This window comes from Arthrobacter sp. UYEF20 (assembly GCF_040546335.1).
GTDB lineage: Bacteria > Actinomycetota > Actinomycetes > Actinomycetales > Micrococcaceae > Arthrobacter.
This window is the reverse complement of record NZ_JBEPNP010000003.1, coordinates 57,103-172,445: the sequence shown is the minus strand read 5'-3', so window position 1 is coordinate 172,445 and position 115,343 is coordinate 57,103. Positions and strand designations below refer to the sequence as shown.

The window sequence follows — 115,343 nt, the reverse complement described above, 5'->3', positions numbered from 1 at the left end:
AGCAGCAGAAGCAGCTCTGGTTCTGGACGGTCGAAGGGCACAAGGACCCGGTGGGCGACAAGGAAACCTGGGGCAAGGCCGTCACCCGCCTCCGCGAACTCGGCCGGCACGCGGCGGACGCCGGCATCCTGCTCTCGCTCGAAATGTACGAGGACACCTACCTCGGCACCGCAGATTCGTCCGTGCAGCTGGTCCAGGACATCGGCCTCGCCAACGTCGGCCTGAACCCGGACATCGGAAACCTGATCCGCCTGCACCGCCCCATCGAGGACTGGCGCGACATGGTCGCGAAGACCCTGCCGTACTCGAACTACTGGCACATGAAGAACTACATCCGGGACGAGGACGTGGCCCGCGATACGTACGTGGCGATGCCCGCGCCGATGGAATCCGGCCTCATCAACTACCGCGAGGCGTTCAAGATTGCCCTGTCCGTCGGCTTCCAGGGAATCCTGTGCACCGAGCACTACGGCGGCGACGGCCTCTCCGTCACGGCCAGCAACCAGGACTACCTGCGCCGCCAGATCCTGCCGAAGACGGACGGCTACGCCCTCGGCCGGAGCCAGGTCGCCCAGGGCCGGCAGCAGCCGGCAACGGCGGAACTCGCCGGCGTCTGACCCCCGGCGTCTGACCCCTGGGGTCCAACCCCGCCGGCGTCTGACTCAGCCCAGCACGACTTCTCCAGCAGCACTTCTCCACAACGGATTCTATGAGGAACCATGACCCAGATCTTCGACAACCCCGCTGACTTTGCGGATGAGGCACTGGACGGCTTCGTCGCGGCCAACCGCGGCTACGTCGCCCGGGTGGACGGCGGCGTCGTCCGCTCCACCGAGGTCCCTGCCGGCCAGGTGGCCCTGGTGGTGGGCGGCGGCTCCGGGCACTATCCGGCCTTCGCCGGACTCGTGGGGCCGGGCCTGGCCGCGGGATCGGCCTGCGGCAACATGTTCGCTTCCCCCGCGGCGGGGCAGGTCTACCGGGTGGCTAAGGCTGCGAACGCGGGCGGCGGCGTGCTGCTGAGTTACGGCAACTATGCCGGGGACGTCCTGCACTTCGGCCAGGCCCAGCTGCGCCTCAACGCCGAAGGCATCGAGACCCGCACCGTCCTGGTCACCGACGACATCGCCAGCGCGTCGCTGGACCAGATAGACATGCGGCGCGGCATTGCGGGTGACCTGACGGTCTTCAAGATCGCCGGCGCCGCCGCCGAGGCCGGGTTGAACCTCGACGACGTCGAACGGCTGGCCATCAGGACCAACTACCGCACCCGCTCGCTCGGCGTGGCGTTCGGCGGCTGCACCCTGCCCGGCGCCAGCGAACCCCTCTTCCACGTCCCGGCGGGACAAATGTCCCTGGGCCTGGGGATCCACGGCGAACCGGGGATATCCGAACACCCGATGCCCACCGCCTCCGAACTCGCCGAACTGCTCGTCACCAAACTGCTGGCCGACAAGCCGGAGGGTGCCGGCAACCGCGTCGTCGCGATTGTCAACGGCCTCGGCACGGTCAAGTACGACGAGCTGTTCCTGCTCTTCGGCAAGATCGAAAAGCTCCTCGTCGCGGCCGGGCTCACCGTGGTGGAACCGGAATGCGGCGAGCTGGTCACCAGCCTGGACATGTCCGGGCTCTCCCTGACCCTGCTCTGGCTGGACGAGGAACTCGAGCAGTATTGGGCGGCGCCCGCCGACACCCCCGCGTTCCGCAAAGGCAACCTGGTACCCCGTGACCGGCGAGAATTCGCCGGTCCGGTAGCCGCCGAAACAGCCGAGGCGGAACGGCCCACTCCGGCAGCGGCGGACCTCGGCCGGCAGGCAGTCGAAGTGCTCGCCCAGGTGCGGGACGTCGTCGTCGAGCACGAAGAGGAACTGGGCCGCCTGGACGCGATCGCCGGCGACGGCGACCACGGCATCGGCATGCGGCGCGGCGTGGACGCGGCAGTCGCCGCCGCTCAGCAGGCGGCGGCGAACGACGGCGGCGCCTCGGCGTCGCGGGTCCTGACCGCCGCGGGGGAGGCCTGGAGCGAACGCGCGGGGGGCACCTCGGGGGCACTGTGGGGGTCCGCGCTCATCGCCGCCGGACTCGCCCTGGGAAACCGGGACAGCTACAGCGGCGAGGACGCAGTCGCCGCGGTCACCGCCTTCGTTGACGCCATCACCGAGCTCGGCAAGGCGGAGCCGGGGGACAAGACCATGGTGGACGCGCTGCTGCCCTTCCGCGACGCCTTCCTCACCGCGTCCGACGGCGGCGCCCCGGTAGGTGCCTCGCTCGCTGCGGCTGCGGCCGCCGCCCGGGCCGCCGCAGACCAGACCGCCGGCCTCCGTCCCCTCAAGGGCCGCGCCCGGCCGCTGGCCGAAAAGAGCCTCGGACACCCGGACCCCGGCGCGGTTTCGTTCGCACTGATCGCGGCGCGGATTTCAGCACACATCGGAAGCCGGCTCGCTAACCCCGAACCGGCAAAGCAAGGAGCACAGGCATGAGCACAGCAACAGGCTGGCGCGTCGTCATCGGCAACGATGAGGCCGGCGTCGAATACAAGAACGCGCTGAAGGCGCTGCTCGAGGCGGATCCCCGGGTGGCCTCCGTGCAGGACGTCGGGGTCGGGGCCAACGACTCCACCGCCTACCCGCACGTGGCCGTTGATGCCGCACGGAAAGTCGCCGAGGGCGAAGCCGACCGGGCGCTGCTGATCTGCGGCACGGGCCTCGGCGTGGCCATCGCAGCCAACAAGGTGCCCGGCATCCGCGCCGTCACCGCGCACGACAGCTACTCGGTGGAACGCTCGGTCCTGAGCAACAACGCCCAGGTCCTCACCATGGGGCAGCGCGTCATCGGACTGGAACTCGCCAAAAAGCTCGTGGGCGAATGGCTCAGCCACCGCTTCGATGAAAACTCCTCCTCCGCCGCCAAGGTGGACGCCATCTGCTCGTACGAACCCGAATACACGAAGGCAGTCTGAACATGACCGAATCAGCAAGCACAGCAGCAGCAGCTTCAACCGAGACCGCAGGCGCCATCAACGCGGCCCGCAAGATCGCCGTCGTCGGCTCCGGCTACATGGGCGGCGGGATCGCGCAGGTCCTCGCGCTCGGCGGTGCCCGGGTGGCGCTGGCGGACGTGTCCGCCGAAGTGGCGCGGAAGAACTACGAGCGGCTGCTGGTCGAATCGGACGAATTCGTGGCCGCAGGGCTCTTCCCGGAAGGCTCCACCGCCATCCTGAAGCGGAACCTCTGGGCCGCCAAGGACATCGAGGAAGCCGTGGCCGACGCCGACTTCATCGAAGAAGCCGTCCCCGAAGTCATCGCGATCAAGCACCAGACGCTGGCCCGGATCAGCGCCGCCGCCCGGCCGGACGCCATCATCGGCTCCAACACCTCCACGATCTCCATCGCGGACCTCTCCGAGCCCGTCACCAACCCGGGGCGGTTCCTGGGCGTGCACTTCTCCAACCCGTCACCGTTCATCCCCGGCGTGGAAATCATCCCTCACGCCGGCACGTCGGCGGCCACGGTCGGCGCCGTCCGCGAACTGGTCCACGCGGCCGGCAAGCAGACCGCCGTCGTCAAGGACGTCACCGGATTCGTGCTCAACCGCCTCCAGTACGCGCTGTTCCACGAGGCCGCCCAGCTGGTGGAGCAGGAGATCGCGACGGCGGAGGACGTGGACACGCTGGTCCGCACCACGTTCGGCTTCCGGCTGCCGTTCTTCGGCCCGTTCGCCATTGCCGACATGGCCGGGCTGGATGTTTACAACTTCTGCTACAAGTCCCTGCAGACCGAATTCCCGGAACGGTTCGCCACGCCGAAGATCCTCACCGAGCTGGTGGAGGCTGGAAAGCTGGGCACCAAGACCGGAGCCGGCTTCCTCAACGTCCCGGCCGAGCGCACGCCGGAACTGATCGCCTACCGGAACAAGGCGTATGTGGCCATGCAGAAGCTCATTGACGAGCTTGGTCCCGCCCCCATCAACTGATCTCCAACGTTCACTTCCACACTTCAGGAGCATTCCCATGAGCACTTTCCCCGCAGAACGCACGGCGATCATCACCGGCGCCGTGTCCGAGCGAGGCATCGGCCGCGCCACCGCCAACTACCTGGCGGCGCAGGGCTGGAACATCGGCATCATCGATCTCGATGACGCCCGGTGCAAGTCAGCAGCCAAGGAACTGGCCGCCGAGCACGGGGTCAAGGCCTTCGGCGCCGGCGCCAACGTTTCCGACGAAGCCTCGGTCCGTGCAGCGATCGATGCGATCGAGGCGGAACTGCCGCAGATCGTGGCGCTCGCCAACGTGGCCGGCGTCAGCTCCCCGGTTCCCTACCTTGAACTCGACGCCGCCGAATGGGACCGCGTGCTGAACATCAACCTCAACGGGGTCCACTACGCCACCCGCCGCGTCGCCGAATCCATGGTGAAGAACAGGATCGGGCGCATCGTGAACATCTCCTCCGTCTCCGCGCAGCGCGGCGGCGGCACGTTCTCCAAGACGCCGTATTCGGTGGCGAAGGCGGGCGTGATCGGCCTGACCCGTGCAACGGCCCGCGAACTGGGGGAGTACGACATCACAGTCAACGCCATCTCCCCGGGCCCCATCGACACCGACATCATGGGCGGCACCCTCAGCGAGGAACGCAAGGACGAACTCACCAAAGACCTCGTGGTCAACCGCGTTGGCTCCACCCGGGACATCGCAGCAGCCATCGCCTTCCTCATCAGCGAGGACGCCGGATACATCTCCGGCCAGACGCTGAATGTGGATGGCGGACTCTACATGCACTAAGGAAGAAGAATCGTGCCCCAACACACCCAACCGCCCGCTGCCTCCGGCTTCGCGTCGTGGAGCAAGGGACGGAAGATCTACCTCGCCGTCGGGATCCTGGCCTGCCTGGCCGGGATAATGATCATCGCTTTTTCACGCTAGAAAAATCACTTTTTCACGCTAGAAAAATCACTGCCTGTTCAACGCACCTGTCCTACCTCCGTTCTGCCCCACCTGATCTACTCACCTGATTCACTCAATGAGGAGTTTTGATGTCCGTAGCGACAACGTCCACCAGGGATCTCCTGGATACGCCGGTACTGAAATCGGCCATATCCAAGGCATCCCGCCGGCTCATGCCCATGCTGGTGATCCTCTATGTGGTGGCCTTCCTGGACCGCACCAATGTGGGCTTCGCCGAAGCGGCCCTGGGAGTGGACAAGGGCATCACCGCCGGCGCCTACGCCCTCGGCGCCGGGATCTTCTTCATCGGCTACGCCCTGTTCGAGATCCCGAGCAACCTGCTCCTGACCAAGTTCGGCGCCAAGGTGTGGCTGGCCCGCATCGCCATCACCTGGGGCATCGTGTCCGCGTGCTTCGCGTTCGTCCAGGGCGAGACGTCCTTCATCATCCTGCGGTTCCTGCTGGGTGTCACCGAGGCCGGGCTGTTCCCGGGCGTCATCATGTTCCTTGCCGCGTGGTTCCCCAACAAGGTCCGCGTCAAGATGTTCGCCATCTTCTACCTGGCCCAGCCGTTCTCCCAGATGATGGGCGCCCCGCTGTCCGGCTGGCTGATCAACATCGGCGACCAGGTGCCCGGAGTCCAGGGCTGGCAGGTCATGTTCTTCGTCGAAGGCACGCTGGCGGTCCTCGCCGGCATTGCAGCGTACTTCTTCCTGATCAACAGCCCGCAGGAGGCCAAGTTCCTGAACAAGGAGGAGAAGAGCGCGCTCCTGGAGGTCATGGCGCTCGAGGACACCGTTAAGGAAGAGTCCGGCCCGCGCGGCGTCCTCGCCGCCATGAAGAACGGCAAGGTCTGGTACTTCACGGTCATCTACTTCTGCCTGCAGATCGCCGTGTACGGCGTCACGTTCTACCTGCCGCAGCAGGTGGCGCAGCTGACCGGTCAGAAGGTGGGCCTCGCCGTCGGCCTGATGGCAGCCATCCCGTGGTTCTTCGGAATCTTCGCCTGCTACTTCATCGGCCGGGCAGCGAACACCGTCGTCCGCCGCCGGATGTGGGCCACCGGGCTGTTCATTTCCACCGGTCTCTGCATCTTCGGCTCCGCATGGGCTGGAGCGAACCACATCCCGGCACTCGGCATCATTTTCATCACCCTCGCCGTGTGCAGCTTCCTCTCCATCGGCCCCATCGCCTGGTCCTACCCGACGGCGTTCCTCACCGGTACGGCCGCGGCTGCGGGCATCGGCCTGATCAACTCGCTCGGCAACCTGGGTGGTTTTGTGGCCCCGATCCTGCGGACGTCCGTGAATCAGATGACCGCATCCGATACCGGCACCATGGGCGTCTACGCGCTGGGCGTGCTCCCCTTCCTGGCCGCGGCCATGATGTTCGCCACCCGCCGGTTCAAGAACAAGGCCGACGAACTCCTGGAGCAGTAACCCAACCCGCCAGGCCCACGGGCTGCCCGATAGCCCAGCCCAGCGGTCCAGCAGCCCAGCGGTCCAGCAGAAAGCACCAACAATGCAGCAGACTCCAGCCAGCCAGACCCCCAGCACCCGCATCCTCGTGGGGGTCAGCACCAAGATGTACCTCGGCTACCGGGACAGCCTGGACTGGCTGGAGCGGCTGCGGCACGAAGTGGACACCCGTCCGGCCCTCGCGGCCGGGCGGGTTGTCCCGTTTGTCATCCCCTCCTTCCCCGTTCTGCCTGCGGCAGCCGCGCTTCTGGCAGATTCGCCGCTGCTGCTCGGCGCCCAGAACTGCGGCTGGGCGGACGGCCCGTGGACCGGGGAGGTGGCCCCGTCGATGCTCGCGGAACTCGGGGTCCGGCTCGTGGAAATCGGCCACGCCGAGCGCCGGAAGCACTTCGGCGAAGACGATGCCATGGTTGCCCTCAAGGTCCGCGCGGCGGATGACGCCGGGCTGACGCCGCTGCTGTGCGTCGGGGAGCACGACGGCGGCCAGCCAGTTGCCGCCGCCGCGGACTTTGTGTACCGGCAGATCGAGTCGGCCGTCGACGGCGACTGGGACCTCGCCGGCCGGCTCACCGTTGCCTATGAACCCGTCTGGGCCATCGGTGCGGCCGAGCCCGCCGCGGCCACTTACGTGTCCGACGTCGTCCGGGAGTTCCGGGGCCGCCTCGCGGCGGCCGGGCTGCAGGACCTGCCGGTCATCTACGGCGGTTCGGCCAAACCCGGACTGCTGCCAACGCTCGAGGGTGTCTCCGGCCTGTTCCTGGGCCGTTTTGCGCACGATCCGGCGAATTTCGGCACAGTGCTGGATGAGGCCCTCCTGCTGGCCTAAGGCTTCCCCGCGGCGGACCCCGCCACCGATGGACATGTCCCACTCTGGTCATGAACAGTGGGCAGAACACCCCTATGCCCACTGCGGGAGTCTAAGAATGGGCATGTCCCACGGGCTAGGCCGCGACGCTCAGGACGCCACCGAACGCTGGCACAGGCCGATGAACCCGCCCAGCTGCTCCATGCCCTCCGGATGCGTGGGCAGGTAGTTCGTCAGTTCCGGCGCGCGGACGATCACCGCGCGCCACTGCCCCCGGGAGACCGCCACGTTGATCCGGTTGCGCGAGAGCAGGAACTCCATCCCGCGGGGAGCCTCGGCCACGGCCGAACAGGCCATGGACACGATCACCACCGCGGCTTCCTGGCCCTGGAACTTGTCCACCGTCCCCACCCTGACTCCGGACAGGGCAGCACCGTCCAACGCCTCGCGGATCACGTTGACCTGGGCGTTGTAGGCCGCCACCACCAGGATGTCGGCGGCCTGAAGCGGCCGTGAGCCCTGCTCTGAATGCCAGCTCAGCCCCAGATGCCGCCGCACCTGGCGGACTACTTCGGCGGCCTCCTCGGGCGACAACGTGATGTTGCCGTCATGCTCCACCATGACGGTCTCGATCCCGGCAGGAACTCCATCGAGCCGCCGGAGGTCGGCGGCAGGGGCTGAACGCAGCTTGCCCTCATAGGAGAGTTCGGAGACGGCCCGGCACAGCTCCGAGGTCATCCGCCACGAGTCGGCCAGGAAGTACCCGAGTTCCGGCGGAAGCGTGGCATGACCGGCGGAAACCCAGCCCAGGGCGGAGTCGTCCACGGGCTCGGGATGCGAACCCTGGCTGACCTGCGGCAGCTGCTGGGGATCGCCGAGCAGCAGCAGGCGGCTGCTGGCCTGCGCCACCGCCAGGGTGTTGGCCAGGGAGAACTGGCCGGCCTCGTCGATGACGAGCAAATCCAGCGAGCCCGCGGGCACCGAAGAGCCCGTCATGGTCCATGCCGTACCGCCCACCAGCGCCCCGCCGGGCGAGCTGAGCAGGCGCGCCACATCCTTCGCCGAACGCTGCTCCCAGGGGAGGGGCTCTGCGTGTTTCACTTCCTTGGCGACCACGGCAGGGTCGACGCCGGCCTTGGTCACGGCGGTCTTCAGCAGATTCTCCACCACCGCATGGGACTGGCCGACGACGCCGACCTTCCAGCCGCGCTCCACCAGCCGGGCAATGACGTGCGAGCCCACATGGGTCTTGCCGGTGCCGGGCGGCCCCTGGACCGCCACGTAGGAGCGGTCCAAGGCGCCGACGGCTTCAGTGATGGCGTCGATGTAACGGTCCGGTCCGTCGGCGGGCGTAGGCAAGGGCCGGCCCGTGGCGAGTCGCGGTGGTACGCGCCGGACAAGATCCAGGGCGGGATGGCGCGGAAAAGCAGCACGGAGAGTGCCTTCATCCCCGCCGCCGGCGTTGAGTGCCGTTCGTAAGCCGTCGGCGACTTCGTCGGCCAAGACCGCCAGCGCCTCCTCGAGGCTCTTGGTCTGGATCGGCTGGTCTTCGGTCAAGGCGATCGGCACCTGGGAATACGGTTCGATGTTCTTGCGCAGCTTGTCCCGGATGACGACGGTGTCCTTCCCATCCTCGTGGCCGAGCTCGAGGATCTCGGTCCCGAACCAGCCATTGCGGCCGGTCCCGTCAATGCCCGTGCCCTCGAGCCCGGCCGGGAGCGGGGGCTCGTACATGCGGAACCAGGTGCTGCCCTCGCGCAGGTCGGAGCCCGGACTGACGGTGCCGATCAGCTTGACGCGGCGCTCCGGAAGCTTGGCACCGTCCTTCCACCAGTTCTCCAGCGCTACCGCGTCCTCGACCAGGAAAACGTTGCGATCCTGCTGATGATGCGTGTCCGGGCCGGTCTCGCAGCGGTCGAAGTGCGCCCACCAGAAGGCCTTGCGCTCGCGCCGGTGATAGCTGACCGCCGCCGCCAGCATCGAAACCGCCTTCCGGTCGTCCTCGGACAGTCCGACGGCGGGACCCGCCAGTTCGGCCAGCGCCACTTCGAGCGGGTCCAGTTCCGCGGAACCCGGCCCGGAGTCCGCGCTGATGTCGGTGGCCTTGGACGCGGCTGAGGACGCGACGTCGCCGCCCGGCCTGATCCCGCGTTCCTGTGCCAGGCCCAGGAGCCAGTTCCGGAGCTCCAGCGTGGACAGGCAGTCGTATTCGTTGTAGTCGGAGATGCCCGTGAGGATTGCAGCCGCCTCCTCGGGGCGCCCGTCGTCGCGCGCATCGCAGTAGTGGGCGTAGGCAACCACGGAAGCTCCAGCGTCTTTCACGTCCCCGGAGCGGAGGTTCTGCCCCATGTAGAGCGGCTCGAGCTTCTTGATGCTGTATGAATTCTCGGAGATGCGGATGCTGTTCCGAACGGTCTGGTAGAGGTCCACGAGAAGGCCGTCGCGGAGCCACTGGTCCACGGTGTCCTCGCCGGCCACGTGCATCACGGAGAGCTTGCGGAGGGCAGTTTTCTCGTACGCGGCGTAGTGGTAGACGTGCATGTCCGGGTAATCCTGCCGGCGCTTCTCCACGTAGGCCAGAAAATCCAGGAACGCCTGCTTTTCGGCCTCCCGGCTGTGGGCCCAGAACGGCTTGAACAGTCCGGGGGTGCCGGCTTCGGTTGGTGCTTCGACGACGCCGAACAGGTACTCCAGCCCCCAGATCCCGGTGGCGCTTTCCTGCCAGAGGGGGTCGCCCTCGAAGTCGAAGAAAATGTCACCTTTGCTGGGCGGCGGGAGCTCGGCCAGCGTGCTCCCCGGGACCACCGCGTAACGGAGGGAATGCTCCTCACCATCCTTGACGTACCGGACGCCGCCGTCGGCACCGCCGGTCCCGCTCTGCATCCGGGCCTGGTCCTGCAGGCGCAGCAGCGAGGCGTTCGCTGCGGGAAGGCTGGCCTGAGCCAGTTCCTTGACGGTGAAGATGCCCGCGTTGTGGAGTTTCTTGCGCTGTGCCGAGTTCATCCGCGCCACCAGCAGCAGATCGTCGGTGGCCTTGACCATCTCCTGGCAGTAGTCGCAGCGGCCACAGGCGGTGATGCCGGCCGCGCCCCAGCGCACGGGCCCGGGCTGGGCAATGTGCCCGGCGGTGAGGGCAAGGAAGCGCTCCCGACGTTCGCGGAACACCGGCAGGATCTCCGACAGTTTGTGGTGGCTGCGCACGTAGTCGAAGCCGCCGCCGGGCAGGGGAACCGTGGCGCCGAGGACCAGCGTCACGGCCGGATCCGGCGTGATTCCGGCTTTCAGGAGCTGGTCCCCGTAGGCCGCAAGCTGGAGCAGCGCCGTCACCTTCGCGTGGCGGGCCAGCTTGGTGTCGAACACGGCGTAGCTTCCGTCGGCCTGCCGGACCAGGAAGTCGGAGCGCCCGTGGAACTGGCCGTCAAAGAAGGCGGCCTGGAAGACAACATCGGCGCCGGAGCGCAGGGCGTCGATGGACTCGGAATGCTTCGCGAGCAGGGTGGGGCGGTCCATGGCCTCAGCCGGGACGACGTCGTAGACGCCGCGGCCGGTGGCCGGATCCCACGCGCCAAACTCGTCGAGGAACGATTTCAGCACCCGGTGCTCGTGGACGTCGCCGAGCTTGGCCGCGTGCTTGAGCATCTCGTCATCCTCGAAGGCGGCCTTCGGCGAGCGGCCCAGCTTCTCATCGAGCTTCCGGAGCAGCTGGTACTCGCAGCTCGCCGCCACCACGAGATCGCTCGCAGAGAACACCAAGTCCGGTGCGGGACCTGGAACTTCCGGTTCAAGAAAAAACACTGTGCCCCCGTTGTTTTTGGCCGCCGTTGCCGTTGATGTCTTGCTGCCAAGCTATCAAAGCCCGCCGACAATTTGACCGCCGGCTGGGCTCCGACTCCAGGCGCGGGTATGGCGCAAGCCGGGCATAGGCCCAAGCAGGGATATGCGCAGATGCGGGGGCATGGGGATGGGCTTTGGGGTCCGGCGCCCCCAATTCCGGCCCCACTTTCGACGCGGCCGCGTTCGAATCCGCTGTCCGGGCCGCCGAGGAGAGCCTCAGCGAGGGCGGCATCCCCATTGGCGCGGCGCTGGCCCGGGGGAGCGAAGTGATTGCCAGCGGGCACAACGAGCGGGTCCAGCACGGCGACCCCATCGCGCACGGGGAGATGTCGGCGCTCCGGGCCGCGGGGCGGCAGAAGAGCTATCGGGACACCACGCTCTGCACCACCCTTGCCCCGTGTGCGATGTGCACCGGAACCATCATCCAGTTCAACATCCCGCGAGTTGTGGTGGGCGAGGCCACGACCTTCCCGGGAGAATTCGAGTTCCTGCGCTCCCGCGGCGTGGAGGTGGTGGTCCTGGACGACCAGCGCTGCATCGACATGATGCTCCGCTTCCAGCGCGATCACCCCGAGCTTTGGGCAGAGGACATCGCCGAGTAGCCCTTAGTTGTGCTGTCGACGTGTTGCGTCACAGTGGCTCCCGCCTCTTCACCGCGGCGGTTCAGGGCGGCGAGATGGCTCGCCCGGGAACAGTGCTGGGCTCGTCAGGCAAGCCCGAAATCCTAGCAACTGGGTGTATTGCGCATAGCTACGTATAGGCGCATCGTAATACTCAAGGGTGTCCTGCGCGTAACTCAAGAACAGGTTATTCGTGATGTGGATCGGCGAGGCCGACAAGGCATTTATCCGGGGCAATTTCATCGCGCTTAAGGAACCCGCAATCGGAGGCGTCGCTGCTCAACGCATTCCGGAAGTCATTCGATCCGTTTCCGAAATGCTCGCGGACATCGAGAAGAACGGCCTGGACGCCGTTCTTAAATACTCGCGGAAACTCGACGGCTGGACAGGCAACGACGTCGAGATCAGCCACGCTGAATTGGCTCAAACCGGTGACCGGCTCCCTCCTGCACTCCGTGAAGCACTGGGCGTCGGCGCGGAGCGCACCCGCCTGTTTGCCCTCGAGCAACGAAAACGCCTGACCGACTTCGAGACGGAAGTCCTGCCGGGCGTCGTGGTAGGGCAGAAGTACATTCCCGTTCCCCGGGTTGGCGCCTACCTTCCTGCCGGGCGCTTCCCCATCCTCGCAAGCGCCTTCATGACCGTGGGCGTTGCCAAAGCGGCGGGCGTTCCCAGCGTCATCGCGTGCACTCCGCCCACCAGCCCCACCGGTGGGCATCCCGCGGTTCTGCATGCCGCCTATCTTGCAGGGGTTGATAGGGCATTCGCCATCGGAGGCGTGCAGGCACTTGCCGCCATGGCATTTGGACTGCTCGGCGAGCAACCCGTGGACATCCTCGTCGGAGCCGGTAACGCCTACGTTACGGAGGCCAAGCGCCAGCTCTTCGGCAGGGTGGGCATCGATCTTCTCGCAGGGCCGTCCGAGGTCGCTGTAATCGCTGACGAATCCGCGGATCCGGAACTCGTTGCAGCAGACCTGCTGGGCCAGGCCGAACATGGTCCGCAGTCACCGGCATCCCTGGTCACCACATCGGCGTCCCTGGGTGGGGAAGTCATCGGCCACATCGAAAAGCAACTGGAAACGCTGGCCACCCGGGACATCGCCGGTCCGGCTTGGCGCGATTTTGGCACGGTGTACGTTGCCGATGATCGGGAAACCGCCGTGGAAATCACGGATCTGCTGGCTCCGGAGCATCTGGAAATCCAGACCGTCGATGACAACTATTACCACGAGAACCTCAAGAACTATGGCTCCATTTTCTTGGGGCCATGGTCCACCGTCGCATACTCGGACAAAGGCATCTCCGGCACCAACCACGTGCTGCCCACCGGTGGCGGCGCACGGTCCTCGGCGGGTCTGTCCGTAGCCAGGTTCCTCAAGCCGCTGACGTTCCAGCGGGTCGAGAGGGAGGCTACTCCGCAACTGGCCCGTTACGTTTCAGAGATTTCCGCGTTCGAGGGCATGGAAGCCCACAAAGTCACGGCGATGCTCAGACTCAATCGTTTCAACCGCTAGTACCGTCCCCCTATATCAAAGGCACCATAATGAAAAGTTCGATCAAAATGAGCAAGCGACTCAGGGCTCTGATACCCATGGGCGTCGTGGTTGCCTTGGCGCTGACCGCGTGCGGCTCCGGCTCATCCACCGGTAGCGCCAGCGGCGGCGGGGAACAGAAGACGATCACAATCGCCACCTCGAACGACGCCCCCTTTTCCTTCACCGACCAGGCAAGCGGCGAACTCAAGGGCATTGACGGGGAGATGATCAACGCCATCGCTGCCAACAAGGGATGGAAGGTTAAGGTCTTCACCTCCGAGTTCGCCACACTGATCGCCGCACTTTCAGCGAAGAAAGCCGACGTCATCGTCGATGCCATGTACATCACCGATGACCGAAAGAAACAGATCAACTTCACCGACCCCTGGTACACCGAGGGCGAGGCAATGGTGGTTCCGGCGGATTCCACTCTCGCCTCCCGGGATGACGTCAAGGGGAAGGTGCTCGGCGCCCAGACCGGTACCGTGTTCAAGGACCTCGTCGACAGCCTCGGAGGAAGCCAGGTGAAGCTCTTCGATTCCCAGGCGGCTTTGCTTGCAGCGGTTGAGAACAAGCAGGTTGACGCTGTATTCACGGACAGTGCAGTTGTTGGGTACAGCCTCGTGCAGAAACCGAATCCGAAGCTGAAGCTCGTGACGCCATACAAGCCGTTCTACCCGGGCATCATCGGTGCCGGTGTCCGCAAGGACGACACGCAGATGCTGAACGACCTCAATTCCGGACTGGCAGACCTGAAGAAATCACCGAAGTACCTTGAAATCCTCAAGAAGTACGGACTGACCGAAGCCAACGCAGCCAAGTAGATTCATGCACCACCGGCGGCCAGTCTTGCGGAATAACGACGCCGGCGGCCGCCGGCCCTGCAACGCCCGTAAGCTAGGGACCCCTTCATGGACTTCATAAACAACACCCTTGCCGTCTTCCCCGCGCTACTTGTCGCTGTACCCGTTGTTGTGCAACTGGCGCTTGGAGCCATGGTGCTGGCCCTTGCCTTGGGCCTGCTGATCGCCTTGGCGCGAATCTCCAGCATCAAAATCCTTCGCGGCATCGCGACCTTCTACCTCGAGGTCATCCGGGGAACCCCGTTGCTGGTGCAGTTGGTCTACATCTTCTTCGTGCTGCCGAGTATCGGAATCGAAATCGAGCCGGTCCCGGCCGGCATCCTGGGCCTCGGGCTGAACTATGCGGCCTATCTGTCCGAGGTGTTCCGGTCTGCCATCCTGTCGGTTGAGCACGGCCAGACCGAGGCCGCGCTATCGCTCGGATACACGCCAACCAAGACACTGTGGAAGGTCGTGATTCCCCAGTCGTTCGTCGTCTCCATGGGACCGATCGGAAATTACTTCATCGCCATGATCAAGGACACCGCACTCACCTCGGTAATCGCAGTTACGGAAATTCTGAAGACGGCCAATATCCTCAACAGCCAGACGTTTCAAACCACGGCCATTTACACCGCTGCGGCCATTCTGTATCTGATAATCAGCCTCCCACTCTCGCGGGTCGTGGTAGTGCTTGAACGAAAGGCACGCTCCAGTGGCTGACGACACCATCATCAACGTTCGCGACGTACACAAAACCTTCGTCTCCGAAACGAAGCGTCCACTGTGGAGCCGACTCACAGGCCGGGCCCACGTGCAGAAACGAGTCGAAGTACTCAAGGGGGTCGATCTAACGGTCCACCGCGGCGAAACCGTCGCCATTCTTGGCTCCAGCGGATCCGGCAAGAGCACGCTATTACGCTGTATCAACAAACTTGAAACCATCGAAGCCGGGAGAATCTATGTCAACGGCCATCTCATCGGCTACGAGGAGAAGGACGGGGAACTGATCAGCGAGAAAGCGTCCATCACCGCGAAAAAACGCACCGATATCGGAATGGTCTTCCAGCAGTTCAACCTGTTTCTGAACAAGACCGCACTCGGCAACGTCATGGCGCCGCTCCGCGACGTCAAGAAATTGTCGGCGACGGCAGCCCGGGAAATCGCCATACCCACGTTGGAATTGGTGGGGCTCGGCGACAAGATGGAAAACTATCCGAGCAAACTTTCCGGCGGTCAAAAGCAACGCGTCGCCATTGCGCGTGCCCTGGCCATGGAACCCAGCGTCATGCTCTTCGACGAACCGACGTCCGCGCTGGACCCCGAGCTGGTGGGGGAGGTCCTTGCGGTGATCAAGAAAATCGCCCAGCAGGGAACAACCATGGTTATCGTTACCCATGAAATGCAGTTCGCCAGGGAAATTGCGGACCGTATCGTCGTTATGGACCAAGGCGTCATCGTCGAGCAGGGGCCGCCGGAAGCCATCTTCACCCGCCCCCAACATCCCAAGACCAAGGCCCTCCTCAGCCGGTCGGGAATCATCCCCAGGGAGTCTACAGACAGCTGACCCAAGTTCCACGGCCATTTCTGCCGCCATGCCCAGAAGCATCTGTGTGGCGACGTCAAAGTCCCGCGGGGCTACCATGCCGCCTCCGTTGGTTGCTCGGCTGCCACTACGTCACTTATGTCGCAGGCTTGGTAGACCCAATCGGTGGCCGATCATGCAGCCGTCGGCGGCCGGGTAAGGCAAAATGTTCTGGGTGAACCAAATCCCGCAGGGCCCTTACACTTCCCCAGTAACCCCGGATTCCGCGATCCATACACAGATCGCCGGCGAACTCGGCGTCCAAGCCTGGCAGGTCAAGGCCGCCGTGGACCTGCTCGACGCCGGGTCCACCGTGCCGTTCATCGCCCGTTACCGGAAGGAGGCGACCGGAACGCTGGACGATACCCAGCTCCGTGAGCTGGAGGAACGGCTGCGCTATTTGCGCGAGCTCGAGGACCGCCGCCGGACTATCCTCGAAGCGATCGCAGCCCAGGGTGCGCTGACCCCGGAACTGCAGGCCGCCGTCGTCGGCGCCGACACCAAATCCCGGCTGGAAGACATCTACCTCCCGTTCAAAACGAAGCGGCGCACCAAGGCGCAGATCGCCCGCGAAGCCGGACTGGAACCGCTCGCCGACGCCCTGCTCAAGCGCCCTGAACTGGACCCGGACCGCGAAGCCGCCAAGTACCTCAACGCCGAACACTCGATCGGGGACCCGGCCGCGGCGCTCGCCGGCGCCCGCTCCATCCTGGTGGAACGCGTCGCCCAGGATGCCGACCTGGCCGCCACGCTCCGGGAGCGGCTGTGGACCCAGGGCCGGATGGTGTCCCGCGTGAAGAAGGGCAAGGAAGCCGAGGGCCAGAAGTTCAAGGACTACTTCGAGTTCTCCCAGCAGCCCGCCGGAATGCCCTCGCACCGTGTCCTGGCACTGCTGCGCGGAGAAAAGGACGGGGCACTCGAGCTGGATCTCGCCGAGGCTGAACCGAACGACGACGCCGCCCTCACCGCCGCGCGCGGCCGATACGAAGCCGCCGTGGCCCGGTTCCTCGGGGTGGCCGACCGCGGCCGGCCCGCCGACGCCTGGCTGCTGCAGACCGCGCAACTGGCCTGGCGCTCACGCGTGCTGGCCCGGCTGACCGCTGACCTTCGCAGCCGGATGTTCGCCGCCGCCGAGGACGAGGCCGTGCGGGTGTTCGCCGCGAACCTGCGCGACGTTCTGCTGGCGGCCCCCGCCGGGAACCGCGCCACCCTGGGCCTCGACCCGGGACTGCGCACCGGGGTGAAGGTCGCCGTGGTGGATGGCACCGGCAAGGTGGTCGCGACGGACACCATCTACCCGCACGCCCCGGCCCGGAAGTGGGACGAGGCGCTGCGGACCCTCGTGGGCCTGGCCAGTAAGCACGGCGTCGAGCTCGTGGCGATCGGCAACGGCACGGCCTCACGGGAGACGGACAAGCTCGCCGCCGAGCTGCTCAAGCAGCTCACGGCGACAGGTACTGACGCCGGGAACAAACCGCAGAAAATCGTGGTGTCCGAGGCCGGCGCCTCGGTGTACTCGGCGTCGGCGCTCGCCGCGGCGGAACTGCCCGGCATGGACGTGTCCCTGCGCGGCGCCGTTTCGATCGCCCGGAGGCTGCAGGACCCGCTCGCGGAACTGGTAAAGATCGAGCCGAAGTCGATCGGCGTCGGGCAGTACCAGCACGACGTCACGGCCGCGAAGCTGGACCGCAGCCTGGACGCCGTCGTCGAGGACTGCGTGAACGCGGTGGGCGTGGACGTCAACACCGCCTCGCCCGCGCTGCTGAGCCGGGTGGCCGGCGTCGGGCCGCTGCTGAGCGAGAACATCGTGGCGTACCGGAACGAGCACGGCCCCTTCGCCAAGCGCAGCGAGCTGAAGAAGGTGCCGCGGCTCGGCGCCAAGGCGTTCGAGCAGTGCGCCGGCTTCCTGCGGATCAGCGGGGGAGTGGAGCCGCTGGACGCCTCCAGCGTGCACCCGGAGGCCTACCCGGTGGCGCGGAAGATCAAGGCGGCGGCCACGAACGGTCCGGCGGGCGGCAACCTCTCGGCGCTGAACCCGCAGGACTTCGTGGACGGGTCCTTCGGGCTGCCCACCGTGCAGGACATCATCGCGGAGCTGGAGAAGCCGGGCAGGGACCCGCGGCCGGCCTTCGCGGCGGCAACGTTCTCGGAAGGGATCGAGAAGATCTCCGACCTCAGGCCCGGCATGGTGCTGGAGGGCACGGTGACCAATGTGGCGGCATTCGGCGCGTTTGTCGACGTCGGCGTGCACCAGGACGGACTGGTGCACGTGTCCGCACTGGCCAACCGCTTCGTCTCCGACCCCCGCGAGGTGGTCAAGTCCGGGCAGGTGGTACGGGTCAAGGTGCTGGAGGCGGAGCCGGAACGGAAGCGCATCTCGCTGACCTTGAGGCTCGACGACGAACCGGCAGGTTCCGGAGGCAGCGCACCTTCTTCGGGGGGCCGCGCTTCGGGGGGGCGCGCGAGCGGGCGGCCGCAGACGCCCGCCAAGCAGCAGGCGCCCGCCAAACAGCAATCGCCCGCCAAGCAGCAGGCGGCAGCCAGGCAGACTCGGCCCGCACCGGCTTCGGCCAACACGGCGATGGCAGAGGCTCTCTGGAAGGCCGGACTCGGCAAGTAGAACCGCATATCGCCGAAAAGCTACCGCTTGGCGCATAACTAGTACGTTTGCTGACGATCTGCACCATGCTTGCCGGAGGCGAACGGCCCAAATACAGGCCGTTCGCCTCTATGTCGCTTGGCACCGAGGTCGTTCACGAGCAAGGGAGCAAATTATACGCTGGCTGGACCGCGAACGAACCATCGCCCCACCCGCATTCAACCGGTGGCTGGTGCCTCCCGCAGCGCTCGCTGTGCATCTGTGCATCGGACAGGCGTACGCGACGAGTGTCTACAAGACGGCGCTGGTGAAGCACTTCGGCGCCAGCCTGACGGAGATCGGAGTGATCTTCTCCATCGCGATCGTGATGCTGGGCCTTTCGGCTGCCATCATGGGCACCTGGGTGGACAGGAACGGCCCGCGCAAGGCGATGTTCACCTCGGCCGTGTTCTGGGCCAGCGGCTTCCTGATCGGCTCCCTCGGCATCTTCAGCGGGCAGCTCTGGCTCGTCTACCTCGGCTACGGCTTCATCGGCGGGATCGGCCTGGGCATCGGCTACATCTCCCCGGTCTCCACGCTGATCAAATGGTTCCCCGACCGTCCAGGCCTGGCCACAGGCATGGCCATCATGGGTTTCGGTGGTGGCGCGCTGATCGCCAGCCCGGTCTCTACGGCACTGCTCAAGATGTACGATCCCAACTCCGGCGCCAAGGGCTGGGTGGCCAGCGGCGACTCGGTCGGCAAGCTCTTCCTGACCCTCGCCGTCGTCTATTTGGCCTACATGCTCTTCGGCGCCTTCACCATCAAGGTCCCCGCCGAGGGCTGGAAGCCGGCGGGCTTCGACCAGTCCAGGGTCAAGGCCTCCAAACTCGTCACCACAGACAACGTCTCGGCCAAGAACGCGGTCAAGACCAGGCAGTTCTGGCTCGTCTGGATCGCCTTGTTCTGCAACGTGACGGCGGGAATCGGCATCCTGGAACAGGCCGCGCCGATGATCCAGGACTTCTTCCGCCAGTCCGACGGCGTGTCCCTGGTCAGCGCCGGCGTCGCCGCCGGCTTCGTCGGGCTGCTCTCCATCGGCAACATGGCCGGCCGCTTCGCCTGGTCCGCGACCTCGGACGTGACCGGCCGCAAGCGCATTTACATGGTGTACCTCGGCGTCGGTGCCGTGCTCTACACCGTGCTGGCGCTGGCCGGTTCCAGCACCACGGCCCTCTACGTGCTCCTGGCCTTTGTGTTCATCTCCTTCTACGGCGGTGGCTTCTCGACCGTCCCGGCCTACCTGCGGGACCTCTTCGGCACCTTCCAGGTCGGGGCCATCCACGGCCGGCTCCTGACGGCCTGGTCCGCGGCCGGCATCGCCGGACCACTGATCGTCAACGCCTTCCTGGACGCCCAGGGCAAGCCGGGGCAGTTGAACGCCGCGTCCTACCAGCCCGCGCTGTTGACCATGGTGGGGCTGCTGGTGATCGGCTTCGTGGCCAACATCCTGGTCAAGCCGGTGGATGCGCGCTTCCACGAACCCCGCCCGGACCTCGTCCGGTCCGAAGAACCCGCCCTGGAGGCTTGAGATGAGTGCAGCAAACGTTTCACCCGGAAAACCGTCCACCGCAAAATTGACCACCGCGTGGGCTTTGGTAGGGGTGCCGCTCGCCTACGGCGTGTACGAGACGCTTACCCGGGTGGCAGCCCTGTTTGGCTGACACCGTGGTGACAGGTGTCCTCGGCCGCTCGCGCCGCCCGGCTCGTGTGTGCCAGCCAGGACCAATTCCAACTGCCGTACCTGCTGCGGACCATTGTGGGCGGCTACTGAGCCGCGCCAGACCCGCGACGAGACCCGGAGCCACCGGCCGGCCGGCCGGCCGCACGTTGATTGATCGAACTTAAGGGTTGACTCGCCGCGGTCACTTCGGACCGCCCTTACCCGCGACCGGCGTCACGGGGGCGTGGTGAGATCTGCGGGCCGGAAGTAGTGGTTGCGGCGGGGTCGTTGGCTCGGGTCCAGGTGTGGTGGCGGGATGAACCAGGGGATCCCGGTGCGGACCTGGATGGTCCATTGTTCCTTGTGGATTACGTGGTGGTGGCGTGAACAGAGCAGGGTTCCGTTCTCCGTTCCGGTGCTTCCGCCGCGGGACCAGTAGGTGATGTGGTGGGCCTCGCACCAGGATGCCGGGATGGTGCAGCCGGGGAAGGCGCAGCCCTGGTCGCGTGCGGTGAGGGCCTTGCGGATGTGGGGCGGGAAGACCCTCGAGGCCCTTCCGATGTCCAGAATCCTGCTTTCGCCGCCGAGGAGGACCGGGATGATGTCTGCGTCGCAGGCGATCTTCCGGACGGTGGAGGCCGTGACGGGCCCGGTGAACAGCAGTGTTCCGGTCCGGGCCGCGGGCCGGCCGGGGGATCCGGGACCTTCTGCCGGGCCGTCCGGGCCGTCTCCGAGCCGGGAAAGCAGGTCCCTGTAGTCGATGGTGACCATGACCTGGGGGCGGAGTCCGCCGGCGGCGGGCAGGGAGCCCGCGGCGAGGGCGGCTTTGCAGGCCCCGATGAGGCCGTCGAGCAGCTTCTGCGGGCGCGAGCGGAGATCCAGTCCCGGGGCCCCGGGGTCATCCTCCGGGGCAGAAACGCCCGCGGCAGCCGCAGCACCCGGCACAGCCGAAACGCCCACAGCACCCGAAGCGGCGGCAACACTCGAGATGTCCGGAACACTGGAGATGTCCGCAACACTCGTGCCGGCGGCGGCACTCTCAGCGGCGGCGGACACGCCGGCGGCAGGGCTGTCCCCCGCGGCGTGGCCGTCGACGGAACCCTCACCCGCTGCCGTGGCCGCTGTTGCCGCGGCCCCGGCTGCCGGGGCGCCGGGTGTCTGCGTGATGGTGGTGCGGGGGTTGGTGGCGGTGTTCATGACGGTGAGGAGGTGTTCGAACTGCTCGGCGGTCGCGAAAATCTCGAGGTGCTGGAGGCCGTGGCGCGGCCGGCGGATGAAGGCGCCCTGGAGCTGGCGCAGCAGTTCCTCGGAGGGCTCGGCGCCGTCCTGGTCCAGCGCGTCGGTCCAGCCCCGGGCGACGCGGGCCAGGAAGTCCGCATCGTTCTCGGCGGCGGTGCGCGTCAGGGCGTGCTCCATCCGGGCGGCTGCCTCGGCGTCGCCGGTGTGCCGGACCCGGTCCAGCGCGGCGGTGATGATCGTCGCGGCCCGGGACGCGACGTCTCCGGAGGACACGGCGGCGCCGAGTTCCTCGTGCGCGGGAGGCAGTTGCCGTCCGGCAAGGCCCGGCCGTGGCAGGAGTTTCGCGGCCAGGCAGAGCCGGTGCCGGGCCTCGGAGGCGCTGATCCGCAGCCGCGCCCGCAGGAACTCCGCGGTGTTCCGGTAGCCGTCGTCCACGGCAACCAAGGGATCCACCGCCCCGGACGTAGCCACCGCACCGGGCATACCGTCCACGGCAACCGAGGGAGCTACCGCTCCGGACGTTGCCACGGCGCCGGCGGTAGCGACGGCCCCGGCGGTAGCGACGGCCCCGGCGGTAGCGACGGCCCCGGCGGCAGCGACGGCCCCGGGTGCGACGGCCGGGCCGCCGCCGTCGCCGCCGGTCTCCCACCCGCCGGAGGTGTGGCGCCAGCCGGTGGTCCAGGCGGTGCTGCCCCTCGCCGGGGCCGCGGCGGACTGTTTCCGGGTCCGGTCCACGGCGGCGGCCGCCACGAGCTGCAGGTATTCCACCGTCCGTGAGAGTTCCTCCACCCGGCCGGCGAAGTCAGACGCCGTCCGGAATCCCCAGTCCGCCGCGTCCCCTGCCGCGGCCGAGCCCACCTCGTGGAGCGCGGCGAGGGCGCTGTCCAGTCCAGGCTGCAGGGCCCGGGCCGGACCATGGCCTCTGACCCGGCCCGCGTCCCGCTCTGCGTCTGTGTCCTGGAAGGGAATGAAATCCCCGATGGCTTCCATAGCTACAGTCAATCAGAGGGCTCCGACACTATTAGACGATCGGTCAACGTCGTTGGTGACGCATTGAACCCCCCCCGGCGAAATCAACTGCCACACCATGGCCTCCGTCGCCGCTTATTGAAAACTGACCCGGCTGTGGTGATTCCGTCCGGCGGCACCGCCTCAGATCCCCGCCAGATCCGAGCCGTCAGACAGTATTTAGGCGCCCCGGATCCAGGACCCGCGGCCAGCCAAACTGGGTGCTGACCCCGGGTGAGAAAAGGACCGATTCGGGCGGCCCTGAGACCGAGATGCCGGCGGCGGCCACCAGCTGATCCTCAAGCTGGGTCAATTGCGCCCGGTACAGCGGCCACGCGCTGTGCGTGTTGGGAACATACAGCGTCCTGCCCCTGAACCGGGTGTGCAGGCCAAAGCGGGCGGTGAGGTGGATGGACAGCGGATCGGTTGCTTCGACGTCGGGCTCCGGGGCTACCGCAAAATCGCTCCGCGCTCCGGCCCGGAAACGGCGCACCGAATACCCGGCGAACGGCCCTGCCGCGCCCCGGCAAATCAAAGCAGGCGCAGCAAGGAAGCCCGCCCGCGACCACACATAGGGGATCCCGGCCGCACGCGCGGCCAGCACCACGGCCAAACGCGACGCATCCAGGCTCAGGAAAACTACACCCCGGGTGCCGTCCGGCTCCCGGGAGTAGAGGCGTACGTTGATCTCATTGAAACTTCCGAAATACGGGACACCCGGACCGCGGCCCAGTCCGGCGCCCTGCAGTCGGAAGCCGATCAGCCCCACCCAGGCGGATCCGTCGAAGACGTCCGGCACGACGCCCTGTGGCATAGACGACGCAGCCACCGCCTCCGGGATGCGCCAATGCAGGAAGACGGCGTCCGTCCACCGCTGGCCCATGATGGTGGGCGCCGGAAGCTCAGGTGCATCCGGCCAAGGATCTACGCCCATTCGGATCATCCCTCTTCGGTCGGCTTGGTGAGAAGGCTCCCTCGGAGCCCATTGGTTCCGGAGCCCTCGACCGCTCAGTTCAGAGGCCGGGTTCCTTCCGGAAGGGCTCCGCCGGCCAGAAGCTCCGCCGTGGCATCGGCCAAGGCGGTCAGCGCGACACGCTGGGTCCACGGGCCGTAAGAGATGCGGGCGACACCAAGTTCCTGAAGTTTGGCCGGGGCCAGGGAACCGGGCCCGTTGATGACCGAAATCTTGTTCCAGCCGATACCCTCCACCAGTGCGGTGACGGTGGCCTCGTCCAGCAGGCCCGGCACAAACACCGCCGTGGCACCGACGTCGAGGAAGGCACGGCCGCGTTCAATGGCATCGGCCAGCACCGCCGAAGGGTCCCGGTCCTTGCCCTTCACGAAGGCATCGGTGCGGGCATTGAGGACGAAGTCGATTCCCTCGGCGTCGGCTGCGCGGGCCGCGGCCCGCATCTGCTCCACAGCATCGTCGAAGGGACGCATCTGGTCCTCAATGTTGGCGCCGACTATGCCAACTCCAATCGCTTTGCGCACCGTCTCGCCAGGGTTCCCGTAGCCCGCTTCGAGGTCGGCACTGACCGGAAGCGACGTCGAGGCGGCGATCAGCCGGACGGCGTCGATCATTTCTTCTACCGGGATATTCTCGCCGTCCGCATAGCCGCGCGAAGCGGCGATCGAATGGCTGGCCGTGGCCAGGGCAGCGATGCCTGGCACATCGGCGACCACCTTCGTGGAAATGGCGTCCCAAACATTGATGACTTGCAGGATTTCGGGTGCCTGGTGGAGGCGGAGCAGCTCGGTGGCTTTGGCGGCAAGTGAATTGGCGTTTTCAGTCATTTCCCGAGCCTAACCGGAGCCTGCGACACCCGAAAGGGTTTCAGCCAGCCGCTGATGCGGCGGAGGAACCCGCGGGCTGCTTCTGCCAGGGCCAGCGGCCGGTGATTTCCAGCTCCAGCGAGAAGCTCAGGAATGTCCTGATGAGCACGATCATGGCCAGCACGCCGACGCTCTCGAACGTCGGGGTGACGGCGACGGTCCGGATGATGTCGGCCGCGACCAGCAGCTCCAGCCCCAGCAGGATCGAGCGGCCCAGCAGCTGACGGTAGGAGCGGTAAATGGACAGCGGTTCGGACCCGGCAGGCTGACGCTGCGGCTGGAATCCGCGCAACGCCAGCGGGATGGATACGAGCGCGCCCACCACCATGACGGCCACACCGGCGAAGTCCATGAAGCGGCCCACCGTCTCAATGATGTGCTGAAAATCCATGGTTCCCCCTGAGAAGTAGGTGGTGATGTCCAACGAAGGTCTTAAGGGTGCCGCACGCCGACGCCGGCGAGAACGGCCCGGTAACCTTCGCGGAAACTCGGGTACCGGAATTCGAAGCCGGTGCCCCGGAGCAGTGCGTTGCTGCAGCGTTTGTTGCCGCCGCGCGCCGGCTCGCCGGCCGCTTTTAGTCCAGGGACGGAGCCAGAAGACTCCGACGCCCGTCGGGGGAGTCCCAGCTCGGCCGCCAGGAAGCCAAGCACCTCTCCCAGCTCGGCTGGTTCGTTGTCTACGCCCAGATACACAGGCCCGGGAACCGCGTCCATGGTGCACAGCTGGACGATTGCGGCGGCGGCGTCGTCGCGGTGGATGCGGTTGGTGAAGCGCGATTCGGCGGGAACCACGGCGGTTCCGCCGCGCACCTGGTCAATCAGCCGGGTCCGGCCAGGACCGTAGATGCCGCCGAGCCGCAGCACCACGGGGGTGATGCCGGTGCCGAGCAAGCGGCTATGGAGAAGTTCCTCCGCTTCCCGGAGGATGCGGCCCGAGAACCCGCCGGGTTCCGGCGTCGTACTTTCATCTATCCAGCCGCCGGCGGCGTCGCCGTAGACAGCGGTGGAGGAGACAAACAGGACCCGGCCCACGCGGGCCCCGGAGGCCAGCAGGGCGTCCAGCACGTTTGACAGCCCGTCCACGTAGGCGGCCCGGTAGGCATCCTCCGTGGGGGAGTCCGCCGCAATAGCGACGACGACGGCGGCGGTGTCCGCCGGGATGGGCGGCAGTACGCCGGAGCTCAAGTCAGCCGCGGCGCCTTCGATCTTCGACGGCAGTTTCTCGGGCGAGCGCCGCCAGCCCACCACACGGTGGCCGGCCGCGGCGAACCGCAGCCCAGCCTCGGTTCCCAGATCGCCGCAACCGGCCAGCAGAACAGTCATGGGCCCAGTCTGCCAGTGTTCAGGAAAAGCAGTGTTCAGGAAAAGCAGTGAGGAAGCACCGTTGACGGGCTTGAGCGACGTCGTCCGGTTACATTGCGGGAATCGGGAAGAAGGCCCGTGGATCCTGCAGCAGAGCCGGGTAGTCAAAGGCCGAGCGGTCCAGGATCTCGTCGACCTGGAAGTTGCGTGCGAACCGGCCGTCCACGGTGATCGGACGGCCCAGGACCTTGCCTATCGCGAAGGAACTGCCGCCATGGACCGGGATAGCGACCACGGAGTTGCCCGGGAGAGTCTTGAACGCCTCCTCCTGTTGCTGCCGCTTGCGCGTGGGCTTCTTGACGAGCTGCTTCGGCGGCAGCTTGCGTACCTTGGCCGGGCGGCGGGCGCTCGAGTCCGCGTACACGAACTGGTAGTCCTCCTCCTCGGAGGCAGCCTTCGCACGTCCTGCCGGCGGCAGGCTGACGGTCTTCAGCTGCTCGGGCGCGGTGTCGCCGAGCGGCAGCCGGAGGACCCAGATGCGCTCGCCGGAAGGATCCTCCGGCAGCAGCTCGAGCTTCGGCTCGGGCCAGACGTACTCCAGGTCCGCTTCGGTACCCGGGAACAAGGGCGTGTAGAAGCGCGGATCCTTGGCGATCAGCTTGGAGCGGTGGCTCAGGTGCAGCTCGGGATCGCCGAGCCACTGCGGCATCGGGATCTTGGTGGCGTAGTCGGGGTGGGCTGCCTGGGGCGCGAACTCCATGATCTTGTCCCTGGTGGTGTCCTCGCCGCCGCGGGCCGTCCACTCGTCCACCATGGTTAGCCCGTAGAGCGTCAGCGCCGGAACGTACCCCATCCACATCCGGATGGCCGGGTGCGAGTGCCAGCCGTACTCCGGGATCACCAGTGCCCGCAGGATCTGCAGCGTTTCAACGCGCTGCTTGCCGAGGCGCTCGCGGTCCAAGACCGCGGCGCTCTGCTGGAAATCCGGGAAGGGGAGGAAGGTCTGCATCTCTCCAGTTTGAGGCCCCGGGCCCAATGCGCCAATTGCAGGGGCTTCCTGGTGAGCGTGTTCACATTTCGGAACCGGAAAGACGGCACCCAGCTTCGGGGCGTAAACTAGCATGAAACACCCCTGCCGCCCGGGAGGCACGCCCCATGTCGAACAATTCAGTAACTACATCTGCGACGCTGATAGCGCCCAAGTACGGACAACTGCTCAGCCCGGACGCCCACGGGATTCTGGTGCTGGACGAGTTCACGATCGACCCGGAGGCTGCCCGCAAAGAGCAGCACGGTTTCCGGGCAGCTATCGCTTCCGCGGCCCTCACCATGCGGCGTCTGCTCGCGCTGCGCCTCTTCATCGCAGTGGTGGCGATCGCCAACCTGCCGCTGTTCCTGCTCTCCAGCGGCGGGGAGATCTACGTCATCTCGCTGACGCTGGTGGTGGCGGTCCACGCCGCGGTGTCCTGGCTCAACCGCCACGAACCACGGATCCGGCAGCGCCGGATGCTGGAACTGCACCTGCGCCGGGAACAGAGCGCCAACTACCGCAAGGTCCGCGACGCCGCGAAGTACGTCATTGACGCGCCGGCCCGGATGAACGAAAACCTCTACCTTGAGCTCCTTGCCGCCAAGCGGGTGGCTCTCCACCTCGCCATGGGCACCGTGGCCCTGCTGGATACCAGCGACGACGCCGCCTGGAAGGTCCGGATCGTCCGCGAAATTCCGCGCGCCGCCTGAGCCGGTCCAAGCAAGAAGGCGAATCGACGCCGGGGCCCGCCCGCAAGGGTGCGCTCCGGCGTCGTCATTTCTGCGGGTTATCAGCCGCCTGCCCGACGCCGCACGCGATCTTGGGTGAATCAGCTCCCGAGCATGGCCGCCAGGTACGGAGCAGTCCGGCTCTTCTTGGACCGCGCGACGGCGGCCGGCGTGCCGACGGCGACGATCTGACCGCCCGCGTCGCCACCGGCCGGACCCAGATCGATGACCCAGTCCGCGGCGGCCACCACATCCATCTCGTGTTCCACCACAATGACGGTGTTGCCCGCGTCCACGAGCCGGTGAAGCTGGGCCATCAGGAGTTGGACATCGGCCGGATGCAGGCCGGTGGTCGGCTCGTCCAGCAGGTACAGGGAATGGCCGCGCTGGGCGCGCTGCAGTTCGGTGGCGAGCTTGATGCGCTGGGCCTCACCGCCGGAGAGCTCGGTGGCGGGCTGGCCGAGCCGGAGATAGCCCAGGCCCACCTCTCGCAGCGTCTGCAGGCTGCGGGCGGCGGCCGGCACCGCGTCGAGGAACTCCGCGGCGGCATTGACCGTCATGCCCAGGACCTCCGCCACGTTCTTGCCGTAATACGTCACCTCGAGGGTTTCCGGGTTGTAGCGCGAGCCATGGCACTCCGGGCAGGGTCCGTAACTGCCGGGCAGGAACAGCAGTTCCACCGCCACGAAGCCTTCCCCCTGGCAGGTCTCGCAGCGGCCGCCGGGGACGTTGAAGGAGAAGCGTCCGGCGCCGAAGCCCCGGGCCTTGGCCCCGTCCGTGGCCGCGAATTCCTTGCGGACCGCGTCGAAGAGACCCGTGTAGGTGGCCAGGTTGGAGCGCGGGGTGCGGCCGATCGGCTTCTGGTCAACCTTGACCAGCCGGTCCAGCTGGTCCAGTCCGGACACGGGCCCCACTGACAGCGGCTCGCTGAGCTCGGCGGCAGGGGCGGCGTCGGCGTCCCGTTCCGCCGCAGCCGTGTCGAGCGGGGCCCCGGCCTCCGGATGCAGCCGGGCGCCGACCACCTCGGCGAGGACCTGGCTAACCAGGGTCGACTTGCCGGAGCCGGAGACGCCGGTGACCGCGGTCAGCACCCCCAGCGGGAAATTCGCGTCGAGCGCGCGGAGGTTGTGCCGCGTGATGCCCCGCAGCTCCAGCCAGCCGGCGGCCTCCCGGCGGCCGCCGCCGTCTGCACCGTCGGCGGAACCGCCGTTGTCGTCCTTCTGAGCTGAACCATCCGGAAACAGGAACGGCCGGGTGACGGACGCGCCCACCTCGGCGAGGCCGGACACCGGGCCGCTGTAGAGCACTTCGCCGCCGCCTTCCCCGGCGTGCGGACCCACATCCACGAGCCAGTCCGCGCGGCGGACGATGTCCATGTTGTGCTCCACCACGAACACCGAGTTGCCGGAGGACTTGAGCTGTTCGAGAACCTCCAGCAGGGGTTCAGCGTCGGCGGGGTGCAGGCCGGCGGAGGGCTCGTCCAGCACGTAGATGACGCCGAACAGCCCGGAGCGGAGCTGGGTGGCGATCCGGAGCCGTTGCATTTCGCCGGGGGAGAGCGTGGGGGTGGCGCGGCCCAGGGCGAGGTAGCCCAGGCCGAGGTCCACCAGCACGGTGACGCGCTGCAGGAGGTCGCGGGTGATGGCGACCGCCACCTCGTTGCCCTCGCCGGACGACTGCCTGCGTGAGGCGGTCCCGGCCTCCGTGAGCCCGGCGGTCGGGCGGATGATTTCGGCAAGTTCGGTCATCGGAACGGCGTTGAGCCCGGCGATGGACCGGCCCGCGAACGTCACGGCCAGGGCCTCGGGCCGGAGTCCGCTGCCGCTGCAGCGCGGGCAGGGTCCGGTTTCCATGAAGCGCAGCACCCGGTCCCGCATGGTGGTGCTCTTGGAATCGGCGAGGGTGTGCAGGACGTAGCTTTTGGCGCTCCAGAACCGGCCTTTGTACGGCTTGGCGACGCGGTCGCGCTGGGGCGTCACCTCCACCACGGGCTGTTCCTCGGTGAAGAGGATCCAGTCGCGGTCTTTTTTGGGCAGCTTCCGCCACGGCGTGTCGACGTCGTAGCCCAGGTGGGTCAGGATGTCGCGCAGGTTCTTGCCCTGCCAGGCGCCGGGCCAGGCCGCGATGGCGCCGTCGCGGATGCTCAACGAGGTGTCCGGGACCAGCGAGGACTCGGTGACGGTGTGCGCGATCCCGAGGCCATGGCACACCGGGCAGGCGCCGGCGGAGGTGTTCGGTGAGAACGCGTCCGAGTCCAGCGGGCTGGCGCCCTCCGGATAGCTGCCGGCGCGGGAGAAGAGCATGCGCAGTGAGTTGGAGAGCGTGGTGAGCGTTCCGACGGTGGACCGGGAGCTGGGCGTGCCGCGGCGCTGTTGGAGCGCGACGGCGGGCGGCAGCCCGGTGATCTGTTCCACCTTGGGGTTGTGGCCCTGCTGGATGAGCCGGCGGGCGTAGGGTGCCACGGATTCGAAGTAGCGGCGCTGTGCTTCGGCGTAGATGGTGCCGAAGGCGAGCGAGGACTTGCCCGAGCCGGAGACCCCGGTGAACGCGACGATCGCATCGCGGGGCACGTCCACGTCCACATTGCGCAGATTGTTCTCCCGGGCGCCGCGCACCCGGACAAAACCGTCCGTGGGCTTGCCGGTAGCCAGATCCGGGACGGCCGGGCCACTCAGATGGGAAGCATGCTGTTCACTTTGCATTGGTTCGACTCTATCCGCCCAGGGCTGCGCTGGGCATATCCTTGCCGGATGGAACCTTACGACGGCGGCGCGGACGCCGGCACTGATGCGGCCGCGACAGACCCCGACAGCGGAGCGGCGCCGGAGCCGGCCGAAATCCCCGAGGGAGTCAACGGGGTGCTTCCGGTCGCGGAGCTGCACCTGCATATCGAGGGAACGCTGGAGCCCGAGCTGATTTTCGCGCTGGCCGAGCGCAACGGGATCCAGCTGCCGTATGCGGACCTGGACGAGCTGCGCTCGCGCTATGAGTTCACGGACCTGCAGTCCTTCCTGGACCTCTACTACGCCAACATGGCGGTGCTCCAGACCGAGGAGGACTTCGCCGACATGACCCGGGCCTACCTGGCCCGGGCGGCGCTCGCCGGGGTGAGGCATGCCGAGATCATGCTGGATCCGCAGGCGCACCTGTCCCGCGGCGTGTCACTCGAGACCTGCGTCAACGGCGTGGCATCGGTGCTGGCGACCTCCCGCGAGGACTTCGGCGTCTCCACCTTGCTGATCGCGGCCTTCCTGCGCCACCTCGCCGAGGAATCCGCCCTGGAGGTGCTGGAGCAGCTGCTCGCCATGGGAGCCCCGATCGCCGGAATCGGCCTGGATTCGGCCGAAGTGGGCAACCCGCCGGCCAAGTTCGAGCGGCTTTTTGCCCGTGCCAAGGAAGCCGGCCTGCACCGGATCGCGCACGCCGGCGAGGAGGGGCCGCCGTCGTACATCATCGACGCGCTGGACCTTCTGGGAGTGGAACGGATCGATCACGGCATCCGGTGCATGGAGGACCCCGAACTCGTGGAGCGGCTGGTGAACGAGCTCATGCCGCTGACCGTGTGCCCGCTGTCCAACGTCCGGCTCCGGGCGGTGGACACCCTGGCTGCGCACCCGCTGCCGGCGATGCTCGCGGCCGGGCTGAACGTGAGCGTGAACTCGGACGATCCGGCGTATTTCGGCGGGTACGTGGATGACAACTTTGCGCAGCTGAAGTCGGTGATCGGGCTGTCCGAGTTCGATTTCGTGCGGATGGCGGCGAACTCGATCCGTTCGTCCTTCGCGAGCGAGGAGCGCAAAACCGAGCTGCTGGCCGAGCTGGCGGCGTCCGGGCACTGACGAACAAGTAGGCGTGGCGCGTTTTCAGCCGTCGATCGTCCCCATGTTCGGGTACCGGGCGCCGGCTGCCACTCCGGCCGGGGCGAGTTCGTCCAGCCGGTTGAGGTCTTCCGCGGAGAGTTCGACGTCGGCCGCGCCCAGGTTCTCGCGCAGCCGTTCGCGCTTCTTGGTGCCCGGGATGGGAACGATGTGCGCGCCCTGGGCCAGCAGCCAGGCGAGTGCCAGTTGCGCCGGGGTGCAGCCTTTCTGGTCCGCCATTTCTGTGACCCGGTCCACGAGTTCCAGGTTCCGGCTGAAATTCTCGCCCTGGAACCGCGGGGAGTGACGGCGGAAATCGTCCTCCGAAAAGTCGTCGGGGCTGCGCAGCTGGCCGGTCAGGAAGCCGCGGCCCAGCGGGCTGTACGGGACAAAACCGATGTCCAGCTCGGCGAGGACCGGGAAAATCTTGGTCTCCGGCTCGCGCTCCCACAGCGAGTATTCGGTCTGCAGGGCGCTGATGGGGTGCACCGCATGGGCCCGGCGCACGGTGTCGGCGCTGGCCTCGGACAGGCCAAGGTGCCGCACCTTGCCGGCCTGCACCAGCTCGGCCATGGCGCCCACGGTGTCCTCGATCGGGACGGTCTTGTCCACCCGGTGCTGGTAGTACAGGTCAATGTGGTCGACGCCCAGCCGCTGCAGGCTCGCATCGCAGGCGGCGCGTACGTAGTCCGGGGAGCCGTTGATGCCCACCCAGGATCCGTCGGGCCGGCGTTCGTTGCCGAATTTGGTGGCGAGGACGACGTCGTCCCGCCGGCCGGCAATGGCCCGGCCGACAAGTTGTTCGTTCGTGAACGGGCCGTACATGTCCGCGGTGTCGAGCAGGCTGCCGCCGGCGTCGAGGAAGGCCTGGATGGTCGCGGCCGACTCGCCTTCCTCGCCTTCGCCGTAGAACTCGCTCATGCCCATGCACCCCAAACCCAGGGCGGAGACGGTGAGCGAACCGAGCGTGCGTGTTTCCATGGGAATCTCCTCAAGTGAGAACGGCGGGGAGCAGCATCCGGCACCGGATCGCGGAGTTGGACGGCTCGCAGTTGGGCAGATCGCAACACTATGCCCATCGCCGCGGAGGCACAACGGGGAGCGCAGTCGGAAGAGGAACCCTGACCGGGCCGTCGACGACGCGTCGAATACGTGCAAACTGGGTATGCATGGATCTGGGCCCGCGAACCCTGAGATCTGGCACTCCCGGTAAGCGACTCGATCGACCTGGGCATGGGCGTACATCAGCTGTCGTCGCCGCATTTGTCCATTTCGTCTACGTGCCGGAGTCCCGCCGTGTGTCGGATTTCGCGAGTAGATTTTTTGTCGCTTTTAGGGCTATCTCGGAGTAGTCTGGGGGAAGACCCAGATTAGGAGTCCGACCGCTATGAGCATTGCCGCTATCGCAGGTGCAGCCCACGCAAGGACAGCAAGGCTAGGCATACGGGAGATCGTCCGTCGTCTAAATGCCGCCCTTGGAGCCACTCTCGTTGCTGCCACGGCAGGAAGCAAGGATCGGAAAATCAGTTACAAGTGGGCGCAACAAGACGGCCCCACGCCTAACGACGTCGCAGTCAAACGGCTGCAGTTCGCCTACACCCAGTGGCTGGTCGTTTCCGAAGCTGAGGGCGAGCATGTGGCCCGAATGTGGTTCATTGGGGCTAACCCGTGGCTTGACCAGGACTCGCCGATCGATGCCATTAGGGAGGACCGGTTCCGTGAGGTCGCTTCGGCCGCGGCGGCCATGGTCGATGACGGGTTCATCGGTTGATTCGCGTTTGTGGAAAGACCGGCCTCGCATTGGTGGACGGGCCGGTAACTGCTTACCGGGTGGCCAAAGAGTCCTACGGCCCACTGAGCCCGCCGGAGCGCGGGCTCCTTTCTGAAGATCGATCGGGGTGGTATCGCTTCGACACGCCCGGGCGAACAGTGTATGCAGCCGAAGACAACGAAACGGCTTTCTGCGAGGCTCTGTCGTGGGCGAGGATGACGACGCAACACGCGGATTACCTCAAGAAGACAGCAGCCTTCTTCGGTGCGCCGGTGGAGAAAATCCGCAAAGAAGTCGAAGACGAGTGGCACGCCAATGGACATCTGATCCCGGGCTGGATTCCCGCGAACTGGCGAGACGGTCGCCGTGTCTACACGATGCGGTTCGCTTCGGGTGCATGGGTCGATATTGCCCATAGCGAAAGTATCGCCGCCTTGAATGATGCCCTCAATAGTCTGTTGTACGAGGCCGATATTCCCGAGAGTCTGACCCTGGCCGAGGTAACCAGCGGCCGGCGCGAGGTTACAACCCTGCTCGCGTCATGGATCAGGGACCAGATCCTCGATGACGGTTCTTACCCGATGGGCATACGATTCCCATCCAAGTATGGCGCAGTCGGCCAGGGCCACGGCTACTGCTGGGCATTCTGGCTACGCCGAGCCGACGTCGGCCTTAATGATGATCTCGTCGCTGCCGACGCTGGGACCGAAATCTTGCAGAACGATCCGGCCTACAATTTCGCGCTGAGGCGGCACGGCATCAACTCCCGCTAGCCGCCGTGGGAGAGTGGAATCCCAGATTCTATCGATCAGATTCCGGAACCCTTTCGGCACTCGGCGGAGAGCGGCAAGGACGACTAGGAAATCACGAAGGCCGGGACAAAGGACGCCGAGAGGGGTGATTCTGCAGCCAGACCTTGAATCGCGGCATGACGGCTCCAGGGACAGGGCGTAGGTGGTTCATTTGCGCTCGAGGGCGTTCCGAATCCAGCACGCTGCAAACCGGAGAAGAAGGACTCGCCGGGCGTAAAGCTACTCACGGGTACCGGTGCGTTGATCCCCCGCGCACTCCGGTTTGGGCTGTCATAGTGGGTCACGACACGCAGAGTTAACCGTATCCACTCGCGAAAACTCCCACATCCTTGGCAAAATGCAGGTGGATCAATTGCTTCTAAAGGAGACCCATGGGCGCGAACACCGCGGAAAACACCAACCTTCGGCTGAAAGCCGTGCTGGATGTCCTGGCAGAGGGGGTGTGGACGGGCGAGAAGCTGAACGCCGGAGCCGTGCTGGGCGAGGCAATCGCGCGGGAGCCGCTCAACGATCATGAACGTGAACTCCTCAGCGGCGGCATTCCCCGCGGCCACAAGACGCTGACCACCGCCACCGCGAAGCTGGTCAAGGCCGGCTGGCTGGTTAAGGGCCGTTCCGGCTGGTCCATAACCGACGACGGCCAGCGCGCCACGGTCGCTTTCGCCGAGCCGGTCTCTTTCGCCGCAGCGCTCGACGCCGGCACTCCGGTTCCGGCTGACACGCCGCTGCCGTCGGCTCCCGCAGGAAAGGCCGCCGCGTCAGCCGAGGCAGCGCCGTCGAAAGCCGCCAAGGTGGCCGGCAAGGCCGCCAAGCCGATCGAAGAGGCGGTCGCCCCCGTCGCCAAGGCGGTGCGGACGCGCAAGGCAACTGCCAAGGCCAGTGCCAAGACCACTGCCAAGGCCCCCGCGGCCGCAGTTGCCCCGGTCGCAGCGCCGGCAGCGGAAGCGCCGGCCCCGGCAACGCCGGCTGGCGGCACCGAAACCATCGAGCAGCCGGAAGCCGTCGCGGTCGCCGGTGACTTCAACATCCTGCTGGGCGCGCCCGCCAACTGGGCGCCGCAGTACGACGAGTCCCAGATGGAACTGGACCCGGCGGACCGGCTCTGGAAGATCGCCGCAGACGTTCCGGCCGGTTTCTACACCTTCAAGATCGCCCTGAACCGTTCCTGGGATGAAAACTACGGTGTGTTCGGGACCTTCGACGGGCCCAACCACGAGGTGCACCACGGCGGCGGCGTCCTGGTCATCCACTACGATCACCGGACCCGCGACATCATCCTGCCGTAGGCACCGACACCGCATCGTCCTGGCGACGCGCAAATGACCCTTCGACACCAGAATTCCGAATTCGGGTGTCGAAGGGTCATTTGCGTATCGCGGGCGGCTCAGCGCGTCCTGAACCTGCCCGGCAATCGCGGACCGGCCTAGCATTGGCTCATGGAAACCGTTGAGGTTGATGGGCTGCGGATCGCATATCAGCGGGTTGGCCATGGGCCGCCTCTGGTCCTGTTCCACGGGGCCGGGGAGGACAGCCGGATCTGGCGTCGGCAGCTGGAGGGACTCTCGGACGACTTCACGGTGTTCGCCTGGGACGCTCCGGGGTGCGGCCAGTCTGACGACCCCACTCTGGGCTTCTCTGCCGAGGAGTTCGGGGCCGTCGCGGCTGGATTCCTGCGCGCGGCCGTGCCGGAGAATCCCTACATACTGGGGCTGTCGTGGGGCTCCATGCTTGCCTTGGAGCTTTACCGCGGGTATCCCGAGATACCCGCGTCCCTGGTACTGGCCTCCGCCTATGCCGGCTGGGCGGGCTCCTTGCCGCCCGAGGAGGTGGAGCGGCGGTACGCCCAGGTGCTGGCTGAGATTGATCTGCCTCCGGAGAAATTCGTCGAGGAGTGGCTGCCAACGCTCTTCACAGATAAGGCTGATCCCGCGGTGGTGGCTGAGGCCTCCGGGATCATGGCAGGCGTCCGGCCAGCAGGAATGCGGGCCCTGCTCTCAGCCAGCGGCCGGGCCGACTACCGTCCGGTGCTGCCGACCATCACCGTGCCCACGCTCCTGCTGTACGGCGCGGACGATCAGCGGTCCCCGCTCTACGTTGCCCACGAGCTGCACCGCCAGATTCCGGGCTCCAGGCTTTCGGTGATCCCCGACGTCGGACACCTGGCTCAGATGGAAGCGCCCGACGCCTTCAACACGGAAGTGCGGAACTTCCTTCGCGGCATTGCCGCTGGCTGACCGCGATTAGAACCGCGTGGGGTCCGGCCTCGGCGGCACCGGTCCGGGGTCCGGAATCGGCAGGGGACTCGGCGTCGGGAACGGGCCCGGAGTCGGTGCAGGCCCGGGCTCCGGGATCGGCGGCGGGGGCGTGCCCGGGCCGGGTTCCGGCGGGAACGGATCCCCGGGCCCTGGCGGGGGAGTGGTGGGACCGGGTTCCGGCGGAAACGGGTCAGGTTCGTGTGGCGGTGGAATAGTCATGCGGGGCTCCTCAGCTGATCCGGCAGGCAGTGGCGGGCCGCGCTGCGCTGTCCCGCCAACGTCTGATTATCGACCCGTTAGCGCAGGCTGGGAAGACCTTTCTGGTTCTGTGATGCTCTGCCGGGTCGCGGCAAGGGGTCCAAAGGCCCTGTTTTTCGCGTCCGGAAAAACGATAATTGTCGAACTACTTGCATCCCAGGGGGAGGGCGTCATGCGCACAATTGGATCATCCGGCCGGGCTGTTTCGGCGGCATTCTGTGTGGCCGTTCTGCTGGCGGCCTGTTCTCCCCCCGCCACAGCCCCCAGCACCAGCTCGCCGCCCGCGAGCACCGCGCCTGCGAGCTCCGCGCCTGCGAGCTCCGCGCCGGCGGGTTCTGCGACGGCGACGCCGAACACGCCTGAGACGGCGACGCCGAACGTGACCGGGACGGCCGCCCCGGCATCACCCTCGGCGTCGTCGTCGGCCTGGACTAGCTTCACGACGTCGGACGGCCAGCTGATGTTCGACTACCCGTCAGCGTGGACGCTCAAGGACCGGGCAGCTGAGGCGGCGCCAGGCGGTGTTTTTGTGGAGGTCCTGAATAAGGCGGGAAAATCGATGGCCACTTTGCGGACCAATATGGTCACCGGCTCGGAATGCACTCAGAAGTATCCGTATTCCCTCATCGATTCCGAGGAACTGCCGGCACTGGCTCAGGGTGACGAGATGCCGCGGTTCGTTTTTGAGACCCGGGCCAACCCCAACGAGGCGGATCCGGCGAAGGCGAATGTCATGGCCTATGGGATCACCTCCGCACCCGAACCGTCCGGCCCCACGGCCTGCCCCATCTTCCACTTCTTCACCTGGCCGCCAAGCGGGGCGATGTTCGGCGGCGTCTACAATCCCCTCGATACGACTCCCGGGAACCCGCCCAACGTGGACACCCCGGAGGCCTATGCGGACACGAACGAGTACCAGGACATCCGCCAGATGATCACGTCCCTCCGGCCGGCGGGGAAGTAGCGGCGCGGCGAAACGCCGGGCTGAAGTCGAGGGACACGGATGGAGGCCAGGAGGCCCGGGGTCACGATCGCCGCCGCGATCTGCGGCGCCCTGCTGCTGTCCTGCAGCTCGCCTGCCGGGCCGCCACCCGTTTCGACCGCGCTGCCGCCAGCAACGGCCTCCGGCAGCACGCCGCCGTCGGGCAGTGGCACGCCGCCGGCGTCGGACTGGAAGACCTTCACGACGTCCGACGGCGGGCTGTCCTTCGACTTTCCCAGCCGCTGGAGCGTCCGGGATCCCGCCGGGGAGATGCCCCTCGGCGGTGAGTTCGTGGACGTGGTCAATCAGGCGGGAAAGCCGATGGCCAGCCTGCGGACCAACATCGTCACCGGTGCGGATTGCACGCAGAAGTACCCGTTCGAGGTGTTCGACTCCGAGCCGATGCAGGCGCTCGCAGAGCCCGGGGCGGCCGACACTCCGGTGCCCCGCTACGTCTTCGAAGCCCGGGGCGACGCCACAGCTCCAACGGCGGCACCCCCCACCATTGCCGGCTACGGAATCACCATGGTCCCGGAAGAAACCGGCAGCACGGCCTGCCCGATGTTCCTACTGTTCCTCTGGCCGCCCAGCGGCGCCTTGTTCGGGGCTGCGTACAACCCGGAGAACAACACGACGCCGGGCGACCCGTCCCTGCCGTACCTGGCGAAGGCGAAGCTCTACGCGGCGACCCCGGAGTACCAGGACATCCGGAAGATGATTACCTCGCTGCGGCCGGCGGGGAACGAAGCGGGGAAGTAGCAGGCACCTCGTCAAGGGTGGCGAGGATGGCCAGGGCGTCGTTGGCCCAGTCGATGGTGGCCTGGGCGGAGCGTTCGCCGGCTGCGATGGTGATCAGCGCAAAGGGGGAGTTCTCGCCAAGATTGCCGTCAGCCAGCTCAGCCCGGGCCGCCCTCATGGCGGCAAGCTGCGTTTCGGCCCGGGACCGGGTCTCGAGCACCAGCCGGCGGCACGCTTCCGGACCCAGCTGGTGGCCGAAGAAGAGACGCAGGAGCACCCCGTTCCGGGGCTTGTTCTGCTGGGGCGGCTCGGCCAGCAGCTCCCGGAGCCGAACTGTGCCGGCCGCGGTGAGGACGTAGCTCGAGGAACGGCCGCCAGCATCGCCCTGCCGCTCCACGAGTCCCGAGCGCTGAAGTTCCGCCAGCGCGGGATAGATCTGCCCGAAGCTCTCGCTCCAAAAGTGTCCCAGGGTGTTCTTGATTTCTTCCCTGAGCGCGTACCCGGACATCGGCATGATGCTGAGGGCGCCAAGAACAGCGGTCTGGGTCTGGTCCGAGCGAGCCATCGGTACTCCTTCGTGGACTGCTAGCCAAGGTTGCCCAACGAGGCCTAGTATATCTTCCAGATAGCTTATATCTGGTAGATAGAAATAATAGCCGTGGCCGTGACGGTCAGGAGACAAGGATCTGTGATGGATTTGAAGACTGTGGCAACGCGCCGTCCTGCGAGCCGGACCCCTGCGAGCCCGGCCGGGAAGGCGGCGGCAGGACTCTTCCTAGCGGTCGCCGGCTTTCAGACGGCCCTCGCCCTCGGGATGCCGTGGGGATCAGCAGCCTACGGCGGCGGCCATCCGGGCGTCCTGCCCGATTCCATTCGTGCCGCCAGTGCGGGCGCGTCGGGCGTCTATCTGATGCTTGCGGCAGCCGCGGGAACTCCGTTGGCCCCGCCTGCCCTGCGTCGGCACGTGATGTATGGGACGGCCGGCCTGATGGCTGTCGGGGCAGTGATGAACCTGGCGTCCCCGTCCTTGGTGGAACGAATGATCTGGACACCGGTCACAGTGGGGCTGGGTGTCCTACTCTGGAAAGCAGCCAGGCACGGGGCGCTCCGGCAAGGCTCCTCGTTCTGGCCCCGCTCAGGTCAGCGTAACGCCAGCCACTGAAAGGCCCACCATGGGGATCATTCCGCGCCGCACGCACGCTTCCTCGACGGACCACGCTCCGGAGCCGACTGACCGTTCCACGAAGCGCCCGCGGCGGCGCCGGAGAGTGCTCCGCATCCTCGCGATCGTGGCTCTCGTCGTGGTGGGGCTGGGGCTGGTCTCGACGGCGGCCAATCTGCTCCTCGAACGGCAGGAACGCGCCAGCATTGCCCCTTATGGCGAACGGGTGGAGATCGCCGGCGGAGCGCTCAATGTGTACCGCAGCGGCAGCTCGGGTCCGCCGTTGGTGCTCCTCAGCGGGCTGGGCACGGCCGCACCAGCCCTGGACTTTGCCCCGTTGATCCGGGAGCTGGGCGACTTCAACGTCATCGTCGTGGAGGGATTCGGCTACGGCTACAGCGACCTCAGCGCCAGCGAGCGGACCAACAAGAACATCAGCACTGAACTCCACGAGGTACTGGGTAAGCTCAACTTCACCCAGCCGTATGTCCTGGCCGGGCACTCGATCGCCGGTTTCTACATGCTGGACTACGCCAACCGGTACCCCGCGGAAGTTTCGGCCGTGATCGGGATCGACCCCACGGTGTCGACGGCGAAGGACGGGCCGGTGGAGCTGCCGCTGGAAGGGGCGGGGTGGGTGCGGATGCTGTCGGTCACGGGAGTGGTCCGTGCAGTAGTGGCCGTGGCCCCGGCGCTCGTGGAGCCCGACGGCGACGCGTTTACGGCCGATGAGCGTGAACGCATGCGCCTGATGCTGAGCTGGAACCTGGGCAACCAGGCCGTCGCCGACGAGACCTCACGGATTAGCAACAACGCCGCCGATCTCAGGGGAGTCACCTATCCCGACGCGCTGCCTGTGCTGGCGTTTGTCTCCGGCGCCGGATCCCCCGGGGAACCCGCCAAGGCTGAGGCGCTGGAGAACCTCCTGAAAAACGTCAAACGCCACGAAATCGTCCCGCTCGCCGGCGGCCACTACCTGCATTGGACCCAGGCCAAGCCGATGGCCGAGGCGATCAGGAAGTTCCTCGGGAGCGGGCAGGCAGGCGGGTAGGCGGACCGCCGTCGTCGAACCGGCTGTACGGGACTGCAACTCAGCGGACGGTCCGTCAGGGGACCGGCGTCGTCGGCGCTGCAGCAGAGGCGGCGTGCCTGGATCCTGCCCGGAGCGCGGTGCGGATGTTGACCTTCGAGGTGTAGGAGATCGAGCCGTACTGGAAGAGCCGCACCGCGAGACGGAGCATGACGGCGGCCCCCACGTAGAGGATCACGATCACGATTCCGGCTTCGAGCAGGCTCAGTGAACCGAAGCCGTTGCGCAGCAGCGCGGTGACCGGGGCAGAAAAGGGGAAGTAGGTGAAGATCTGCACGATCACGGAGTGCGGGTCGGAGACCACCAGGGCCACGGCGTAGAACGGCACGAAAATCAGCGCCATCATGACGCCCATGAAATTTCCGGCTTCCTTCGCGGTCGGCATCACCGCGCCAATGGCCACGAGGGTGGTGGTGAACAGCGCGAAGCCGCCGACCAGGATCAGGAAGCCGACCGTCATCCGGACCGGGTCGAAAATCAGCCGGGGCACGTCCAGGGCCGCCGGGTTCAGCTGTTCGGGGAGGAGGAGCCGGGCGATGAGGATGGGGGAGAGGAACACCATCATCTGCACCAGGCCGATCGCGAACAGCGCAATCACCTTGCCCGCGATGAGGGTGGTGGGTTTGAGCGTGGTCAGGATCATCTCCGTCACGCGGTTTTCCTTCTCCTCCAGGGTGGAGTTGAGCATCTGCCCGGCGAGGAGCACGATCAGTCCGTAGAAGATGACCAGGAAGATCAGCGGCGGAATGACGGATCCCGGCCCGCCGGCTTCCTGCGTGCCGTCGTAGGTGACGGTCTCGATCTTCGCCTTGCCGGCCGCGAGCGTGGACAGTTGCGGGGAGCCGATCCTCTGATCGACGGCGCGGCCCAGCATGGCCTGCGCGACGGCGGCGTACTTGCCGTTCTCGAAGATCCCCCTGTCCGCACCGTAGACGCGCACGGCGGTGGTTTCGGGGTTCGCCGGGAAGTCGAAGTAGGCGTCCACGGTCCCGGACTGCACGGCCCGGAGTCCGGCGTCCGGGGACCCCGCCGGGCGGGCACCGAAGAGGGCGGCGTTCTCGGCGGTGATCAGCCCCGAGGCATCCGTGTAGGAGATGCTGAGCCGCGCGCTCTTCTGGGCCTCCGAGGCGGTGTCCGTGGTGGTGTTGCTCAGGAAGATCAGCCCGAACACCACGGCCATGATGACGGGGACGGCCAGGGTGCCGATCCAGAACCGCCGCTTGGTCACGGTGCGGACGAATTCGAAGCCGATGACGGTTCCGAGATTGTGCTGGGCCACGGCCTTACACCTCTTCCCGCACGAGGGCGGTGGCGGCGGGCGGTGCGGCTCCGGAGGCGCCGGGCCGGTTCTGGTCGCCGTAGACGCGGATGAAGATGTCCTCGAGCGAGACTTTGGTGGTGGTGAAACTGCGGACGGTCACGCCGGCGTCGATCAGGTCTTTGAGGATGGCGGCTTCATCGGTGGCGTCGGTGATGCTCAGCTCGGCGTAGTTGGTTTCCTCGAGCATCGCGTTGTAGTGGGGCGAGCGCGGGATGGTGCCGCTGTGCTTGATCCGGATGATTCTGCCGCCGTATTTGTTCTGCACCTCGTCGATGGTCCCGTAGGCCTCGGCGGTGCCGTTCTTCAGCAGGATGACGCGGTCGCACAGGCGTTCCACCTCTTCCATCTGGTGGGTCACCATGACCACCGTGGCGCCGGATTGTTTCTGCTCGGCGATGACGTCAATCAGCAAGCGCCGGTTGACCGGGTCAAAGCCCTTGGTCGGTTCGTCCAGGATGAGCAGTTCCGGGCGGTTCATGATGGTGACGCCGAGCTGGACCTTCTGCTGCTGGCCGCTGGAGAGCTTGTCCAGCAGGGAACCGGCCTTGTCCGCCAGGGCCACCCGCTCGAGGTACTCGAGGGACCACCCCCTGGCGGCGCGCTTCTCCATCCCCTTGAGCCGGCCGAAGTAGGTCATGATGTCGATGACCTTTTCCTTCTTGTACAAGCCGCGTTCCTCCGGGAGGTAGCCCAGCCTGTCCCCGTGCTCGGGCTTGAACTCCCGCCCGTTGATATGCAGGATCCCGGCGGTGGGCTCGTAGATCCCCAGCAAGGCGCGGATCGTGGTCGTCTTCCCGGAGCCGTTGCTGCCCAGGAAGCCGAAGGTCTCGCCGGCGTGCACATCGAAGGACAGGTCCCGGATGACCGTGGTGTCGCCGAAGTCCATGCGGAAGCCGCTGATGTGGACCCGTGCTTCGCCCATGGCTGCTCCTGTGCCGGGCCGCCCCCTGGCAGCCCGTCCCTCTACTCGATCCGCCTGTCGAGACCCCTGCTTAAGCTCCCTGCCTAAACGCCCTGCCCATGACCCTTGCCCGGACCGTCGCCTGAACCGCGCGCCTGAACCCGCTAGACGGCGGGGGAGTGCCGGTGGCGGCGCTGCGAGGGGGTCGGCAGGCCAGCCCGGGTCCGGCCGGTCCCGCCCCAGGCGTTCGATCGGGCCTCCTTGATCAGGCCGGTGCCGGCGGTCTCGCGGACAGCCATGATGCCGTCCGCGGCCGAGCGTTTGTCCGCATAGCTCCCGGAAATGGCCAATACCGTTCCGTCCGCGCCGAGCAGGCGGAACCGGATGTTCGCCTCCGCGTCCGTGAAGATCTCGAAATGTCCTGCCATCGTCATGTCCTTTCGGGCCACCTAGGCACCCCGGGCCGTGCACGTCTCTGTGCTGATGCCGTTTGCTCGACAGGTCGCCGCGGTGCTCTGACAAGACTGACCCGTGGGGACTAGGCGGGTAAGGGGCGAAAGTCCCAATGTCCCGGTGAGGCGGAGCACTACATTGGGAGCATGGCTGAGTTTCAGGAGGGCGATTCCGGGGAGCGTGTCCGGCTGACGGCGAGGGTGGGCGGCACCGTGCAGGCCGTCGGCTTCCGGTACTGGACGGTGCGGCAGGCCGAGGAGCTCGGGCTGACGGGCAGTGTCCGGAACAACGACGACGGTTCGGTCGGCATCGTGGCGGAGGGACCACAGACGGCGGTACTTGAGTTCCGGCGCTGGCTGCGCTCCCCGCAAGCGCCCGGACGCGTGGAAAACGTGGAGGAACAGATCTCCCCGGACACCGGGGAGTTCCACAACTTCGGGGTGGTGTACTGAGGCCGCGTTCGAGCATGTCCGGTCTTGGGGCAAAGGGCACTGGGCACGGGACAAAGGGCAAAGGGCACTCGGCACGGGACCCGATTGTGGGTACGGTGGCCCCATGCAGAAAATATCGATCGACGCCCTGGCCCGTCAGCAAATCGCGGCAGCCCTCGCGGCAGCCAGCGGCCGGGCCGCTGACACGGTGTTCGGCGGGCACGAGAAGGTCCTCCGCCAGACCGTCATGGCGTTTAAGGCCGGCACCAAGTTGAGCGAGCACCAGAACCCCGGCGAGGCCACCGTCTTTGTGCTCCGGGGCTGCGTCCGGCTGCGGGCCGGCAAGGAATCCTGGCAGGGGAATGCCGGCGATCTCCTGATCGTGCCCGAGGGGCTGCACAGCCTGGAAGCGGAAGAAGACTCCGCGATCCTGATGACCGTGGCAAAAATCCACGCCTGAACCGCCGGGGACGTCTAGTTGTGCCGTGCCCACAGCTGCAGCCATACGAGCAGCCGCGTTTCGGGGTCCTCCAGGTCTATTCCGAAGAGGGGTTCAACGCGGGACAAGCGGTACCGGACCGTGTTGACGTGCACGTCCAGGGCCTTTGCGGCATCAATCGCGTTTCCGCCGCAGCTCAGGTAGGCGTGGAGGGTCTCCTCGAAAGACTTCTTATGCTGTTCGTCGTATTCGGCGATCCTCAGGGCGTGGGCCCCGGGGAGCTGGCCCGACGTCGTCAGTGACGAGACGATCTGGCGCAGCTGCAGGCGTGAGCCGAGGGAGTCGTCGTCGGCGACGATCTCATCGGAATCCGGCGCAATACGCCCTTCGGCGACGTTACGCACCAGCTCGGACAGGACGAGTTCCGCGTTGACCCGGGACTCCGCGAGGCGGTCGATCGTGGCCGCCACTCCCAGTGCGGCCAGGACCGGGCGGGAGAGCAGCCGCCGCGCGTTCTGCACAATTTTCAGGATGGCGCTGCGTTGAAATTGCCGGGACGATTCGGTGGTCTGCGGCAGGACGATGTAGACGATGTTGTCCGAGAGCCCACAGACCGCCGAGGGCAGCCGGATGGCGCACGCGGTCCGGATCGTATCGAAGAGCCGGAGGCGGGACTGCAGCGTTTCGGCTGCGATGGCATCGGACGGCCAGATGCCCAGGGCCGCAACCCGAATGGACGCCGCCGATATCCCCAGCCTGATCGCGGCCAGCTCGGCACGTTTGGGCTCGAACAGCAGCGGCTGGACCAGATCTATTTGGCGGGTCAGGTTCGAGACGTAGGTGGTGCGCTTGTGCAGGATGTGGAGCGCCGCAACGTTGGCAGCTTCACGCAGGATCCGGTCCGCGTCCGCGTTGTGGTGTTCCGCCAGTTCGAGGAGCCAGAGCGAGCCAAGGACGGAGTCGCCGGCCCGGATGGCGATGGCCGTGCGCCGGAGCAGCGGGTCCTCCGTCGCCACGTTCAACGCATCGCTGGCGGCATGGACGCGGCGGTAGTCCCTGTCCGTTTGAACGGAGTGCGGCACGTGCAGCCGCAGGATGGAACTCCGGCGCGTCTCGTCGATGGGCTGGTCCGGGAGGGTCGAATACGCCAGAATCGTCTGCTCCGGATCGGCGATCGCGATGGCACCGCCGGCTTGGGCGGCCACGGTGTTCGCCAGATCGAACAAATCTCCGGGACGGATGTCCACCAGCGTGCGCCCCGATTGCCGGTGCGGGATGACGGCGGCGTCCATGATCTCCGCGAGCTGGTTCCACGGCACCGAATCAGAGGCCCGGAAAAGAGCCATCCCAGTTTCCCGCACGGCCGCCCGCAGTGCTTCGTCCGAGGTGCCGTTGGCTTTGTAGACCACTGCCACGTAGCCGGCGTCGCTGAGCTCCCGGATTTTCACGACCAGGCGCTTGCCGGACAGCGACAAACCGATGGCCAGGGCGACGGCGCCGGGAAACTTCGCAGGACGGGCCATCGAGTCGTAGAGAACAGAGCCCGCAACAATCTGCTGGTCGTCGGCCGGCATTTCGACGAGGCTGACAATTTCCGAACCGGCCGAGCGGGCGACGTCCGCCAGGGTGGGCAGCGCATGCCGCTCCGCCGCCGGGAGCGCCGTCATTGTTCCACCGAAGGAACTGTTTGGTAGTCGCTACTAATGACGTGCCCCTCAATTTGTCGCGATCTCCATAGTGGCGCGGAGTTCCACTTCCTACGCTGAACCATAACGCAGCACAGCAAAAGGGAAGGCCCGCATTGAAAATCAGCGAAGCCAAGCAGCTCATCCAGGTCAAGGCCCCCGTGTTCTCCCGGCAGCGCCGGGTGCTGGCCAACGCTTTCAATGTGGAGGAATACCGGCAAGCGGCACGGAAGGTCCTGCCGGCAGGGATTTTCGACTACCTGGACGGCGGATCGGAAGACGAGGTGACGCTCCGCCGCAATCGGGCCGTCTTCGACTCCTGGGCGCTCATGCCCAGCTGGGGCCCGGTGTCCGGACCGGACACCAGCACCAGTTTGCTCGGAAAGGACAGCGCCCTGCCGCTCACCCTGACCCCCACCGGGGCCACCCGGCTGTTCCATCCCGAGGGTGAGCTGGCCGTCGCGGCTGCCGCCGACCGGGCCCGCATCCCCTACGGACTGGCGGGACTGAGCACCGTTCCGATGGAAACGATCGCGGAGCGCCACCCGGCCCTGGACCGCTGGTTCAACTTCGGGCTCACCTCCGACGCCGCGGCGCTGCAGGCCAAACTGGCGCGCTGCGAGGCCGCCGGATTCAGCACCCTGATTGTGGGAGTGGACACACGGGCGCTGGGCTCGAGGGAAAGGGATCTCCACAACGGCTTCACCGCCCCTCCCGCACTGACCCTTGCAACCATCGCGGACATCGCCCGGCACCCCTCCTGGTGGGTGAACTTCCTGAAGTCGGACGGCATCAGTTTCCCCAACCTGGATCCGCGCAGTCCGGCGGCCACCTCAGTGGTCACGCCCTCCATGTGGCAGCACATCCTGGGACACTCGGATGCGACCAGCGGTTGGAAGGAACTGGAGGCGTTGCGGCAGGCCTGGCACGGCAAGATCGTGCTCAAGGGCTGCGTCAACCCGGCCGACGTCGCAAAGGCCGCGGGCATTGGCCTGGATGCCGTCCAGTTGAGCAATCACGGCGGCCGCCAACTGGACCACATGCTGAGCCCGATGGACGTGCTGCAGGAATCCCGGCAGCGGGTGGGCGATTCGATCGAGATCTACGTGGACTCCGGCATCCGCCGGGGGAGCGACATCCTCAAGGCCTTGGCGCTGGGAGCCGACGCCTGTTCGATCGGCCGGGCCTACCTGTACGGGCTGGTGGCGGCCGGCTCGCCGGGTGTCGGGCGCATCATTGACATCTTCGCGGCCGAACTCCGGCGTACGATGACGCTGGTGGGCGTTTCCAGCATTCCCGAATTGAAGGCACGGGGCGGGGAAATTCTTCGCGACATCCGTCATTCCCCCGAAGTCCTCGAACCAACAGCCTGAGGCTCCATACATTAATCAGCTCCGAACAATTCGGCACGCCGTGCCTTCCCGCAGCGTTGCGGGAGGCCCAAGAATCCCTGAACAGCTAAGGAAACCATGCGCACTCGATACCTACTTCCCGTTCTCACCGTCATCACGGCAATGTCGCTGACAGGCTGCGTCAACAACAGCGAACCAGCAGCCACGGCTGCCACGTCCGGCGCATCCGGAACGGCTGACGCCGTCGCGGTGAAGAAGAACGACTCCCTTGCGGCGTCGCTCCCGGAGAAGATCAAGTCCGCCGGTGTCCTCAACGTCGGCATGGCGAACAACTACCCGCCCAACGAGTTCAAGGACGAGAACGGTGCGCCGGCCGGCTGGGCCGTGGACCTGACGAAGGCGCTGGGTGACGTTCTGGGCCTGAAGGTCAACTTCGACATCGGCACCTTTGACAACATTCTTCCGGCCGTGAAGGCCGGAAAGGACGACCTGGGCGTGTCCTCCTTCACCGACACCCTGGAACGCGAAAAGCAGGTGGATTTCGTGAACTACTACTCCGCCGGCATCCAGTGGGCCGCACCCAAGGGCAAGACCGTGGACCCGGCCAACGCCTGCGGACTCAAGGTTGCCGTCCAGGCAACCACCTACCAGGACACGCACGAGGTGCCCGCGAAGTCGAAGGCCTGCACCGACGCCGGCAAGGCCGCCATCACCATCTTCAAGTACGACGCGCAGGACCAGGCCACCAACGCCCTGGTGGTGGGCCAGGTGGACGCGATGAGCGCCGATTCGCCCGTTACCCTGTACGCGATCTCCAAGACCAAGGACAAGCTGCAGACCGCCGGCGACGCGTTCGAGGTGGCACCGTACGGGATGCCCGTGGCCAAGGACAGCGCCTTCACTCCGGTCCTGCAGAAGGCGCTCCAGACGCTGATCGACGACGGTAGCTACAGCAAGATCCTGGCCAAGTGGGGAGTGGAATCCGGCGGGGTCAAGACGGCGGCGCTCAACGTGGCAGCCAAGGGGTGATCACGAATGAGCGAGCCGGAGTCCGGCAGAATGACTGAGCCGCTGCCCGGCCGGCGGCCCCGGAACGGCGGCAACGGTGCCGGCCCGGGCGGCACGGGCCCGGGAACGGCCGGCGGCAACGGAACCGGCGTCGTCGTCTCGGACCGCGATGGCGAGCCGACGACGATCGTCGCCGTCCCGCTGCGCCACCCGTGGCGGATCCTCGTGGCTGTGGTCCTTGTCCTCATGCTGGCGGTCTTCGTGCTGGACGCCGCCCAACGCCCCGACTACGGCTGGGCCGACGTCGGCAAGTACATCTTCGACCGCCGGATCAGCCAGGCCGCGTGGGTCACGTTGTCGCTGACCATCTATGCGATGGTGGGCGCGATAGTTCTGGGCCTGCTGCTGGCCATCATGCGGCTCTCGCCGAACCCCGTGTTGAAGAGTGTGGCCTGGCTGTACATCTGGATCTTCCGGGGCACGCCCGTTTACGTGCAGCTGGTCTTCTGGGGCATCGTGTCCCTGATCTATCCGGTGTTCACGCTGGGCATTCCGTTCATGACGCCCTGGGCCACCATCCCGAACGGGATCTTCACCAACCTGTTCATCACCGCCGTGATCGGGCTGGCCCTGAATGAGGCCGCCTACATGTCCGAGATCGTGCGCGCCGGGCTGTTGTCCGTGGATCAGGGCCAGGAGGAAGCCTCGACAGCCCTGGCCATGTCCTGGGGGCAGACCATGCGCTATGTGGTGGTTCCGCAGGCCATGAAAATCATCATTCCGCCCACCGGAAACGAGGTGATCTCGATGCTCAAGACCACCTCGCTGGTGGCCGCGATTCCGTTGAGCATTGACCTCTACGGCGTGTCCCGGGGTATTTCAGCGGTGACGTTTACTCCGGTGCCGCTGCTGATTGTGGCGTCGCTCTGGTACCTGCTTTTCACTTCCGCCCTGATGGTGGGCCAGCACTTCATCGAGAAGCGGTTCTCGCGCGGAACCGGCCGCCTCAAGACCGGCAAGGAACCGGCGTCGCCGGAGCCGGGACCGACGGCGGCGCCAGGCGCACCGGGCGTACCGCTCGGCACGGACTTTGGAGGAAAGGGATGACGGGCATGCCAATGGTGCTTGCAGACCGGGTGTCTAAGAACTTCGGCACCAACAAGGTGCTGCGCGGGATCAGCCTGGAGGTCAAGCCGGGCGAGGTGCTCTGCATCGTGGGTCCCAGCGGTTCGGGCAAATCCACGTTCCTGCGCTGCATCAATCACCTCGAACGGGTGGACGCGGGCAGGCTCTCGGTCGACGGGCAGCTGGTTGGCTACCGCCAAAAGGGGGACAAGCTTCACGAACTGAAGCCCACCGAAGCTGCCCTGCAACGCCAGGAAATCGGCATGGTCTTCCAGCGGTTCAACCTGTTTCCGCACCTGACGGCGGTGGAAAACATCATCCTGGCCCCCATGCGGGTGAAACGGCTGTCCAAGGCCAAGGCCACCGCCCGGGCCAAGGAACTGCTGGAGCGGGTGGGCCTGGGGGACAAGGGCGACCACTACCCGGCGCACCTCTCGGGCGGGCAGCAGCAGCGGGTGGCCATCGCCCGCGCCCTGGCCATGGACCCGAAGCTGATGCTCTTCGATGAGCCCACAAGCGCCCTGGACCCCGAGCTGGTGGGCGAGGTCCTGGACGTGATGAAGGAACTGGCCCGCACCGGCATGACCATGATTGTGGTGACGCACGAGATGGGGTTTGCCCGCGAGGTGGCGGACACCCTGGTCTTTATGGATGAGGGCGTGGTGGTGGAGGCCGGTCCACCGCGGCAGGTCCTCAGCGACCCGGAGCATGCCCGGACCAAGGCGTTCCTTTCCAAGGTCCTCTGACGGCGGGAGCTGACCGCGCCGCGTCACGGAGTTCGTCGCGGCCAGCGGTGTGGGACAGACTGTTGCCGTGAGCAACTCTCCCCGGACCGGCCTCGCCGTCGCTGGACTCAGCCTCGGCACGGCGCTGAACCCGCTGAACTCCTCGATGATCGCCGTCGCGCTGGTGGTGCTGCGCGCGGATTTCGGGCTCGACGTCGCCACGGTCACCTGGGTGATCACCGCGTTCTACCTCACCTCCGCGGCGGGCCAGCCGCTGATGGGCCGGCTGGCGGACCGCTTCGGGCCGCGCCGCTTGTTCATGTTCGGCATGGCAGTGGTTGCCGTGACCTGTGCCGTGGCGCCCTTCGCGCCGAACTTTGCGCTGCTGTGCGTGGCCCGCGCCTTCATGGCTTTGGGCACGGCGACCGCCTACCCGAGCGCCGTCGTCATGGTGGGGGCGCTGGCCAAGCAGGCACAGACGAAATCCACGCGGCCGCTGGGCCGCATCCAAATGGCCAACACCTCCGCTGCCGCCGTCGGCCCGGTGGTGGGCGGGCTGCTGGTGAGCCTGGTCGGCTGGCAGGCGCTGTTCCTGGTCAACGTCCCGCTCTCCCTCGCCGCCATCCTTCTGGTCCGGCGGTTCGCCCCGGCTGACGAGGGGCGTGAACGCGGCCGGGCCGCGGAGCTGCTGCGGGACTCGGACATTCCGGGCATCCTCGCCTTCCTGGGCGCCATGGTCCTGGTGATGATGGCGCTGCTCAACGTATTGCCGGAATACCGATGGTGGCTGCTGGGCGGCGGGACGCTGCTGGCGGTGCTGTTCGTGTGGCGCGAGCTGCGCTTCGCTCCGCCGTTCCTGGACCTGCGGTTGCTGGGCCGGAACCGGCCGCTGCTGCTCGTCTACCTGGGCTTCGCCCTGTTCAACGGCGTCTACTATTTCGCCTTCTTCGGGCTGCCGCAGCTGCTGCAGGAGGCCGGGGGATACGGTCCGGGCGTTGTGGGGCTGCTGATGCTGCCGCTGGCCGCGATGTCGGTGGTGGTGACGCCGTTCGCGGTCCGTGCGATCGACCGTTTCGGCGTCAAGCGGGTACTGATCATCGGCGTCGTGCTCCTCGTGGCGGCATCCGGGACGATGTGGCTGCTGACGGCGTCGTTCGCCATTCCGCTGGTGCTGGCGCTGACGGCCCTGCTGGGGGTGCCGTACGGGGTGGTCAGCATCGCCTCCAGCCAGGGCATGTACGTCTCCACCCGGCCGGAGGAGCGCGGGGTGGCCGCCGGGATTTACCAGACTTGCCGCTACCTCGGAGCTATTACGGCAACGGTGCTGATCGGCATCTTCTACGGAACCGGCGTCAACCAGGCCAACTGGGGCCTCATGGTGTTCGTCATGTTGGGACTCGGCGCGGTGGTGTTTGTGGTGTCGCTGCTGTGGCGGGAACAGCGGTAGGGCGACGGCGCGCGGCCGGTCCGTCCTACCGTTGCGTCTCCCTTTCGATGGCTTTGTCGTGCTCGGCATGGGCGCGCCGCAGCAGGTCCATGAACTCGGTTTCATTGCGGATGAGCCGCTTGTATTTCTCCGGCAGCGCCCGCAGCATTTCTTCTTCGCTGACCATCTTGGTGAAGATCCTGTCGCGTTCGGCGAGGTCGGTCTCGTAGTTGAGGTCCAGGTAGTCGGTGGCGTGGCGCTTGGCACCGGATACCGCGTTCTTGGCCCTGCCCTTGGGGCTGAAGACGGAGGCCAGCACGGTGACTGTGAGGACTCCGAGGATCACGAGGAGCGAGGCGGAGGTGCTGATCTCGAAAACGTTGAAGTGTTCGCCGTCGTTAATGAACGGCAGGGTGTTCTCGTGCAGGGCGTGGAGGACCAGCTTCACCCCGATGAACCCGAGGACGGCGGCGAGGCCGTAGGAGAGGTAGATCAGCCGGTCCAGCAGCCCGTCAATCAGGAAGAACAGCTGCCGCAGGCCCATCAGCGAAAACGCCGTCGCGGTGAAGACGATGAAAACATTCTGGGTCAGGCCGAAGATCGCCGGGATCGAGTCGAGCGCAAACAGGATGTCCGTCCCGCCGATTGCCACCATGACGAGCAACATGGGGGTCAGGACGCGCTTGCCGTTTTCGACCGTGAACAGCTTGTCGCCGTCGTAGTGCGAGGACGCGGGGAGGAATTTCTTGGCCAGACGGACCACCAGTCCGTCGGAGTCGTCGTCGTGCGAATTGGGCCGGAGCAGGTTTCCGGCGGTGAGCAGCAGGATGAGACCAAAGATATAGAAGACCCAGGAGAAGCTGTTGATGAGGGCTGCGCCAAGGAAGATGAACGCGGTCCGTGCGATCAACGAGAAGATGATCCCGAAGAGAAGCACCTTCTGCTGATCGGCGCGGGGCACCCGGAAACTGGCCATGATGATGAGGAAGACAAAGAGGTTGTCCACGGAGAGGGCCTTCTCCGTGACATAGCCGGCGAAGTACTCGGTGCCCATCTCGACGCCGCCGAAAATCAGGGTCCCGACGCCGAACAACAGGGCGATGCCGACGTAGATCGCCGACCAGGAGGCCGATTCTTTCAGGCTGGGCGTGTGGGCCTTGCGGACATGGAAGAAGAAATCAAAGGCCAGGAGGCCTACGATCCCGACGACGGTCAGGATCCAGACCAGGGTTGGAACTTGCATGCTCACTCCTTTGCCGGCCAGCGCCGCTGCATGAGAGCGGGCACCCGGGTGCGTCACCCCATGCTTGCCTGTCTCGTGAACCAGCCTAGCCGGGGCGGCGGCCCGCGTGGTCATGCGTCATTTCCCTTGCGCGCGGACCGGCTGCTACGGCGCGGGCGGCGGAAGCGCGAGCCGTTGATGTGCCATGGCCGGAGTGGGAAACTTGGGCTGCGGTCTCATCCACTGTAAGGAGTCGGAAATGGCTGACGGGACTGGAATGATCAAGCGGTTCTACACAGAGGTGATTGAGGGCGGAAACCTGGATCTCATCGATGAGCTGGTGAGTGACGACTTCGTCGATCATGATCCCCTACCCGGGCAATCGCCCGCCAAGGACGGCGTCGGGTTCTTCGTCAACACGATGCGGGCGGCATTCCCGGATCTCAAGGCCAAGACCACCGAGCCGGCGTTGGTAGATGGAAATCTGGAGGCGCAATACGTGGTGTTGACCGGAACGCATCAGGGAGAACTGATGGGCGTTGCCCCCACCGGCCGCAGCGTCGAATTCAGCGGCGTTGACATCATCCGAATCGATAACGGCAAAGTCGTTGAGCATTGGGGAGCCACGGACACGATGACCCTCATGCAACAGATCGGCGCGGTACCTCAATAGCGCGGAAATAGCGCGGGGCAAAGGGGGTCCTTCCTTCCGGGAAGGACCCCTTGCGTGCCCGTCTGGACGCACCGACGCGAAGTTCGACGGCGTCCGCCTGTCTTCGGTGGCGGGGTAGCCCGAGCACGTCAGGCCGTCGCGGCTGTGCGCGGGTGGGTTAGCTTTCGAGAAGATTCCGGGCATTCTCGTACTTTGCGGCCAGCTGCGCCCGCTTCTCGGGGTCCAGCCGTTCGGTCCGCTTTTCATCAGTGTTGTCCGCGATGTCGGCCAACTTCACTGCGAGGGCAATGGGATTCTTGCGGATTTCCAGATAATATCCATCACCACCGTTGGCCTCGGTGCGCGTGAGCAGGACGACGGCGTCCACGACTTTCCTGCTGATTCCGGCGGCTGCCAGGTCTTGGGGCGTAATGCCGCAGTCTTCAACAACATCGTGGAGCCACGCAGCTGCGATGTGCTTCGGTTTCGTGAGCCTGGCGGCCACCCGGCGAGGATGTTCGATGTAAGGGACGCCAATCTTGTCCGTCTGGTAGCGGTGCGCGATGGTCGCAATCGCCTTGGCGGCGACTACCTCGGAAGTTGTTTCCTGCTTACCCATGGCGTTCCCCTTTTGATACGCGGCAAAGGTAGATCTTCGCCGGTATTCGCAGGCTATCAAGCGCCTCCGACTTTCTGAGCCCGGACCCGAAAATGTCGGTGCCGTGGCTCAACATGGTTCTGTACACGACCTACGAAAGGGGCGAGGGATGCTGGATACTCTGGCGTTACCCGATACGCAACTTGAACTGATGCTCGGCGTCCAGCCGGAGGAATCCCTGGAGTGGCAGGCCCAGCGGAATCGGCACTACACGGGATGGCATGACGTTGAGTCCACAGACCAGCTCGTCGCAATCGCTCAATCGATCACTCACGAGAACGACTGGTTCACCGTGCAGACGAAAGATCTGCATGGCCAACCGTCAGGACGGTATGCGCAGGCGGCGAATACGGGCAACGGCTACATGGTGGAGGTTGCCCAGATCAACGGCCAAACCACGCACAACTGGCGCATTGGCCTGGGCACGGCGGCCGATGGCGCTGGAAACAAGCCACACAAGGGGCCCAAAGCCAGCCAGATTCTCAGCCTTGCTGCAGTGATGGAAGTACTCGTGTCCTGGCTCCACGGGCGGGGGCTGCCCTTGGGGTACGGGGCTGCGCTGCGGATCTACCACAGCGCGTGACCCGCACCAGCTTCCGGCCGCAGCCGCCCCGTCGTCGTGCTTCTAGGCCTTGGGTGAGTAGGCCTTGGGGAGCTTCGTGCCGCGCTCTTCCATCACGGTGCGCAGGCGGGTGGGGTAGTCGCTGATGATGCCGTCCACGCCGAGGTCCATCTGGCGTTCCATGTCTGCCGTGGTGTTCACCGTCCAGGGGATGACTGGAAGGCCGAGCTCGTGGGCTTCGGTGATCATCTGGGGTGTGACGGAGCGGAAGGTGGGGGAGACCATGTTGTAGCCCTGGGCTGCCGCCGCCTTGGCGAGGGACCCTCCGTAGGTATCGATGTCGATGCCGCCGAGGTTGGGGCTGGAGCCGGGCCGTCCGACCTCGAGCCAGGCGTCGCCACTGGACAGTGCCGCGAGGGGAAGCTCCGGGGCGATCTTCTTGGTCAGGTTCAGTGAGGACCAGTCGAACGACTGCACAGTGCTGCGCTCCGCCATGCCTGCGGTGTAGATTTCCGTGACCACAGCCTTGGTCAGGGCCACCATGCCTTCCCCGCCGGACTTCCCGTCCTCCACCTTGGTCTCGATGTTGAAGCGGACCTTCTTGGCATCGGCGTCGCGCATCAGCTGGAACACGTCCTTGAGCTCAGCGATCCGGTTGCCCTCGATCACGTCCTGCTCCGGGTACCCCAACAGCGGCGTAAACCCGCAGTCCAGGGTCTTGATCTGCGCGAGCGACAGCTCGGCGACCCGGTCACCGACATAGGGGAACTCGGCATCGCCAGCGGCCGCCGGCGCGGTGTCGCGGCACTTGTCCGCCTGGATGGTGTCGTCATGCCAGACGATGACCTTGCCGTCGTCGGTCAGGTGGGTGTCCAGCTCCAGCGTGGTCACCCCGAGCTTCAGCGAGTTGGCGAACGCGGCCAGGGACTCCTCGGTCCACTCGCCGCGGCCGCCGCGGTGGGACTGCAGGTCAAAGGAGCCGTTGCGTTCGTTGGTCTTAATTTCGGACCCAGCCGTTGCGGAAGCGTTCGACGACGGCGCGGAGCCAGCTTCGGGGTTGGAGGCGGCGACGGCGGGGCTCGCCAACGAGGCGATGAGCGCGGCGGTGGCCGCGGCGGTCAGGGGTGTGCGCATGGTGATGGTTCCTCCTGGATGACGGTTACCGGCGCAGCGCCGGCGACTCGACCACCGTAGGGAGGCCAGATGGACTGCCGTGTGCGGGCAGCTGGACCGGGGGTGAATAAACACGCCGAGCGAGGTGTCCGAGAAAATACGACGCGCTCCTAGGCCTCCGCCGCCTCCGCGCCGATTGAGGGCTCCTCGCTGACTGAGCTGTCACCTTCCGAACTGTCACCGAATGGGCTGTCAGCGTCGAAGAGATACTGCCGCAGGAGGTTGGACCGGGACGGGTCCTTGAGCTTCTTCATGGCCTTGACCTCGATCTGGCGTATGCGTTCTCGGGTCATGCCGTATGCCTTCCCGACCGCATCCAGGGTTGTCTCGTCACCGCACGTCATGCCGAAGCGCATCGCAATGACCCCTGCCTCCCGCTCCTCGAGCGTGCCGAGTACGGCATGTACCCGCTCCTTCAGCTGCTGATGGAAGAGCGAATCCGTCGCGTCGAGATCAAGGGGATCCAACAGCTGTTCGGCCAGCGCCTCGGTTCCGCCCCTGCCGTTGGGCACCTCAGAGTCCAGCGAATAAATCGGCTGGTCCAGGGTCAGCAGATGTTCAACCTTCTCGATCGAGTTGTCCGTCAGCCGGCCAAGATCTTCGTTGCTGCACACGGTCCCCGTCGTTGCGGCCATCCGTTGTGCTGACCGGATTTTCTGCACCTGCTCGACGACGTTTACCGGCAGCCGGATAAGACGGGCCTGATCAGCCAGCGCCCGGGTGATGGCGGTCCGGATGCGCAACGTGGCGTAAGTCGAGAACCTGAAACCCGTGGCGAAGTCGAACTTGCAGACGGCCCGGTGCAGTCCCAGGTTTCCTTCCTGGATCAGGTCCAGGAAGTCGAGGCCCCGGTAGGTGTAGTGCTTGGCAATCGACACCACGAGCCGAAGGTTGGCAAGGAGCAGCGTGTCGGCGGCACGCTCGCCCAGATGAACGATGGTCCGAAGCTCCCCCACGTCCCGTCCGGGCCGCGGTGTTCCGTCCGCCAAGAGCTGCTCCGCGAAGAGTCCTGCCTCGATCTCCTGGGCCAGCTCCACTTCCTGTTCCGCGGTGAGCAAGTCGTAGTGGTGCATCCGGCGCAGGTAGTCCGCGACGGCGTCCTCGGTGACCCCGTCGCCGGCTGCCGGTGATTCCGGCCGGTCGGCGTCATCCGGCTCGAAAGCTCCAGGGACCGGGGCAACTGCTGCAGGCCCGGAGGCCGTCCTGTCGATTGCCTCGTGGATCAGGTCCGCCATTTCATCCTCCGTTGGAGTCTTCAAGCTCGTGAAGGCAGACTACTGGGCCGGTGCGACAATATCTGGGCGGTTCTTCGACACCCGCCGCCGGTCACTGAAAGGCAGATAGCTCAGTGGGCTGACGAAGCCGCGGCGGGCTATGACGTGCCAGCCCTCAAGAAACGGGGCCGTCCCCGGATCGGAGCGGAAATTGCCCAGGTGGCCGCGATCCGGTTGGACCCGGACCTTAATGCCGCCCTCTCCAGGCGGGCGGAGCAAGATCATTCAACGCGCAGTGAGGTAGTCCGCCAAGCACTCCAGGCATGGCTCAAGTCCGCATAGGTCCCGGCCATTTAGTGCCTCAGGCGTCGAACAAGCCCCGCACGTCCTCCGCTGACAGGGCCGAGGAGAACATCGGCCATCCGGGATCCTGCCTTCACATCCAGGGATGCAACGGCGACGGCGGCTTCCTCCAATGCGGTCAGGGCCTCCCGGCCCGGGTGATACCAGCACTCTGCGATCATGGGCGGAAGCGCGACCGTGACCTCGGTGAATTCACCAGTCAGATGGCGGCGGCGTTGCATTCGGAGTGGTTTGTGCGGTCGGTTTTGAAGGAGGTTTTCAGCGGAGAGGAGACCGTACCGTCGCAGCTGTGGACCTGCTTGGAAGTGGCTGGGCCGTTGACAAGGCAGAAGGAGGGCTGTTTAGCTTGCTGCCGGAAGATAACCGCCGCGGAAGGAATGGTGTGGCGTGAGCTCTGCATGGCTGCCCGGGCGTGACATCCGCCCGCTCTCCGAGTCCGACGCCGAGGTGTACGTTGCCTCCGTGTGCTTTAAGACCGGGCCGCCGGGTGCTGCCGGGGTGGAGGTAGAGCGGTTGGTCCACGACGTCTCGAATCCGCATTTTCCGGTCCCGGTTGCACGGGTCAGCGACGCCATGGCGGCAGCCGAGGGACCGCTGCCGGGCGGGGGACTGGTCACCTTTGAGCCCGGCGGTCAGCTGGAAATCAGCTCAGCCTGCGCGCCTGGTCTACCCGCTCTCGTCACGGCGACCCGCGCGGACCTTGCAGCCGTTGAGGCCCTGCTGGCGGATGCCGGCCTTTGCTTCGGCCCGGTGGCTCTGGACGCTGGCCGGCCACCGGTGCGGTCATTGGATCACCCGCGGTATGCCGCCATGGAGCGCCATTTCGACCGCTCCGGCCCCGCCGGACGAACGATGATGTGTTCCACGGCTTCCCTGCAGATTTCGCTGGAGGCCGGATTCGACCATCCCGGGCCCAGCGGCGCGGCGCAACGTTGGGCGCGGCTGCACCATCTCCTGCCGGTCCTCGTGGCCATGTTTGCCAATTCCCCGTTCCTTCACGGCATCCCGAGCGGCTGGCACAGCAACCGGCAGCGTATCTGGCTGAGCACCGATCCCACGCGGACCGCCACGATCCCCTCCTCGTCGGACCCGCGCCTGGCCTGGGCACGGTACGCCCTCGACGCGCTGGTGCTGTGCATACCCTCGGAGGATGCGTCATGGGATGCTCCGCGCGGGCTGACGATGCGGAACTGGCTCCGCGGGGAAGGCCCGCGGCCCGCCACGCTGGCTGACCTGGAGTACCACCTGACAACCCTGTTCCCGCCGGTCCGGCCACGGGGGTTCCTGGAGATCAGGGTGATCGACGCCCAGGCAGGCAGCGACTGGGAGCCGGTCACGGCCCTGGTGACCGCGCTCATGGACGATGAACACGCGGCCGGCCTCGCCGCCGAGGCCTGCGCCCCGGTTGCTTCCCTGGCCGATCCGATCAGGACCGCGGCCCGTTACGCGCTGGCGGATCCGTTGCTCGCCTCGGCGGCCCTCGGCTGCGCCGAGGCCGCGCTGATGGCATTGCCCCGGTTGGGAGCTGACGCCGCCACGCGCACCCGGGCGGAAGAGTTCGTTGACCGCTATACGGCGCGGGGCCGGTGCCCTGCGGAGGAGCGGCTGGACCGCTGGCAACGAACCGGCAGCTATTTTGGTCCGTCAGAGTACGAGTCAAAGTACGAGGAGGATCGCGAAAATGCCAGATAACCTTCCCGGGGCCGGCACCGGCCCGGACACTCTCAGGGCCTTCATCGCCGACGGGCTGGAAAGGGCCCGGAATCGCACGCACGCGCTGACCGAGTGCGACGACGAGGATCTGCTGAAGCAGCACTCACCGCTGATGTCACCGCTGGTCTGGGACTTGGCGCATGTCGGCAGCCAGGAGGAACTCTGGCTGGTGCGCGACGTCGGCAAAATGGAGCCGCTGCGGTGCGACCTCGACCAGATGTACGACGCGTTCCAGCATCCCCGCAGCGCCCGTCCCTCGCTGCCGTTGCTCTCGCCGGAGGAGTCCCGGAAGTACATTGCCCAGGTCCGTGCCAAAGCGCTCGATATCCTGGACCGGACCCCTTTGGAAGGCTCGCCGCTGGTGGATCGGGGCTTCGCCTTCGGGATGATCATCCAGCACGAGCAGCAGCACGACGAGACGATGCTGGCCACGCACCAGCTCCGCGTCGGCGTGCCGGTCCTGCGGGCCCGGCCGTTGGCGGCGGCTGTGCTGGCCACGGACCGGACCACGGACCGGTCCACGGACCGGCCCGCTCTGGCGAAGGAGGTGCTGGTCCCTGCGGGGACGTTCATGATGGGGACCTCGGTGGAGCCGTGGGCACTGGACAACGAGCGTCCAGCCCACGCGGTGGACGTGCCGGACTACTGGATCGACACCGTTCCGGTGACCAACGGTGACTACCGGTGCTTCATCGACGACGGCGGCTACCGCAACCCGCGCTGGTGGACCGCCCCGGGATGGAACCATGTCAGGGAAGCCGGGCTGGTGGCGCCCAAGTACTGGGAACGCGACGGTGACCGGTGGATCCGGACCAGGTTCGGCGTCGTTGAACCGGTGCCGGACCGTGAACCGGTGCAGCACGTGTGCTGGTTTGAAGCGGACGCGTACGCCCGCTGGGCCGGGCGCCGGCTTCCCACCGAGGCGGAGTGGGAAAAGGCTGCCCGTCATGATCCCCGGTCCGGGCGTTCGCGGCGCTACCCGTGGGGGGATGAGGATCCCGCACCCCATCACGCGAACCTGGGCGGATCGGCCCTCCGGCCTTCGCCCGCAGGCTCCTATCCGGGCGGGGCGTCGCCGCTGGGAGTGCGCCAGCTCATCGGTGATGTCTGGGAATGGGTCTCCAGTGACTTCCGCCCCTACCCCGGATTCAGCGCGTTCCCGTATCAGGAATACAGCGAAGTGTTTTTCGGGTCTGACTACAAGGTGCTGCGGGGAGGCTCCTGGGCGGCGGACCCGGCCGCGTGCCGGGGGACATTCCGGAATTGGGACTACCCCATCCGCCGGCAAATCTTTGCCGGCTTCCGCACAGCACGCGACGCCGTCCCGGCCGAGGTGCGTTAGCCCGTGTGCCGCCATCTCGCCTATCTCGGGTCCCCGATGCCGCTGGCGGAGCTGCTGCTCACGCCCGCCTACGGGCTGTTAAGGCAGTCCTGGGCGCCCAGGCATCAGCGGAACGGGAAAGTTAACGCCGATGGTTTCGGCGTCGGATGGTATGCCCCGGGGGATCCTCTGCCGGCCCGGTACCGCCGGGCCATACCGATCTGGGCGGACAGGTCCTTCGCCGACGTCGCCAGGGTCACCCACAGCGGGGCCGTCCTCGCGGCCGTCCGGTCAGCGACACCGGGGATGACGCAGGAGGAGTCAGCCGCGGCCCCCTATACGTACGGGCCCTGGCTCTTCAGCCACAACGGCCGCGTCGAGGGCTGGCCGGGTGCCTTGGAAGATCTGGCCGCTGCACTTCCGCCGGCCCGTCTGCTGGCACTTGAAGCCCAGGTGGACTCCGCCCTGCTCTGGGCCCTGGTCCTGGAACGGCTCGCCGCAGGGGACTCGGCCGGGGATGCGCTGACGCAGGTGGTCAGCACTGTCGCCGCCGTCACCGGCGGCAGGCTGAACTTTCTCCTCACCGACGGCACGGGCATCGCGGCCACGGCCGCCGGGGATACCCTTTTTTGGCGGGCAGGCCCCGGGAATGTGGTGGTGGCCAGTGAACCCTACGACGACGGCCCGGGCTGGCATGAGGTGCCGGACAACTGCCTGCTGACCGCCACCGCAAGCCACGTCGACATCCGTCCGATTCCCAACCTCACGAAGGAACAGGTGGCCCCATGAGCCTCTCCGCCGATCGCCCCGACATCATCCACCACCTGCCCCCGGACCACCTGGGACGCAGCCTGCGCGCCGATGTGCGCGCAGGGCTCACCGCGTCGCCGAAAACGCTGCCGCCCAAGTGGTTCTATGACAAGCTGGGCAGCGAACTGTTTGAGCGGATCACAGACCTGCCGGAGTACTACCCGACGCGGGCGGAACGTGAAGTGCTGGAACTCTTTGCCGCAGAGATGGCGGTCACCTGCCCGGCAGAGACGCTGATCGAGCTCGGGTCCGGGTCTTCCCGGAAGACCCCGTTGCTGCTCAATGCCCTGAAAGAAGCGGGATCCCTCCGCCGCTACGTTGCCGTGGATGTCAGCGACAGCGCACTGCTGGATGCCCGAAACGAATTGGCTCCTGCCTTTCCCGGCCTTGAACTTCAGGCCGTGGCAGCGGACTTCGAGACCCAGCTGCACCTGCTTCCGCGGGCGGGACGCCGCATGGTCGCGTTCCTGGGCGGCACCATCGGCAATTTTGAGCCGGCCGCCAGGGCCCGCTTCCTCACCGACGTCCGCGAGTTGCTGGGCGACGACGGCGGTTCGCTGCTGCTTGGCACGGATCTGGTGAAGTCACCGCACGTGCTAGTCCCGGCCTACGCCGACGCTGAGGGGGTCACCGCCGACTTTAACCGCAACGTGCTGCGTGTCCTCAATACCGAGCTGGGCGCCGATTTCGACGTGATGGCGTTTGAGCATGTGGCGGTGTGGATGCCCCAGGAGGAGTGGATCGAGATGCGGCTGCGCGCCAGCAGGCCAATGCTGGTGCGCCTGCCGGGGGTCGGCATGGACGTGCGGTTCCACGAGGGGGAGGAACTGCGGACGGAGATTTCGGCCAAGTTCCGCCTCGAGGGCGTGGTCGAAGAGCTGGAATCGGCCGGGTTCTCCGTCGCCGGGCAGTGGACCGACCGGCAGGACCGATACGCGATGACCCTGGCCGAAGCCGTCTAGGCCGGGCGGCGGACGGACACCGCCAGGGGGTCCAGGATGTTCACTGAAGGAAGCCGACCAGCCGCTGGATCTCCGCCTCGGTGTTGTAGTAGTGCACCGAGGCGCGCACCACCATTTCCGGCCCCTGTGGTGTCCCCGTTCGGACGGAGTCGGCCGGGACGGAGTCGGCCTGGGCGGAGGTCAGGGGTGCCACGGAGACATTGATCCGGCGGTCCGCCAGCCGGGTCCTGATGTTCCCGGCATCGCTTCCCTTCACCGAAAACGTGACGATGCCGCACCGGGTGATCCCGCGGTCGTGGACAGTGACTGCGGGAACCGCCGCCAGCTCGGACCGCAGCTGCTCCGCGAGCCCGGCCACACGCTCCTGCACCGCGTCCAGGCCCAGGGCCAGGGCGTAATCGACTGCCCGCCCCAGGCCCAGCCTTCCGGCGGCACTGGCCTCCCAGCTCTCGAACCGCCGGGCATCGCCGCGAACTTCAAAGCCCGCGGCGCCGGCCGGAACGGCGGAATGCCCGTCCAGCATGGCCGGCTCAAGCCGTTCCAGGACCGAGGCGCGCACATAGAGGAACGCGGTGCCGCGCGGTCCGCGCAGAAACTTCCGTCCCGTTCCCGCGAGCACGTCGCAGCCCAATGCCTGCACGTCCAACGGCATCTGGCCCACCGACTGGCATGCGTCGAGCACGAACATCACCCCGGCGGCGCGGCACCGCCGGCCCACCTCCGCCGCGGGATTTACCAGGCCGTTGGCCATGGGCACATGGGTCAGGGCCACCATGGCCACGTTTCCGCGCTCCAGCTCCCGCTGGAGGTGCTCCACGTCAACCTGGCCGTGGGGATCGTCGTCGAGCATCACAATCTCCAGGTTGTGGCGGCGCGCAAGCTGCCGCAGCGCAATGACGTTGCCGGCATACTCGGTGCGGCCCATCAGCAGCCGCGTCCGGGGGACAAAGGGGAAGCTGTACACCGCCATCGCCCAGGCGCGGCTGCCGTTCTCGGCCAGGGCTATCTCGTCCGGCCCGGCCCCGATCAGCCGCGCCACCGAGGAGTACACGCCCTCCAGCCGATCAGCAGCCTCTTCCGCCGCTTCATAGCCGCCGATCTCCTCCTCGCGGCGTAAATGACCCACCACAGTGTCCACGACAGGACCGGGGACCAGCGAACTTCCCGCATTGTTCAGATGGGTCACGCTCAGGACACCGCGGGTCTGCCTGCGTGCCGCCTCGACATCAATTGACATAGACTACATCCTCCCGCAACAAGGTCGGGAAGTGTCCGGACCCCTGCCGCAAGGACGCCCGGGCCAGGAGCGCGGGGCGCATGCTGGTCGTGTCGCTGCCGCGCAAGTCTCGTCGCCCAGGTAGCGGGACGACCTTGCGCAGCCCTTCAGGCTGCGCCCAGGTAGCGGGACGACCTTGCGCAGCCCTTCAGGCTGGCCCGCAGCACGGCGCGTCACCGGGCGGAGGTGCTGAGGTAACCACACACAATTTGTAGACTCCCGCCCCGACGACGTTGTCCCGCGCGACACCACTGAGGTTCAGCGGTTAGCTCTGGCGGGAATAGGATTCCCACTTGTGGGCCTGGTGTTCGCCGTCGACGAAGCGGACGGTGCCTGATTTGGACCGCATCACGATCGACTGGGTCAGCACCTTGTCCTTGGCGTAGCGGACACCGCGGAGGAGGTCGCCGTCGGTGATGCCGGTGGCCGCGAAGTAGCAGTTGTCGCCGGTGACGAGGTCGTCGGTGGAAAGGACCCGGTCCAGGTCATGGCCAGCGTCGATGGCCTTCTGCTTCTCGTCATCGTTAGTCGGCCACAGCCGGCCCTGGATCACGCCGCCGAGCGTCTTGATGGCACAGGCTGTCACGATGCCTTCCGGCGTTCCGCCGATTCCCATGAGGGCGTCGACCCCGGTACCGGAGCGCGCGGCCGCGATCGCGCCGGCGACGTCGCCGTCCATGATGAACTTGGTTCGGGCACCGGCCTCGCGGATTTCCTCCACCAGCCCGCGGTGGCGGTCGCGGTCCAGGATCATGACGTTGAGCTGGTTGATTTTGACGCCCTTGGCCTTGGCGATGAGGTGCAGGTTCTGCTTGACCGGCAGCCGCAGGTCCACGACGTCCGCGGCTTCCGGCCCGGTGACCAGCTTCTCCATGTAGAAGACGGCGGAGGGATCGAACATGGTGCCGCGCTCGGCCACGGCGAGGACGGCGAGGGCGTTGTTGATGCCGAGGGCAGCCAGACGGGTTCCGTCGATGGGGTCCACGGCGACGTCACATTCGGGGCCGGTGCCGTCACCGACGTGCTCACCGTTGTACAGCATGGGGGCTTCGTCCTTTTCGCCTTCACCGATGACGACGACGCCGTTGAAATGGACGGTGGACAGCAGGGAACGCATGGCGTCCACGGCAGCGCCGTCGGCCTTGTTTTTGTCGCCGAATCCGACCCAGTGGCCACCGGCAATGGCGGCCGCTTCGGTCACGCGGACGAGTTCCAGCGCCAGGTTCCGGTCGGGTTCGTCGTCGCCCACGGCCAGCGCCGGGGACAGGATTGAATAGCGGGTTGATCTGGAAGCGTCAGACATAGCGACCTCATTCTTGAACGGTAGTGGGGGATGCGTGGCGGTCAGCGTGCGGCGGATCTGTGTTCCTGTGGGGGCGGGGCCGTTGCCGGAAGCCTTGGCAACACTGGAGCGCCCGGCCATCGGGCCGGTTCCGGGCGCGGGGCGCGCAGGTGGCGGCCCGCAGGCGCCACCTGCACGCAATAGGCTCCCGGCCGCCGCCGCTGTCTGGCGGGGGCGATGGGCCCTACTTCACATCCTCGTCTACCCAGTCCATGGACTTGGTGACGGCCTTTTTCCAGAGACGGAGCTGGCGGAAACGCTCGGCGTCGTCCATTTTCGGTGTCCAGCGCTTGTCCTCGCCCCAGTTGGCGGTGAGCTCTCCGAGGTCTTTCCAGAAGCCGATGGCCAGGCCAGCCGCATAGGCGGCACCGAGCGCCGTGGTTTCAACGATCCTGGGCCGTACCACGGCCACACCGAGGATGTCGGCCTGGAACTGCATGAGGGCCTCGTTGGCGACCATGCCGCCGTCAACCTTCAGCTCGGTTAGCGACACCCCGCTGTCCGCGTTGACGGCCTCCAGCACCTCGCGGGTCTGGAACGCGGTGGCTTCCAGTGCCGCCCGGGCAATGTGTGCCCTGGTGACAAAACGGGTCAGCCCGACCAGGGCGCCCCGGGCATCCGGACGCCAGTAGGGTGCGAAGAGGCCGGAGAACGCCGGTACGAAGTAGGCGCCGCCGTTGTCCGGCACCGACGCGGCCAGGGCCTCAACCTCCGGGGCGGAATCGATCAGGCCCAGGTTGTCCCGCAGCCACTGGATCAGCGATCCGGTGACGGCAATGGATCCTTCCAGCGCGTAGTGCGGCTTCTCATCGCCCAGCTTGTAGCCGAGCGTGGTCAACAGGCCGTTGCTGGAGTGAACGATCTCTTCGCCGGTGTTGAAGATCAGGAAGCACCCGGTGCCATAGGTGTTTTTGGTCTCGCCCCTGCCGAACGCGGCCTGGCCGAAGGTGGCTGCCTGCTGGTCCCCAAGGATGCCGGCCACAGGAACTCCGCCCAGCAGCTGGGAGTGGTGGACGGTGCCGTAGACCTCGGAAGAGGACCTGATTTCGGGCATCATGGACCTGGGCACATCAAACGCCTCAAGGATGCTGTTGTCCCATTGCAGTGTTTCCAGGTCCATGAACAGGGTCCGGGACGCGTTGGTGACGTCGGTGATGTGAATACCGCCGTCGGTGCTGCCTCCGGTCAGATTCCAGATCACCCAGGAGTCGGTGGTGCCGAAGAGCAGGTCCCCTGCTTCGGCCTTGGCCCGCGCACCCTGGACGTTGTCCAGAATCCATTTGATCTTGGTGCCGGAGAAGTAGGTGGCCAGCGGCAGGCCGACCTGCTTCTTGAAACGGTCCACGCCGCCGTACCTTGCCAGCTCGTCGACGATGTCCTGGGTGCGGGTATCCTGCCACACGATGGCGTTATACACCGGACGCCCGGTCGTCTTGTCCCAGACGACGGCGGTTTCACGCTGGTTCGTGACGCCCAGGGCGGCGATGTCGTGGCTGGTCAGGTTGGCCTTGGACAACGCTGAGCCGATGACCTCGCGGATGTTGTCCCAGATTTCGACGGGGTCGTGTTCGACCCAGCCGGCCCGGGGAAAGATTTGTTCGTGTTCTTTCTGACCGCTGGAGATGATATTGCCGCTGTGGTCAAAAATAATGGCACGGCTGCTGGTCGTGCCCTGATCGATTGCAATTACATACTGCTTCATCATGACGTCCTTGTCTTAGTGAATGACGGTGTTCGGGTGCGCCGCGGTTACGGTGCGGCGGCGAATACAATGGGCGCAGCAGCGGCAACGATGCCGGCCAGCCCTCCGCCGGCCAGGGAGCCGACGACGGGAATCCACGAGTAGGACCAGTCGCTTTTGCCCTTGCCCTTGATCGGGAGCAGGGCATGTGCGATGCGTGGTCCTAGGTCACGGACCGGGTTGATGGCGTAGCCGGTGGGGCCGCCGAGGGAAACACCGATACCGACCACCAGCAGGGCCACCGCCAGCGGTCCGAGTCCGGAGGGCGTGCCGCCGAAGGTCAGGATGACGAAGACCAGGACGAAGGTGCCGATGATTTCGGTGACGAGATTCCAGCCGGTGGAGCGGATGGCCGGGCCGGTGGAGAACACCGCCAGTTTGCTGGCTGCCAGAGGCTCCGCGTCGAAGTGCTGCTTGTGCGCCAGCCAGCAGACGACGGCGCCCAGGAAGGCGCCGGTCAGTTCTCCGCCGAAATAGGTGATGGTCGACAGGAAATCAACCGGGATGCCGGGGACGAATTCCTTCTTGCCGTTAAGGATCAGACCCAGCGTGACGGCCGGGTTGAGGTGTGCACCGGATTTGGCTGCGATGAACACACCGGCGAAGACGGCGATGCCCCAGCCCCAGGTGACCGTCAGAAACCCGCCGTTGTTTCCCTTCGTTCCCTTCAGGGCAACGTTGGCGACGACACCGCAGCCGAGCAGCGTCAGCATCGCTGTGCCGAATATTTCGGACAGGAAGATAATTCCAAGAGACATCTTTGACTCCTCTTATTGTTCTGTTTTTGGCCGGTCTCGGGTGATGACCGGCGGTCGGGGGGCGGGCCCTGCGACAGGCGTCGTTCCGCCCCGCCGGCCCGCTGTGCGGGTCCGGATCCGCGCCAAAGCTGCGGTCCGGCTTTTTGATGGTGGCCTTGCTGTGCGTCAGGAAATCTGGCTTTGTACCGGGACCCCGTGGAAACGCTGCAGCACGTCTTGTGCGTGCGTGATTTCCTGGGCCATCCGGGCCGTATCCCAGCCGAGCGGTCCCGCGAGGGCCTGGGCCAGCTCGGTGAGGAGTTCGGCGGTGACCATGCCCCGGAAGGCCAGGGATGTGCGCCGGATGAGGACATCGATCAGGTGTCCGATCTGCTCGTGCCGGACCATGAACTCGATTTCGCGCAGGCTCAGCTCGCGGGTCGAGTGCAGGACGCGGTCCTCGCCGGCGGTGAGGTACGTGATGACGTCGGTTGCACGGGTGCCGTAGCGGGTCAGAAGTCCTTCGACGCGGGCGGCGTCCAGATCATCGGACACGTGCTGTGTGATCCAGGCCTGGATGTCGGTCTCGGTAGCCGGGAAGTCAGTTCCGCCGCCGATGGGAAGCTTGGCGGTGGAGATCTTCCGTTTGTGACCAAGGATCGTCAGGACATCGTTGGTCATATGCTCGGACAGGGCACGGAAGGTGGTCCATTTGCCGCCGACAAGACTCAGGACCGGAACGTTGGTGCCGGCGATTTCACGGTCGCGGCGTTCAATGCGGTAATCGCGGGAGACGAATCCGGGGTGCTCGGCATCGTCACGCGGGAGCGGTCGGACGCCGGCGAAGCTGTACACGATGCTCTCGCGGGTGATCCTGATGTCAGGGAAGACGTGTTTGATCAGGTCGAAAAAGTATGTGATCTCCTCGTCGGTGCAGACGGCGTCCTCGTCCATGTCCGCGCGGATGTCCGTGGTGCCGACCAGGACACGGTCCCCCATGGGGTAAATCAGGACGATCCTTCCGTCCGTGTGTTCAAAGAAGATTTCGCTGCCTTGGCAGGCGTCGAACAGTGCGGGGTGATCCAGCACGATATGGGATCCCTTGGTCCCTCCCATGAACAGGGAGGGCGAGCCCAGCGCCTCATTGGTCAGGTCGACCCAGGCCCCGGTCGTGTTCACGATCACATCGGCCGTGAAGGAGAACGTCTCCCCGGTGAGTTCGTCACGGAGCTGGACACCGTTATTACCGATGCCGGTGACGCTGACGTAATTGGCGGCGCGGGCGGTGTCATTGCCGGAGCCGGCGGCCTTCTGTCCGTCCTGCAGGACATCCAGGGTGAGCCGCTCAGGGTTGTGCACGGACGCGTCGAAGTAGGTGGCCGTGTATTTTACGCCTGGATTGAGATGGGGAAGTTCCTGCAGTGCCTTGGCGCGTCCCTTGAACTCGTGCCGCGGGACGGCGCCGCCGTCCCTGGAGAAGGAGTCATACAGGCTGAGTCCGATTTTGATCAGGAAGGCCCCCCGTTCCTTGGGTGTGCCGTGCTGTTTGTGGGTCAGGAACCGCAGCGGGGCGGCCAGCACGCCGGAGAAGGTGCTGAAGATCGGAATGGTGGTTTTCAGCGGTTTAACATAGTGCGGGGCGAGCCTGAGGAGCCGGTTGCGTTCGGTGACGGATTCCTTGACGAGGGGAATTCGCCGTTTTCAAGGTAGCGGATCCCGCCGTGGATCATATGAGACGAGGCGCCGCTCGCACCCTGGCAGTAGTCCCCGCGTTCCACCAGGGCCACATCCACGCCCTGCAGCGCCAGGTCCCGGAAGGTGCCGACCCCGTTGATGCCCCCGCCGATGATCAGCACCTTCGCCCGGGGGCGTTCACGCAGACTCTCAACCGTGGCCCGGGAAGAGACGGGCCTGCGGTCACCGGTGGATTCATGCTTGCTCAAAGTTGCTCCCTTGCAGCTTGTCCTTCGCACCCTGAGGCGCCTTCATATTTCATTCTTCGAACAAAGCGGGAATATGTTCAAGCGTTCTGCACAAACGTGCAAAACTGAGGATGCCGGCAGTTTCCCCGTCCGCGGGAGAGGCCGTGGCGCGACGCTGGACCGCCCCGGCACGTCCGCTGGCCCCGGAAACCGGGGATTTTTTCCGCGCGGCACGGATATATTGCCTGCAGGATCTGAAGCCATCACCAGGCACCTGCCGACCTCCGCTCCTGGGGGCTGGACCGATCCGGCCTGAGTTCCGGACGGACATGCACGTTGTACCGGCGCCGGACACCCCGTACCAGCGCATGGCCGTCGGCACCTGCCGGACTTGGCATCGCGCAACCCGCTGCCACCGCCGGTCCGTTCCAAAGACGATGCGGGTACTTGCGGTGCGAATTTTCGCAGGACCAACCAGCGACAAAGCCCGGTCACGTTGCGACAAACTGATGCCGGGGATGTCGCGCAATACGTTCGTTTGTGTGACGACTTGAACACAATTAGGGATGGAACCTGAACTTGTCACTTAACCTGTGACTGTTAACTTCGTTTGGCGGTTATTTCGCAGGTTCGTTTGGCGGTTCAGCTGATGCCGATGACGAGGGTGGATCGTGCTGCTTCAACGACGTCGTCGGTGATGGTGCCCAGTTCGTTGATTTTCATGATGCGCTCAATTTGGGTGAAGAGCCTGTCGACGAGGCGGAAGTTCCCGCGGGTGATGCGCGCTATCGCTGCGATGGCCTGCGCGTCGGTGAAATCCTCGGGATCCAGCGCGTGCCCGAGTTTCTGCCATCGGCGTTCCAGGACGAAATGCAGTTCTTCCTGGGCGAGTGGACGGTATTCATGGGCGAATCCGATCCGGCTGTAGAGCTGGGCGTAACGGCTGAACCATTTTCAATGCCGGGCATACCGATGAGAATCAGGGCGGTGTTGTTCCGGTCGTAGCGGTCCCGAAGCAGCTCCAAGGCTGTGGCGCTGAGCCGCTCGGATTCGTCAATGATCAGCAGTTCGACGTGCTTGCCTGTCCGGGTAGGAGGGCCCGTCTTTTTACCGATTTTTTCCAGGTGCTGGTCCACACAGATCGATACGCGGGTGCTGATGTGCTCGAGCTCGGCATGCATTTGTTTGGGTGTGGTGAGGACGGCGGGGGTGTAGAAAACGGTTCGTCTCCTGGCCAGGCCCGCATGGACCTGCGCATCGGTATCGGCACGCGGACCCCACCGGTCCAGGAGATCTTCGGCTTTGGCCCAATTGGCATATCGTCGCGCGGAGAGCGTTTTGCCGATGCCTGCTGCGGCTGCAGGCCTTCTCCATCACCGAGGACAAGGCCGGCTCGGACACCACCAGCATCGAGACCGCAGCCGTGCGCGACGGCGACGATTTCATCATCACCGGCCACAAGGGCTGGACCAGCCGGATCGAGGAATCCGACCTCGCCTTGGTGCTGGCGCGCACGTCCGAGAAGCCGGACGGCAAGGGCTCCGACAAGACCCACGGCCTGACGCTGTTCCTGGTGGATCTGCGCCAGGTCCGTGCGGAACAGCCGGACACGCTCAAGGTGGTCAAGGTCCGCACCATGTTCAATTACGCGACCAACTTCCGCTACGTCATCGACGGCTGGAACGCCGAACGCATCCTGCTCGCGTCCGAGGCCATCGGCGATGGCTACTGGTTCACGCGGCGGGGTGTGGACTACGCCAACAGCCGTGAAGTGTTCGGCCGGAAGATCGGCGCCAACCAGGGCGTGCAGTTCCCCATCACCGATGCGTACATGAAGGTCCGGGCCGCGGACATGATGCGGTACGAGGCGGCGCGGCTCTTCGATGCCGGCGAGCCCTGCGGCGCGGAGGCCAATATGGCCAAACACCTTGCGTCGGAGGCCAGCTGGGCGGCCGCCAATGCCTGCCTGGACACCCACGGCGGCTATGGCTTTGTTGACGAATACGACGTCGGACGCAAGTTCCGCGAGACCCGCATGTTCCAGGTGGCGCCGGTCAACAACAACCTGATCAAGAGCTTCGTCGCCACGAAGGTCCTGGGTTTGCCGCGGTCCTACTGAGGCGGGGCGGCGGCCCTCCGGAACATAAGACGGGTGCCACCGGCCGCCCGGCAACTGGCCAGCGGCCGGCGTCGGGAATTACGACGGCGGCGCCACATCTTGGGTGCGCCGGGCGCTGTCAGGTGTACATGAGCGAGCCGGGCGTGGTCAGCAGTTCCCCGGTTTCCAGCCAGGTCTTCAGGCCGGAGAGGATCATCGGCCAGCCGCCGTAGAGCTGGTCGTTGGCACCTTCGCGGAGCTGATCGTGCGTGACGGTGAGGTGGCAGGAATCGCCCACCGGTTCGATCTCCCAGGTGATGCGGGAGGTGCCCTCGGCCTTGACGTCCTCGCCCCAGAGCGCGCGCATGGTCTGGACGAGTTTGCGGGGCGGGTCCACCTCGATGTTTTCGCCTTCGCCCAGGAGATCCCCGCCCTTGGGCGCCATCTCGAACCGGGACCCCGGCGTCCAGTCCGATGTGATGACGCTGCCGAACTGGTATTTGCTGCGGATCTCGCTGTCCGTGATGGCTTCCCAGAGCCGCTCCGGAGTGGTCTTGATATAGATTTCGAAGATCTTTTCCATGGGACTTTCCAATCGGGTTTTGAGGTCGCTGAGGGCAGCGGCCCATGGTTCTGCGTATTTGCTGACCCAGCGGTCGTGGACCAGGCGGATGGGCACCGGATTCAGGAAGTGGAGCTTCTCGCGGCCCCGACGGCGGGTGACCACCAGGCCGGCTTCCTCCAGCTGCTTCAGGTGCTTCATGACGCCGTAACGGGTCATGTCGAAGCGGGCCTCGAGCGCGTGCAGGGTCTGCCCGTCTTCCCTGAAAAGCTCGTCCAGGAGGTCACGGCGGGTGGGGTCGGCCAGGGCCTTGAATACGGCGTCCACGGTTCTAGGATAGGTGACTAAATGGTCACATGTCTAGGGTTCATTGACGCACTCCACCTGCCGCTGCAGCTCGAGCGAGGGCAGGCTGCGTGAATCGAACTTCCGCAAATTGCACTCCCGATCCCCAGGCGTCAGGCCGAAAGAATCACCGGCTAACGATCGTAGTGCTGGTGCATCGTGTCATTGTGCAGATGTTGAACACTTCGCTGCACGGGCGGCAGATCGCCTGACTGGAACCCCGCTGCTGACCGGCATTGCCGTCACCGGCTAACGCTTCGCAGGCCTTCCCCGTTGGGGGAACCGTGGTAGCCTGCCGACGATGGCTCTGGACCCCGCTCTGCTCGACTGGTTGCTTGACGCCGACCCGGCGCTGCGCTGGCAGGTCGAGCGCGACCTAGTGGGCGCCCCGAGTGAGGTGTGGGGCGCGACCCGTGCCCGCATCGCGACGGAAGGGTTCGGGGCGCGGCTGCTCGCGCTGCAGGATCCCGACGGCCAGTGGGCGGGCGGGGCGTTCTTCCCGAGCGGCTTCGACTTCCGCGGCCCCGAGGCAGCCGAGGGGGCGGGGCAGCCATGGACCGCTACGACGTGGACGCTCAACACGCTCCGTGACTGGGGCATCGATGCAGCCGCCCTCGCCGGCACCGCCGACCTGCTCGCCGCGAACAGCCGCTGGGAGTATGGCGACCTGCCGTACTGGCGTGGTGAGGTCGACTGCTGCATCAACGCCTACACGCTCGCCAACGGCGCGTGGCTCGGGGCGGATGTCTCCGGAATGGCCCAGTGGTTCGTGGACCACCGCTTGGCCGACGGCGGCTGGAACTGCGAGTGGGTCGAGGGCTCAACCCGCTCGTCGTTCCATTCCACGCTTAACTCCCTTAGGGGCCTGTTGTACTACGAAGCCGCGACCGGCGGCAGCGATGTGCTGCTCGCAGCCCGTCGAGCCGGCGAGGAGTACCTGCTCCAGCGCCGACTGCTCCGCACCCTGTCCACAGGCGAGCTCGTCGGGCCGTGGGTGACGCGATTCGCGTACCCGTTCCGTTGGTACTACAGCATGCTCAACGCGGCCGACTACTTCCGGGCTGCGGCGCTGCACGATGGTGCGGCGCCTGATCCGCGGCTTGCCGACGCGATCGAGGCGATACGTGCCGCCCGCCGCCCCGACGGCACGTGGCTGCAGGAGCGTCGCCATCCCGGAAGGGTGTGGTTCCGCGTGGACGTTGCCCCAGGCGAGCCGTCCAAGTGGCTTACGTTCTACGGCACGCGCGTGCTCGCCTGGTGGGACGGGGCGAGCGAGCGGGCCTTAAGTGTCCGCTCGCGCAAAGTCTGAAGGGGCGTCCACCGCCGTTTGCTGCTCCACTGTTTTCTGTTCCGCTGTCACATGCCCGGGCTCTTTCGGCCCGGGCGGGTAGGCGTGCTTGCGCCCGGTCACCACAATAACGAGTGCGACGACGACGGGCACCGCAGCAGCTACCGGCACCAGCAGCGGCCCCGCCGTGGTGAGGGCGGCCGCGCCGTAGAGCGCGCCGATGGTGATCCCCAGCTGGATGGTCAGCACCGTGAGGCCGTTGGCGGCTTCTCGGTACTCCTTGCCGGCACGGAGGATGGCGGACTGGTTGTAGATGCCGATCGCGCCGAAGGCAGCTCCCCAGACCGCCATCAGCACCAAGGCGCCGGGGACGGTGACCCCACCCACGGGCAGGAGGAGGAATGCGGCGGCGATGATCGCCGTCGTGATCAGCAGTGAACGGCGCGGCCGCATGTCCACGGTGATGCCGGCGATCCAGATACCCACCAGTCCGGAGGCTCCCAGCAAGGTGAGGGAGAGGGTGATGCTTAGGACGCGGAAGTTCCGCACACCTCAGAAAGGCGACAGAATCCCCTATTTCAGTAGGCACAAATCGGTTCCATAATGGCCCCATAAGCTTCGGGGACCCTCGCGACGATGATTGCTGGCGGGGCGTTGCAGAGTCCCAGGTGGCCGCCCCGGTACTTGGCGGAACGGGCGGCCACGCGGCCCCGGACAGGGACGTTCGGGACCGAATCCGGGGGAGAACGTCGCCATCAATGCGACACATCACTGCACGGAAGGAATCATCATGCTCAAGGATTCAGACATCATGGCTGTCCTCCCCGCGAAGGACATCAACAGGGCGAAGGAGTTCTACCGGGACAAGATGGGAATCGAACCCTCCGAATCCATGGAGGCCGAAAGCGTGATGTACCGCTGCGGCAACGGGACGGGCTTCTTGGTTTACCAGACAGAGAATGCAGGAACCGCGAAGAACACCCAAATGGGCTGGGGCACGGACGATCTGGAGCGTGACGTCGAGGAGCTGCGGGGCCGCGGTGTCGTCTTTGAGGATTACGACCAGCCCGGGTTGAAGACGGAGGACGGCATTGCCACCGCGGGATGGGGGAAGTCCGCCTGGTTCCTGGACAGCGAGGGCAACATTCTCAACATCTCCCAGCGGGCGTAGCCCGGACCAGACGCGGAGCAGTGCGGCGAGCACCACTACAGCTGGGATGCGGCGTTCAGAAAGACAAAGCACGACGCCGGTGCTCGCCGCCCGCTCACGGTTGTACAGTCCTCAGGTGGATGATGCCGGATCGCTCTCAATACCGAAGTGCCACAGCGCAGCGTCCAGGTCCTCAGCGCGCCACCCTCGTGAGTCTGCAGCAGCGCGGATCACGGCCGACATGTTGGCGTACGACGTGTCCTCGATCCCGGCGGCCTCGGCCACTCTCCGTATCCGCGCATCAGTAGTCACTCCCGTTGAGAGTCCACTGAGAACGTCGATGTAATCCAGCGTCTTAGGGCTCACATGACGTACAGCTGCGAGGGCATCACGAAGAACCGGCCTTCTTGCTGGGTCAGTGAGTCTGGCTCGGAGTTCCTCTACAGTTTCGATGCCCTGATCCTCAAACACGCATGTTAAGTCGTCTATCTGAGCAAGACGGCCCGGGGATGGCCAATCGATGACTTCCGAGAGGGTTCCCGTAGCAAGACGTTTCCGGAACCCACTTGTTGTTCTGGCATCTGGCCATGCGACAAGAAGAGCGTCAACGCGCGGCTTCACGGTCGCCTGGTAATTTTGCCGTCGCTGCAAGGAGGCATCGACAATAATCGCTCCGATGGAAGCCCACCCACGGCTAACCTCAGTCGAGGCGTCGATGCCGTGGGAGTCCATGAAGGCTAGGAGTTTGGCGGTGTCGCCATCGATAGTCATAAGTGAATACTTGCACGTAAACAACGGCCTCGGAGCGCTGCCACAATCCAGACGATCGAACATGGGGGTGCGCTGGAGGTGCGGCATCAGGCAGGGGTGGAGGTGGCCCCGCCGTCCGTGAGGCCCATGAACATCGTCCGGTGCAGGATGTCCACGTGCTTTCGCGAGACCTCCACGGCTTCCGGGACGTCGCCGGCACGCAGCGCTGCCACCAATGCGACGTGGTCGCAGTTTGATTTGTGCAGTAGCTCGATCGGGTAGGGGATGAAGTAGGCATAGAGCTCGGCCAGCGTCTCGTGGTAGGCCTCGACGGCGGTGCGCAGCCCCGAGGCGGTGCCCACCAGTTGGTGGAACCGCTCGTCTGCCTGGTGGTAGTCGGACCAGTCCGTGGATTCGGCCATGTCGTGGGTCAGCCGGTCGAGCTCATCCAGCTGTTCAGCCGTGGCGTTGAGCGCCGCGTAGTGCGTTACGGCGCATTCGAAGAGCAGCCTCCGGTCTACCAGCCGGTTCACGGCCCGGGACTCGGCCGGTGATGCCGAGAGTTCAGCCAGAACGCTCCGTGGGGGCTCGTCGGCCACGAACGTTCCGCCGCCCCGGCCGCGGCGGCGGACCACCACGCCCTGTTCGGCCAGGCTCGCCAGCGCGCGGCGGGCGGTGATCGGGCTGACCGACAGGCCCAGGGCCACGTCCTCCTGATCGGGCAGGCGTTCGCCGGGTTTCAGCAGCCCCAGCGAAATCGCCATGCCGATCCGCAGCCGGACGGCGTCGATGGCGCTTCGGCGGTCGATTCCGGCCAGCCTGCCGGCGCCGATGGGCGAAGTGTCGGCGGTGTCCTCCAACTGACGGGTCATAACCGCTACTTTACGGCCCATCCCCGCCCCTTCCCATAATTGGATCATTCTGATCTAATATAGTGCAGATCACATCCTCAACGTGGAGAACACCATGCAACGCACCCTTCCCCTCATCGCGGCCCAGGCCCGGCCCCGGCTCATCGGTGAACCCGTCTCGGCATTCGCGGACGAGGTCACAGCCGCCCTCGCCGTCCAGCCGCACAGCAGGCTGGTGGTCTTTCCGGAGCTGCACCTGTTCGGGGATTCCCACCCCGACCAGCAGCGCACCGAAGTGCTCCAGGCCTCCGCCGAGCCGCTGGACGGCCCCCGGGTCAAGGAGCTCCGGCAGCTTGCCGCGGACCTGGGCATCTGGCTGGTGCCGGGCAGCGTGTGCGAGCGCGGCCCCGAAGGGCAGCTGTTCAACACCCAGCTGGTCCTGTCCCCGGAGGGAGAGCTTGCCGGCTATTACCGGAAGGTTTTCCCCTGGCGCCCCTTCGAGCCCTACGACCCTGGCGACCGGTTCACCACCGTGGACCTGGCCGGCGTCGGCAGGGTGGGCCTGAACATCTGCTACGACGCGTGGTTCCCGGAGGTCTCACGCCAGCTCGCCTGGATGGGGGCCGAGGTCATCCTCAACGTCGTGAAGACCACGACGCCGGACCGCCGGCAGGAGCTGGTGCTCGCCAAGGCCAACGCCATCGTGAACCAGGTCTTTGTGGTCAGCGTCAACTGTGCCGGTCCCACCGGCAAAGGCCTGAGCATCATCGTGGACCCGGAGGGCAACACCCTCGCCGAGGCCCTCGACGACGCCCCGGTGCTGCTCACGGCGGAACTGGACCTTGCCGCCGTCGAACACGTCAGAACCCACGGCACCGAAAACCTCAACCGCCCCTGGTCCCAGTTCCGCGACGGCGAGGACGCCGTCGAACTGCCCGTGTACCAGGGCCGGATCAGTCCGGCCACCTGGGCTCCCCAGTCTTTCAACGCCTAAGGAAAAACCGTGACAACATCACCCACCCTCACCCGCACGCTGAAGCTGCCCTCCCTGGTCCTGTTCGGACTGGCGTACCTGACCCCGCTGATCGTCCTGGGGATCTTCGGCATCATCGCCGAAACCACGGACGGCGCATCGCCGGCCGCGTACCTGGTGGCCATGGTCGCCATGCTGTTCACGGCGCACAGCTACGGCCGGATGGCCGTCGCGTATCCCGTGGCCGGTTCCGCCTACACCTACGTCCGCCGGTCCATCGATCCCAGGGTGGGCTTCCTGGTCGGCTGGGCCATCCTGCTGGACTACCTGTTCCTGCCGATGGTCATCTGGCTCATCGGCGGCTCGTACCTGAGCGCCCAGTTCCCCGGAATCCCGATCGGACTCTGGATCGTGGGCTTCATCCTCATCACCACGGTGCTGAACATCCTGGGCATCAAGGTGGCGGACAAGGCCAACTACGTGCTGATGGCGTTCCAGCTGCTGGTGATCGTGTTCTTTGTGGCGCTGTCCATCGGCAACGTGGTGTCCACCTCGGGCGCCGGCGGCCTGGCCAGCACCCAGCCGTTCTTCAACGACACGTCCAGCTTCGCCACCATCTCCGCCGGTGCGGCCATCGCCGCCTACTCGTTCCTGGGGTTCGACGCCGTCACCACCCTCACCGAGGAGACCATCGAACCGCGCAAGAACATGCCCCGCGCCATCATGCTCATCGCCCTGATCGGCGGCGGCATCTTTGTGACCGTGTCGTACGTGACCCAGCTTGTCCACCCCGGCGGGGTGTTCGAGGACTCGGCCTCCGCGGCCAGCTCCATTGCACTGCAGATCGGCGGGCAGCTGTTCGGTGCTGTGTTCCTTGCCGGGCTGGTGGTGGCGCAGTTCGCTTCCGGCCTTGCCGCGCAGGCCAGCGCCTCGCGCCTGCTGTATGCGATGGGCCGGGATTCCGTTCTGCCCAAGGCGGTCTTCGGCCGGCTCAGCGCGAAGTTCCACACGCCGGTGGTCAACCTGATCGTCACCGGCATCGTGGGCCTGATCGCGATCTTCCTGGACGTTGCCACCTCCACCTCGTTCATCAACTTCGGTGCCTTCACCGCCTTCACGCTGGTCAACGCCTCCGTGGTCTTCCACTATGTGCGCCAGCGCCGTGCCGGGAACCAGCTGAACCCTGTGTCCTACGTGGTGGTCCCGGTTGTCGGAGCCATCGTCTGCGCGTACCTGCTCTCACAGCTGGACAGCAACGCCATTACGCTGGGATTGTCGTGGCTGGTGCTTGGCATAGTGGTCCTGGCCCTGATCACCCGCGGTTTCAAAGCGGCACCGCCGGAAATGACGGCCACGGAAAAGGCGACCGTGGAGGCGGCCGCCTGAGCTGGACGCCTGAGTCTGGGCCGCCTGACCCGGCCGCCGCCTGATCAAAGGGGAGGAACAACCGTGAGGATAGCGCTCGGGCAACTGGAGTCGGGCACCGACATCAAGGCCAACCTTGCCGCGATCGACCGGTTCGCCGCCGCGGCCGCGCTCGACGGCGCCTCGCTGGTCGCCTTCCCGGAATACGCCACCTACGAGAAGAAGAAGGTGGACGCCACGTTCCCGGAGGTCGCCGAGCCGCTGGACGGTCCCATCTGCCAGGAACTCGCCCGCATCGCCCGCCGCCACCGCATCGCGTTGGTGGCGGGCGTCGTGGAAGCGACCGGGGAGCCGGGCCAGGCCTACAACACCCTGGTGGCTTTCGGGCCGGACGGAAACCAGCTGGCCTTCTACCGGAAGATCCACCTCTTCGACGCGCAGGGCTTCGGGGAATCGACGTTCATCATGCCGGGCCCGTCCACCAGTCCTGTGGTCTTTGACTCCGGGGGAGCGCGCTTCGGCCTGATGGCCTGCTACGACCTGCGGTTCCCGGAACTGGCCAGGTCCCTGGCCGACGCCGGCGCGCAGGTCCTGCTGGTCTGCTCGTCCTGGGTGCCGGGCACCCACAAGACCGAGCAGTGGCTGGCGCTGAACGCGGCGCGCGCCATCGAGAACAGCGTGTACGTGGCAGGGGTGTGCCAGGCGCCGCCGGTCTCGGTGGGCCGCAGCATTCTGGTTGATCCCATGGGGGTCACTGAGGCCGACCTCGGCCTCGAACCTGGGGTGCGGGCGGTGGACATCTCGCTGGAGACGGTGGCCCGGGTGCGGGAGGCGTTCCCGATGTTCCGGCAACGGCGGCTGTAGTCGTCAGCAGGCACCGGACCGCACGACGGCGGGACCAGGCGTCCCGGCAGCGCACAGCCTGGTTCGGGGTTGTTGCCCGATGTCCGGGGAGGGAGGATGTTTCCATGCTTCCCGAGGAGCGGTTCAACGCGCTGGTCGACGAATTCAGAGCCAGTCCAGGCGTCAGGGTGCCGGGTGAACCGGGACGGCGCGGGTTCGGTTCGTCCGCGCTGAAGATCAACGGCTCGATTTTTGCGATGATCGCCGGAGGCAGGCTTGTTGTTAAGCTGCCACATGATCGCGTCAACACACTGATCGGGTCTGGAGCCGGCGCACCGTTCGACGCCGGCAAGGGCCGTGCGATGAAGGAGTGGCTCACCGTCACGGCCGACGATGAGGAGTCATGGCTGGCCCTGGCCCGTGAAGCCATGGACTTCGTGGGGTCTGCGCACCACTGACCTACGGCGGACCGCTCGTCAGCCATCCAGCATCGTCATGATTCTCACCTTGGTCCTGGAGGACTGATCGTCGATACGTGCTTGGCGTGAATCCTAGGAACTTTTGGAAGTCGTTCGTCAGATGGGCGTGATCCGTGTAGCCGAGTTCGGCAGCTATCGCCGCGAGATCTGTCGCTGGGTCGGTCCGTGACCTGTCAGCGGCCTCTTGCAGGCGGCGCCGTCGGATGAGCGCGGACGGGCTCAGGCCGATGTACTTCCTCGCTACCCGTTGAAGGGTTCTCTGCGAAACAAACAGACGCCTCGCAACGTCTTCAACGCGGGTCACGTCGGTGCGTGTTCCGATAATCTCCATCATCGCGTTGGCAAGAATTCCCTCCTCGGACACCTCTGGACTCTGCGCTACCAGCCAGCCAGTGAAAGCCTCCACCGCGCGTTGTCGACGTTCCCGTGGATCGGTTCCGCTCATCGCCTCCGACACTGAGGCATGCAGTTCCGCGAGCGGTAGTGGCAGCTGGGCATCCCGCAGGCTCCCCGGATCATCCGTGAAACGCGGAACCAGAGCGGGACGTAGTAGGGCCCCAACCGCCCAGCCCCGGCCCGTGAGGTCGCGATGTGTTCGACGGGTTGTTGGGCCTGCGAACTCAACGAGATCCTTCTGGACCACAAGGTTGGACGTCGGGAACGCGATCAGGTGCTGGCGTGATGTGTGCCCTGGCTCAATGTCCCATTCGGGGATCCAAAACCACTGCACCAGGTTCGTGACGGACTCAGGCGCGGGCACACGGTGAAATGTGGGAAGCCGGGCCGGGTAGAGGATTCCCTTGAACGAACCCACCATGGGAGGACACTCCTTTATCCAGGCTGTCGCAATTCTCCAAGCCGCTCAGCGGACCTGTGCGTACCGTGAGATCTATGACTGATACTACAAGCACCGAACTGGCCGCGGCCGCCGATGGCAAGCATACGAAATCCGGTATCCCGCACGGCTTTACGAGCCTCACGCCGTTCCTTGCGATCACCTCTGCCAAGGAGGCGATCGCCTTCTACCAAGTCGTTTTCGGCGCGCGCACCGTAAATGTCACCGAGATCGGCGGAATCGTCGTCCATGCCGAACTTGACTTCGGCCAGGGGCGGCTCCAACTTGGCGAGCCCAACCCCGACTATCACCTCGTCCCGGGGCCGAACGGCGACGATGATTGCTACTCCGTCGGCTTCTACTGCGCCGATGCCGACGCTATCGTTGCGCGCGCCGAGCGGTCAGGAGCCACCGTTCGGGAGCCGCTGTCCACCTTCGTATCAGGAGACCGATTCGCCAGCATCCGGGACCCCTACGGTGTGCGCTGGTCCATCATGACCCGCGTCGAGGACCTCTCCGAAGAGGAAAGCACGCAGCGCGTCGCCGACTGGGCCTCCAAGCAAGGCTGAATCCGCGCATCTCACGCCGCCGCACTACGGCCTGTGGTTCCCGGCCGAGAAGACGTGCAGATACCAGTCCTTGTCCGTCGCCGAATCAGGGTTCGCGCGCTCCAAGCCCGGCCGCCGAAGACGCTCTGCCAATTGTTCGGCGGGACGTCAGCGGCGGCACCGAAACCGGCGCCGCCGTCGTCGAGCGCCAGTACCCGGCCAGGCGCGAAGTGGAACATGTCCCGTTCCGGTGTGCCGGGCTGGGTGAACAATACATCGGCGCGCGGGCCGCGCGGTTTCAAGTGCGACTACCCAATACCGCCTGCAATTTCTCGAACGACTCGGTCCATCCGTTGCGGTGCAGGGCCAGCCGCTCTTCCGTCAGGAACGGTCCCTGCGAGAGCACCAGGCGCGTGGCTTCGCCGGTGCTCCCGAGTGAGAGGTCGACGACGGTTTCCCGGTCGTCTGGTGTCGGTTCCTTCCAGCGGAATGTGTACACCAGGCGCCATGGAGGATCGATCTCCAGGAACTCGCCTGACAGGTGGAACGGTTCGCCGGCCGGTGGCGTCATGCGGAATCCGTAGCGGCCGCCTTCCGTGAGGTTCAGTTCGGCTGTAGGGATGGTGAAGCCGTGCGGACCCCACCACTTCACCAGTTCGGTCGATTCCGTCAGCATCCTGAAGACTTCTTCCGGGGGAGCATCGAGCGTGCAGTCGAGGTTCAGGACCAGTCCGCCAGTTTCCTCGTTCATCATTCAACTCTGCCATCCTGCGGACGCTGAGGGAAGCGGATCGGGCTGGCAGCCGCCTGTCACGTCGCGAGCGTCAGCAGCTTGCCTTTAGTCACGGCCTGGCGGGACAGCGCGGTGGGACGATCATGGTCCCTGAATTCTCCTAGTCCTCGCCCTCACGAATGCGTAGAATCCACAATGTCCCTACGTGGCGTTCCGCGGATACGGGCAACGGGGGAGTGCCCGGCTTCGAGTGTCCCGGTTTCAAGGAACTGGGACGCTCTCATCGAAGCCTGCACTAGCCAAAGCTGACGTTCGGTCATCCTCCAGCGGGATCGTCGCAATCGCTCCCTGCATTACCAGGGCGTCGCTAAGGTGAGTGAAAACGATATCGAGGCCGGCAGGACTCCCCAGGGAAGCTTAGTCGCGCGCAGTTGGCAGCTTGGGGTGTGCCCTGGCCGCCACCTAAAGGCTGGAAGCGTGCCCTGCTGGCCAAGGAGACCGCACCGACGTCCGACGGCGAGGGTAAGGAAGCCCAACCTTTAGTCCCGGCGGCAAACGCGGGAGTGTCTGAATAACGGTGGATCCGGGGTTGGCCTGACACGCCGGGCGGTGCCTGGCGGGGAGGACTGATCATGAGCGAAACCATGGATCCCATGGCGACTGAAATGGATCAGCAAGAGTTAGCGCAGCAGCTCCTGGCCCAGGCCAGGGAGCAGGGAATCGAGCTCGTCGGCCCGGGTGGGCTGTTGAACCGGTTGACGAAGAACGTCCTGGAGACCGCTCTGGAAGCGGAGATGGATGAGCACCTCGGCTACGGCAAACACGACGTGTCTGGCCGCGGCAGCGGGAATTCCCGCAACGGCACCCGTACCAAGACCGTCATGACGGAGATCGGGCCAGTGGAGATCGACGTGCCGCGGGACACCGGATCGACGTTCGACCCGCAGATCGTCAAGAAACGGCAGCGGCGGCTGACGGGAGTCGACGAGATCGTGTTGTCGCTGAGCGCGAAGGGCCTCACCACCGGGGAAATCGCTGCGCACTTCGGCGAGGTGTTCGGCGCCAGGGTCTCAAAAGACACCATCTCGAGGATCACCGAGAAGGTCATCGCTGAAATGACCGAGTGGCAGAACCGGCCCCTGGACCGGGGGCGGTTTCTAGTGAACGTTGCGAATCCCAGAGAGAGGGACTCGCATGCCCAGATACGCGTCGAACAAGATGCCGCAGTAGGTGAAACGCCGCTACTTCGAACTGATCCGTCAGGGGTTCTCGGGGCTCTGACGACCGCATTGAGATATCCGACGGACTCGCCTCTGGTGAACCCGTGAAATCGATTGCCCTGAGGATTGGCAAGAGCTTCCAGAGTGTCTATCGGGAGATCGGACGCAACCGCAAACCCGACGGAACCTACCAGCCGTGGTTTGCCCACAATCAGGCGCATTTGAAACGTCGCCGCCCGAAGCTACGGGTATTCGAACGCGACACTGCCCTTCACCAGGTGGTGGCGGGGAAGCTCGCCGCTCGTTGGTCGCCGGGACAAGTCAGCCGCTGGCTGCGCCGCTGCTACCCGCTCAAGATCGATTGGCATGTGTGTGTTGAGACGCTCTACGAGGCCGTATATCGGGGCCTGATCCTCGGCGCCAATGCGGTACGGGACCTTCGCACCAGCAGGGCCTATCGGCGCCGCCGCGGGCGGGGCCGATCGAAGGACGGCGCACCGCCTCACCGACCGGTTCGACGACGTCCTGCCGGAGCAGCAGGGCACCCGGACGCCGCGCGTGTTCATCACCGGCGACGCCTGCCACACGCACAGCGCCAAGGCCGGCCAGGGCATGAACGTCTCCATGCAGGACGGCTTCAACCTGGGCTGGAAGCTCGGGCACGTGCTGGAGGGCCGCAGCCCGGAAAGCCTGCTGTCCACGTATTCGGCCGAGCGCCAGGTCATCGCGAAGGACCTCATCGACTTCGACAAGGAGTGGTCCACGCTCATGGCGAAGAAGCCGGAGGAGTTCAACAGCCCCTCCGAGCTTGAGGACTTCTACGTGAGCACCGCGGAGTTCCCGGCCGGGTTCATGACCCAGTACGCCCCGTCCATGCTCATCGCCGAGGCAGCCCACCAGGACCTCGCCACCGGCTTCCCCATCGGCAAGCGCTTCAAGTCCGCCCCCGTTGAGCGGGTCGGCGACACCAACCCGATGCACCTCGGCCACCACGCGACGGCGGACGGCCGCTGGCGCATCTACGTCTTCGCCGACCCGGCTCTGCCCGGCACGGATTCGCCGACGGACCGGTTCGCCCGGTGGATCGCAAACGCGCCGGAATCGCCGCTTGCCGCGCCCCCCGAAGGGGCGGACCTCGATGCGTGGTTTGACGTGAAGGTCATCTACCAGCAGGACCACACGGGCATCGACATCGGCGCCGTGCCGACCGTGTTCAAGCCATCCGTGGGTCCGTTCCAGCTCACGGACTACGAGAAGGTCTACGCCACCGACCCGTCGGCGGACATCTTCGAGCTGCGCGGCCTGGACCGCGGCGGCGTCGTGGTGGTGGTGCGCCCGGACCAGTACGTGGCCAACGTCCTGCCCCTGACGGCGACGGCGGAACTCGGCGCGTTCTTCGCACCCCTCCTGCAGGCGGGCAAGCCGGCCGCCGAGCTCCAGGACCACGCAGGCTAGGCACCGATACGTTGGGTGGGCGGCTGAAATGCTGCCCTTCCAACGGTCGGCGACCCTCCCGCCCAGTTACTTCCGGCCGCACCACCCTGCACCCGTGGAATTCCGCGGCTGTGGGGGCGCGAAGCGGGGTGCGGCACCGGGTAACCGGGCTGGAGCGTCACCACCGCGGCCTACGGTGCTGCGGCCCGGGCCCGGTCAGCCGGCGTAGGGGTCTGCGATGCCGATGTACTGGGTGGTGGTGTACTCGGCGATGCCTTCGGCGCCGCCTTCGCGGCCCAGTCCGGAGTGCTTGACGCCGCCGAACGGGGCAGCGGCGTTGGAGATGACGCCGGCGTTGAAGCCGACCATGCCGAATTCGATCTGCTCGGCCACGCGCAGGAGCCGGTTGAAGTCGCGGCTGTACACGTAGGAGGCCAGCCCGTATTCGGTGGCATTGGCGAGGCGGATGGCGTCGTCCTCGGTGCTGAACGTGGTGACGGGGGCGACGGGGCCGAAGATTTCCTCGCGGAGGATCGCGGCGTCGTTGGGGACGTTGGCGAGCACGGTGGGCTGATAGAAGTAGCCGGGACCCTCCACGGCCCTGCCGCCGGTGACTGCCGTTGCGCCGGCGTCGACGGCGGCGCTGACCAGCGCGTGCACGTCGTCGCGGGCGCCGGCGTCGATCAGCGGGCCCACCTGGGTGCCCGGTTCGGTGCCGCGGCCGGTGGCCAGCGCACCCATCGCCGCGGCGAACTTGCCGGTGAACTCCGCAGCCACGGATTCCTGGACCAGGAAGCGGTTGGCGGCGGTGCAGGCCTCGCCCATGTTCCGCATCTTGGCTGCCATGGCCCCGTCGACGGCCTTGTCCAGGTCCGCGTCCGCGAACACGATGAACGGGGCGTTGCCGCCGAGTTCCATGGAGGTCCGCAGCACATTCTGCGCGGCGTCGGCCATAAGCCGCTTGCCAACCGGGGTGGATCCGGTGAAGGAGACCTTGCGGAGCCTGGAATCCTGCAGCAGCGGCCCGGAGATGCCGGAGGCGCTGGCGGAGGACACCACGTTCAGCACGCCCGCGGGCAGCCCGGCGTCCAGCATGGTCTGCGTGAACAGTTGCGCCGTCAGCGGGGTGAGTTTCGCGGGTTTTAGCACCATGGTGCATCCTGCGGCCACTGCCGGGGCCACTTTGCGGGCAGCCATGGCCAGCGGGAAGTTCCACGGGGTGATCAGCAGGCACGGGCCCACCGGCTTCTTCTGGACCAGGATCTTGTTCTTGCCCTCAGGGGTGGTCAGGTAGCGGCCGTAGTCACGGACTGTTTCCTCAGAGAACCAGCGCAGGAACTCCGCGCCGTAGGTGACTTCGCCGCGGGCCTCGGCCAGCGGCTTACCCATCTCCAGGGTCATCAGCAGCGCAAAGTCCTCGGCGCGTCCGGTGACCAGGTCAAAGGCACGGCGCAGGATCTCGGCCCGTTCCCGGGGCGCGGTCCGGGCCCAGGACGCCTGGGCCGCGGCGGCAGAATCGAGGGCGGCCAGGGCGTCGTCACTGGTGGCGGAGGCCAGGGTGGCGAGCACGTCCCCGGTGGCGGGATCGTGCACGTCGAACGTGCCGCCGTCGGACGCGTCGCGCCACTGCCCGCCGATCAGCAGGCCGGTCGGGACGGAAGCAAGAAGCGCAGCCTCACGCTCGGGTGAGATGGCAGGCGAACCTACGAGGGAGGTAGTCATAAGGCTTTCCTAAAAATGTGATTGATGGTGATGGCCCGTCAAAAAATTGCCAGGCCATCACCATTCTTCGATTGATCAGCTCAATGGACCCCAGCGCCGGCCCGGCTGGCCGCGCCGGTCCTGCGGGCGGAGGACACTTCGGTCAGGTGGCGCGGCTCCTGATGAAGCCGGCGATATCGTCGACTGTTTGTTCGCCGCGTGGGATCCGCCCGGCGGAGGTGAGGAGTCCGTGGGCGTACCCGGGGAGGTGCTGATACTGAACCTCGGTTCCGGCCTGGGCCAGGGCCGCGGCATAGGTGGCCCCCTCGTCAACCAGCGGGTCGTTGTCCACTGTGATGACGTAGGCCGGCGGAAGCCGGGAGGGGAGCTCCGCCAGGGCGGGGCTGATGTCCGGGCATGCCCGGTCGGTTCCCTCCGGCAGGTACTGGTCCGCGAACCAGCCGATGGTGTCGGCCACCAGGGGGAAGCCCTCGGTGACGCGGGTGTACGACGGCGCCGACATGGTCAGGTCGACCATCGGGTAGATGAGGACCTGCGCCGCGATCGGCACCGGATGAGCGCTTTTCGCGTTTTCGATGGCCAGCACCGCGGCCAGCTGCCCGCCTGCGCTGTCACCGACCAGTACGGCCGTGGTGACGTCCAGGCCGTGCACCGGACCGGCCGTGAACAGCCAGTCCAGCGCAGCCCGGCTGTCCTCGATTGCCGCGGGGTATTGGTGCTCCGGGGCGAGCCGGTAGTCCACGGCCACGACCGGCAGTCCCGTGAGGGAAGCCAGCCGCCGGCACAGCCCGTCGTGGGTGGAGAGGCTACCCATGACCCATCCGCCGCCGTGGAAGAACAGTACGACGGCGGTGGGGCCCCCGGAGGATCGCGGCTCATAGACGCGGGCGCCGAAGTCCTGCACCCCGAAGTCCGAAACCGAGGTGAGCGGATCGGCTTTGAGGCCGTTTGAGGCACAGCCGCGCTCGTACAGGTCACGGACCTCGTCCACGGGATAGGTGTGGAACGGGCGTCCGCCGGAGGCCCGGAACCCTGCCAGGACAGCTGCTGCGTCCCCGGCTACGGGCCTGCCACTGAACGGATCCGCGCCGGTCACTTGCCCGGAGCGGTCTCGGCCAGCTGGAGGTAGTCCTCGAGCTGGAGTTCCTGCGTGTGGGCGCGGTACTCGTTGACGGTCCCGGACCAGTTGTTGATCACGCGGCCGTCCTCGTTCTTATACCAGGAGGAGCACTCGGACGAGAAGGCAGACTTGTCGAGTTCTTCCTGGACGTGGGTGTTGAATTGGTCCAGCACGCCGCGGTCAACCTCCAGGACCGTCTTCTCGCCGGCGGCGATGTACTCAACGGCCTGCGCGATGTAGCGGTGCTGGGCTTCGAGCATGGACACCACCGAGTTGTGGTTCAGGTTGGTGTTCGGTCCGTAGACCATAAAGAGGTTCGGGAAGTTGTCGACGGTGATGCCGAGGTATGCCTCCGGGGCGTTGCCCCACCGTTCGTCCAGGCCGAGTCCGTCGCGTCCTGCAACGCGCATGGAGCCCTGGAAGGCGTGGCTCTTGAAACCGGTGGCGTAGACGATCACATCGAATTCGTGCTCGACGCCGTCTGCCGTGCGGATGCCGCGGGGCGTGAATTCGGCGATCTTCTCGGTCACCAGCTCCACGTTCTCGCGGTTCAGTGCCGGATAGAAATCATCGCTGCGGAGGATGCGCTTGCAGCCGAAGTCGTAGTCGGGTGTGAGCTTGACCCGCAGTTCCGGGTCGGCCACCTGGCTCTCGAGGTGCTCGCGGGCCTGCTGGACGCCTTCCTCGGACGCTGCCGAGTGGCGGCGGGTGCGTTCGAATCCGGCTTCGCGGAAGTCGTGGATTTCCTGGCGCTTCGCCCGGTACAGCTCCGGGTCCGCCAGGAACGCTGCGGTTTCCTCCTCCGTGAAGATGTACTGGTCGCGGGGGAGGATGTAGTTGGCCGAACGCTGGAACACGGTGAGGTTGGCTGCGATCTTGGCCACCTCGGGCACGTGCTGCACGGCGGTGGCCGCGGAGCCGATGGAGGCCACGCGCTTGCCGGTCAGGTCCAGGTCGTGGCGCCAGGTGGAGGAGTGGAACACCTCTCCCTCGAAGGACTCGATGCCCGGGAAGTCCGGGATGTTGGGCTCATTCAGCTGGCCCCAGGCCGCGACGACGGACCGGGCCAGGAAATGGGAGCCGTCCGCGGTGTGCACGGTCCAGAGGCAGCGGTTCTGGTCCCATTCGGTGGCGGTGATGTTCTGTCCGAAGCGGATGTGCTTGCCGAGACCGAATTCCTCCACCATGGAACGCAGGTAATCCTGCAGTTCCTCCTGGCCTGCGAACAGCCGGGTGACTTTGAGGTTGAGGAAGTAGCTGTAGCAGTACACGAGGGCCTGGGTGTCACAGGCGGCGCCAGGGTACGTGTTCTCGCGCCAGACACCTCCGACGTCGTTGCCGCGCTCAAGGATCAGGAAATCCTCGACGCCTTCCTGCACGAACTGGGCTCCCTGGCCCAGGCCGCCGAAGCCGGCGCCGATGACGATGGCACTGTAAATGTGGTCGTTGGTCATAATGTTCTCTCCTCAGGGAATGAAAGCTGGTTCAGGAAAAGGCGATGATTTGGCGCAGCGCGAGGCCGCCGTCGAGCGTGTCCATGGCCCGGTTGATCTCTTCGAGCGGGATGGTGTCCGAGACAAGGCCCTCAACGGCCAGCTGGCCGGAGCGCCACATCTGCTCGTAGATCGGGATGTCGTGTTCCGGGACGGCCGAGCCGAGGTAGCTGCCGACAATGGAGCGCCCCTCAGCCGTCAGGGCGAGCGGGTCGATTGAGGCAGGCTGGCCCGGGGCCGGCAGGCCGACCGTCACGGTGATGCCGCCGGGCTTGGTCAGCGCGATGGCGGCTTCCAGTGCACGGGGGTGTCCGGCGGCTTCAATGACAGCGTCGAACTTCTCGCCGGTTTCCAGTGCCACCGCGGAGGTCATGGCGTCAGTGGCGCCCAGCCGCATGGCGGCTTCCAGCTTGGCCGGCAGCGTGTCGATACCGACCACGCATTCGACGCCGGTGGCCTTGGCCGTGATGAGCGCGGCCATGCCCACCCCGCCGAGCCCGACGACGGCCACCCGGGCGCTGGGCCCGGGCTTGGCGACGTTGAGAATGGCTCCGCCGCCGGTGAGCAGGGCACAGCCGAGCAGTGCTGCGACATGCGACGGCACATCGGCGCCGACGGGAACCACGGAACGGCGGGAGACCACTGCGTGCGTGGCGAAAGCGGAGACGCCGACGTGGTGGTGCACAGCCTCGCCGTCTCTGGAGAGCCGCCGGCCGCCGCCAAGCAGCGTGCCTTCCGCGTTGGAGGCGCTGCCCTGTGTGCACGGTGTCTTGCCGTTCGAGTGGCATCCGGCGCACTCGCCACAGCGGGGGAGGAAAGTCATCACGACCCGCTGGCCCAGGGAAATATCGTCAACCCCGGCACCGAGTTCCTCGACGATTCCGGCGGCTTCATGACCGAGCAGCATCGGAACCGGCCGGGGACGGTTTCCGTTCACCACGGACAGGTCGGAATGGCACACCCCGGCGGCCTCGATGCGGACCAGGACCTCACCCGCGCCCGGGGCGTCCAGTTCAAGGTCCTGCACGCGGAGCGGAAGCGTGTCCGCAAAGGGCCGGTCCGCGCCGATGGCTTCGAGGACCGCGCCGCGGATGGTTCTGGTGCGGCCGGCTGTCTTCGTGGCTGGATGCGTGTCTTCGATCGTCACGATCGTCCTCTCAATGATGCGGAAGCTGTGCAGCTAACGGACTGTTCATTGAGAGTAGGCAACCCTGCAACGCCAGTCACGGTGCAGACTGTCGCGGGTTGGGCTTTTGTTTGTACTGTTTATCTAAAAGTCGGCCGGCCGCCCGCCACAGGGGCCCACCCTGCTATTCCTTGCTGGGCGTCTGGGTCCGGCCCCGGAGCGCCAGCCACAGCTGGGCCGCCACGTCGGGGTCATCCAGGTCGACGCCCAGAAGTTCCTTCGCCTGGGCAATCCGGTAGCGCACCGAGTTCCGGTGCACGCCAAGTTCGCGGCCGGCGGCCTCCCACTGCCCGCGGTGGGCCAGGTACGCGCGCACCGTTTCGAGGAGGTGGCCGGGGTGTGCCATGAGCTCGTCCACCCACTCGTCGGCCGGCAGATCAAGGCCATGGCCCACCCGGATGAGCTGTCCGGGAGGGGCCGAGGCCGCGATCTCGGCGATCTGGGCACCGATCTCGTGCAGGCGCCGCAGCGGCATCGGACCGCCCCACGCGCCGCGGCACCCTTTGGGCAGCTTCGGTGCGGGGCCGGTTGCTGCCTGAAGAACAAACATGACCCCGGAGCGTTCGAGCACGAGTCCGTCCGGTTGAGGCTGCGTGGCCAGCTCTTCAAGGTCCGGGAGCACCGCGACGAAGGCTGTCTCGGGCAGCGGATCGGACTCCATCTGCTTGGCGAGGAGCCGCGCGGCATCGTCATGTCCCTCCAAAACGAGCGCCGCGAGCATTCCTTCTGCGCGGCGCCGTTCGGCTGCCGCGCGGCGTTGTCCTGCGGCCCTGGCGGCGAGGAGCGTGGACGCGGTCAGGAACAGGTGGCGTTCTGCGGCGCCGAGCTGCCCGCTTCGACCCAGCGCCAGGTAACCGGACGTCGCCCCGCCGTCGGATACCGGATAGAGGGAGGCGGTACCGGACGCGAGTTGGATGTTGCCCGTCGCCCCTCGGCGTGCGTTCCGCAGTCTGCCGGCTTCGCGGACCAATTCCGCCAGCAGCCCGGCCGGCAGTTCACCGTCATTGGCGGCCGACGACGGCGTCCTGTCACCTTCCGGTAAATAGGCAACCCAGGTGCCGAGGGCGCGGGAGAGTTCACGGACAATCTCGGGCTCTGCGTCCCGCTCCGCGGCGGCGCGTGTCAACGCCACCTGAAGTCCCAGCAGTGCCGTCAGTTCAGCCTCGCCGCCCTGCCTGACCAGTTCCCAGTAGGCCCGCGAGACGGCCAGGAAGGGTGATTCCCGGGGGACCGTCAGCAGCGGAAGACCCGCTTCCATACAGGCCGCGCGCAGCTCGTCGGGCACCATTGCATGGCCTGAGCCCAGTCCCAGACCCAGCGCCGCCACTCCGCCGTCGACGAGCCGTTGCACGTAGTCCCGGGCCGCGTTCGCCCGGGCGTCCCCGTCCAGGCCGCTGAGCTGCAGCCCCACGGTCAGGAGGAGCTCGCCGCCGTATAGGAACACGGTGGGATCCTCAAGCTCGGACACGTGAACGCCGGTGAGCTCGACGAGGGGGAGCGGGACCGGCCAGTAAGGCACCAGGTCAGGCTTCGCGGCCTCGACGAGCCGCGCGAGGGAGATCATGCCTAAATCATAGGGTACGGATCTTTGTGCAATCGGGCCCCCGCTCTCCTCTGGAGGGATAAATCATCCAAAGACAGGTGGCGGCGACGTCCTTATCGTGGAGTCCAACTACACCAGGAGGACTACTTGACCGTCACACCAGAGACCGCCCTGAGCCGGGCCACCGATCCGGCTAACGTCACAGCGATTGCCCGCCGGCTGCTCACGGAGCTTCCCGGTCCGCGCTCCCGTGAACTGGAGGCCGAACGTCGCCGCCACGTCACCGATGCCTTCGGCATCACCATGCCCGTGTTTATCGACCACGCGCAGGGCACGCTGCTCGTCGACGTTGACGGCAACCACTTGATCGACTTCGCCTCGGGCATCGCCGTGACCAGTGTCGGCGCGGCCAACCCGAAGGTGGCCAAACGAGCAGCAGCCCAGCTCGAGCGCTTCACGCACACCTGCTTCATGGTCACCGAATATTCGTCCTTCGTCGAGGTCTGCCGGTGGCTCAATGAGCACACCCCCGGAGACTTCGAGAAGCGGACCGCCCTCTTCACCACCGGTGCCGAGGCTGTCGAAAACGCGATCAAGGTAGCACGGGCCGCAACCCGTCGCCCGAACATCCTCGTCTTCGATGAGGCCTACCACGGACGCACACTGCTCACCATGGCCATGACGGCGAAGGAAAACCCGTACAAGCTCAACTTCGGACCCCTCGCCGGGTCCGTCTTCCGGGGTCCGACGGCGCCGGCGCACACCTCCCCGGACGGGCCGGCGCAGGCCCTCGGGCGGATTGAGGCCCTGCTGGCCATGAACGGACCGGAGACCTTCGCAGCGATGGTCATCGAGCCGATCCAGGGCGAGGGTGGATTTATCGTCCAGGCCCCCGGGTTCCTCAAAGGGCTGCGCGAGATCGCGACGCGGCACGGAATCGTTCTGGTCATCGACGAGATCCAGGCCGGCATGGGCCGCACGGGCAAGCTGTTCGCTTCCGAGCACGAGGGCATTGCCGGCGACATCACGCTGACTGCCAAGGCACTCGGCGCGGGCCTGCCGCTCTCGGCCGCCACCGGCCGGGCCGAGCTTATGAACGCCGTCCACCCGGGCGGCCTGGGCGGGACCTACGCCGGCAACCCGGTGGCCTGCGAGGCAGCACTGGCCGTCTTTGAGCTGCTGGAGGACGACACACTCCTCGACAACGCCGTCCGCATCGAAACCGCGGTGCGGGAGCGCTTGGAGCCGCTTCTGGAACTGGACGGCGTCACGGATGTCCGCGGACGGGGCGCCATGATGGCGATCGAGTTCCGCGACAGCTCAGGCCCCCGCGGGGACCTCGCCACCGCCGCCGCCAGGGCAGCCAACGCCCACGGCGTCCTCACCCTCACCTGCGGTACCGACGGAAACGTGATCCGCCTGCTTCCCCCGCTGGTGATCGAGGCCGACGTCCTTGACGAGGGCCTGGCTGTGCTGGAGGCATCCATTCGCTTGGTGCTTTCGTGAGCGTTCCGCGAAGGCGGCCCGCCCGGGGCCAGCGATGACGTCGGGACCGGAAACCGGGGCGCCGCTGGCGGGCATCCTGGTCGCGGACTTTTCCCGCGTGCTCGCCGGCCCGCTGGCCACCATGACCCTGGCCGATCTCGGCGCCCGCGTGATCAAGGTTGAACGGCCGGGAACCGGGGACGACACCCGCCAATGGGCTCCGCCGTCGTCCAAGACCGGGCCCACGTACTTCGAGAGCGTCAACCGGAACAAGGAATCCATCACCCTGGACCTGACAGATCCCGGCGACCTGGAACTTGCCCGGGAACTCGCGCGCCGCGCGGACGTGCTGGTCGAGAACTTCAAGCCGGGCGGGCTTGCCGCACTCGGGCTCGGGTACGAATCCCTCGCGGAGGAGAACCCGGGGCTGGTGTACGCGTCGATCTCCGGTTTCGGCTCTGCCGGCGGCCGGGACCTCCCCGGGTACGACTTCATCGTCCAGGCGCTCGGCGGGCTCATGAGCATCACCGGCGACCCGGAGGGTGAGCCCTGCAAGGTGGGGGTCGCCCTGGTCGATGTCCTGACGGCGAAAGACGCCACGATCGGCATCCTCGCAGCCCTTTCCGCGCGGGCTTCCTCGGGCTGGGGCCGCCGGATCGAGGTCAACCTGCTGTCAAGCCTCCAGGGCGCACTCGCCAACCAGGGACAGGCGTACCTGGGGGCAGGTGTCGTGCCCAGGCGGATGGGCAACGACCACCCCTCCATCGTGCCCTACCAGCTCCTCGCCACAGCCGACGCCCCCCTGGCCGTAGCCGTGGGCAACGACGCGCAGTTTGTCCGGCTTTGTACGGCCATCGGGGCGCCGGAGCTCGCTGTGGACCCGCGTTTTGAGACCAACTCGGCCAGGGTCAGGCACCGCCGCGACCTCGTCCCGCTGCTTGAGTCCGGGCTGGCAGAGGCAGGGGCGGAGTCGTGGCAGGACAGCCTGGCCGCTGTTGGGGTTCCCGCCGGGCGTGTGGCCAGCATCGGGGAGGGCATCGCTTACGCGGAGTCCCTGGGTCTGGCGCCGACCATTCCAGTGCACGACGACGGCGGCGCCGTCGTCGGACGCCAAGTCCGCCACCCCATCACCTGGACGCCGCCGCTGCCGCCGCGGACCCAGGCACCACCGGCGCTCGGGGAGCACACCGAGGACGTCGTGGACTGGCTCCGGCGGTCCAGGACCGACAGCGCTTCGGACACGCCTCAAAGCCCGGCGCATCCCCATTCCCATTCAGGCCCCGGAAGGACCACATCATGAGCCTTGCCCTAATTTCAGCCGACCGCGAGGCAGCCGCTGCCGTGGACCCTTCGGACCTCATCTCCTTCGACTCCCTCCTCAGCACCGAGGAGCTCGCCCTGCGCAACCGGGTCCGGACGTTCGTGCGGGAGGACATCAAGCCGAACATCGCCAAGTGGTATGAGGAGGCCCGGTTCCCGCTCGAAATCGTGCCGGAACTTGCCAAACTCGGTCTGCTCGGCATGCATCTGAAGGGCTACGGCTGCGCCGGCGGAACAGCGGTGGAGTACGGCCTCGCCGCCGCGGAACTTGAAGCCGGCGACTCCGGCATCCGCACCTTCGTGTCGGTCCAAGGGTCTCTCGCCATGTCCGCCATCTCCAAGCACGGCTCCGAGGAGCAGAAACAGGAGTGGCTGCCTCCCATGGCGGCCGGGGAGGCGATCGGATGCTTCGGCCTCACCGAGCCCACCGCGGGATCAGACCCTTCTGCGATGACCACCTTCGCCCGCCGGGACGGCCGGGACTGGGTCCTGAACGGCACCAAGCGCTGGATCGGACTCGCCAACGTTGCCCACGTAGCCGTGATTTGGGCCCAGACGGACACCGGCGTGCGTGGCTTCGTTGTGCCCACCGGCACTCCCGGCTTCACGGCCACGCCGATCGAGCCGAAACTCTCGATGCGCGCCTCGGTCCAGTGCGAAATATCGCTGGAGAACTTGCGCCTCCCCGCTGAGGCAGTCCTTCCCAACGTCGCTGGCCTCAAGGGCCCGTTCTCCTGCCTGAACGAGGCACGATATGGCATTGCCTGGGGCACCATGGGCGCAGCACGCGACGCCTTCGAGGACGCTCTCGCCTACTCCAAGGAGCGCCTTCAGTTCGGCCGCCCGCTCGCCGGATACCAGCTCACCCAGCAGAAGCTCGTGAACATGGCGCTGGAGATCAACAAGGGATTTCTCCTGGCCCTGCACCTTGGCCGGCTCAAGGACGCCGGCAAACTGCAGCCCCACCAGATCAGCGTGGGCAAGCTCAACAACTGCCGCGAAGCGATCGACATCTGCCGTGAGGCCCGGACGATCCTTGGCGGCAACGGGATCACCCTCGAACACTCACCGCTGCGCCACGCCAACAACCTCGAATCAGTGCGCACCTACGAAGGCACCGACGAAATCCACACCCTCATCCTTGGTCAGAAGCTAACGGGCGTGGGAGCCTTCCGGTGAGCGCCGCGGCCGATGATGTCCGGGCCACGTCACGGATCGCCCTGTTCCTCGGGTGGTGAGGCATCACCTCCGGACCCTCCACAGCTTCGAGCCCCCCAGCAGGGACCACTTGTCAGCCTTGCGGGTCTCCCTCAGTGTGGCGGGTCCGTCGGTTGCTCTACTGGTGATCGGGCACCCGGAGCTAACGCTCTACGCCCTCATTGGTGCGCTGACGGGGATGTACGGGAGGACGGAGCCGCACCAACTCCGGCTCGGGCACCAACTGGGAGCCGCTGGCATGCTGGTAACCGGCGTCGCAGTCGGAACCGGACTTTCGATAAACGGGCTCCACTCCTGGTGGCTCGTGGGCATCGAAACCCTGCTGGCGGGACTGGGTTCGGTCGTCGCGGACAGACTGAATTTCAGACCGAGCGGGCCCTTCTTCGGGCTCCTCGCCCTCGGGGCATGCGCCTCGATCCCGGTCGCAGTTCCCTGGTTCACTGCTGTTCTCATCGCGGTGGGTTCCGGCGCCTTTGCGATTGTGATCGGCTTTTTCGGCTGGATGCGGCGCAGGGTTTGGCAGCCCGGGGCCACCAGAAACGCAGCGTTCCTTGGAGGGCTGCGGAGGCAGAGCGCGGGACTTCAGGCGGGACGCTACGTCCTTGCTGTCGGCACGGCTGGTGCCGCTGGCGTGCTCAGCGGAAGCGCCTACCCGCACTGGGCAATGGCGGCGGCAGCGGTACCGCTTGCCGCGGCCGATCTGGCGGGCGGCATCTATCGCGGAATCCACCGCGTTGTGGGAACGTTCCTTGGTCTTGGCATCGTCGCTGTCCTCCTGCAGCCGGCGCCCTGGCAGCTGCACGCCCCGCAGGATGCGCCTGCGCTGGTAGTCGTCGTGATTCTCTTGCAGTTCACCACGGAACTTTTCATGACGCGCCACTATGGCCTGGCCATGGTGTCTTTCACTCCAGTAATAGTTCTGGCGACGCAGCTTGCCGCCCCTGCGGATCCTTACGCGCTCATCTCCGAACGCGCGGTAGAGACGCTGGTAGGTGCGACGATAGGGGTGATCATCCTGGTAGCCTCCCGACGTGGCGGATCTGCCACGTCAGTGATTCATTCCCTCGAGTTCTGAGTGCCGAGCGCCGTCGTCGTCAGCGACGACTGGGTACGAGGCTGATCGGCGTTGCCCTGACCGGGAGTGGGCCCTGCCCACATGGACTGTTGCGCACCGGTGAGCGAATGCTGCCCGCTGCCGGGCTCAAGTGATACGAGCCGCCGGTTGTTGTTGCTTTGTACCAGACTTTTGCGCTTCATGGCCTTAGTGTCCTCTCGGGGGGAGTGCGATCGATGGGTCGAATGACGAAATAGCTGTGTCTTTGCGCTGCTGGTCTCGGTAGTGGACTCTGCGGGAGGGATCGAGTTCAAGAACGAGGATCCACAGTGTCTGCGAGCCTCCGAGAGAGGGCATGATTTCCCCCTGTTGGAGGTAGCGGAATGGCTCCACGTCGTCATCGGGCCGCCACCAACCGCTGGTGGGCGCATGGTGGCCGGTTATGGTGGTGATAGTCGGCCCGTGCGGACGGTTTGTCTGGAGTTGCATGGCAGCTTCTTCTTTCATCACTCCGGCCGAAGTAGCAGGTGACCGGGCAATTTCTGGTGGTGGAACAGAACGTCCACTGAGCGTATGCAACCCTGTTAAACCCGTCACCGTGCAGAACGTCAAGACTCGCGTCTTTCTTTGTACGGTTGACTGGCAAGTCAGGCTGCTGCCGCTAGGTAAGGGCGACGGCGATGGACCCGCAGGATTTTGCGCTAAGGCCCGAACTGAAAGATACAGTGGCGCTATGGATGACAGGCCACACGATTGCGCGCAGATCCCGCCACCTAGCCGCGGGGCCGGACTGTGACCTCAGAATCGGCCCCGCAGCCATCCTTCCGGGGAGCTCGGGCGGCGGTTTTTGCCCAGCTGTCCGGCGCCGGCCGTTCAGAGCAGGTCGCCCAACGGCTGATCGATGCGATCCTCCTCGGCGTCCTCACGCCGGGGGACCGATTGCCCAGTGAAGCCGAACTGGCGCAGCGGTTCGGTGTCGCCCTGGTAACAGCCAGGGAAGCACTGAGCTCCATGCGGGACGCCGGATTGGTGGAAACGCGCCGCGGCCGCGAGGGCGGCAGCTTCGTTCTTCCTGTGTCCCGGGCGCCGGAAGCACTGCTCTGGGCCCGGCTGCGCGGCCTGGCCCGAGTCGATATCGAAGACAGCGCCGTCTACTTCGGGGTGCTGAGCGCCGGCTGTACCGAACGGGCCGCGGAGTTGGCATCGGACGAGGAAGCTGCCCGACTCCGCATATGGCTGGACAATGCCGACTTCTCCAAGGTTAGCGACGCTGCCCGGAACGCAGGGGGTTTCTACCTGGAAATCGCCGTCATTAGCCAGTCGTCGCGCCTTGTCCGTGAACAGATCCGCCTGCAGGCCGAATTTGGTTCCCTGCTGTGGCTCGGCATGGCCGACGAAGCGTTGCGCCGAAACATTGTCGGGCAGAACGCGAAGATCGCGGATGCGATTTCCGCCCATGACCCAGAGCAGGCCCGCGCGCTGGTGCGGGGTCAGCTGAGCGAACTGTCGAGTTGGTTGTTGGCAGCAAAAGAAAGAATTGAGCAATGAGAGCATGGCCATGCGCATAAGGGACAACGTGCCAGACGCTGAACGCGGGAGGGAATGCTCCGCCGCCATCGGCGCTCTTTTCACCGGCGTCTTCACCATCTTGGACAGCTGGCGCACCGCGGTGGAGAACGCGGGGGCAGACAACGCCACCGCCCGGATCGACTCGCTTGTGTACTCCCTGGTGGAGCCAGAGCTGACTGCGGCTGATCCACTCATGATCGGGGCAGGCTTCATCGCAGCTCCGGAAACGGACCTCAGCAAGGCGCTGCATTTTGCCTGGTGGCTCGGCCCGCTCTCGGACAATCCCCTGCTGGGCACCACTACGAAACCCAGCCGGCTGGACCTGGCATCGCGCGAATATGCGCAATACCTGCGGGACTTCAGGGCCTTTGAGTGGTATCAGGTCCCCGAAACCACCAAGGCCCGCCACATCACCGGCCCCTACGTCGACCACCTGTGCACCTGCGACTACATCCTGACCCTCACGGTTCCCGTGGGCGTCGGCGAGTCCATGCGGGGAGTTGTCGGGGCGGACATCCTGGTCAGGCGGTTAGAGCCCGAAGTGCTGCCGCTGCTTCGTGCGACGGAAACGGCGATCGCGCTCGTCAGCAGCAGCGGCCGGGTCATTTTGTCGGTTTCCCCGACCCTCCGGGTCGGTTCCGTCGTGTCCGATGCTAACGCCGCAAGCCAAGGATGGCACACCGTCACCTGCCCTGGCACGGAGCTGAATCTGCTCATGGGAGAAGACATTTAAATTAAACATCCCATTCCATATGAATCAGGTGTAGTCTCACTTAGGCGCTGTGAACCGCGTCACGGAGCGGGCCGTAAGGCCGCTGTCCTGATTGTTGTCTTTGGAAGGGAAACCCATGAGTGTGCGCGAGCTACACAACTTTGTCGACGGCCGATACGTCGAGTCTTCCTCTACGGAAAGGCTGGACATCATCAACCCGGCCACCGAAGAGGTCATCGCTAGAACCCCCATTTCCAATGAGTCGGACGTAGCCGCAGCGTATGCGGCCGCCTCGGCCGCCTTCGAAACCTGGGGCGAGACCACGCCGGCGGAGCGTCAGCGGGCGCTGCTTCGCATTGCCGCCGCGGTGGAGACCCGTGCCGAGGATCTCGCCGACCTTGAATGCGCCGACACCGGCAAGCCCCGCGGGGGAATCGTCTCGGACGAAATCGATGTCTTGGTGGACCAGATCCGCTTTTTCGCCGGTGCCGCCAGGACGTTGGAGGGACGGGCTACGGCGGAGTATCTGGCGGACCACAGCTCCTCCATCCGCCGTGAGCCCATCGGCGTGATCGGGCAGGTTGCCCCGTGGAACTATCCGCTGATGATGGCCACGTGGAAGGTCATCCCGGCGCTGGCCGCGGGCAACACCGTGGTCCTCAAACCGTCGGATTCCACCCCCAGCTCCACCCTGCTGTTCGCCGAATTGGCCAGCGAATTCCTCCCCGCCGGCGCCTTCAACGTGATCCTGGGTGACCGGAACACCGGCCGCGCCCTGGTGGCGGACAAGGTTCCGGGCATGGTGTCCATTACCGGATCCGTCCGCGCCGGCATGGAGGTGGCCGGAGCCGCTGCCGCCGACGTCAAGCGCGTACACCTCGAGCTTGGGGGCAAGGCCCCCGTCATCGTCTTCAGCGACGCCGACATCGCCTCTGCGGTCGAAGGCATCGTTCCGGCGTCGTTCTACAACGCAGGCCAGGACTGCACGGCAGCCACCCGCCTGCTGGTGCACGAGAGCATCCACGACGAATTCGTTGCCGCCTTCACCGCCGAAGTCCAGACGAACGCCAAGACCGGCACCCCGAACGAAGAAGGCATCCTCTTCGGAGCGCTCAGCAGCGCCGAACACCTCAAACGGGTCACCGGGTTCGTCAAGCGCCTGCCCGATCACGCCGTCGTCGAAACCGGTGGTAAGCGGCACGGTACCGTGGGCTACTTCCACGAAGCCACAGTGGTGTCCGGCCTGAATCAGGACGACGAACTGGTGCAGGAAGAGGTCTTCGGACCGATCGTGACCGTCCAGAAATTCTCCACCGACGCCGAGGCGCTAAAGATGGCCAACGACGTGGACTACGGGCTGGCCTCCTCTGTTTGGACCCAGAACCACACCCGTGCCATGCAGTTCGCCAAGAAGCTGGACTTCGGCTGCGTCTGGATCAACACCCACATCCCGCTTGTCGCCGAGATGCCACACGGCGGTTTCAAGCAGTCCGGCTACGGCAAGGATCTCTCCATGTACGGCCTGGAGGACTACACCCGGATCAAGCACGTCATGAGCTACATTGGTCCCGATAGCCGTGGGTAACGCGCAGACCCCGGTGGTACCCCCGGGCAAGGACATCGGCGACGGCGAACACCTCGCCGTCCTGGGGTATCAGGACACCTTCGAACGGTCCATGTCCCTGTGGTCCAACTTCGCCCTCGGATTCACCTACCTTTCACCGCTGGTGGGCGTCTACTCACTCTTCGCGATCGCCATGTCCAGCGGCGGACCGCCGTCGGTGTTCTGGATCCTCATTGTCGGCGCCGGGCAGATGCTGGTGGCCCTGGTGTTCGGCGAGGTCGTCTCGCAGTACCCCATCCACGGCGGCATCTATCCGTGGACCCGGCGGCTGTGGGGCCGGCGGTACGCCTGGATGGCCGCCTGGATCTACATCTGGGCCATGATCGTCACCATCACCTCGGTCGCACAGTTCGGCAGCGGATTCCTGGCGAGCCTCTTTAACTTCGAACTGACGCGGGAGGCCACGTTGTGGCTCTCCGTCGTTCTGCTGGTTGTGGCGCTTGCCCTGAACTTCACCGGAACCAGGACCCTGGGCAGGGTAGCCCGGATCGGTCTGGCCGCGGAACTCGTGGGCGTCATCGCCGTCGGGCTGTACCTGCTGATCTTCCAGCGCAAGCAGGAATTCGGCATCTTCTTCGACTCCATGGGAGTCCAGGGGGATCAGCCATACGCCGCCGCTTTTATGGGTGCCGCCCTGGCGGGCCTGTTCCTGTTCTACGGGTTCGAGGCCTGTGGCGACGTTGCCGAGGAAGTTACCGACGCGGCCCGGCGCATTCCTCGGGCCATGATGATGACCATCGTCGTTGGGGGCGTCTCGGCGCTGTTCTCCTTCTGTGGCTACGTGCTGGCGGCACCAAACCTGCAGGAAATCGTCAACGGAGATGACGCGGACCCCATCCCCGCCATCCTCGAATCGACCCTGGGGCCGATCGGCGCCAAGTTCTTCCTGGTCATCGCGCTCACCGCGTTCCTGTCCTGCGTCCTGAGCCTCCAGGCCGCGGCCAGCCGGCTCATTTTTTCCTTCGCCCGTGACGGAATGATGCCCGGACACCGGTGGCTGTCCCAGGTCTCCGGAGCGGCCAAGGTTCCCACCAATGCCCTGATCGTGGCATGCAGTATCCCGCTAGCGCTGTGCGTCATCATCTATCTGGGCCCGGACGGACTCCTGACCCAGGTCACCTCCTTTGCGGTCCTCGGCATCTACGTCGCGTTCCAGTCCGTGGTGCTGGCAGCACTGCGGCAGCGGATGAAGGGCTGGCGCCCGGCCGGGCCGTTCAGTCTCGGCGCGGCAGGCTTCGTGATCAACGTGGCCGCGCTGGCTTACGGCATTTTTGCCATGGTCCTGCTGGCCCTGCCCGGCAGCACCGGTGATTTCCTGGCTGACTGGACCGTCCTGATCGGTCTGGCAATCGTCAGCGGAACCGGTCTGCTCTATCTGCTCCTGGCCCGCCCCGATGCCAAATCAACTGCCCCCAGCGGTGACGCCGTGGAGATTGCCGCGTTGTTGCGGAAACACCAGGGCGCAACCGCACCGGGGGACGTCGAATCCCCCCTGAGGAAGTGAGCTTCATGGCACCGCAAAAGAGGCTCAAGCGTTCCCTGGGCATGTGGGCCATTGTTGGCCTGGGCCTTGGCTACATGACCCCTACGGTCGTCTTTGACACATTTGGCATTGTCTCGATGGAAACCGGCGGGCTGGTCCCGTTGGCTTACCTGGTGGCCATGGTGGTGATGTTCTTCACCGCACTCAGCTACGGAAAAATGGTTGGGGTCTTCCCTGCTGCCGGTTCGGCGTACACCTACACCCGTGAGACCATGCACCCCGGGCTTGGGTTCATCGTGGGCTGGGCGGCGCTGCTGGATTACCTTCTGCTACCGGTAGTCAATGCGCTGCTGATCCGCATTTACATGGAGGCACTCTTCCCGGAAGCGCCCGGCTGGATCTGGGTGGTGCTGTATGTCGCCCTGATCACCGGCATCAACCTGCGCAGCATGACCTCAACGGCCAAGGCCACCTCCCTGCTGGTAATCTTCGAGATCGCGCTGATCGTCGCGTTCATTGTCCTGGCCACCGTCCAGCTGGGCAACGGCATGGGGCAGGGCACCGCGTTTTCCACAGCGCCCCTGTTCAACGAGAGCATCGAAGCAGCGGCAATCCTCACCGGGGCCACCGTGGTGTGCTTCTCCTTCATCGGTTTCGATGCCATCACCATGTACACCGAGGAGGCCAGGAACCCGAAGACCATGCCGCGGGCCATCCTGCTCACTTTGGGGATTGGTGGCGGTATTTTCTTCCTTGCGGCCTGGTTTGGCCAGTCAGTGTTCCCCACGGTGGACCATTTCGAGGTCACCGATGACACGCTGCCGGAAATGGCGCTCTACGTGGGCGGGCAGGTCTTCCAGCTGCTTTTCCTGGCCGGAGCGTTCGCAGCCACCATCGCTTCGGGTCTCTCTTCACACGCCAGCGTTTCCCGCTTGCTGTTCGTGATGGGACGCAACGGAGTGCTGCGCCCCGCCAAGCTCTTCGCGTATGTCCACCCGAAATTCCGCACGCCGGTGTTTCCTGTGGTCCTGGTGGGGGTGGTTTCACTGCTGGCGATCACGCCGTCGCTTGAACTGGTGGCATCCATGATCAACTTCGGCGCGCTGGTTGCATTCACGTTTGTAAACCTGTCCGTCATCGCCTACTTCGTGGTCCGCAAGAAGCGTTACCGGACACCGAGGGACGTCTTCCACTATCTGGTGCTTCCCCTGATCGGTGCGGCCATGACCGGAGTGTTGTGGGCTTTCCTGCACCCGGACGCCCTCATTTTTGGCCTTATCTGGACCGTGGCCGGAGTGGTGTACCTCGCTGTCATCACCAAGGGTTTCCGCCGGAAGGTCTCCGACTTTGTACTCGAAGAAGGGCCCCCAGACGATGAGGTCAACGGTCAGCCCGACGACGGTCACCCCAGCGGCGAAGCTCCGGTCCTGGCCGGCGCCGTGACCACCCATGTCCACGACAAGGAATGAACAAGACCATGAATTTCGAGGAAACAGTGAACACTCTTGACCGCGACGTAGTAATCATCGGCGCCGGCGTCACGGGGCTGACGGCGGCCCGCGATCTCAAGGCCGCCGGCCTGACTGTCGCCGTCCTGGAAGCCCGCGACCGTGTGGGCGGCCGGACGTGGACGGACACCATAGACGGCGCCTCGCTGGAGATCGGCGGCCAGTGGATCTCCCCGGACCAGGATGCGCTGAAGTCCATGCTCGACGAGCTCGGACTGGAAACCTTCAGCCGGTACCGCGAGGGAAAATCCGTATATGTCTCACCGAAAGGCGAACGGACCGAGTACGCAGGGGACATGTTCCCGGTGCCGGAGGAGACAGGACGGGAGATCCAGCGCCTGATCGACATCCTCGACGAACTCGCGGCCGACATCGGCTCCACCGAGCCCTGGGCACACCCCAGAGCCCGGGACTTGGACACCATCTCCCTGCACCACTGGCTGCGCCAGCATTCCACGGACGAGGAAGCCTGCGCCAACATCGGCCACTTCCTCGCCGGCGGCATGCTGACTAAGCCCGCCCACTCCTTCTCCGCACTGCAGGCCATCCTGATGGCGGCATCCGCCGGCTCGTTCTCCAACCTGGTTGACGAAGACCTGCTTCTGGACAAGCGGGTGGTGGGCGGCATGCAGCGGCTCTCCAAAACGATCGCCGCAAAACTGGGCACCGACGTCGTACTGGGCTCCCCGGTCCGCACCCTGCAATGGGGGCAGGGGAAGGATGGCAGTGGCGTGACCGCCGTGTCCGAGAAAGCGACGGTCCGGGCAAAGTACGCCATCATGGCCGTTCCGCCCAACCTCTATTCCCGGGTTTGCTTCGATCCGCCGCTGCCGCGCCGGCAGCACCAGATGCACCAACACCAGTCCCTAGGCCTGGTCATCAAGGTCCATGCCGTCTATGACACACCGTTCTGGCGGGAAGAAGGACTATCCGGCACCTGCTTCAGCCCGGACCTGACCGTGCAGGAAATTTACGACAACACCAACCACGAGGACCCACGTGGGACGTTGGTTGCCTTCGTGCCGGATGAGAAAGCAGACGCCATGTTCGCGCTCGGCGCCGATGAGCGACGCCAGGTGATCCTGGAAGACTTCGCAAAGTCGCTAGGTCCGAAGGCGCTGGAGCCGGTGGTGTACTACGAATCCGACTGGGGATCGGAGGAATGGACCCGCGGCGCCTATGCTTCCAGCTTTGACCTGGGCGGACTGCACCGGTATGGCGCGGACCAGCTGACTCCCGTGGGACCGATCTATTGGGCCTCCTCCGACCTAGCCGCAGAGGGCTACCAGCACGTGGACGGGGCCGTACGCATGGGCCGCGGTACCGCGGGGAAGATCGTGGCTCGAGACACAGAGTCGATGCCGAGATACGCCGCAAGTTGACCGACGAGGGTTCACAGCCGACCGCTAAGAGCCAGTAAGGAAAACCGGCGGGTCCGGACCACCGGACCCGCCGGAAGAGGTGCTGGTTCTGCCATCCGCTTCGTTAGTCCTTGTGCGTTATGTCTAACAGCAAAGAGAGGATCAGTACGAATCATCCATGGGCGTAGGGGAAGGCTGCCCGCACACTGGAGAGGAATAGTGTTCGGCATCACACCCCCGAGTCTAGGATTAAGATACGTATGCAAGACCACACGACCCTCGCTCCGCCGCCCAGCGCCCCCGGCAAATCTGAGGGGAGCACGAAGTCGTCAGCTCACGCGAGCCTCCGTCCACGTCACCTGACCATGATCGCGCTGGGTGGCATCATCGGTGCGAGTCTTTTCGTGGGCTCCGGCAGCGTCATCCGTTCAGTGGGCCCCGCCGCGCTGATCTCGTACGCAATCGGCGGAGCACTCGTCATCCTCGTCATGCGCATGTTGGGCGAGATGTCCACCAACCGTCCGGTCGTCGGATCGTTTATGGAGTATGCCCGCGAAGGACTTGGCGAGTGGGCCGGATTCACCATCGGCTGGCTCTATTGGTACTTCTGGGTCGGCGTCGTCGCCTTCGAAGCGGTCATCGTGGGACGGATCCTGAATGAATGGATTCCCATGGTGCCGGACTGGACCTTTGCGCTGGCCGGCCTCCTCCTTCTGACGATCAGCAACCTCATGTCCCTGCGCTCGTTCGGCGAGACTGAGTTCTGGCTCGCGTCGATCAAGGTCTCCGCCATCGTCGTGTTCCTCATCTTCGGCACGCTTTACGTACTGGGTCTGCTGCCGAATTCGACCGGATCTGTCGGCAACCTGACAGCGCACGGTTTCATGCCATTCGGCTGGACGGCCGTCCTGAACGGCGTCGCCGTCGTGGTTTTCAGCTACTTCGGCACCGAGATCGTCACGATGGCCGCGGCAGAATCTGAGCAGCCGGCCAAGGCCGTCGCGAAGGCCACAAACACTATCGTCTGGCGCATCGTGTTGTTCTACATCGGCTCAGTCGCGATCCTGCTCATGGTGGTCCCCTGGGATGAACTTCCGTCCACGACGAGTCCCTTCGCGTTCGCCTTCGGCCGCTTCGGCCTCCCGGCCGCCGACCAAGTGATGAACGCCGTCGTGCTCACCGCCGCCCTGTCTGTGCTCAACTCGGGCCTGTACTCCGGTTCACGGATGCTCTTCGCCCTCTCCAAACACGGTTATGCCCCCCGCTGGGTCGAGGACCGCAACCGGAACGGCGTGCCGTGGAAGGCGATCCTGCTCTCCACCGTGGTCGGCTACGTCGCGATCGCTGCTAACTACGTGGCACCGAAGGTGATCTTCGACTTCATCATGAACTCTGCAGGGCTCGTGGCGATGTTCGTGTACGCGTTCGTGGCCCTGACCCAGTGGCGGCTGCGAAACCGAATGAGCGCTGCTGAGCGGGACTCGCTCAAGCTCAAGATGTGGCTGCACCCGTGGCTCAACATCGTTGTGCTTGCTGTTGTCGTTCTCATCGTGGTCCTCATGGCCATTAATCCCGCCAACGCCCCCCAAGTCTGGCTGAGCCTCAGCGCGCTTGCGGTGCTGCTGGTCATCTTCCCCTTCGTACGACGGCGGGCGTCGGCCCGGGCCTCGACCCCCACGCCGAGCGACCAAAGCGTCCAATAGGACCCCTGTAGCAGCAAGAACGGCCCGGTCGATTCCATCCAAGGAATCGGCCGGGCCGTTAGTTTTGCCCGTTCAGAAACGCGAAACCGAACAGCCGCCATGACGGATCCTGATTGGGCCCCCGTTAGAAGTCCAGCGCCTATGCGATAGCTAGTTGATTTTCCTGCGTCCAGTTGTCCCAGTAGCGGTTCGGCGTCATGCCGTCCAGGGATCCGTGGGGCCGTTCATGATTGTAGATAGCTTTCCATTCCTCGGCCAAATACTTCGCTTCGGCCATGGTGTCCATGATTTCTCCGGAGAGTTGTTCCCTTCTGAACTGGGCGTTGAATGATTCGATGAAGCCGTTCTGCCACGGCGATCCCGGGTCGATGAACGCGGTGTCCACGCCGGCGGTGTCGCACCAATCGATGAGTGCTGCGGGTGAATTCCGGCCCGTTGTCACACCGGACATAGGCCGGGGCGGTGCCCGTCTCAGCGATGATGTCCTCCAGCGCCGCGACCTGGATCCAACCGCGCTGGGCGTTGCTGGGACGCGACGGCCGGGACAACACAGCGGTCAGCGTAAGCACCGATGGGCCTGATCGCAGAAATCAGGAGCACGTGATGAAATCAGTTCAAAACGTCGCGGCGGGCGCAGCACTAACTGCCGCTCTCGCCGGCGGCGGCATGTATCTCGCAATGGCCGCTCCGGACGGCGCGGCGACCTCCACAACGCTGTCTGCTTCCCATCAGAAAGGGAGCCACCGAGCCAACGGCATCACCGAGCAGCAGCTGACAGGTGACACTGCCGCCCGTGTGGAGGCGGCGGTTAAGGCCGCCAACCCCGGGGCGACCATAGTCCGCGTCGAAACCGATGCGGAGGGGGCTGCCTACGAGGCACATATTCGGAAGGCCGACGGGACTTCAGCCACGGTGAAACTGGACGCCTCGTTCAACATCACGGGCACCGAAACGGACAAGCGGCGCTAAAGGGCCGTCCACGTTCTGGAAGGAAACGTGGACGGCCCGAAACAGGGAAGTATCAGTCGCGCAGCACCCAGGCCGCGTTGTTCGGCTGGAGCCAGCCGTCCTCGGCCAGCGGTGAGGCGCTGAGCAGGACGGTTCCGGCCCGCAGCTGAACGGGTTCCGTTCCCATTGCGACCGCGACGAAGAAGTCCGCGCTACGTTCGCAGATCAGTAAGTTTCCGGCCTCGATGCGCCAGATGCCGCCGTCGTTCGGGCCGAAGACTTCGTTCTTCCACAGCAGCCGGCGCAACTCCAGCGCCTTGGTCACCAGCGCCAGCGAGGACGCAGGGTCCTGCTGCTGCCGTTCGATCGCGTATGTGCCCCAGTCCGCCGGGGTCGGGAGCCACGGTTCCGCAGCGGGCTCGGTCTCTGTCTCGCCGAGCGAGAAGCCGTGGTTCAGCGCGGCGTCGCCGGTCCAGGGCAGCGGGACGCGGGCGCCGTCGCGGCAGACGCCGCCGCGTGCCCACATGGGATCCACCCGGGCCTCGAGCGGGACGTCGACCTCGGGCAGGCCGAGCTCCTGGCCCTGGTAGACGTACGCCGGGCCGGGCAAGCCCAGCAGCGCCACGAGTGCCGCCCGGGCCCGGGCGCTGCCGATCTCGCCGCCGCCGAAGCGCGTGACAGACCGGACAATGTCGTGGTTTTCCAGCGCCCAGGTGGGGGTGGCGCCGTGGAGCTGGCGTGCGGTTTCGAGCTCGTTCCCGACGGCGGCCCAAGCTGCGGGATCCCAGCCGAGCTTCACGAAGGAGAACGCGAAGGCCTGCTGCATCTCATCGGCCCGCGTGTAGCGGGCGGCGCGCGCCGGTTCCAGGTTGACCTCCCCGACGAGCAGGCGGTGCGGCTGGTACTTCTCGGCCAGGGTGCGCCAGCGGCGGTAGACCTCGTGGACTTCCTCCTGGTCCGAGACCTGCGGGTTGGACCGCAGCCCGTCCACCACCCCGCTCGCGGAGGGCGAGTCCGGCAGGCCGTCGGCCTTGAACAGGGCATGCGCGACGTCGATCCGGAGGCCGTCGACGCCCTTGTCGAACCAGAAGCGCAGCACGCCGTCGAAGTAGTCGCCGACGGCGGGATTGCGCCAGTTCCAGTCCGGCTGCCCGGCCGAGAAGAGGTGCAGGTACCAGTCCCTGTCGGACTCTGAGTCCGGGTTGGCGCGGCTCCACGCGCGGCCGCCGAACACGCTCTGCCAGTTGTTCGGCGGGACGCCGCCGGCAGCAGCAGCGCCTGACGGGGCGCCGTCGTCGTCGGACATGTCCTCCGGACCCGAGACAAAGTGGAACATGTCCCGTTCCGGGGAGCCCGGACCGGCCGCGAGGGCCTGCCGGAACAGCGGATGCTCCGAGGAGCAGTGGTTGGGGACCACGTCGAGCAGGATCCGCAGACCCAGCGAATGGCCCAGCTCCAGCAAAGTATCGAATTGTTCCATGGTGCCGAACAGCGGGTCCACGCCGCAGTAGTCGGTGACGTCGTAGCCCTGGTCCACCTGCGGGGAGGGCTGGAACGGGGTGATCCAGATGCCGTCGACGCCGAGGGAGGCGATGTACGGCAGCCGGGTGATCAGGCCGGCGAGGTCGCCCACGCCGTCGCCGTCGCCGTCGGCAAAGGAGCGCGGGTAGACCTGATAGATGACGGCGGACTGCCACCAATCGGCAGCAGCAGTGAGTGCGGCTTCCTCGACGAGGCTTACCGGCGGGTGTTCGCTCATTTGCTGGCGCCCGCGGTGAGGCCTTCGACGATCCGGCGCTGGAAGATCAGCACCATGATCACGAGCGGCACGGTGACGATCACGCCGGCGGCCATCTGCTCGCCGAAAGGCGCCTGGAATTCGGTGGCGCCGGTGAACTTGGAGATCGCGACCGTGGCGGTCTGGACCCTGGGATCGTTGATCATGGACAGCGCGATGATGAATTCGTTCCAGCTGTGGATGAACGTCAGGATCGCGGTGGTGAAGACGCCCGGCGCGGCGAGCGGCAGCAGGACCCTGCGGAACGCCTGCCACTTGGTGCAGCCGTCGATCATGGCGGCTTCCTCGAGGTCGAACGGCAGGGCCTTCATGAACGTGGTGAGGTTCCAGACCGCCAGCGGGATCGCGAAGGACAGGTTCGGCACAATCATGGCTTGGTAGGTGTTGATCCAGCCGATGTCCGTGAAGAGCCGCAGCAGCGGGACCACGACGGAGATGCCGGGGAACATCGACGTCGCGATGATGACGCCGAGGATCACCGACTTGAAGCGGAAGTTCAGCCGGGAGATGGCGTAGGCGGCGAACACACCGAGGACAAGGGCGAACACCGTGGTGGTGCCGGCGACGATCAGGGAGTTGAGCAGGGCCTGGCCGAACATGGTGGAACCGTCAAACACCTTGGCGTAGTTCTCCAGCGAGAACGGGGCCGGCAGCAGGGTGTTGTCGAAGATGTCCGCGGTGCGGCGGAGGCTGGAGACCAGCATCCAGTAGAACGGCGCCAGGCAGTAGGCGAAGATCAGGGCCAGTCCGGCGTAGACGCTGTAGGAGCGCCAGGTGCGCTTGGCTTTGGGTTTGCCGGATTTGGATGGGCGGCCTACGACGGCGGCACTCGCCTCGGGTGCGCCGGAGTCAGCCGCGGCGTTGCGGAGGTCGGAGATGGTCATCGGGTGGCCTCGGCTTTCTGGGTGCGGGTTGCCTTGGTGCGGGACTTCTTCGAGAGCAGCTTCAGTTCCTTGGCGCCAGTGACGTCGGCGCCGAGGACTTTCACGAACACGATCGCGACGACGGCGACGTACAGGAAGAGCATGACGGCGAACGCGGAGGCGGAGCCGTAGCGGAGCTGGTTGGATTCGTCCCAGGCCAGCATGGAGAGGGTTTCCACGGATTCCTTGCCGGGGCCGATCAGCACGAAGGGCAGGTCGAACATGCGGAGGGCGTCGAGCATGCGGAACAGCACGGCCACCAGCAGGGTGGGCTTGACCAGCGGGAGGGTGATGGAGCCGAGCTGGCGCCACCAGCCGGCGCCGTCGATCTTGGCGGCTTCGTAGACTTCGCCTGGGATGATCTGCATGCCGGCGAGGACCAGGAGGCCGATGAACGGGGCGGTCTTCCAGACTTCGGCGATGATGACGGCGACCTTGGAGGCGTTGCCTTCGGCGGTCCAGAGGATTTCGCTGCCGAGCAGGTTGTTGGCGATGCCGTCGGACTGGAAGATCCAACGCCAGAGCAGGCCGGAGACGGCGGTGGGCACGGCCCACGGAACCAGGATGCTGGCGCGGAGGAAGGACCGGCCGCGGAAGGCGCGGTTCATGGCGAGGGCCAGGCAGAGGCCCAGGACGGTCTCGAGGAACACCGTGGTGACGGTGAAGAAGGTGGTGTTGGCGAAGGCGTTCAGGAAGCGACGGCCGGATTCGCCGACGAACAGGTCGGCATAGTTGGCCAGGCCCACGAAGGATTCGACGTCGGAGACGAAGCCGTCCGCGTCCAGGCCGGATTCGGCGCGGAACAGCGACTGGTGCACCGCGGAGAGCAGCGGGTACACGATCACCAGGGCCAGCACCAGGATGGTGGGGGAGAGCAGCATCGCGGCCATGCGGCCTTCGCCGGGGGAGCGTTTGCCGCGTCTGCGCGGGCTGCCTGGTTGGGGCGTGCCGGTCTGCGCGCCGGCGGGCGGGGCGGTCGTCGTCGTCATGCTGGTACCTAACTGGAGTTGCAGCTTGCCTGGCCGGCCGGGGTGGACCGGCCGGCCAGGCTTGTGGTCTGAACTGCTGGGGCTACTGCTGGATTACTTGGTCAGCTCGGTGAGCTCGGCCTGCATGTCGTTCAGGGCCATGTCCGTGTCCTTGGCCCCGGTGATGGCCGCGTAGGCCTCTTCCTGGATTGCCTTGGTGGTGGCGCCGTACTGGACCACCTTGGGGCGCGGCTGGGCGTTGTTCAGCGAGGTCAGCAGCGTCGGGAAGAACGGGCGCTTGGCGACGACGGCGGGATCCTCGAAGAGCGAGGCGTACACCGGGGCGCGGGAGCTGAGCGCGAGGCGCTTCTGGGCCTGCTCCTCGCTGGTGAAGAACTTGACGAACTCCAGGGCCGTCGCCTTGTTCGGGGTGAACGGCGAGATGGCGAGGCTGCGGCCGCCCAGGGTCGAGACGCCGGGGCCGTCGGTGCCGGGGATGGAGGTGATGTCGAACTTGCCGGCCACCTGGCTGGAGCCGTCCGTGGCGCTCAGGGAGGCGTGCAGGAAGGGCCAGTTGCGCATGAAGACCAGCTTGCCGTCCTGGAATGCGCGGCGGCCCTGTTCCTCGAGGTAGGTGATGGCGTCGGAGGGGAATAGTCCGTCCTTGAAGCCGTCCACCAGCAGGTTCAGGCCCTTCTTGGCCTCGGCGGTGTTGACGGTGGGCTTGCCGTCGGCGTCCACCACGGTGCCGCCGGCGGAGGCCACGGCCTCGGAGAAGTTGACCGTGAGGGCCTCGTTCTTATCGAACTGGCCGGTGTAGCAGGACATGCCGGCCGCTTCGGGGAGCGCGAGGATGGCCTTGCAGGCGGTCTTCATCTCGTCCCAGGTCTTGGGCGGGGCGGCGATGCCGGCGGCCTTGAGCAGGTCCGAGCGGAAGTAGAACAGGGCTCCGTCGGTGTAATACGGGGAGCCGACCAGGGAGTCCCGGTACGTCGCAGCGTTGACCGTGGCGGGGATCATCTTGTCGGTGGGGACGGCGTCCGCCGGCAGCGGCATAATCCACTTGTTGGCGGCGAACTCGGAGGTCCAGACGACGTCCAGGTTCAGCACGCTGAAGGTGTCCGACTTGATCTGCGCGTTCTGGATGAGCTGCTGGCGCTGCTGGTCCGCGGAGTCCGGCAGTTCGATGAACGTGACCTTCTCCTCCGGGTGGGCGGCGTTCCATTCCTCAATCGTCTTGTTCGCGGCACCGGAGGCATCGCGGTTGGAGACGTAGTTGATGGGGCCCTTGCCCTCGAAAGACGCGGCGGCGGCCTTCGGGGTGCTCTTCGCTTCCGTGGCGGTCCCGCCGCAGCCGGTGAGGGCGACGGCGGCGACGGTCAGGGATGCGGTGGTGGCGAAGAGAGTCTGCCAGGTGCGGCGGCGCTGCCTCATGTGTTGCTACTTGTTTCGTGGGGTGGTGGGAGTGAATTGGTGCATGCGGAACTGCGGGGGCTGGCCGGTTGGTGGCACGGGGGAGTGCCGGCTGCCGCCGTTGGTGGGTGGTTTGTGGGCCTAGCTGACCAGGACTTGGTCTCCAGGCGGTGCCGCGTTTGCCGGTGCCGCACTGGACATTGCCGGGTTGGGCGGCGCGGTGGAGCCGCGCTCGATCAGGCGGTGCGGCATGATCTTCGGCCCGAGGTCGCGGGAGCGCAGCAGCTTTTTCACGGCCATCCGTCCCATCTCCTCGAGCGGCTGCGCCATGGTGCTCAGCGGCGGGTTCACGTGCAGGGAGGTGGAGGTGTTGTCGAACCCCAGGACGGAGACGTCCTCCGGCACCCGGAGCCCGCGCCGCTGCAGTTCGTTGACGACGGCGGCGCCCATCTCATCGCTCATCGCGAAGATCGCGGTGAGGCCCGGTTCCTGCTGGAGCAGGTCGTCGACGCCGGCGGCCCCGCTTTCGTAGAAGCAGCTGCCGGTAGCGGTCACCGGGGTGCTGCCGGCTTCGGTCATGGCGCGGAGGTAGCCGCGCTTCCGGGGCTGGGCGACGTAGATCGACGCCGGATCACCGGCCAGTAGGCCGATGCGCCGGTGGCCGAGCCGCAGCAGATGACGGGTCGCGTCGTAGGCTGCCTGCTCGTCGTCGATGGCCACGCTGGGGGAGCCGGACTTGTCGCTGATGGCGACGGAGATGATCGGGATGTTCGGCCCCAGCAGTTGCCGGGTTTCCTGAGTGATCACCGCGGAAATGAGGATGACGCCGGCCGCGCGGTAAGTACGAAGGGTCCGGAGGTAGCCGGCAATGTAGGCGGACTTGGCGCCGGTGCGGCCTAGCATCACGGCATAGCCGCGTTCCTGGGCTTCCTCCTCCACGCCCTGCATGACCTGGGAGGCCAGGGCATCGGAAACCATGGGGGCGAGCAGACCGATCACGGAGGTCTGCCGGGTTTTGAGGCCGCGGGCGAGGTAGTCCGTCTCGTAGCTAAGGCTCTTGACGGCGTTTTCGACGCGTTCCCGCGTTTCGTCGGAGTAGCCGACGAGTCCGTTGACGACCCGGGAAACAGTGGCGGGGGAGACGCCGGCGTGCTTGGCGACATCGCGGATGGTGACCACTGTTCCTCCTCCCTGAGGGTGCGTACGGGGGCTGCGTAACCCGTTGGTCTGAGTGCTACGCAAACGGTTTACGTAAACGGTTTCGTAGGTGCAGGGTCAACAGTAGGGGATGGTTCGGGGATCACGTTGCGTTTCGTAAACGGGGGTGTGCGGCGGAGGCCGGCGCATGTGAACGCGGCATCTGGCCACTCGCCTGTCGTCCCAGCAGTGCGGCGATGTTCGTCCAGCGACATGCCACCGTCCTCCTCCAGGCTGACATCCAGAACACGCTTTGGTGGACAGGCAGAGCCCTGCCCGTGCCGTGAAGCTGATCAGGTTCCTGAGCCCATTCTGGGATACAGCGTCCCAGGGATTACTGAATAAGGTCCTCCAGCCTCCGCCATTCGCTCTCGGACTATTGGTCGCCCGCTTCAGTGCTCGCGGCCCCTTGCGCCCGCAGCCCGTTAGCGCGAGCAGGCTGATGATGGCCACTTCCGCAACTTTAGCTCGAAGCAAGTGCTGGCGCTGAAGAAATCCTTGAATCATGGAGGAAATCCATGATGCTGTGACTGGGCTACCGAGGGTCCTGTCTCAGCTGAATCTGGAAGGCGAACAGCTGTTCTAGATCGCGTTCGTCAACCAGACGCCAGGGGTAGCCGTGGTTGCGGACCCTCCCTTGCATGGACAAGCGCATGGCAAATTCGAACACAATGCGGCGTGCAGCGACTAGAGACACGAAACGATCGATGTGGGGGCGTTCACAGTAGAGGAGATGGCTGTATCGGTACTGGGTCAAGCCACCATGGCTTCGGCTTTGCGTACTGACGAAGACAGCTCTTGAGTGCTTTTCCGACAGTCGCTTAGCCAACTTTTGATGCTCCCATTGCCCGATCATGTCTTCGTGCTTGAACACGTCAAGGGCAGGATTTGAGGAAGATGGACTGAGCCACAGGTCCTTATTGTTCGGGGTCGTCGTGACCTGCGAGTAGCAGGACAGGACGCCGTCTGCGTTCGGTGCTCCGATTACGTCGAGCCTTTTGCGATTCGGTCCGGGGATCGTCCAACGGGGTGCGAGCTGGAAGAGATTGATCTTTCCCGACGGCGAGGCAGACTCGTTTCGCAGTTTGCACTTAATCTCGATGCCACGAAAATCTGCCAGTTGGTGGTTGTTTTCTTCAATCCCCACAAGCGTTTCGAAGGTGTAGCCGATCCCTGTGTGGCCGGACCGGAGGCTGTCAATCCACCCCATGGCCTTCACCCGGTCAAATCGTCCTAGGAGCTCGTGCAGGTCCTCGTCGATCAGAAATTGAGGAGCATCGAGCGGCAGCAAAACATACGCTCCGGGACTGGTTGGGGCAGCCCCGAAAAAGAGTGTGGTCAAACTGGCAAACCGTGGATCCAGTTGTTCGAGTGCTACGTCCACGAAGTAGGCACTCTCACCCGAGACGAGCTTGAACCGGGTAAATATGGGGCCTGCGGCCATGGGCACGGTCGTCTAGTTGTGGGCCGACGCGCGTAATTCTCCGTTCCGGGTACCGCTGGTAGTAGATCCAAGACAGATTCTTGACTTCGTTCGTTACCACATCGCGGGCGGAGAAGGGGGCCGTTGAGTTCTTGTCAGGGTCGGGAATTGGCAGTTCGGGAAAGAACGCGTAGCTTGTCTTCGGAATCAGGACGCCGTGACGGCTTCTGTCATCGTTTTCGGCCAGAATCTTTGCAAAGATCTCACAAGAAACGAAATCGGGTTTATCGGTGAACGAGCTAATATATGCACTGAGTGATTCGTTGATGGTCGTCTCTTGATCTCGTTCCGTACTCCAGCATTGCCAAAGTCACCCTAGCCGTCCAGAAATTGGTCTGGCTAGTTCTGCGTCTCAGCCGTCGTGCGAAAGCGAAGAGTGCCACTCAATCAGGGGGACGGACGCTTGCTGACCTAGGACTGTGCGGCGGCGCTAGGTTTCCCGCGGCGGGCACGGTTCGAATACGGGTGACAGTAGCCCTCAGAGCAGCGCGAGCTGAG

99 protein-coding genes and 6 pseudogenes (2 of these 105 only partly in view) are annotated in these 115,343 nt (G+C 65.9%); 62 read left to right on the top strand and 43 right to left on the bottom strand.

The genetic code is table 11. The annotated features are described in order from the left end of the window. The 8 genes from ABIB26_RS04930 to ABIB26_RS04895 form a co-directional block, all read left to right on the top strand. Positions 1-617, top strand: the 3' portion of a protein-coding gene (locus ABIB26_RS04930; protein ID WP_354240129.1) for a sugar phosphate isomerase/epimerase family protein. Its footprint begins 388 nt before the window's first position; the window shows 617 of its 1,005 coding nt (coding positions 389-1,005); its start codon lies beyond the left edge, outside the window; the stop codon is at positions 615-617. Positions 618-719: 102 nt separating this feature from the next. After that, positions 720-2,477, top strand: coding sequence for a dihydroxyacetone kinase subunit DhaL (gene dhaL, locus ABIB26_RS04925; RefSeq protein ID WP_354240127.1), 1,758 nt, complete (start codon positions 720-722; stop codon positions 2,475-2,477). Next, positions 2,474-2,956: a ribose-5-phosphate isomerase gene (locus ABIB26_RS04920; protein ID WP_354240125.1), complete on the top strand. Its 483-nt coding sequence runs from the start codon at positions 2,474-2,476 to the stop codon at positions 2,954-2,956. The genes dhaL and ABIB26_RS04920 overlap by 4 nt, the downstream gene beginning before the upstream one ends. Before the next feature lie 2 nt (positions 2,957-2,958). Further along, on the top strand, positions 2,959-3,969 hold the full coding sequence (locus ABIB26_RS04915) for a 3-hydroxyacyl-CoA dehydrogenase family protein (RefSeq protein ID WP_354240123.1): 1,011 nt from the start codon (positions 2,959-2,961) through the stop codon (positions 3,967-3,969). Between the two features lie 37 nt (positions 3,970-4,006). Further along, a complete protein-coding gene (locus ABIB26_RS04910) occupies positions 4,007-4,774 on the top strand; it encodes an SDR family NAD(P)-dependent oxidoreductase (RefSeq protein WP_354240121.1) in 768 nt (255 codons plus the stop codon). Between the two features lie 12 nt (positions 4,775-4,786). After that, a complete protein-coding gene (locus ABIB26_RS04905; protein WP_354240119.1) occupies positions 4,787-4,915 on the top strand; it encodes a hypothetical protein in 129 nt (42 codons plus the stop codon). A gap of 110 nt (positions 4,916-5,025) precedes the next feature. Then, complete coding sequence (locus tag ABIB26_RS04900; protein ID WP_354240118.1) at positions 5,026-6,375, top strand: MFS transporter; 1,350 nt, start codon at positions 5,026-5,028, stop codon at positions 6,373-6,375. A gap of 82 nt (positions 6,376-6,457) precedes the next feature. Further along, positions 6,458-7,240 (top strand): triose-phosphate isomerase, encoded by a 783-nt coding sequence (locus ABIB26_RS04895; protein WP_354240116.1) that lies wholly within the window; start codon positions 6,458-6,460, stop codon positions 7,238-7,240. Positions 7,241-7,369: 129 nt separating this feature from the next. Here ABIB26_RS04895 and ABIB26_RS04890 read toward each other — a convergent pair whose 3' ends face one another. After that, positions 7,370-11,014 carry a TM0106 family RecB-like putative nuclease gene (locus ABIB26_RS04890; protein WP_354240114.1) on the bottom strand — a complete coding sequence of 1,215 codons (3,645 nt, stop codon included), beginning with the start codon at positions 11,012-11,014 and terminating at the stop codon, positions 7,370-7,372. 173 nt (positions 11,015-11,187) lie between these two features. On the opposite strand from ABIB26_RS04890, the gene ABIB26_RS04885 reads away from it, so the two are divergent. From ABIB26_RS04885 to ABIB26_RS04850, 8 genes are all read left to right on the top strand, one after another. Then, a complete protein-coding gene (locus ABIB26_RS04885; protein ID WP_354240112.1) occupies positions 11,188-11,655 on the top strand; it encodes a nucleoside deaminase in 468 nt (155 codons plus the stop codon). Positions 11,656-11,869: 214 nt separating this feature from the next. Continuing rightward, entirely contained in the window at positions 11,870-13,189 is a 1,320-nt protein-coding gene (gene hisD / locus ABIB26_RS04880; RefSeq protein ID WP_354240110.1) for a histidinol dehydrogenase, read from the top strand. Between the two features lie 47 nt (positions 13,190-13,236). Continuing rightward, positions 13,237-14,034 carry an ABC transporter substrate-binding protein gene (locus ABIB26_RS04875; RefSeq protein ID WP_354240108.1) on the top strand — a complete coding sequence of 266 codons (798 nt, stop codon included), beginning with the start codon at positions 13,237-13,239 and terminating at the stop codon, positions 14,032-14,034. 87 nt (positions 14,035-14,121) lie between these two features. Next, entirely contained in the window at positions 14,122-14,775 is a 654-nt protein-coding gene (locus ABIB26_RS04870) for an amino acid ABC transporter permease (RefSeq protein ID WP_354240106.1), read from the top strand. After that, on the top strand, positions 14,768-15,619 hold the full coding sequence (locus ABIB26_RS04865; protein WP_502913623.1) for an amino acid ABC transporter ATP-binding protein: 852 nt from the start codon (positions 14,768-14,770) through the stop codon (positions 15,617-15,619). Before ABIB26_RS04870 ends, ABIB26_RS04865 begins: the two co-directional genes overlap by 8 nt. Positions 15,620-15,803: 184 nt before the next feature. Further along, a complete protein-coding gene (locus ABIB26_RS04860; RefSeq protein WP_354240105.1) occupies positions 15,804-18,257 on the top strand; it encodes a Tex family protein in 2,454 nt (817 codons plus the stop codon). A gap of 154 nt (positions 18,258-18,411) precedes the next feature. Then, positions 18,412-19,806 carry an OFA family MFS transporter gene (locus tag ABIB26_RS04855; RefSeq protein WP_354240420.1) on the top strand — a complete coding sequence of 465 codons (1,395 nt, stop codon included), beginning with the start codon at positions 18,412-18,414 and terminating at the stop codon, positions 19,804-19,806. Between the two features lies 1 nt (position 19,807). After that, the gene (locus ABIB26_RS04850; RefSeq protein WP_354240103.1) at positions 19,808-19,939 is read left to right on the top strand and encodes an MFS transporter small subunit; all 132 of its coding nucleotides are present in this window, start codon (positions 19,808-19,810) and stop codon (positions 19,937-19,939) included. A 233-nt stretch (positions 19,940-20,172) separates the two neighbouring features. Here the strand turns inward: ABIB26_RS04850 and ABIB26_RS04845 are convergent, their stop codons facing one another. From ABIB26_RS04845 to ABIB26_RS04820, 6 genes are all read right to left on the bottom strand, one after another. Further along, complete coding sequence (locus ABIB26_RS04845) at positions 20,173-22,179, bottom strand: HNH endonuclease signature motif containing protein (RefSeq protein ID WP_354240101.1); 2,007 nt, start codon at positions 22,177-22,179, stop codon at positions 20,173-20,175. A gap of 175 nt (positions 22,180-22,354) precedes the next feature. Further along, positions 22,355-23,119, bottom strand: a complete 765-nt coding sequence (locus ABIB26_RS04840) for a YqjF family protein (protein WP_354240099.1) — start codon at positions 23,117-23,119, stop codon at positions 22,355-22,357. Between the two features lie 74 nt (positions 23,120-23,193). Then, a complete protein-coding gene (locus tag ABIB26_RS04835; RefSeq protein WP_354240097.1) occupies positions 23,194-23,982 on the bottom strand; it encodes an isocitrate lyase/PEP mutase family protein in 789 nt (262 codons plus the stop codon). A 40-nt stretch (positions 23,983-24,022) separates the two neighbouring features. After that, positions 24,023-24,412: a DUF1622 domain-containing protein gene (locus ABIB26_RS04830; RefSeq protein WP_354240095.1), complete on the bottom strand. Its 390-nt coding sequence runs from the start codon at positions 24,410-24,412 to the stop codon at positions 24,023-24,025. A gap of 41 nt (positions 24,413-24,453) precedes the next feature. After that, positions 24,454-25,344: an NAD-dependent epimerase/dehydratase family protein gene (locus ABIB26_RS04825; protein ID WP_354240093.1), complete on the bottom strand. Its 891-nt coding sequence runs from the start codon at positions 25,342-25,344 to the stop codon at positions 24,454-24,456. An 88-nt stretch (positions 25,345-25,432) separates the two neighbouring features. Beyond that, entirely contained in the window at positions 25,433-26,332 is a 900-nt protein-coding gene (locus tag ABIB26_RS04820) for an MSMEG_6728 family protein (protein WP_354240091.1), read from the bottom strand. 146 nt (positions 26,333-26,478) lie between these two features. On the opposite strand from ABIB26_RS04820, the gene ABIB26_RS04815 reads away from it, so the two are divergent. Then, positions 26,479-27,063 (top strand): hypothetical protein, encoded by a 585-nt coding sequence (locus ABIB26_RS04815; RefSeq protein WP_354240089.1) that lies wholly within the window; start codon positions 26,479-26,481, stop codon positions 27,061-27,063. A 119-nt stretch (positions 27,064-27,182) separates the two neighbouring features. Here the strand turns inward: ABIB26_RS04815 and ABIB26_RS04810 are convergent, their stop codons facing one another. Beyond that, entirely contained in the window at positions 27,183-29,783 is a 2,601-nt protein-coding gene (locus ABIB26_RS04810) for an excinuclease ABC subunit UvrA (RefSeq protein ID WP_354240087.1), read from the bottom strand. Positions 29,784-29,831: 48 nt separating this feature from the next. Here ABIB26_RS04810 and ABIB26_RS04805 point away from each other — a divergent pair, with 48 nt between their 5' ends. Next, a complete protein-coding gene (locus ABIB26_RS04805) occupies positions 29,832-30,920 on the top strand; it encodes an adenosine deaminase (RefSeq protein WP_354240085.1) in 1,089 nt (362 codons plus the stop codon). A 24-nt stretch (positions 30,921-30,944) separates the two neighbouring features. Here ABIB26_RS04805 and ABIB26_RS04800 read toward each other — a convergent pair whose 3' ends face one another. Then, positions 30,945-31,919 (bottom strand): aldo/keto reductase, encoded by a 975-nt coding sequence (locus ABIB26_RS04800; RefSeq protein ID WP_354240083.1) that lies wholly within the window; start codon positions 31,917-31,919, stop codon positions 30,945-30,947. Between the two features lie 406 nt (positions 31,920-32,325). Between ABIB26_RS04800 and ABIB26_RS04795 the strand changes: the two genes are divergently transcribed. The 6 genes from ABIB26_RS04795 (at position 32,326) to ABIB26_RS04770 (ending at position 37,775) form a co-directional block, all read left to right on the top strand. Then, on the top strand, positions 32,326-32,709 hold the full coding sequence (locus tag ABIB26_RS04795) for a hypothetical protein (protein WP_354240082.1): 384 nt from the start codon (positions 32,326-32,328) through the stop codon (positions 32,707-32,709). 59 nt (positions 32,710-32,768) lie between these two features. Then, entirely contained in the window at positions 32,769-33,482 is a 714-nt protein-coding gene (locus ABIB26_RS04790) for a hypothetical protein (RefSeq protein WP_354240080.1), read from the top strand. Between the two features lie 410 nt (positions 33,483-33,892). After that, positions 33,893-34,807, top strand: coding sequence for a pullulanase X25 domain-containing protein (locus ABIB26_RS04785; protein ID WP_354240078.1), 915 nt, complete (start codon positions 33,893-33,895; stop codon positions 34,805-34,807). A gap of 150 nt (positions 34,808-34,957) precedes the next feature. Continuing rightward, positions 34,958-35,755 (top strand): alpha/beta fold hydrolase, encoded by a 798-nt coding sequence (locus tag ABIB26_RS04780; RefSeq protein ID WP_354240076.1) that lies wholly within the window; start codon positions 34,958-34,960, stop codon positions 35,753-35,755. A 451-nt stretch (positions 35,756-36,206) separates the two neighbouring features. Then, positions 36,207-36,998 carry a hypothetical protein gene (locus ABIB26_RS04775; RefSeq protein WP_354240074.1) on the top strand — a complete coding sequence of 264 codons (792 nt, stop codon included), beginning with the start codon at positions 36,207-36,209 and terminating at the stop codon, positions 36,996-36,998. Between the two features lie 39 nt (positions 36,999-37,037). Further along, on the top strand, positions 37,038-37,775 hold the full coding sequence (locus tag ABIB26_RS04770) for a hypothetical protein (RefSeq protein WP_354240073.1): 738 nt from the start codon (positions 37,038-37,040) through the stop codon (positions 37,773-37,775). Here ABIB26_RS04770 and ABIB26_RS04765 read toward each other — a convergent pair. Then, the gene (locus tag ABIB26_RS04765) at positions 37,735-38,319 is read right to left on the bottom strand and encodes a PadR family transcriptional regulator (protein WP_354240071.1); all 585 of its coding nucleotides are present in this window, start codon (positions 38,317-38,319) and stop codon (positions 37,735-37,737) included. The two genes, ABIB26_RS04770 and ABIB26_RS04765, sit on opposite strands and share 41 nt — an antisense overlap. A gap of 126 nt (positions 38,320-38,445) precedes the next feature. Here ABIB26_RS04765 and ABIB26_RS04760 point away from each other — a divergent pair, with 126 nt between their 5' ends. Then, entirely contained in the window at positions 38,446-38,916 is a 471-nt protein-coding gene (locus ABIB26_RS04760; RefSeq protein WP_354240069.1) for a hypothetical protein, read from the top strand. Between the two features lie 10 nt (positions 38,917-38,926). Beyond that, a complete protein-coding gene (locus tag ABIB26_RS04755; protein ID WP_354240067.1) occupies positions 38,927-39,967 on the top strand; it encodes an alpha/beta fold hydrolase in 1,041 nt (346 codons plus the stop codon). Positions 39,968-40,022: 55 nt separating this feature from the next. Here the strand turns inward: ABIB26_RS04755 and ABIB26_RS04750 are convergent, their stop codons facing one another. The 3 genes from ABIB26_RS04750 to ABIB26_RS04740 form a co-directional block, all read right to left on the bottom strand. Further along, positions 40,023-41,285 (bottom strand): ABC transporter permease, encoded by a 1,263-nt coding sequence (locus ABIB26_RS04750; protein ID WP_354240065.1) that lies wholly within the window; start codon positions 41,283-41,285, stop codon positions 40,023-40,025. Between the two features lie 4 nt (positions 41,286-41,289). Then, a complete protein-coding gene (locus tag ABIB26_RS04745; RefSeq protein ID WP_354240063.1) occupies positions 41,290-42,249 on the bottom strand; it encodes an ABC transporter ATP-binding protein in 960 nt (319 codons plus the stop codon). 143 nt (positions 42,250-42,392) lie between these two features. After that, complete coding sequence (locus ABIB26_RS04740; RefSeq protein WP_354240062.1) at positions 42,393-42,656, bottom strand: YegP family protein; 264 nt, start codon at positions 42,654-42,656, stop codon at positions 42,393-42,395. Between the two features lie 171 nt (positions 42,657-42,827). Here ABIB26_RS04740 and ABIB26_RS04735 point away from each other — a divergent pair, with 171 nt between their 5' ends. Together ABIB26_RS04735 and ABIB26_RS04730 are read left to right on the top strand one after the other, a co-directional pair. Then, positions 42,828-43,133 (top strand): acylphosphatase, encoded by a 306-nt coding sequence (locus ABIB26_RS04735; protein ID WP_354240060.1) that lies wholly within the window; start codon positions 42,828-42,830, stop codon positions 43,131-43,133. A 103-nt stretch (positions 43,134-43,236) separates the two neighbouring features. Continuing rightward, positions 43,237-43,572 carry a cupin domain-containing protein gene (locus tag ABIB26_RS04730; RefSeq protein ID WP_354240058.1) on the top strand — a complete coding sequence of 112 codons (336 nt, stop codon included), beginning with the start codon at positions 43,237-43,239 and terminating at the stop codon, positions 43,570-43,572. A 14-nt stretch (positions 43,573-43,586) separates the two neighbouring features. Here ABIB26_RS04730 and ABIB26_RS04725 read toward each other — a convergent pair whose 3' ends face one another. Continuing rightward, a complete protein-coding gene (locus tag ABIB26_RS04725; RefSeq protein ID WP_354240056.1) occupies positions 43,587-45,218 on the bottom strand; it encodes a PucR family transcriptional regulator in 1,632 nt (543 codons plus the stop codon). A gap of 134 nt (positions 45,219-45,352) precedes the next feature. Here ABIB26_RS04725 and ABIB26_RS04720 point away from each other — a divergent pair, with 134 nt between their 5' ends. The 5 genes from ABIB26_RS04720 (at position 45,353) to ABIB26_RS04700 (ending at position 50,893) form a co-directional block, all read left to right on the top strand. Then, a complete protein-coding gene (locus tag ABIB26_RS04720) occupies positions 45,353-46,609 on the top strand; it encodes an alpha-hydroxy acid oxidase (protein WP_354240054.1) in 1,257 nt (418 codons plus the stop codon). Positions 46,610-46,705: 96 nt separating this feature from the next. Then, positions 46,706-47,617, top strand: a complete 912-nt coding sequence (locus ABIB26_RS04715; protein WP_354240053.1) for an ABC transporter substrate-binding protein — start codon at positions 46,706-46,708, stop codon at positions 47,615-47,617. A gap of 6 nt (positions 47,618-47,623) precedes the next feature. Beyond that, positions 47,624-48,703 (top strand): amino acid ABC transporter permease, encoded by a 1,080-nt coding sequence (locus tag ABIB26_RS04710; RefSeq protein ID WP_354240051.1) that lies wholly within the window; start codon positions 47,624-47,626, stop codon positions 48,701-48,703. Next, positions 48,700-49,467, top strand: coding sequence for an amino acid ABC transporter ATP-binding protein (locus tag ABIB26_RS04705; protein ID WP_354240048.1), 768 nt, complete (start codon positions 48,700-48,702; stop codon positions 49,465-49,467). Before ABIB26_RS04710 ends, ABIB26_RS04705 begins: the two co-directional genes overlap by 4 nt. 67 nt (positions 49,468-49,534) lie before the next feature. Next, on the top strand, positions 49,535-50,893 hold the full coding sequence (locus ABIB26_RS04700; protein WP_354240046.1) for an MFS transporter: 1,359 nt from the start codon (positions 49,535-49,537) through the stop codon (positions 50,891-50,893). A 25-nt stretch (positions 50,894-50,918) separates the two neighbouring features. Here the strand turns inward: ABIB26_RS04700 and ABIB26_RS04695 are convergent, their stop codons facing one another. After that, positions 50,919-52,115, bottom strand: coding sequence for a TerC family protein (locus ABIB26_RS04695; protein WP_354240044.1), 1,197 nt, complete (start codon positions 52,113-52,115; stop codon positions 50,919-50,921). A gap of 238 nt (positions 52,116-52,353) precedes the next feature. On the opposite strand from ABIB26_RS04695, the gene ABIB26_RS04690 reads away from it, so the two are divergent. Then, positions 52,354-52,767: an ester cyclase gene (locus tag ABIB26_RS04690; RefSeq protein ID WP_354240042.1), complete on the top strand. Its 414-nt coding sequence runs from the start codon at positions 52,354-52,356 to the stop codon at positions 52,765-52,767. Between the two features lie 157 nt (positions 52,768-52,924). On the opposite strand, the gene ABIB26_RS04685 is transcribed toward ABIB26_RS04690, so the two are convergent. Then, the gene (locus ABIB26_RS04685; protein WP_354240041.1) at positions 52,925-53,365 is read right to left on the bottom strand and encodes a phosphohydrolase; all 441 of its coding nucleotides are present in this window, start codon (positions 53,363-53,365) and stop codon (positions 52,925-52,927) included. A 148-nt stretch (positions 53,366-53,513) separates the two neighbouring features. On the opposite strand from ABIB26_RS04685, the gene ABIB26_RS04680 reads away from it, so the two are divergent. Next, entirely contained in the window at positions 53,514-53,987 is a 474-nt protein-coding gene (locus tag ABIB26_RS04680) for a hypothetical protein (RefSeq protein ID WP_354240039.1), read from the top strand. 42 nt (positions 53,988-54,029) lie between these two features. On the opposite strand, the gene ABIB26_RS04675 is transcribed toward ABIB26_RS04680, so the two are convergent. Together ABIB26_RS04675 and ABIB26_RS04670 are read right to left on the bottom strand one after the other, a co-directional pair. Next, entirely contained in the window at positions 54,030-55,100 is a 1,071-nt protein-coding gene (locus tag ABIB26_RS04675) for a glycerophosphodiester phosphodiesterase family protein (protein WP_354240037.1), read from the bottom strand. Between the two features lie 149 nt (positions 55,101-55,249). Continuing rightward, positions 55,250-56,374: a sigma-70 family RNA polymerase sigma factor gene (locus ABIB26_RS04670; RefSeq protein WP_354240035.1), complete on the bottom strand. Its 1,125-nt coding sequence runs from the start codon at positions 56,372-56,374 to the stop codon at positions 55,250-55,252. Here ABIB26_RS04670 and ABIB26_RS04665 point away from each other — a divergent pair. From ABIB26_RS04665 to egtD, 5 genes are all read left to right on the top strand, one after another. Continuing rightward, a complete protein-coding gene (locus tag ABIB26_RS04665) occupies positions 56,357-56,695 on the top strand; it encodes a ribbon-helix-helix protein, CopG family (RefSeq protein WP_354240034.1) in 339 nt (112 codons plus the stop codon). The two genes, ABIB26_RS04670 and ABIB26_RS04665, sit on opposite strands and share 18 nt — an antisense overlap. 408 nt (positions 56,696-57,103) lie before the next feature. Then, positions 57,104-58,408 (top strand): ergothioneine biosynthesis glutamate--cysteine ligase EgtA, encoded by a 1,305-nt coding sequence (gene egtA, locus ABIB26_RS04660; protein WP_354240032.1) that lies wholly within the window; start codon positions 57,104-57,106, stop codon positions 58,406-58,408. Further along, the gene (gene egtB, locus ABIB26_RS04655) at positions 58,398-59,771 is read left to right on the top strand and encodes an ergothioneine biosynthesis protein EgtB (protein ID WP_354240030.1); all 1,374 of its coding nucleotides are present in this window, start codon (positions 58,398-58,400) and stop codon (positions 59,769-59,771) included. Before egtA ends, egtB begins: the two co-directional genes overlap by 11 nt. Positions 59,772-59,774: 3 nt before the next feature. After that, entirely contained in the window at positions 59,775-60,539 is a 765-nt protein-coding gene (egtC, locus tag ABIB26_RS04650) for an ergothioneine biosynthesis protein EgtC (RefSeq protein ID WP_354240028.1), read from the top strand. After that, the gene (gene egtD / locus ABIB26_RS04645) at positions 60,536-61,522 is read left to right on the top strand and encodes an L-histidine N(alpha)-methyltransferase (RefSeq protein WP_354240026.1); all 987 of its coding nucleotides are present in this window, start codon (positions 60,536-60,538) and stop codon (positions 61,520-61,522) included. Before egtC ends, egtD begins: the two co-directional genes overlap by 4 nt. 40 nt (positions 61,523-61,562) lie before the next feature. On the opposite strand, the gene ABIB26_RS04640 is transcribed toward egtD, so the two are convergent. The 6 genes and pseudogenes from ABIB26_RS04640 to ABIB26_RS04615 all read right to left on the bottom strand — a co-directional run. Next, positions 61,563-62,759, bottom strand: a complete 1,197-nt coding sequence (locus ABIB26_RS04640; protein WP_354240025.1) for an aminotransferase class V-fold PLP-dependent enzyme — start codon at positions 62,757-62,759, stop codon at positions 61,563-61,565. Between the two features lie 304 nt (positions 62,760-63,063). Then, positions 63,064-64,101, bottom strand: coding sequence for a class II fructose-bisphosphatase (gene glpX / locus ABIB26_RS04635; protein ID WP_354240023.1), 1,038 nt, complete (start codon positions 64,099-64,101; stop codon positions 63,064-63,066). 223 nt (positions 64,102-64,324) lie between these two features. Continuing rightward, on the bottom strand, positions 64,325-65,842 hold the full coding sequence (glpK, locus tag ABIB26_RS04630; RefSeq protein ID WP_354240418.1) for a glycerol kinase GlpK: 1,518 nt from the start codon (positions 65,840-65,842) through the stop codon (positions 64,325-64,327). A gap of 47 nt (positions 65,843-65,889) precedes the next feature. After that, complete coding sequence (locus ABIB26_RS04625) at positions 65,890-66,639, bottom strand: MIP/aquaporin family protein (RefSeq protein ID WP_354240021.1); 750 nt, start codon at positions 66,637-66,639, stop codon at positions 65,890-65,892. Positions 66,640-66,804: 165 nt separating this feature from the next. Further along, positions 66,805-68,561 (bottom strand): annotated as a pseudogene (locus ABIB26_RS04620) (glycerol-3-phosphate dehydrogenase/oxidase). 621 nt (positions 68,562-69,182) lie between these two features. Then, positions 69,183-69,892, bottom strand: a pseudogene (locus ABIB26_RS04615) (AAA family ATPase); the annotation flags it as partial. Here ABIB26_RS04615 and ABIB26_RS04610 point away from each other — a divergent pair. Then, a complete protein-coding gene (locus tag ABIB26_RS04610; protein ID WP_354240416.1) occupies positions 69,859-70,659 on the top strand; it encodes an acyl-CoA dehydrogenase family protein in 801 nt (266 codons plus the stop codon). The pseudogene ABIB26_RS04615 and the gene ABIB26_RS04610 sit on opposite strands and share 34 nt — an antisense overlap. Before the next feature lie 118 nt (positions 70,660-70,777). Here ABIB26_RS04610 and ABIB26_RS04605 read toward each other — a convergent pair whose 3' ends face one another. Then, positions 70,778-71,527 (bottom strand): ArsR/SmtB family transcription factor, encoded by a 750-nt coding sequence (locus tag ABIB26_RS04605; RefSeq protein ID WP_354240019.1) that lies wholly within the window; start codon positions 71,525-71,527, stop codon positions 70,778-70,780. Between the two features lie 319 nt (positions 71,528-71,846). Between ABIB26_RS04605 and ABIB26_RS04600 the strand changes: the two genes are divergently transcribed. Then, positions 71,847-72,854, top strand: a complete 1,008-nt coding sequence (locus ABIB26_RS04600) for a squalene cyclase (protein ID WP_354240017.1) — start codon at positions 71,847-71,849, stop codon at positions 72,852-72,854. Here the strand turns inward: ABIB26_RS04600 and ABIB26_RS04595 are convergent. Further along, positions 72,828-73,361: pseudogene (locus tag ABIB26_RS04595) on the bottom strand (MFS transporter); the annotation flags it as partial. The gene ABIB26_RS04600 and the pseudogene ABIB26_RS04595 sit on opposite strands and share 27 nt — an antisense overlap. A 262-nt stretch (positions 73,362-73,623) precedes the next feature. Here ABIB26_RS04595 and ABIB26_RS04590 point away from each other — a divergent pair. Continuing rightward, positions 73,624-74,004, top strand: coding sequence for a VOC family protein (locus ABIB26_RS04590; RefSeq protein WP_354240013.1), 381 nt, complete (start codon positions 73,624-73,626; stop codon positions 74,002-74,004). Between the two features lie 111 nt (positions 74,005-74,115). On the opposite strand, the gene ABIB26_RS04585 is transcribed toward ABIB26_RS04590, so the two are convergent. Together ABIB26_RS04585 and ABIB26_RS04580 are read right to left on the bottom strand one after the other, a co-directional pair. Next, positions 74,116-74,754, bottom strand: coding sequence for a DUF8548 family protein (locus ABIB26_RS04585; RefSeq protein WP_354240011.1), 639 nt, complete (start codon positions 74,752-74,754; stop codon positions 74,116-74,118). Positions 74,755-74,840: 86 nt separating this feature from the next. After that, the gene (locus ABIB26_RS04580; RefSeq protein WP_354240009.1) at positions 74,841-75,605 is read right to left on the bottom strand and encodes a FadR/GntR family transcriptional regulator; all 765 of its coding nucleotides are present in this window, start codon (positions 75,603-75,605) and stop codon (positions 74,841-74,843) included. Positions 75,606-75,699: 94 nt separating this feature from the next. On the opposite strand from ABIB26_RS04580, the gene ABIB26_RS04575 reads away from it, so the two are divergent. From ABIB26_RS04575 to ABIB26_RS04560, 4 genes are all read left to right on the top strand, one after another. Next, entirely contained in the window at positions 75,700-76,578 is an 879-nt protein-coding gene (locus ABIB26_RS04575) for a carbon-nitrogen hydrolase family protein (protein WP_354240007.1), read from the top strand. A 9-nt stretch (positions 76,579-76,587) separates the two neighbouring features. Then, positions 76,588-77,943 (top strand): APC family permease, encoded by a 1,356-nt coding sequence (locus ABIB26_RS04570; protein WP_354240005.1) that lies wholly within the window; start codon positions 76,588-76,590, stop codon positions 77,941-77,943. 63 nt (positions 77,944-78,006) lie between these two features. Then, positions 78,007-78,786, top strand: coding sequence for a carbon-nitrogen hydrolase family protein (locus ABIB26_RS04565; protein WP_354240003.1), 780 nt, complete (start codon positions 78,007-78,009; stop codon positions 78,784-78,786). A 104-nt stretch (positions 78,787-78,890) separates the two neighbouring features. Then, positions 78,891-79,223 (top strand): TfoX/Sxy family protein, encoded by a 333-nt coding sequence (locus ABIB26_RS04560; protein WP_354240001.1) that lies wholly within the window; start codon positions 78,891-78,893, stop codon positions 79,221-79,223. Between the two features lies 1 nt (position 79,224). Here ABIB26_RS04560 and ABIB26_RS04555 read toward each other — a convergent pair whose 3' ends face one another. Then, entirely contained in the window at positions 79,225-80,061 is an 837-nt protein-coding gene (locus tag ABIB26_RS04555) for an AraC family transcriptional regulator (RefSeq protein ID WP_354239999.1), read from the bottom strand. A gap of 74 nt (positions 80,062-80,135) precedes the next feature. Here ABIB26_RS04555 and ABIB26_RS04550 point away from each other — a divergent pair, with 74 nt between their 5' ends. Further along, positions 80,136-80,648: a VOC family protein gene (locus ABIB26_RS04550; protein WP_354239997.1), complete on the top strand. Its 513-nt coding sequence runs from the start codon at positions 80,136-80,138 to the stop codon at positions 80,646-80,648. A 277-nt stretch (positions 80,649-80,925) separates the two neighbouring features. On the opposite strand, the gene ABIB26_RS04545 is transcribed toward ABIB26_RS04550, so the two are convergent. Continuing rightward, positions 80,926-81,381, bottom strand: a complete 456-nt coding sequence (locus ABIB26_RS04545) for an SRPBCC family protein (RefSeq protein ID WP_354239995.1) — start codon at positions 81,379-81,381, stop codon at positions 80,926-80,928. 623 nt (positions 81,382-82,004) lie between these two features. On the opposite strand from ABIB26_RS04545, the pseudogene ABIB26_RS04540 reads away from it, so the two are divergent. Next, positions 82,005-82,505, top strand: a pseudogene (locus ABIB26_RS04540) (transposase); the annotation flags it as partial. Positions 82,506-83,075: 570 nt separating this feature from the next. Further along, positions 83,076-84,035, top strand: a pseudogene (locus ABIB26_RS04535) (FAD-dependent monooxygenase); the annotation flags it as partial. Between the two features lie 195 nt (positions 84,036-84,230). Here ABIB26_RS04535 and ABIB26_RS04530 read toward each other — a convergent pair. From ABIB26_RS04530 to ABIB26_RS04510, 5 genes are all read right to left on the bottom strand, one after another. Further along, on the bottom strand, positions 84,231-85,736 hold the full coding sequence (locus tag ABIB26_RS04530) for an NAD-dependent succinate-semialdehyde dehydrogenase (RefSeq protein ID WP_354239993.1): 1,506 nt from the start codon (positions 85,734-85,736) through the stop codon (positions 84,231-84,233). Between the two features lie 142 nt (positions 85,737-85,878). Continuing rightward, the gene (locus tag ABIB26_RS04525; RefSeq protein ID WP_354239991.1) at positions 85,879-86,832 is read right to left on the bottom strand and encodes an alpha/beta hydrolase; all 954 of its coding nucleotides are present in this window, start codon (positions 86,830-86,832) and stop codon (positions 85,879-85,881) included. Then, entirely contained in the window at positions 86,829-88,310 is a 1,482-nt protein-coding gene (locus ABIB26_RS04520; RefSeq protein ID WP_354239989.1) for a flavin-containing monooxygenase, read from the bottom strand. Before ABIB26_RS04520 ends, ABIB26_RS04525 begins: the two co-directional genes overlap by 4 nt. 31 nt (positions 88,311-88,341) lie before the next feature. Next, positions 88,342-89,496, bottom strand: a complete 1,155-nt coding sequence (locus ABIB26_RS04515) for an alcohol dehydrogenase catalytic domain-containing protein (RefSeq protein WP_502913622.1) — start codon at positions 89,494-89,496, stop codon at positions 88,342-88,344. 163 nt (positions 89,497-89,659) lie between these two features. Next, complete coding sequence (locus ABIB26_RS04510; protein WP_354239987.1) at positions 89,660-91,099, bottom strand: helix-turn-helix domain-containing protein; 1,440 nt, start codon at positions 91,097-91,099, stop codon at positions 89,660-89,662. Between the two features lie 126 nt (positions 91,100-91,225). On the opposite strand from ABIB26_RS04510, the gene ABIB26_RS04505 reads away from it, so the two are divergent. The 11 genes from ABIB26_RS04505 to ABIB26_RS04455 all read left to right on the top strand — a co-directional run bounded on the left by ABIB26_RS04505 (position 91,226) and on the right by ABIB26_RS04455 (position 106,115). Beyond that, a complete protein-coding gene (locus tag ABIB26_RS04505) occupies positions 91,226-92,584 on the top strand; it encodes an aminotransferase class III-fold pyridoxal phosphate-dependent enzyme (RefSeq protein WP_354239986.1) in 1,359 nt (452 codons plus the stop codon). A gap of 34 nt (positions 92,585-92,618) precedes the next feature. After that, entirely contained in the window at positions 92,619-93,863 is a 1,245-nt protein-coding gene (locus tag ABIB26_RS04500; RefSeq protein ID WP_354239984.1) for a CaiB/BaiF CoA transferase family protein, read from the top strand. After that, on the top strand, positions 93,860-95,062 hold the full coding sequence (locus ABIB26_RS04495; protein WP_354239982.1) for an acyl-CoA dehydrogenase family protein: 1,203 nt from the start codon (positions 93,860-93,862) through the stop codon (positions 95,060-95,062). The genes ABIB26_RS04500 and ABIB26_RS04495 overlap by 4 nt, the downstream gene beginning before the upstream one ends. Before the next feature lie 277 nt (positions 95,063-95,339). Further along, positions 95,340-96,176 carry an FUSC family protein gene (locus ABIB26_RS04490; RefSeq protein WP_354239980.1) on the top strand — a complete coding sequence of 279 codons (837 nt, stop codon included), beginning with the start codon at positions 95,340-95,342 and terminating at the stop codon, positions 96,174-96,176. A 771-nt stretch (positions 96,177-96,947) separates the two neighbouring features. After that, positions 96,948-97,703, top strand: coding sequence for a FadR/GntR family transcriptional regulator (locus ABIB26_RS04485; protein ID WP_354239979.1), 756 nt, complete (start codon positions 96,948-96,950; stop codon positions 97,701-97,703). 28 nt (positions 97,704-97,731) lie between these two features. Next, a complete protein-coding gene (locus ABIB26_RS04480) occupies positions 97,732-98,457 on the top strand; it encodes a PDC sensor domain-containing protein (RefSeq protein WP_354239977.1) in 726 nt (241 codons plus the stop codon). A gap of 115 nt (positions 98,458-98,572) precedes the next feature. Further along, positions 98,573-100,021, top strand: a complete 1,449-nt coding sequence (locus tag ABIB26_RS04475; RefSeq protein ID WP_354239975.1) for an aminobutyraldehyde dehydrogenase — start codon at positions 98,573-98,575, stop codon at positions 100,019-100,021. After that, positions 99,999-101,564 carry an APC family permease gene (locus ABIB26_RS04470; RefSeq protein WP_354239973.1) on the top strand — a complete coding sequence of 522 codons (1,566 nt, stop codon included), beginning with the start codon at positions 99,999-100,001 and terminating at the stop codon, positions 101,562-101,564. Before ABIB26_RS04475 ends, ABIB26_RS04470 begins: the two co-directional genes overlap by 23 nt. Positions 101,565-101,569: 5 nt before the next feature. Continuing rightward, a complete protein-coding gene (locus tag ABIB26_RS04465; RefSeq protein ID WP_354239971.1) occupies positions 101,570-103,012 on the top strand; it encodes an APC family permease in 1,443 nt (480 codons plus the stop codon). Between the two features lie 8 nt (positions 103,013-103,020). Continuing rightward, positions 103,021-104,433 (top strand): flavin monoamine oxidase family protein, encoded by a 1,413-nt coding sequence (locus tag ABIB26_RS04460; RefSeq protein WP_354239969.1) that lies wholly within the window; start codon positions 103,021-103,023, stop codon positions 104,431-104,433. 239 nt (positions 104,434-104,672) lie between these two features. Continuing rightward, positions 104,673-106,115: an amino acid permease gene (locus ABIB26_RS04455; RefSeq protein WP_354239967.1), complete on the top strand. Its 1,443-nt coding sequence runs from the start codon at positions 104,673-104,675 to the stop codon at positions 106,113-106,115. A 139-nt stretch (positions 106,116-106,254) separates the two neighbouring features. On the opposite strand, the pseudogene ABIB26_RS04450 reads toward ABIB26_RS04455, so the two are convergent. Continuing rightward, a pseudogene (locus ABIB26_RS04450) lies at positions 106,255-106,615 on the bottom strand (integrase core domain-containing protein); the annotation flags it as partial. A 103-nt stretch (positions 106,616-106,718) separates the two neighbouring features. Here ABIB26_RS04450 and ABIB26_RS04445 point away from each other — a divergent pair. Further along, positions 106,719-107,084: a hypothetical protein gene (locus ABIB26_RS04445; protein ID WP_354239966.1), complete on the top strand. Its 366-nt coding sequence runs from the start codon at positions 106,719-106,721 to the stop codon at positions 107,082-107,084. Between the two features lie 52 nt (positions 107,085-107,136). On the opposite strand, the gene ABIB26_RS04440 is transcribed toward ABIB26_RS04445, so the two are convergent. The 7 genes from ABIB26_RS04440 to ABIB26_RS04405 form a co-directional block, all read right to left on the bottom strand. After that, positions 107,137-108,822 carry an alpha-amylase family glycosyl hydrolase gene (locus ABIB26_RS04440; RefSeq protein WP_354239964.1) on the bottom strand — a complete coding sequence of 562 codons (1,686 nt, stop codon included), beginning with the start codon at positions 108,820-108,822 and terminating at the stop codon, positions 107,137-107,139. Then, a complete protein-coding gene (locus ABIB26_RS04435; protein ID WP_354239962.1) occupies positions 108,819-109,745 on the bottom strand; it encodes a carbohydrate ABC transporter permease in 927 nt (308 codons plus the stop codon). The genes ABIB26_RS04440 and ABIB26_RS04435 overlap by 4 nt, the downstream gene beginning before the upstream one ends. Further along, positions 109,742-110,773 carry a carbohydrate ABC transporter permease gene (locus tag ABIB26_RS04430; RefSeq protein ID WP_354239960.1) on the bottom strand — a complete coding sequence of 344 codons (1,032 nt, stop codon included), beginning with the start codon at positions 110,771-110,773 and terminating at the stop codon, positions 109,742-109,744. The genes ABIB26_RS04435 and ABIB26_RS04430 overlap by 4 nt, the downstream gene beginning before the upstream one ends. 93 nt (positions 110,774-110,866) lie before the next feature. Further along, positions 110,867-112,186, bottom strand: coding sequence for an ABC transporter substrate-binding protein (locus tag ABIB26_RS04425; protein WP_354239958.1), 1,320 nt, complete (start codon positions 112,184-112,186; stop codon positions 110,867-110,869). A 120-nt stretch (positions 112,187-112,306) separates the two neighbouring features. Then, on the bottom strand, positions 112,307-113,344 hold the full coding sequence (locus ABIB26_RS04420; RefSeq protein WP_354239956.1) for a LacI family DNA-binding transcriptional regulator: 1,038 nt from the start codon (positions 113,342-113,344) through the stop codon (positions 112,307-112,309). Positions 113,345-113,897: 553 nt separating this feature from the next. After that, the gene (locus ABIB26_RS04410; protein WP_354239952.1) at positions 113,898-114,806 is read right to left on the bottom strand and encodes an MvaI/BcnI family restriction endonuclease; all 909 of its coding nucleotides are present in this window, start codon (positions 114,804-114,806) and stop codon (positions 113,898-113,900) included. A 517-nt stretch (positions 114,807-115,323) separates the two neighbouring features. Next, a protein-coding gene (locus ABIB26_RS04405) for a type II restriction endonuclease (RefSeq protein ID WP_354239950.1) crosses the window boundary here: on the bottom strand, positions 115,324-115,343 show its final stretch. The gene runs 1,231 nt beyond the window's last position; 20 of the gene's 1,251 nt are visible here — the last part of the coding sequence; its start codon lies beyond the right edge, outside the window — the gene reads right to left on this strand; its stop codon occupies positions 115,324-115,326.

Bases quoted from the DNA above. Each gene is read 5' to 3' on its own strand.
- dhaL (WP_354240127.1), top strand. From the start codon at position 720: ATGACCCAGATCTTCGACAACCCCGCTGACTTTGCGGATGAGGCACTG.
- ABIB26_RS04920 (WP_354240125.1), top strand. From the start codon at position 2,474: ATGAGCACAGCAACAGGCTGGCGCGTCGTCATCGGCAACGATGAGGCC.
- ABIB26_RS04915 (WP_354240123.1), top strand. From the start codon at position 2,959: ATGACCGAATCAGCAAGCACAGCAGCAGCAGCTTCAACCGAGACCGCA.
- ABIB26_RS04910 (WP_354240121.1), top strand. From the start codon at position 4,007: ATGAGCACTTTCCCCGCAGAACGCACGGCGATCATCACCGGCGCCGTG.
- ABIB26_RS04900 (WP_354240118.1), top strand. From the start codon at position 5,026: ATGTCCGTAGCGACAACGTCCACCAGGGATCTCCTGGATACGCCGGTA.
- ABIB26_RS04895 (WP_354240116.1), top strand. From the start codon at position 6,458: ATGCAGCAGACTCCAGCCAGCCAGACCCCCAGCACCCGCATCCTCGTG.
- hisD (WP_354240110.1), top strand. From the start codon at position 11,870: ATGTGGATCGGCGAGGCCGACAAGGCATTTATCCGGGGCAATTTCATC.
- ABIB26_RS04875 (WP_354240108.1), top strand. From the start codon at position 13,237: ATGAGCAAGCGACTCAGGGCTCTGATACCCATGGGCGTCGTGGTTGCC.
- ABIB26_RS04870 (WP_354240106.1), top strand. From the start codon at position 14,122: ATGGACTTCATAAACAACACCCTTGCCGTCTTCCCCGCGCTACTTGTC.
- ABIB26_RS04860 (WP_354240105.1), top strand. From the start codon at position 15,804: ATGTTCTGGGTGAACCAAATCCCGCAGGGCCCTTACACTTCCCCAGTA.
- ABIB26_RS04850 (WP_354240103.1), top strand. From the start codon at position 19,808: ATGAGTGCAGCAAACGTTTCACCCGGAAAACCGTCCACCGCAAAATTG.
- ABIB26_RS04840 (WP_354240099.1), bottom strand. From the start codon at position 23,119: ATGGGCGTAGATCCTTGGCCGGATGCACCTGAGCTTCCGGCGCCCACC.
- ABIB26_RS04835 (WP_354240097.1), bottom strand. From the start codon at position 23,982: ATGACTGAAAACGCCAATTCACTTGCCGCCAAAGCCACCGAGCTGCTC.
- ABIB26_RS04830 (WP_354240095.1), bottom strand. From the start codon at position 24,412: ATGGATTTTCAGCACATCATTGAGACGGTGGGCCGCTTCATGGACTTC.
- ABIB26_RS04825 (WP_354240093.1), bottom strand. From the start codon at position 25,344: ATGACTGTTCTGCTGGCCGGTTGCGGCGATCTGGGAACCGAGGCTGGG.
- ABIB26_RS04820 (WP_354240091.1), bottom strand. From the start codon at position 26,332: ATGCAGACCTTCCTCCCCTTCCCGGATTTCCAGCAGAGCGCCGCGGTC.
- ABIB26_RS04815 (WP_354240089.1), top strand. From the start codon at position 26,479: ATGTCGAACAATTCAGTAACTACATCTGCGACGCTGATAGCGCCCAAG.
- ABIB26_RS04810 (WP_354240087.1), bottom strand. From the start codon at position 29,783: ATGCAAAGTGAACAGCATGCTTCCCATCTGAGTGGCCCGGCCGTCCCG.
- ABIB26_RS04805 (WP_354240085.1), top strand. From the start codon at position 29,832: ATGGAACCTTACGACGGCGGCGCGGACGCCGGCACTGATGCGGCCGCG.
- ABIB26_RS04800 (WP_354240083.1), bottom strand. From the start codon at position 31,919: ATGGAAACACGCACGCTCGGTTCGCTCACCGTCTCCGCCCTGGGTTTG.
- ABIB26_RS04795 (WP_354240082.1), top strand. From the start codon at position 32,326: ATGAGCATTGCCGCTATCGCAGGTGCAGCCCACGCAAGGACAGCAAGG.
- ABIB26_RS04785 (WP_354240078.1), top strand. From the start codon at position 33,893: ATGGGCGCGAACACCGCGGAAAACACCAACCTTCGGCTGAAAGCCGTG.
- ABIB26_RS04780 (WP_354240076.1), top strand. From the start codon at position 34,958: ATGGAAACCGTTGAGGTTGATGGGCTGCGGATCGCATATCAGCGGGTT.
- ABIB26_RS04775 (WP_354240074.1), top strand. From the start codon at position 36,207: ATGCGCACAATTGGATCATCCGGCCGGGCTGTTTCGGCGGCATTCTGT.
- ABIB26_RS04770 (WP_354240073.1), top strand. From the start codon at position 37,038: ATGGAGGCCAGGAGGCCCGGGGTCACGATCGCCGCCGCGATCTGCGGC.
- ABIB26_RS04765 (WP_354240071.1), bottom strand. From the start codon at position 38,319: ATGGCTCGCTCGGACCAGACCCAGACCGCTGTTCTTGGCGCCCTCAGC.
- ABIB26_RS04760 (WP_354240069.1), top strand. From the start codon at position 38,446: ATGGATTTGAAGACTGTGGCAACGCGCCGTCCTGCGAGCCGGACCCCT.
- ABIB26_RS04755 (WP_354240067.1), top strand. From the start codon at position 38,927: ATGGGGATCATTCCGCGCCGCACGCACGCTTCCTCGACGGACCACGCT.
- ABIB26_RS04745 (WP_354240063.1), bottom strand. From the start codon at position 42,249: ATGGGCGAAGCACGGGTCCACATCAGCGGCTTCCGCATGGACTTCGGC.
- ABIB26_RS04740 (WP_354240062.1), bottom strand. From the start codon at position 42,656: ATGGCAGGACATTTCGAGATCTTCACGGACGCGGAGGCGAACATCCGG.
- ABIB26_RS04735 (WP_354240060.1), top strand. From the start codon at position 42,828: ATGGCTGAGTTTCAGGAGGGCGATTCCGGGGAGCGTGTCCGGCTGACG.
- ABIB26_RS04730 (WP_354240058.1), top strand. From the start codon at position 43,237: ATGCAGAAAATATCGATCGACGCCCTGGCCCGTCAGCAAATCGCGGCA.
- ABIB26_RS04725 (WP_354240056.1), bottom strand. From the start codon at position 45,218: ATGACGGCGCTCCCGGCGGCGGAGCGGCATGCGCTGCCCACCCTGGCG.
- ABIB26_RS04715 (WP_354240053.1), top strand. From the start codon at position 46,706: ATGCGCACTCGATACCTACTTCCCGTTCTCACCGTCATCACGGCAATG.
- ABIB26_RS04710 (WP_354240051.1), top strand. From the start codon at position 47,624: ATGAGCGAGCCGGAGTCCGGCAGAATGACTGAGCCGCTGCCCGGCCGG.
- ABIB26_RS04705 (WP_354240048.1), top strand. From the start codon at position 48,700: ATGACGGGCATGCCAATGGTGCTTGCAGACCGGGTGTCTAAGAACTTC.
- ABIB26_RS04695 (WP_354240044.1), bottom strand. From the start codon at position 52,115: ATGCAAGTTCCAACCCTGGTCTGGATCCTGACCGTCGTCGGGATCGTA.
- ABIB26_RS04690 (WP_354240042.1), top strand. From the start codon at position 52,354: ATGGCTGACGGGACTGGAATGATCAAGCGGTTCTACACAGAGGTGATT.
- ABIB26_RS04685 (WP_354240041.1), bottom strand. From the start codon at position 53,365: ATGGGTAAGCAGGAAACAACTTCCGAGGTAGTCGCCGCCAAGGCGATT.
- ABIB26_RS04680 (WP_354240039.1), top strand. From the start codon at position 53,514: ATGCTGGATACTCTGGCGTTACCCGATACGCAACTTGAACTGATGCTC.
- ABIB26_RS04675 (WP_354240037.1), bottom strand. From the start codon at position 55,100: ATGCGCACACCCCTGACCGCCGCGGCCACCGCCGCGCTCATCGCCTCG.
- ABIB26_RS04670 (WP_354240035.1), bottom strand. From the start codon at position 56,374: ATGGCGGACCTGATCCACGAGGCAATCGACAGGACGGCCTCCGGGCCT.
- egtB (WP_354240030.1), top strand. From the start codon at position 58,398: ATGCCAGATAACCTTCCCGGGGCCGGCACCGGCCCGGACACTCTCAGG.
- egtD (WP_354240026.1), top strand. From the start codon at position 60,536: ATGAGCCTCTCCGCCGATCGCCCCGACATCATCCACCACCTGCCCCCG.
- ABIB26_RS04640 (WP_354240025.1), bottom strand. From the start codon at position 62,759: ATGTCAATTGATGTCGAGGCGGCACGCAGGCAGACCCGCGGTGTCCTG.
- glpX (WP_354240023.1), bottom strand. From the start codon at position 64,101: ATGTCTGACGCTTCCAGATCAACCCGCTATTCAATCCTGTCCCCGGCG.
- glpK (WP_354240418.1), bottom strand. From the start codon at position 65,842: ATGAAGCAGTATGTAATTGCAATCGATCAGGGCACGACCAGCAGCCGT.
- ABIB26_RS04625 (WP_354240021.1), bottom strand. From the start codon at position 66,639: ATGTCTCTTGGAATTATCTTCCTGTCCGAAATATTCGGCACAGCGATG.
- ABIB26_RS04600 (WP_354240017.1), top strand. From the start codon at position 71,847: ATGGCTCTGGACCCCGCTCTGCTCGACTGGTTGCTTGACGCCGACCCG.
- ABIB26_RS04590 (WP_354240013.1), top strand. From the start codon at position 73,624: ATGCTCAAGGATTCAGACATCATGGCTGTCCTCCCCGCGAAGGACATC.
- ABIB26_RS04585 (WP_354240011.1), bottom strand. From the start codon at position 74,754: ATGACTATCGATGGCGACACCGCCAAACTCCTAGCCTTCATGGACTCC.
- ABIB26_RS04580 (WP_354240009.1), bottom strand. From the start codon at position 75,605: ATGACCCGTCAGTTGGAGGACACCGCCGACACTTCGCCCATCGGCGCC.
- ABIB26_RS04575 (WP_354240007.1), top strand. From the start codon at position 75,700: ATGCAACGCACCCTTCCCCTCATCGCGGCCCAGGCCCGGCCCCGGCTC.
- ABIB26_RS04560 (WP_354240001.1), top strand. From the start codon at position 78,891: ATGCTTCCCGAGGAGCGGTTCAACGCGCTGGTCGACGAATTCAGAGCC.
- ABIB26_RS04555 (WP_354239999.1), bottom strand. From the start codon at position 80,061: ATGGTGGGTTCGTTCAAGGGAATCCTCTACCCGGCCCGGCTTCCCACA.
- ABIB26_RS04550 (WP_354239997.1), top strand. From the start codon at position 80,136: ATGACTGATACTACAAGCACCGAACTGGCCGCGGCCGCCGATGGCAAG.
- ABIB26_RS04545 (WP_354239995.1), bottom strand. From the start codon at position 81,381: ATGATGAACGAGGAAACTGGCGGACTGGTCCTGAACCTCGACTGCACG.
- ABIB26_RS04530 (WP_354239993.1), bottom strand. From the start codon at position 85,736: ATGACTACCTCCCTCGTAGGTTCGCCTGCCATCTCACCCGAGCGTGAG.
- ABIB26_RS04520 (WP_354239989.1), bottom strand. From the start codon at position 88,310: ATGACCAACGACCACATTTACAGTGCCATCGTCATCGGCGCCGGCTTC.
- ABIB26_RS04510 (WP_354239987.1), bottom strand. From the start codon at position 91,099: ATGATCTCCCTCGCGCGGCTCGTCGAGGCCGCGAAGCCTGACCTGGTG.
- ABIB26_RS04500 (WP_354239984.1), top strand. From the start codon at position 92,619: ATGACGTCGGGACCGGAAACCGGGGCGCCGCTGGCGGGCATCCTGGTC.
- ABIB26_RS04495 (WP_354239982.1), top strand. From the start codon at position 93,860: ATGAGCCTTGCCCTAATTTCAGCCGACCGCGAGGCAGCCGCTGCCGTG.
- ABIB26_RS04490 (WP_354239980.1), top strand. From the start codon at position 95,340: ATGCTGGTAACCGGCGTCGCAGTCGGAACCGGACTTTCGATAAACGGG.
- ABIB26_RS04475 (WP_354239975.1), top strand. From the start codon at position 98,573: ATGAGTGTGCGCGAGCTACACAACTTTGTCGACGGCCGATACGTCGAG.
- ABIB26_RS04465 (WP_354239971.1), top strand. From the start codon at position 101,570: ATGGCACCGCAAAAGAGGCTCAAGCGTTCCCTGGGCATGTGGGCCATT.
- ABIB26_RS04460 (WP_354239969.1), top strand. From the start codon at position 103,021: ATGAATTTCGAGGAAACAGTGAACACTCTTGACCGCGACGTAGTAATC.
- ABIB26_RS04455 (WP_354239967.1), top strand. From the start codon at position 104,673: ATGCAAGACCACACGACCCTCGCTCCGCCGCCCAGCGCCCCCGGCAAA.
- ABIB26_RS04445 (WP_354239966.1), top strand. From the start codon at position 106,719: ATGAAATCAGTTCAAAACGTCGCGGCGGGCGCAGCACTAACTGCCGCT.
- ABIB26_RS04440 (WP_354239964.1), bottom strand. From the start codon at position 108,822: ATGAGCGAACACCCGCCGGTAAGCCTCGTCGAGGAAGCCGCACTCACT.
- ABIB26_RS04435 (WP_354239962.1), bottom strand. From the start codon at position 109,745: ATGACCATCTCCGACCTCCGCAACGCCGCGGCTGACTCCGGCGCACCC.
- ABIB26_RS04430 (WP_354239960.1), bottom strand. From the start codon at position 110,773: ATGACGACGACGACCGCCCCGCCCGCCGGCGCGCAGACCGGCACGCCC.
- ABIB26_RS04425 (WP_354239958.1), bottom strand. From the start codon at position 112,186: ATGAGGCAGCGCCGCCGCACCTGGCAGACTCTCTTCGCCACCACCGCA.
- ABIB26_RS04410 (WP_354239952.1), bottom strand. From the start codon at position 114,806: ATGGCCGCAGGCCCCATATTTACCCGGTTCAAGCTCGTCTCGGGTGAG.